102 protein-coding genes, 2 tRNA genes and 3 pseudogenes (1 of these 107 running past the window's edge) are annotated in these 115343 nt (G+C 57.5%); 49 read left to right on the forward strand and 58 right to left on the reverse strand.

Going from position 1 to position 115343, the window contains the following annotated elements; all coding sequences use genetic code 11:
- From HDF16_RS10255 to HDF16_RS10265, 3 genes and pseudogenes are all read right to left on the reverse strand, one after another.
- Window positions 1-1439, reverse strand: a 1439-nt coding sequence (locus HDF16_RS10255; RefSeq protein WP_348641291.1) for a condensation domain-containing protein, incomplete at its 3' end; no start/stop codon positions are given.
- 19 nt (window positions 1440-1458) lie between these two features.
- A complete protein-coding gene (locus HDF16_RS10260; protein ID WP_184216321.1) occupies window positions 1459-3201 on the reverse strand; it encodes an ABC transporter ATP-binding protein in 1743 nt (580 codons plus the stop codon).
- Between the two features lie 994 nt (window positions 3202-4195).
- A pseudogene (locus HDF16_RS10265) lies at window positions 4196-5308 on the reverse strand (IS3 family transposase).
- Window positions 5309-5491: 183 nt separating this feature from the next.
- Between HDF16_RS10265 and HDF16_RS10270 the strand changes: the two are divergent.
- The 4 genes and pseudogenes from HDF16_RS10270 to HDF16_RS10280 all read left to right on the forward strand — a co-directional run bounded on the left by HDF16_RS10270 (window position 5492) and on the right by HDF16_RS10280 (window position 7399).
- Complete coding sequence (locus HDF16_RS10270; protein ID WP_184216323.1) at window positions 5492-5830, forward strand: hypothetical protein; 339 nt, start codon at window positions 5492-5494, stop codon at window positions 5828-5830.
- Window positions 5831-5840: 10 nt separating this feature from the next.
- Window positions 5841-6035, forward strand: a pseudogene (locus tag HDF16_RS30610) (transposase); the annotation flags it as partial.
- A 48-nt stretch (window positions 6036-6083) separates the two neighbouring features.
- Window positions 6084-6764, forward strand: a pseudogene (tnpC, locus tag HDF16_RS10275) (IS66 family transposase); the annotation flags it as partial.
- Window positions 6765-6940: 176 nt separating this feature from the next.
- Window positions 6941-7399 carry a hypothetical protein gene (locus HDF16_RS10280; protein ID WP_184216327.1) on the forward strand — a complete coding sequence of 153 codons (459 nt, stop codon included), beginning with the start codon at window positions 6941-6943 and terminating at the stop codon, window positions 7397-7399.
- Window positions 7400-7839: 440 nt separating this feature from the next.
- Here the strand turns inward: HDF16_RS10280 and HDF16_RS31555 are convergent, their stop codons facing one another.
- The 3 genes from HDF16_RS31555 to HDF16_RS10295 are packed head-to-tail and all read right to left on the reverse strand — an operon-like array spanning window position 7840 to window position 10748.
- The gene (locus tag HDF16_RS31555) at window positions 7840-8901 is read right to left on the reverse strand and encodes an ATP-binding protein (protein ID WP_184216329.1); all 1062 of its coding nucleotides are present in this window, start codon (window positions 8899-8901) and stop codon (window positions 7840-7842) included.
- Window positions 8902-8925: 24 nt separating this feature from the next.
- Window positions 8926-9519: a response regulator gene (locus HDF16_RS10290; RefSeq protein ID WP_184216331.1), complete on the reverse strand. Its 594-nt coding sequence runs from the start codon at window positions 9517-9519 to the stop codon at window positions 8926-8928.
- Window positions 9519-10748: a hypothetical protein gene (locus tag HDF16_RS10295; RefSeq protein WP_184217587.1), complete on the reverse strand. Its 1230-nt coding sequence runs from the start codon at window positions 10746-10748 to the stop codon at window positions 9519-9521. Before HDF16_RS10295 ends, HDF16_RS10290 begins: the two co-directional genes overlap by 1 nt.
- 121 nt (window positions 10749-10869) lie before the next feature.
- Between HDF16_RS10295 and HDF16_RS31810 the strand changes: the two genes are divergently transcribed.
- Complete coding sequence (locus HDF16_RS31810) at window positions 10870-11433, forward strand: AMP-binding protein (RefSeq protein ID WP_432432239.1); 564 nt, start codon at window positions 10870-10872, stop codon at window positions 11431-11433.
- A 384-nt stretch (window positions 11434-11817) separates the two neighbouring features.
- Complete coding sequence (locus HDF16_RS10305; RefSeq protein WP_246409006.1) at window positions 11818-12225, forward strand: phosphopantetheine-binding protein; 408 nt, start codon at window positions 11818-11820, stop codon at window positions 12223-12225.
- A 44-nt stretch (window positions 12226-12269) separates the two neighbouring features.
- On the opposite strand, the gene HDF16_RS10310 is transcribed toward HDF16_RS10305, so the two are convergent.
- Complete coding sequence (locus HDF16_RS10310; protein WP_184216333.1) at window positions 12270-14321, reverse strand: carbamoyltransferase family protein; 2052 nt, start codon at window positions 14319-14321, stop codon at window positions 12270-12272.
- An 816-nt stretch (window positions 14322-15137) separates the two neighbouring features.
- Here HDF16_RS10310 and HDF16_RS10315 point away from each other — a divergent pair.
- From HDF16_RS10315 to tcmP, 7 genes are all read left to right on the forward strand, one after another.
- Window positions 15138-17843, forward strand: a complete 2706-nt coding sequence (locus HDF16_RS10315; protein WP_184216334.1) for a hypothetical protein — start codon at window positions 15138-15140, stop codon at window positions 17841-17843.
- Window positions 17844-19034: 1191 nt separating this feature from the next.
- Window positions 19035-19661, forward strand: a complete 627-nt coding sequence (locus HDF16_RS10320; protein ID WP_184216336.1) for a hypothetical protein — start codon at window positions 19035-19037, stop codon at window positions 19659-19661.
- A 182-nt stretch (window positions 19662-19843) separates the two neighbouring features.
- Entirely contained in the window at window positions 19844-21016 is a 1173-nt protein-coding gene (locus HDF16_RS10325) for a hypothetical protein (protein ID WP_184216338.1), read from the forward strand.
- Window positions 21017-21213: 197 nt separating this feature from the next.
- Window positions 21214-21654, forward strand: coding sequence for a hypothetical protein (locus HDF16_RS10330; protein ID WP_184216340.1), 441 nt, complete (start codon window positions 21214-21216; stop codon window positions 21652-21654).
- 1 nt (window position 21655) lies between these two features.
- The gene (locus HDF16_RS10335; protein WP_184216342.1) at window positions 21656-22222 is read left to right on the forward strand and encodes a hypothetical protein; all 567 of its coding nucleotides are present in this window, start codon (window positions 21656-21658) and stop codon (window positions 22220-22222) included.
- Between the two features lie 514 nt (window positions 22223-22736).
- Complete coding sequence (locus HDF16_RS10340; RefSeq protein WP_184216344.1) at window positions 22737-23558, forward strand: DUF5131 family protein; 822 nt, start codon at window positions 22737-22739, stop codon at window positions 23556-23558.
- On the forward strand, window positions 23533-24510 hold the full coding sequence (tcmP, locus tag HDF16_RS10345) for a three-Cys-motif partner protein TcmP (protein WP_184216346.1): 978 nt from the start codon (window positions 23533-23535) through the stop codon (window positions 24508-24510). The genes HDF16_RS10340 and tcmP overlap by 26 nt, the downstream gene beginning before the upstream one ends.
- Here the strand turns inward: tcmP and darG are convergent.
- From darG to HDF16_RS10395, 10 genes are all read right to left on the reverse strand, one after another.
- Window positions 24485-25567 (reverse strand): type II toxin-antitoxin system antitoxin DNA ADP-ribosyl glycohydrolase DarG, encoded by a 1083-nt coding sequence (gene darG / locus HDF16_RS10350; RefSeq protein WP_184216348.1) that lies wholly within the window; start codon window positions 25565-25567, stop codon window positions 24485-24487. The two genes, tcmP and darG, sit on opposite strands and share 26 nt — an antisense overlap.
- A gap of 2 nt (window positions 25568-25569) precedes the next feature.
- Window positions 25570-26211, reverse strand: a complete 642-nt coding sequence (darT, locus tag HDF16_RS10355; RefSeq protein WP_221312669.1) for a type II toxin-antitoxin system toxin DNA ADP-ribosyl transferase DarT — start codon at window positions 26209-26211, stop codon at window positions 25570-25572.
- A 209-nt stretch (window positions 26212-26420) separates the two neighbouring features.
- On the reverse strand, window positions 26421-26627 hold the full coding sequence (locus tag HDF16_RS10360; protein WP_281383463.1) for a PRTRC system protein C: 207 nt from the start codon (window positions 26625-26627) through the stop codon (window positions 26421-26423).
- Window positions 26628-27239: 612 nt separating this feature from the next.
- The gene (locus HDF16_RS31240) at window positions 27240-27374 is read right to left on the reverse strand and encodes a hypothetical protein (protein ID WP_281383450.1); all 135 of its coding nucleotides are present in this window, start codon (window positions 27372-27374) and stop codon (window positions 27240-27242) included.
- On the reverse strand, window positions 27371-29806 hold the full coding sequence (locus tag HDF16_RS10370) for a tetratricopeptide repeat protein (RefSeq protein ID WP_184216353.1): 2436 nt from the start codon (window positions 29804-29806) through the stop codon (window positions 27371-27373). Before HDF16_RS10370 ends, HDF16_RS31240 begins: the two co-directional genes overlap by 4 nt.
- A 293-nt stretch (window positions 29807-30099) precedes the next feature.
- Window positions 30100-30495: a hypothetical protein gene (locus HDF16_RS10375; protein WP_184216355.1), complete on the reverse strand. Its 396-nt coding sequence runs from the start codon at window positions 30493-30495 to the stop codon at window positions 30100-30102.
- Window positions 30492-33068 (reverse strand): tetratricopeptide repeat protein, encoded by a 2577-nt coding sequence (locus tag HDF16_RS10380; RefSeq protein WP_184216357.1) that lies wholly within the window; start codon window positions 33066-33068, stop codon window positions 30492-30494. The genes HDF16_RS10375 and HDF16_RS10380 overlap by 4 nt, the downstream gene beginning before the upstream one ends.
- Before the next feature lie 338 nt (window positions 33069-33406).
- On the reverse strand, window positions 33407-34474 hold the full coding sequence (locus HDF16_RS10385; RefSeq protein WP_184216359.1) for a tetratricopeptide repeat protein: 1068 nt from the start codon (window positions 34472-34474) through the stop codon (window positions 33407-33409).
- Between the two features lie 42 nt (window positions 34475-34516).
- Window positions 34517-35650 (reverse strand): hypothetical protein, encoded by a 1134-nt coding sequence (locus tag HDF16_RS10390; protein ID WP_184216361.1) that lies wholly within the window; start codon window positions 35648-35650, stop codon window positions 34517-34519.
- On the reverse strand, window positions 35572-35982 hold the full coding sequence (locus HDF16_RS10395) for a hypothetical protein (RefSeq protein WP_184216363.1): 411 nt from the start codon (window positions 35980-35982) through the stop codon (window positions 35572-35574). Before HDF16_RS10395 ends, HDF16_RS10390 begins: the two co-directional genes overlap by 79 nt.
- Before the next feature lie 609 nt (window positions 35983-36591).
- Here HDF16_RS10395 and HDF16_RS10400 point away from each other — a divergent pair.
- Both HDF16_RS10400 and HDF16_RS10405 read left to right on the forward strand, forming a co-directional pair.
- The gene (locus tag HDF16_RS10400) at window positions 36592-39675 is read left to right on the forward strand and encodes a sensor histidine kinase (protein WP_184216365.1); all 3084 of its coding nucleotides are present in this window, start codon (window positions 36592-36594) and stop codon (window positions 39673-39675) included.
- 136 nt (window positions 39676-39811) lie between these two features.
- The gene (locus HDF16_RS10405; RefSeq protein ID WP_184216367.1) at window positions 39812-40438 is read left to right on the forward strand and encodes a response regulator transcription factor; all 627 of its coding nucleotides are present in this window, start codon (window positions 39812-39814) and stop codon (window positions 40436-40438) included.
- Between the two features lie 32 nt (window positions 40439-40470).
- Here HDF16_RS10405 and HDF16_RS10410 read toward each other — a convergent pair whose 3' ends face one another.
- The 4 genes from HDF16_RS10410 to HDF16_RS10425 all read right to left on the reverse strand — a co-directional run bounded on the left by HDF16_RS10410 (window position 40471) and on the right by HDF16_RS10425 (window position 45855).
- Window positions 40471-41433, reverse strand: coding sequence for an MBL fold metallo-hydrolase (locus HDF16_RS10410; protein ID WP_221312670.1), 963 nt, complete (start codon window positions 41431-41433; stop codon window positions 40471-40473).
- Window positions 41434-41523: 90 nt separating this feature from the next.
- Entirely contained in the window at window positions 41524-42345 is an 822-nt protein-coding gene (locus HDF16_RS10415) for an alpha/beta fold hydrolase (protein ID WP_184216369.1), read from the reverse strand.
- A 461-nt stretch (window positions 42346-42806) separates the two neighbouring features.
- Complete coding sequence (locus HDF16_RS10420; RefSeq protein WP_184216371.1) at window positions 42807-43154, reverse strand: hypothetical protein; 348 nt, start codon at window positions 43152-43154, stop codon at window positions 42807-42809.
- A 49-nt stretch (window positions 43155-43203) separates the two neighbouring features.
- Window positions 43204-45855, reverse strand: a complete 2652-nt coding sequence (locus tag HDF16_RS10425) for a hypothetical protein (RefSeq protein ID WP_184216373.1) — start codon at window positions 45853-45855, stop codon at window positions 43204-43206.
- Between the two features lie 436 nt (window positions 45856-46291).
- Here HDF16_RS10425 and HDF16_RS10430 point away from each other — a divergent pair, with 436 nt between their 5' ends.
- Entirely contained in the window at window positions 46292-46732 is a 441-nt protein-coding gene (locus tag HDF16_RS10430) for a 3-keto-disaccharide hydrolase (RefSeq protein WP_221312671.1), read from the forward strand.
- Window positions 46733-46877: 145 nt separating this feature from the next.
- Here the strand turns inward: HDF16_RS10430 and HDF16_RS10435 are convergent, their stop codons facing one another.
- Window positions 46878-47129: a helix-turn-helix transcriptional regulator gene (locus tag HDF16_RS10435; RefSeq protein ID WP_184216375.1), complete on the reverse strand. Its 252-nt coding sequence runs from the start codon at window positions 47127-47129 to the stop codon at window positions 46878-46880.
- 243 nt (window positions 47130-47372) lie between these two features.
- Here HDF16_RS10435 and HDF16_RS10440 point away from each other — a divergent pair, with 243 nt between their 5' ends.
- The gene (locus HDF16_RS10440; protein WP_184216377.1) at window positions 47373-48401 is read left to right on the forward strand and encodes a hypothetical protein; all 1029 of its coding nucleotides are present in this window, start codon (window positions 47373-47375) and stop codon (window positions 48399-48401) included.
- Window positions 48402-48477: 76 nt separating this feature from the next.
- On the opposite strand, the gene HDF16_RS10445 is transcribed toward HDF16_RS10440, so the two are convergent.
- Window positions 48478-48708: a hypothetical protein gene (locus HDF16_RS10445; protein WP_184216379.1), complete on the reverse strand. Its 231-nt coding sequence runs from the start codon at window positions 48706-48708 to the stop codon at window positions 48478-48480.
- A 35-nt stretch (window positions 48709-48743) separates the two neighbouring features.
- Here HDF16_RS10445 and HDF16_RS10450 point away from each other — a divergent pair, with 35 nt between their 5' ends.
- Window positions 48744-49247, forward strand: coding sequence for a hypothetical protein (locus tag HDF16_RS10450; protein WP_184216381.1), 504 nt, complete (start codon window positions 48744-48746; stop codon window positions 49245-49247).
- A gap of 68 nt (window positions 49248-49315) precedes the next feature.
- On the opposite strand, the gene HDF16_RS10455 is transcribed toward HDF16_RS10450, so the two are convergent.
- On the reverse strand, window positions 49316-50026 hold the full coding sequence (locus HDF16_RS10455; RefSeq protein WP_221312672.1) for a recombinase family protein: 711 nt from the start codon (window positions 50024-50026) through the stop codon (window positions 49316-49318).
- A gap of 399 nt (window positions 50027-50425) precedes the next feature.
- On the opposite strand from HDF16_RS10455, the gene HDF16_RS10460 reads away from it, so the two are divergent.
- Complete coding sequence (locus HDF16_RS10460) at window positions 50426-50671, forward strand: hypothetical protein (RefSeq protein WP_184216385.1); 246 nt, start codon at window positions 50426-50428, stop codon at window positions 50669-50671.
- A gap of 101 nt (window positions 50672-50772) precedes the next feature.
- The gene (locus tag HDF16_RS10465) at window positions 50773-50985 is read left to right on the forward strand and encodes a hypothetical protein (protein ID WP_221312673.1); all 213 of its coding nucleotides are present in this window, start codon (window positions 50773-50775) and stop codon (window positions 50983-50985) included.
- Between the two features lie 284 nt (window positions 50986-51269).
- On the opposite strand, the gene HDF16_RS10470 is transcribed toward HDF16_RS10465, so the two are convergent.
- Complete coding sequence (locus HDF16_RS10470; protein ID WP_184216389.1) at window positions 51270-51446, reverse strand: hypothetical protein; 177 nt, start codon at window positions 51444-51446, stop codon at window positions 51270-51272.
- Between the two features lie 51 nt (window positions 51447-51497).
- Window positions 51498-52343, reverse strand: a complete 846-nt coding sequence (locus HDF16_RS10475) for a response regulator (protein WP_184216391.1) — start codon at window positions 52341-52343, stop codon at window positions 51498-51500.
- A gap of 118 nt (window positions 52344-52461) precedes the next feature.
- On the opposite strand from HDF16_RS10475, the gene HDF16_RS10480 reads away from it, so the two are divergent.
- Window positions 52462-52623 (forward strand): hypothetical protein, encoded by a 162-nt coding sequence (locus HDF16_RS10480; protein WP_184216393.1) that lies wholly within the window; start codon window positions 52462-52464, stop codon window positions 52621-52623.
- A gap of 492 nt (window positions 52624-53115) precedes the next feature.
- Here HDF16_RS10480 and HDF16_RS10485 read toward each other — a convergent pair whose 3' ends face one another.
- From HDF16_RS10485 to HDF16_RS10495, 3 genes are all read right to left on the reverse strand, one after another.
- Window positions 53116-53340 carry a hypothetical protein gene (locus tag HDF16_RS10485; protein WP_184216395.1) on the reverse strand — a complete coding sequence of 75 codons (225 nt, stop codon included), beginning with the start codon at window positions 53338-53340 and terminating at the stop codon, window positions 53116-53118.
- 16 nt (window positions 53341-53356) lie between these two features.
- A complete protein-coding gene (locus tag HDF16_RS10490; protein WP_184216396.1) occupies window positions 53357-53641 on the reverse strand; it encodes a hypothetical protein in 285 nt (94 codons plus the stop codon).
- Between the two features lie 134 nt (window positions 53642-53775).
- On the reverse strand, window positions 53776-54057 hold the full coding sequence (locus HDF16_RS10495; RefSeq protein WP_184216398.1) for a hypothetical protein: 282 nt from the start codon (window positions 54055-54057) through the stop codon (window positions 53776-53778).
- A 616-nt stretch (window positions 54058-54673) separates the two neighbouring features.
- Between HDF16_RS10495 and HDF16_RS10500 the strand changes: the two genes are divergently transcribed.
- The 3 genes from HDF16_RS10500 to HDF16_RS10510 all read left to right on the forward strand — a co-directional run bounded on the left by HDF16_RS10500 (window position 54674) and on the right by HDF16_RS10510 (window position 57473).
- On the forward strand, window positions 54674-56446 hold the full coding sequence (locus HDF16_RS10500; RefSeq protein ID WP_184216400.1) for an SGNH/GDSL hydrolase family protein: 1773 nt from the start codon (window positions 54674-54676) through the stop codon (window positions 56444-56446).
- Window positions 56447-56782: 336 nt separating this feature from the next.
- Entirely contained in the window at window positions 56783-57058 is a 276-nt protein-coding gene (locus HDF16_RS10505; protein ID WP_184216402.1) for a hypothetical protein, read from the forward strand.
- Window positions 57059-57293: 235 nt separating this feature from the next.
- The gene (locus tag HDF16_RS10510) at window positions 57294-57473 is read left to right on the forward strand and encodes a hypothetical protein (RefSeq protein ID WP_184216404.1); all 180 of its coding nucleotides are present in this window, start codon (window positions 57294-57296) and stop codon (window positions 57471-57473) included.
- A 62-nt stretch (window positions 57474-57535) separates the two neighbouring features.
- Here the strand turns inward: HDF16_RS10510 and HDF16_RS10515 are convergent, their stop codons facing one another.
- Both HDF16_RS10515 and HDF16_RS10520 read right to left on the reverse strand, forming a co-directional pair.
- The gene (locus HDF16_RS10515) at window positions 57536-57808 is read right to left on the reverse strand and encodes a hypothetical protein (RefSeq protein ID WP_184216406.1); all 273 of its coding nucleotides are present in this window, start codon (window positions 57806-57808) and stop codon (window positions 57536-57538) included.
- 844 nt (window positions 57809-58652) lie between these two features.
- Window positions 58653-59360 carry a hypothetical protein gene (locus HDF16_RS10520; RefSeq protein ID WP_221312674.1) on the reverse strand — a complete coding sequence of 236 codons (708 nt, stop codon included), beginning with the start codon at window positions 59358-59360 and terminating at the stop codon, window positions 58653-58655.
- Between the two features lie 673 nt (window positions 59361-60033).
- Here HDF16_RS10520 and HDF16_RS31815 point away from each other — a divergent pair.
- Entirely contained in the window at window positions 60034-60417 is a 384-nt protein-coding gene (locus HDF16_RS31815; protein ID WP_184216410.1) for a helix-turn-helix domain-containing protein, read from the forward strand.
- Between the two features lie 4 nt (window positions 60418-60421).
- On the opposite strand, the gene HDF16_RS10530 is transcribed toward HDF16_RS31815, so the two are convergent.
- The gene (locus HDF16_RS10530; protein WP_184216412.1) at window positions 60422-60883 is read right to left on the reverse strand and encodes a hypothetical protein; all 462 of its coding nucleotides are present in this window, start codon (window positions 60881-60883) and stop codon (window positions 60422-60424) included.
- A gap of 72 nt (window positions 60884-60955) precedes the next feature.
- On the reverse strand, window positions 60956-61714 hold the full coding sequence (locus HDF16_RS10535) for a hypothetical protein (RefSeq protein WP_184216414.1): 759 nt from the start codon (window positions 61712-61714) through the stop codon (window positions 60956-60958).
- Here HDF16_RS10535 and HDF16_RS31820 point away from each other — a divergent pair.
- The 5 genes from HDF16_RS31820 (at window position 61704) to HDF16_RS10565 (ending at window position 66659) form a co-directional block, all read left to right on the forward strand.
- Window positions 61704-61913, forward strand: coding sequence for a helix-turn-helix domain-containing protein (locus HDF16_RS31820; RefSeq protein ID WP_184216416.1), 210 nt, complete (start codon window positions 61704-61706; stop codon window positions 61911-61913). The genes HDF16_RS10535 and HDF16_RS31820 overlap by 11 nt on opposite strands.
- Before the next feature lie 1069 nt (window positions 61914-62982).
- Window positions 62983-63399: a hypothetical protein gene (locus HDF16_RS30630; RefSeq protein ID WP_246409007.1), complete on the forward strand. Its 417-nt coding sequence runs from the start codon at window positions 62983-62985 to the stop codon at window positions 63397-63399.
- A gap of 26 nt (window positions 63400-63425) precedes the next feature.
- Entirely contained in the window at window positions 63426-63917 is a 492-nt protein-coding gene (locus HDF16_RS10555) for an HNH endonuclease (RefSeq protein WP_221312675.1), read from the forward strand.
- Between the two features lie 676 nt (window positions 63918-64593).
- Window positions 64594-65970 carry a hypothetical protein gene (locus HDF16_RS10560; RefSeq protein ID WP_184216424.1) on the forward strand — a complete coding sequence of 459 codons (1377 nt, stop codon included), beginning with the start codon at window positions 64594-64596 and terminating at the stop codon, window positions 65968-65970.
- 5 nt (window positions 65971-65975) lie between these two features.
- Window positions 65976-66659, forward strand: coding sequence for a hypothetical protein (locus HDF16_RS10565; protein ID WP_184216426.1), 684 nt, complete (start codon window positions 65976-65978; stop codon window positions 66657-66659).
- A gap of 205 nt (window positions 66660-66864) precedes the next feature.
- Here HDF16_RS10565 and HDF16_RS31825 read toward each other — a convergent pair whose 3' ends face one another.
- The 3 genes from HDF16_RS31825 to HDF16_RS10580 all read right to left on the reverse strand — a co-directional run bounded on the left by HDF16_RS31825 (window position 66865) and on the right by HDF16_RS10580 (window position 68632).
- Window positions 66865-67065, reverse strand: a complete 201-nt coding sequence (locus HDF16_RS31825) for a helix-turn-helix domain-containing protein (protein ID WP_184216427.1) — start codon at window positions 67063-67065, stop codon at window positions 66865-66867.
- A 79-nt stretch (window positions 67066-67144) separates the two neighbouring features.
- On the reverse strand, window positions 67145-67834 hold the full coding sequence (locus tag HDF16_RS31830; protein WP_184216429.1) for a response regulator: 690 nt from the start codon (window positions 67832-67834) through the stop codon (window positions 67145-67147).
- A gap of 42 nt (window positions 67835-67876) precedes the next feature.
- Window positions 67877-68632 (reverse strand): Crp/Fnr family transcriptional regulator, encoded by a 756-nt coding sequence (locus HDF16_RS10580; protein ID WP_184216431.1) that lies wholly within the window; start codon window positions 68630-68632, stop codon window positions 67877-67879.
- 266 nt (window positions 68633-68898) lie between these two features.
- Here HDF16_RS10580 and HDF16_RS31835 point away from each other — a divergent pair, with 266 nt between their 5' ends.
- Together HDF16_RS31835 and HDF16_RS10590 are read left to right on the forward strand one after the other, a co-directional pair.
- Window positions 68899-69105: a helix-turn-helix domain-containing protein gene (locus tag HDF16_RS31835; protein WP_184216433.1), complete on the forward strand. Its 207-nt coding sequence runs from the start codon at window positions 68899-68901 to the stop codon at window positions 69103-69105.
- A 53-nt stretch (window positions 69106-69158) separates the two neighbouring features.
- Window positions 69159-70274 carry a phage integrase gene (locus HDF16_RS10590; RefSeq protein ID WP_184216435.1) on the forward strand — a complete coding sequence of 372 codons (1116 nt, stop codon included), beginning with the start codon at window positions 69159-69161 and terminating at the stop codon, window positions 70272-70274.
- 89 nt (window positions 70275-70363) lie between these two features.
- On the opposite strand, the gene HDF16_RS10595 is transcribed toward HDF16_RS10590, so the two are convergent.
- Both HDF16_RS10595 and HDF16_RS10600 read right to left on the reverse strand, forming a co-directional pair.
- Window positions 70364-70446, reverse strand: a tRNA-Cys gene (locus HDF16_RS10595).
- Between the two features lie 344 nt (window positions 70447-70790).
- Complete coding sequence (locus HDF16_RS10600; protein WP_184216437.1) at window positions 70791-71924, reverse strand: lactonase family protein; 1134 nt, start codon at window positions 71922-71924, stop codon at window positions 70791-70793.
- Window positions 71925-72173: 249 nt separating this feature from the next.
- On the opposite strand from HDF16_RS10600, the gene HDF16_RS10605 reads away from it, so the two are divergent.
- From HDF16_RS10605 to HDF16_RS10615, 3 genes are all read left to right on the forward strand, one after another.
- A protein-coding gene (locus tag HDF16_RS10605) for an IS3 family transposase (RefSeq protein ID WP_184216439.1) occupies window positions 72174-73381 on the forward strand; the annotation gives its coding sequence in 2 pieces (ribosomal slippage) (window positions 72174-72441 and window positions 72441-73381; 1209 coding nt in all).
- A gap of 77 nt (window positions 73382-73458) precedes the next feature.
- Window positions 73459-73698, forward strand: coding sequence for a hypothetical protein (locus HDF16_RS10610; protein WP_221312676.1), 240 nt, complete (start codon window positions 73459-73461; stop codon window positions 73696-73698).
- 28 nt (window positions 73699-73726) lie between these two features.
- Complete coding sequence (locus HDF16_RS10615) at window positions 73727-74173, forward strand: hypothetical protein (protein ID WP_184216443.1); 447 nt, start codon at window positions 73727-73729, stop codon at window positions 74171-74173.
- A gap of 207 nt (window positions 74174-74380) precedes the next feature.
- Here HDF16_RS10615 and HDF16_RS10620 read toward each other — a convergent pair whose 3' ends face one another.
- The 8 genes from HDF16_RS10620 to HDF16_RS10655 all read right to left on the reverse strand — a co-directional run bounded on the left by HDF16_RS10620 (window position 74381) and on the right by HDF16_RS10655 (window position 81514).
- The gene (locus tag HDF16_RS10620; protein WP_184216445.1) at window positions 74381-75067 is read right to left on the reverse strand and encodes an MBL fold metallo-hydrolase; all 687 of its coding nucleotides are present in this window, start codon (window positions 75065-75067) and stop codon (window positions 74381-74383) included.
- Between the two features lie 135 nt (window positions 75068-75202).
- Window positions 75203-76105: a hypothetical protein gene (locus tag HDF16_RS10625; protein ID WP_184216447.1), complete on the reverse strand. Its 903-nt coding sequence runs from the start codon at window positions 76103-76105 to the stop codon at window positions 75203-75205.
- A gap of 200 nt (window positions 76106-76305) precedes the next feature.
- On the reverse strand, window positions 76306-77637 hold the full coding sequence (xylA, locus tag HDF16_RS10630) for a xylose isomerase (RefSeq protein WP_184216448.1): 1332 nt from the start codon (window positions 77635-77637) through the stop codon (window positions 76306-76308).
- 329 nt (window positions 77638-77966) lie between these two features.
- Entirely contained in the window at window positions 77967-78509 is a 543-nt protein-coding gene (locus HDF16_RS10635) for a TadE/TadG family type IV pilus assembly protein (RefSeq protein ID WP_184216450.1), read from the reverse strand.
- Window positions 78467-78964 (reverse strand): TadE/TadG family type IV pilus assembly protein, encoded by a 498-nt coding sequence (locus HDF16_RS10640; protein WP_246409008.1) that lies wholly within the window; start codon window positions 78962-78964, stop codon window positions 78467-78469. The genes HDF16_RS10635 and HDF16_RS10640 overlap by 43 nt, the downstream gene beginning before the upstream one ends.
- On the reverse strand, window positions 78961-80322 hold the full coding sequence (locus HDF16_RS10645; RefSeq protein WP_184216452.1) for a pilus assembly protein TadG-related protein: 1362 nt from the start codon (window positions 80320-80322) through the stop codon (window positions 78961-78963). The genes HDF16_RS10640 and HDF16_RS10645 overlap by 4 nt, the downstream gene beginning before the upstream one ends.
- A 262-nt stretch (window positions 80323-80584) precedes the next feature.
- Window positions 80585-80669 (reverse strand) — tRNA-Leu (locus tag HDF16_RS10650).
- A gap of 95 nt (window positions 80670-80764) precedes the next feature.
- Window positions 80765-81514: an HAD family hydrolase gene (locus HDF16_RS10655; RefSeq protein WP_184216454.1), complete on the reverse strand. Its 750-nt coding sequence runs from the start codon at window positions 81512-81514 to the stop codon at window positions 80765-80767.
- A gap of 65 nt (window positions 81515-81579) precedes the next feature.
- Here HDF16_RS10655 and HDF16_RS10660 point away from each other — a divergent pair, with 65 nt between their 5' ends.
- Window positions 81580-83010 (forward strand): serine/threonine protein kinase, encoded by a 1431-nt coding sequence (locus HDF16_RS10660; RefSeq protein WP_184216456.1) that lies wholly within the window; start codon window positions 81580-81582, stop codon window positions 83008-83010.
- A gap of 48 nt (window positions 83011-83058) precedes the next feature.
- Here HDF16_RS10660 and zwf read toward each other — a convergent pair whose 3' ends face one another.
- Together zwf and HDF16_RS10670 are read right to left on the reverse strand one after the other, a co-directional pair.
- Window positions 83059-84426 carry a glucose-6-phosphate dehydrogenase gene (gene zwf, locus HDF16_RS10665; RefSeq protein WP_184216458.1) on the reverse strand — a complete coding sequence of 456 codons (1368 nt, stop codon included), beginning with the start codon at window positions 84424-84426 and terminating at the stop codon, window positions 83059-83061.
- Window positions 84427-84732: 306 nt separating this feature from the next.
- Window positions 84733-85488: a DUF2306 domain-containing protein gene (locus tag HDF16_RS10670; RefSeq protein WP_184216460.1), complete on the reverse strand. Its 756-nt coding sequence runs from the start codon at window positions 85486-85488 to the stop codon at window positions 84733-84735.
- Between the two features lie 145 nt (window positions 85489-85633).
- Between HDF16_RS10670 and dprA the strand changes: the two genes are divergently transcribed.
- The 3 genes from dprA (at window position 85634) to HDF16_RS10685 (ending at window position 90400) form a co-directional block, all read left to right on the forward strand.
- Window positions 85634-86848, forward strand: a complete 1215-nt coding sequence (dprA, locus tag HDF16_RS10675) for a DNA-processing protein DprA (protein WP_184216462.1) — start codon at window positions 85634-85636, stop codon at window positions 86846-86848.
- Between the two features lie 287 nt (window positions 86849-87135).
- Window positions 87136-89940 (forward strand): type I DNA topoisomerase, encoded by a 2805-nt coding sequence (gene topA, locus HDF16_RS10680; protein ID WP_184216464.1) that lies wholly within the window; start codon window positions 87136-87138, stop codon window positions 89938-89940.
- A gap of 175 nt (window positions 89941-90115) precedes the next feature.
- Window positions 90116-90400, forward strand: a complete 285-nt coding sequence (locus HDF16_RS10685; protein WP_184216466.1) for a DUF427 domain-containing protein — start codon at window positions 90116-90118, stop codon at window positions 90398-90400.
- 1 nt (window position 90401) lies between these two features.
- Here the strand turns inward: HDF16_RS10685 and dxs are convergent, their stop codons facing one another.
- Both dxs and HDF16_RS10695 read right to left on the reverse strand, forming a co-directional pair.
- Window positions 90402-92291 carry a 1-deoxy-D-xylulose-5-phosphate synthase gene (gene dxs / locus HDF16_RS10690; RefSeq protein WP_184216468.1) on the reverse strand — a complete coding sequence of 630 codons (1890 nt, stop codon included), beginning with the start codon at window positions 92289-92291 and terminating at the stop codon, window positions 90402-90404.
- Window positions 92292-92466: 175 nt separating this feature from the next.
- Window positions 92467-93870 carry a dicarboxylate/amino acid:cation symporter gene (locus tag HDF16_RS10695; protein WP_184216470.1) on the reverse strand — a complete coding sequence of 468 codons (1404 nt, stop codon included), beginning with the start codon at window positions 93868-93870 and terminating at the stop codon, window positions 92467-92469.
- A 60-nt stretch (window positions 93871-93930) separates the two neighbouring features.
- Between HDF16_RS10695 and HDF16_RS10700 the strand changes: the two genes are divergently transcribed.
- The 3 genes from HDF16_RS10700 (at window position 93931) to HDF16_RS10710 (ending at window position 97987) form a co-directional block, all read left to right on the forward strand.
- Window positions 93931-94620, forward strand: coding sequence for a YybH family protein (locus HDF16_RS10700; RefSeq protein WP_246409009.1), 690 nt, complete (start codon window positions 93931-93933; stop codon window positions 94618-94620).
- A gap of 168 nt (window positions 94621-94788) precedes the next feature.
- Window positions 94789-97209, forward strand: coding sequence for a PAS domain S-box protein (locus HDF16_RS10705; RefSeq protein WP_184217421.1), 2421 nt, complete (start codon window positions 94789-94791; stop codon window positions 97207-97209).
- A 181-nt stretch (window positions 97210-97390) separates the two neighbouring features.
- Window positions 97391-97987, forward strand: a complete 597-nt coding sequence (locus tag HDF16_RS10710; protein ID WP_184216472.1) for a hypothetical protein — start codon at window positions 97391-97393, stop codon at window positions 97985-97987.
- 276 nt (window positions 97988-98263) lie between these two features.
- Here HDF16_RS10710 and acs read toward each other — a convergent pair whose 3' ends face one another.
- A complete protein-coding gene (gene acs, locus HDF16_RS10715) occupies window positions 98264-100234 on the reverse strand; it encodes an acetate--CoA ligase (protein ID WP_184216474.1) in 1971 nt (656 codons plus the stop codon).
- A gap of 216 nt (window positions 100235-100450) precedes the next feature.
- Here acs and HDF16_RS10720 point away from each other — a divergent pair, with 216 nt between their 5' ends.
- Both HDF16_RS10720 and HDF16_RS10725 read left to right on the forward strand, forming a co-directional pair.
- Window positions 100451-101827: an L-lactate MFS transporter gene (locus HDF16_RS10720; RefSeq protein ID WP_184216476.1), complete on the forward strand. Its 1377-nt coding sequence runs from the start codon at window positions 100451-100453 to the stop codon at window positions 101825-101827.
- A gap of 37 nt (window positions 101828-101864) precedes the next feature.
- Window positions 101865-102017 (forward strand): MFS transporter small subunit, encoded by a 153-nt coding sequence (locus tag HDF16_RS10725; protein ID WP_184216477.1) that lies wholly within the window; start codon window positions 101865-101867, stop codon window positions 102015-102017.
- A 176-nt stretch (window positions 102018-102193) separates the two neighbouring features.
- Here HDF16_RS10725 and HDF16_RS10730 read toward each other — a convergent pair whose 3' ends face one another.
- Entirely contained in the window at window positions 102194-103522 is a 1329-nt protein-coding gene (locus tag HDF16_RS10730; protein WP_184216479.1) for an amidohydrolase, read from the reverse strand.
- A gap of 81 nt (window positions 103523-103603) precedes the next feature.
- Here HDF16_RS10730 and HDF16_RS10735 point away from each other — a divergent pair, with 81 nt between their 5' ends.
- The 4 genes from HDF16_RS10735 (at window position 103604) to HDF16_RS10750 (ending at window position 108197) form a co-directional block, all read left to right on the forward strand.
- On the forward strand, window positions 103604-103783 hold the full coding sequence (locus HDF16_RS10735; protein ID WP_184216481.1) for a hypothetical protein: 180 nt from the start codon (window positions 103604-103606) through the stop codon (window positions 103781-103783).
- A 569-nt stretch (window positions 103784-104352) separates the two neighbouring features.
- Window positions 104353-105528 (forward strand): energy transducer TonB, encoded by a 1176-nt coding sequence (locus tag HDF16_RS10740; RefSeq protein WP_184216483.1) that lies wholly within the window; start codon window positions 104353-104355, stop codon window positions 105526-105528.
- A gap of 103 nt (window positions 105529-105631) precedes the next feature.
- Window positions 105632-107542 carry a hypothetical protein gene (locus HDF16_RS10745; protein ID WP_184216484.1) on the forward strand — a complete coding sequence of 637 codons (1911 nt, stop codon included), beginning with the start codon at window positions 105632-105634 and terminating at the stop codon, window positions 107540-107542.
- 109 nt (window positions 107543-107651) lie between these two features.
- Window positions 107652-108197 carry an outer membrane beta-barrel protein gene (locus HDF16_RS10750; protein WP_184216486.1) on the forward strand — a complete coding sequence of 182 codons (546 nt, stop codon included), beginning with the start codon at window positions 107652-107654 and terminating at the stop codon, window positions 108195-108197.
- 165 nt (window positions 108198-108362) lie between these two features.
- Here HDF16_RS10750 and hpt read toward each other — a convergent pair whose 3' ends face one another.
- A complete protein-coding gene (gene hpt, locus HDF16_RS10755; protein ID WP_184216488.1) occupies window positions 108363-108929 on the reverse strand; it encodes a hypoxanthine phosphoribosyltransferase in 567 nt (188 codons plus the stop codon).
- Window positions 108930-109034: 105 nt separating this feature from the next.
- On the opposite strand from hpt, the gene HDF16_RS10760 reads away from it, so the two are divergent.
- Window positions 109035-109880 (forward strand): prolipoprotein diacylglyceryl transferase, encoded by an 846-nt coding sequence (locus tag HDF16_RS10760; protein ID WP_184216489.1) that lies wholly within the window; start codon window positions 109035-109037, stop codon window positions 109878-109880.
- Between the two features lie 89 nt (window positions 109881-109969).
- On the opposite strand, the gene HDF16_RS10765 is transcribed toward HDF16_RS10760, so the two are convergent.
- The 5 genes from HDF16_RS10765 to uvrA form a co-directional block, all read right to left on the reverse strand.
- A complete protein-coding gene (locus HDF16_RS10765; protein ID WP_348641292.1) occupies window positions 109970-110683 on the reverse strand; it encodes a M48 family peptidase in 714 nt (237 codons plus the stop codon).
- Window positions 110684-110729: 46 nt separating this feature from the next.
- The gene (locus tag HDF16_RS10770; protein WP_246409010.1) at window positions 110730-111311 is read right to left on the reverse strand and encodes a hypothetical protein; all 582 of its coding nucleotides are present in this window, start codon (window positions 111309-111311) and stop codon (window positions 110730-110732) included.
- Window positions 111312-111403: 92 nt separating this feature from the next.
- Window positions 111404-111883 carry a hypothetical protein gene (locus HDF16_RS10775; RefSeq protein WP_184216491.1) on the reverse strand — a complete coding sequence of 160 codons (480 nt, stop codon included), beginning with the start codon at window positions 111881-111883 and terminating at the stop codon, window positions 111404-111406.
- Between the two features lie 24 nt (window positions 111884-111907).
- Window positions 111908-113485 (reverse strand): tetratricopeptide repeat protein, encoded by a 1578-nt coding sequence (locus tag HDF16_RS10780; protein ID WP_184216493.1) that lies wholly within the window; start codon window positions 113483-113485, stop codon window positions 111908-111910.
- Window positions 113482-115343 carry the 3' portion of an excinuclease ABC subunit UvrA gene (gene uvrA, locus HDF16_RS10785; protein WP_184216494.1) on the reverse strand. 1126 nt of this gene lie beyond the right edge of the window, so only the last 1862 of its 2988 coding nucleotides appear in the window; its start codon lies off the right edge, out of view — the gene reads right to left on this strand; it ends in the stop codon at window positions 113482-113484. The genes HDF16_RS10780 and uvrA overlap by 4 nt, the downstream gene beginning before the upstream one ends.

Raw genomic sequence — 115343 nt, forward strand, 5'->3', positions numbered from 1 at the left:
AAGAGCTCCTGGATGCATGTCGCAGCCGGGAACTCAGTCGCGGTATCGTTCCAGTCATACAGCACCTGCTGACGTTCGGTCGCGGGCAGGATGGCCAATCGGTCCACTGGCTGCGTGTCGTCTGTGATGACAGCTTGAAGCAATTCCTGAAAATACGATGCGTAACGGTCAATGGTTGCGGGATCAAAGAGGGCAGTGGCGTATTCTATGCCACCAGAAATCATGCCCTCCGATTCGTTGAGGTGTAGGCTGAGGTCGAATTTCGACGTGGTGTGATGTATCGCAGGTCCGGGCTGGGGTTCCAGTCCATCCAGCTTGGACATTGCTTGTGTTTTTCTTCCCCAGGCAAACATCACCTGAAACAGCGGCGTATGAGCCATGCTTCGAACCGGCCTGAGCACCTCAACCATCTGCTGGAAGGGAATGTCCTGATTGCGCAGGGCCGCCAAGACCTGTGTTTTGACTCGCTTGAGTAGATCGCCTACGGTGGGTGAGCCCGCCAGATCCAGACGAACCGGCAAGGTATTCACGAAAAAACCGATCAAAGGGTCGAGCTCTGGCCGTCCACGATTGGCCGTCGGCGTTCCGACGACCAAATCCTCTTGCCCTGTAAGTCTAGACAACAGCAGAAACCATGCGGCGAACAGAGTCATGAACAAGGTTGCGCGATGTCGGGAGCCGACACTCTTTAGTCTTTGCGTCAAATCCTCATCTAAGAAGATAGCTCTGAACGCACCGGCATAGCTTTGTTCTGCCGGCCTCGGATAGTCGGTAGGAAGCTGGAGAAGAGAAGGTGCCCCTGCCAAAGCCTTTTTCCAGTATTCACTTTGTGACTGTCCCCATTCTCCTTCTAGCAAATGCCTTTGCCATACCGCATAATCGGCGTACTGTATAGCCAGACTCGGCAATGAACATTGTTCGCCCCGAATATGTGCATTGTATAAAGAGATGACTTCTTCGCAGAAGATCCCCATCGACCAGCCATCAGAAACAATGTGGTGCATGGTAACGGCCAGCAGCGTCTGATCGTTGGCGGCCAGAATGAGATGAGCTCGGATCAACGGTCCCCGTTCCAGATCGAACCGGCCATCCGCTTCGTGTTGCAGGACGGCCTGTACGGATGATTCGGGATCAGGATGATCTCGAAGATCTGTCTCGAAGATTTCAAGGTTCAATGTTTCCCACGGTTGAATTCTCTGAAAAGGCGTCCCAGCTTCGACATAAAATGTCGTGCGCAACGCCTCGTGTCTGGCAAGCACGGTGTCCAGAGCCAATTGCAGCGCTTTACGGTTCAAGCCACCTTGTAAACGTAAACAGAAGGCAATATGGTAACTCCTGCTCGCACCATCCATTTGCGATAGGAACCATAGACGTTGCTGTGCAAATGACAATGGGATCCGTATATCTCTTTTGAGTGGCACTAAATCACGCATTATCATCTAAGCTCGCATAGGGTATTTAGTTACGATCATTCAGAATGGCACGAGATTCCACATATCTGGATGTCTGCTCGGAAAACATTCGGAAATAGGGTCCGGCATTAGCTAGCAACTCGAGGTGGGATCCGCTTTCTGCCAAAGATCCACCTTCTAAAACTATTATCTGGTCAGCTTCACGCGCATCAGCAATAGAATGTGTGACGTATATGGTTGTCTTTCCTTTTCCGGCTTTGCGTAAGCCGTTGCGCACAACTCTTTCAGAGAACGCATCAAGGCCGGAAGTCGGTTCATCCAATAATAAGACCCTCGGATTTGACAAAATCACCCGAGCTAGACCTATTCTGCGCCTCTGCCCGCCCGACAATAGTATCCCTCGTTCACCCACGGGAGTATCGAGCCCTCCCGGGAAGTAGTCCGCAAACTCAAAAATAAAAGCTTCCCCGCATGCTTCCCGTAGTAATAAATCCGTGGAGTCAGGCTTCGCCATCAGTATATTGCTCTTTATAGTTCCACTAAACAACGCGGCCTCCTGGAGAAGAATCCCGAGCTGCTTTCGATATTCAGGAAGACAGCTAATTTCCCGAATGTCTATTCCATCCATAGTAATCATCCCTAATGATGGCCGGTACAGTCCACAGAGGAGCGCCAAGATTGTTGATTTTCCACTTCCTGAGCCCCCAACGATTGCACAAGTAGATCCCGCAGGAACACTGAACGATAACATGCTGAGCGCCCGACGATCTCTGCTATATTCGAAGCAAACATTATGAAATTGAACTTCACCAGCAATCGGAGCAGGGCAGGTCCCAATCGCCGCTTCTTCTTCAATATTCAAGATCTTTTCAAGTTGCTTCAAGGCTACGACTCCTCGAGTTATGGTTGGCCCCAGGTTTGAAATTGTGAAGACAGGAGCGACCAAGTACATCGATGTCGCAAGAAACTGTACAAATTCTCCCGGGGTCCACCTGCTATGGATGAGAAATACCCCGCCGAATCCTATAAACAATATTGATGCGCTCCCGCATATGGCTATGCTTGCAATCGACAGGTCCTTTTCGCGGAGAGACAGAATCTGATGTTGTCGAAATATCTTTTGAGTTGCCCACTCGAAATCCCTTCCCTGGTCACCCTCTCCAGAGCAAGTTCTGATAAGCCGTAATCCCAGCAACGCCTCGGTTACCTGGCTATGTGCCGCAGCCTGTAGCTGCGCAAGAGGTTTAGAGGCTGACCCAATCTGCTTGATAAGATGTTGTATCAAGATCGCCCCCAAGAACATGGCGATGAAAATACATGCGCCGATGCGCCAACTTTTCGCAAGTAATAGCCCGAAGACGATCGCCCCGGAAATCAGAGAGAGCACAGCAGAAAAGACTGCGGGGCCTGCTATTGCGCTAATGCCATCGGGATCGTCAAGAATTCGCGTGACTAACTCGCCCGTTGACATTCCATCAAGCACGCACAGGGGCATTTTCAACGTGTGGTTGAATAATTGCCTTCGAAGATCACGGATCAAATGTCCCACCAGTGCGTTAACTCGCTGTTGCGCAGTTGACAGCGCTAATGCATCAACAACGACTGCCATACACAGTGCTAGCAGCAGGAGTATCAGCAACTTGGTACTGTGAGCTGGGGCCACGCTATCCAGCAGATATCGAGAGGAAAATGGAATCAATAAGCGTGCAAGCTGGCTAACCGCCATCAGCGCCAAGTTAGCAAAGACGATGCTAGAGTGGGGCCGCAGCAGTCGAAACAATCTACCCATCCAAACTCCTCCGCTAGTCACCCCTGCCGACGCCTGAGATAGATATTCTGGATCCTACGGGAGATCGAATATCAGCAGACTAAAGCAGCAGTGAAAATTGCTCTTGCGTCTCGCCATTGCCATCTGCAACGATTAGACAATAGAAAGTTGCCTAATTGGACGAGGACCTCTCAACCTTGTCAAGCTCCAAAACAAGATCGATTCTGCGTGCCATGAAGAGATTGCTTGGGGGGGCACCAATGATGCTAAGCGGGCCAACAGCGCCACTCACTCTTTGCGCGGTTGCCCCTTGCAAGCGGGAAAAATCGATTAGAGAGTTTACTTTTCCACTCATCGACCCTGGCCGGAGCGAGTCTCACCCGGAATGGTACGAACGAGAATAGCTTGTTTGTAACCGGCGGCAATTGATTGGCATTTTGTTTGTAGCTCATTGTGGTTGGAGTATCGCATGTGCAGGACACGAAGTGCCAGAGATTAGGTTGTATATCTGATTGTTCTTGCAAACGCAACGTCGCTGACGATGCGGTAAATAACTTTGCGAAGCCTCGGTGCTTCGTTGATGACGAAACGGGCGTTGTCAGCATGAAGGTTGACCCAAGGCATGTGATACCCTACTGAAAAGTGCGAATGATATTCAACTCAGCGGACAGGCTGAAGCTTCGAGCTACCAGACATGAACACTACACCTGAAGCAGATTCCTCGCCTTGGTGGCACATAGGCGATCGTCTTCACGTCATACAGTAGCTTAAGTTTCTCGTAGGAGTCTAATCGTTCAACGGGGTGCCAACATATAATTTGCAAGAAGTTCTCGATTCTAGCTCTCAATATCGATCTCGCGACCAGTAAATCGTAGGGCAACGCTAGGGTTACCTCCACATCAGGTTGGTAACAAGTGGCCTGCCCGATCTTTTGTACCGCGGAGTGTCAGGGTAGCGCAGCTTCTTTAAGAGCCTAGCTTTTCTCTACCAAGGTCAGAGTTAGTCTTCGACCTGTTTAAGTTCCAGCCAGTACGCGACTAGCCGCATACTGGCTGGCGAATTCGCTGGGCGTCCTGTCGGCGAGAGATGCGTGAGGACGACTCTCATTATATTCACGCCTCCAGGCCTCGATCAGCTGCTTAGCCTCCTTCAGGTCAAGGAACCAGTGAGTATTGAGACATTCACTTCGGAAGGTTCCATTGAAGCTCTCCACGAACGCGTTGTCAGTTGGCTTACCCGGCCGGGAGAAGTCGATTTTCACTCCGTTGCAATAGGCCCAGAGATCCATTGCATGACTGGTGAACTCGCTTCCGTTATCGCAGAACAGCACCTTTGGTTCCCCACGTTCGAGCTTCAGCCTGGTCAGCGTACGCACCACATCGTCTCCCGTCAAGCTCTGACCGACCTCGATCGCCACCGCTTCTCGTGTGTAGACATCGACGATAGTCAGTTGCAGAACCCGGGCCCCGTTCTGCAAGTGGTCAAACACGAAGTCCATGCTCCAGGCTTGATCCGGAGCGCTCGGCTTGAGCTTCTCTTCGCGCTGTCGCGCAGCCTTGCGCCTGCCGGCAGGCTTCATGCGTTTCAGCATCAAGCCCTCTTCTTTGCACAGTCGGAACACCAGATACTTGCCTACATCCCGAACTTCGCGGTTCAACAGCACGCGGATCTTGCGGTATCCATAGCGCACTCTTGCCTGAGCGGCCTCGCGGATACGTATCCGTAGCTCGGTCCGTGGATCAAGATAGCTCCGATAGCGATACGTCCCGCGCGTCACGCACAGGACACGGCACGCGTGCCGCTCACTCGCCCCGTAGCCGCTCATCAACCGATCGACCATCGGGGCCACGCCGCGAAGGCTTCACCATTGTTTTGAGAGCACATCCTGCAGCATCGTCTTATCCAGCACCAACTCGGCCACAAGCTTCTTCAGACGAAGGTTCTCTTCCTGCAGCTGCGCCATCTGACGAACCTGATCTACCTCCAGACCAGCATATTTCGCCTTCCAACGGTAAAACGTCTGTTCGCTGATCCCGGCCTTGCGGATCACCTCCGCCACAGGAACTCCCACCTCAGCCTGCTTCAACACGCCGACCATCTGCTCCACAGAAAAACGCTTCTTCTTCATCTAAATCCCTCCACTCTCTCAGGTCAGGTTTTGGTCGAAAACTAACATTCAAACTGGTTCAGAAATAGCGAGGCCGATCAAGGTTCATTTCAAGACATTGCGTAGGAAAAGATTTCAAATGGGCCACGTCCGTTTGCGTAAAGATCGTGGTCCAGCATATTGGCAACGGTTTAACGGGAGGATGTGGCGAATGAGGCAGGAGAAATTGAACGGAGACGACGATACATCAATCTCGGATATCTGACGGAGGTTCCCTCGAAGAGCGCCGCACAGCAGAAGCTCGCCATCATCCTCGAACCGATCAACAATTTCGATCAACCTGCAAAGCAACAAATCACCTTTCATGAACTCATTGGAAAATATCGCTCTCTGAAGCTACCCAACAAGAAGCGGACGACAGCGCATGGCTATGAAAGCAATATCCGTGTGCATTATCTTTCCGCATTCGGAAATACGCCGTTGTTTCGGATCTCCGTAAGCGTGTGCTCTTTCCATCTGGTGGGTGGGTTGATCTTGGCTTGACGATGAGTTGATGGAAGCTCCTGTGGTTTTGGTTCGACAGGTACGGAAGCGTCGTTCTGCTGTTGAGAAGCGGTTGATTGTGGAGCAGGCTTTGGAGCCGGGCGCGAGCGTCGCACGGGTGGCTCGTGCCCATGGGCTGAACGCGAACGTCGTCTTTCACTGGCGTCGTTTGTATAACGAGGGCAAGCTCTCAGTTGCACCGATTGAAGCGATGAAGCTTTTACCGGTAAGCATCGCAGAGCGAGCAGTGGATGGGCGGCACCCGCGGGCACATCTGAAGAACTTCTTCGGAACCCTTCAGGCCGATGCTTACGCAGGTTTTCATCCGCTTTATGAAGGAGGAAGGATCCTCGAAGCAGCGTGTTGGGCACATACTCGGCGCAAGTTCCACGACATCTTCGCCGCCACCGCCTCGGCGACTGCTTCAGAGGCCATCCGGCGCATCGGCTTGCTCTACGCCGTCGAAAAGCAGGTGCGCGGCAGCCCGCCGGAGATCCGACTCACGGCCAGACAAGCACGTGCCACGCCCGTGATGGAAGAACTCCGAGTCTGGCTCGATCAGACGCTTCAGACCCTCTCCGCCAAGAGCGACATGGCCGGAGAGATCCGCTATGCGCTCTCGCGCTGGACCGCGCTCACTCGCTACCTCGACGATGGAACAGTCGAGATCGACAATAACGCAGCCGAACGCGCGTTGCGCGTCGTCGCGCTCGGAAGGAAAAACTATTTATTCGCCGGTTCCAACAACGGAGGAGAACGCGCCGCCGCCATCTACTCCTTGCTCGGCACAGCCAAGCTCAACGACATCAACCCGGAGCATTACCTCAGATACGTCCTGTCCCACATCGCCGACCACCCGATCAACCGCATCGCAGAGCTCCTGCCCTGGAACATCCCCGCCACTCATAGCTCGGCTAGAACGACCGACACCTAATAAGTGTCCGCCTAAAATAAGCGGACACTTAGCTCAGACCAAGCACAAAACCTGCATGCGTACCAGATGAGAAGATCCCACGCTTACGGATCTCCACCGAAGATGTACAGTTCTTCCTGAACAGAAAAGCTCTGGAGGGTAAGGCTGTTCAAACACTCAAGAACCTGAAGTGGGGGTTGAGCGCTATATTTACTGCCGCCATCAAGTATGGATACATGTCTTCGAACCCAGCAAAGGGAACGGATCTTCCACCAAAGCCAATCCGTGAGCGTAAGGAACTTCCGACATTTGAAGGCTTGAAGTTATTGATCGAACGTCTGCAAGAGCCGATCAGCGCAGTCGTTTGGCTGGTTGCAGTAAGTTTCGTTCGTCCCAGCGAACTGGAATTCAAATGGAAGGATCTGGATGCAGAGACAAGAGCGCTATGGGCGGTACGCGCTGTAAACCGCGGAAAATTAGATACGCCCAAATACCATCGATCGGATCGTCCACTTTGTCTGACTGAAGCCGATGTTCAGCGTCTGCTCGATCTCAAGTTGCGGATGGATGCGAATTGTGACGATTGGATGTTCCAAATAGTGATGGGACGGGACCCCTCTGGCATGAAGACATCCTGGGGCGGCGAATTCACCTGAACATCTGGAACCGAATCGGTTCGGGGTGCGAACTCGAACTCAAGGTTCCCGCCAATTTGGCCTATAAAAGAACGGCGCGAATGTCCCGCTGGGATCGGCTCCGTTCCCTTGTCGGTTTGGTACCCTCGGTTTATTAAGCAGGCCGCAGATTGCCAGCCTACTCTGTACATAAGGCCTGACTGGAGACGGTAGATTGCTTCGGCTCGACACCATCCAGATTAACGCCTCTGAGTGCCAGGTTGGTCAAGTCGGGCTTTGTCTTGGTCGTGCGGCGCCATTCGTTCCACGCGATGACGTCCCCGGCCTTTAGGAGTTCTGTGGGACTAGTCTTCATATGTTGACCGGTTCTTGCATCCTTCTCTTGCTCTCACGATTTATCGAATCCTTTGTGAAGTAAGATGCGACCTTCATCTGGAACTCGCCCTTGCGCTTTCATGCCGTCATCTCTGGTGTGTGATTTTGGGAGCTTCGAGTTGGGACGCCGAAGTGAACTCTGGGAAATACAAGAAGAAGCTGCCCTTACCGCCCACACAGTAGAGCGAGTTCGAGTAGATAATATTGCCTCTGTGCGCATGCATGACCTTTCGGCAATAGTACAAGCCGTAACCAAGCCCCTCGTCACGCTTCGACCGGCCAGCTAATCCTCGTTCGCCTTTTTGAAAAATGAGCTTCCGCTCTGTAGGCTTGATCCCAATGCCATTGTCGCAGTACTCGATCAGGAGGAATCGCTCCCATTGCGACTCAACCTGCGTCCGCAAGAGGTCCTTGATGGCAGTCCCCGTTGTGCGACTGAGCGTAACCGAAATTCTAAGGGTATCTTTCTTGCCCGAATACTTGGCTGAGTTGTCTATCAGATTGACGAACAGCTCAATCAATCTTGTGTAATCTCCAAAGACAATCGGCGACGGTGCGGGCGAAAGGTTCCTAAAAGAAATCAAATTCTCGTATTTGATAGAACGCTTCTCGAATGCATCGCGGGCAGATTCAAAAGCCAAATGGAGCATATTGTCAAAGTTGAGCCGTGAGAGATCAACTTTGAATTCGGTGGAGCTGCTGTACACCGTTTTCAATAAGCGATCAGCTTGCGCGGCCATACGTCGACACAACTCGTAATCAGCTCTGTATTTCTTGATTACCCTTCTATGCGATCTCTCGAGACCTTGAAGGGTTCGAAAGGTTCGATTGATCACTGGAGAGAAGCGCTTGTTCAGGGATTCGCTAACGTTCCATGGTGTGACATCAGCGGTCGTCTTAAACTTGGCCCTCAGATCTTGAATTGCGGCGATTACGCCTTTCAGTTCATCTGATTCGTCTTTCAGCGTGTCGGAGACGGCTAAAAGATCTTCTCTTGCAGATCCGGTCGATTTGTCAAGATCGGCATCGATCGCTTGGCTCCAGAGCTTCATGTTCGATCGCAGGCCAACTAACGGTGACACAACCTGATGATTCAGGTGGCCGGTGAGTTGCTCCACTTCCTCGCGATCTTCGAGCTCAGTGTTCACTAAATTCCTCCGAGGTCCGAGGCGTTATTGTAAGAACTGTGCGGAAGCGAGGTCGTTCGCTGGTCGGCGTCCTTTGATAACATCTGCGGCTTGCCCAGGCCTTGGCCATTGGCTAGCGTCTGATCGATCAATCGTCTGAAGTGCCTCCCAGAACGTGTCGGGATGGTCCACTTTGTGGAAGTAGCCGTTGCCACCGCGCGTCTGAACGGCAGCAACCTCTGACTGGTCTTTACTGATCGAATATACGAACACTGGAATCTGGCGGACGCGATCGTCGCTGTTCCTGCGTAAGCGATTGAGTGTCGCGAGCCCGGTCTGAATATCAGGAAAGTTCAGATCCAGAAAGACAAAAATGAGGTCTACATCAACTTCATCTAAGGCTTTTCGGATCGCTTCCATGAGCTCGTCCGCGTCAGCTGCTGAACGAATTTCGCAGTTCGTCAATATGTTCTTCAGCTTGGGCAGCTTCGATTCCTTTGTTCGTTCGACGTGTTTGTGCCATCTTGGCTGATCGTCTGCGAAGATTACGACATTTCGCCGCTGTGCCGGCCCCTTTTCGGTCTTCTTCGTCTTTGCTTTGGCTTGCTTCTTGGCGACGGCGATTTTCTTTCCAGCCATTAACGACCTCCATCTACTCTGCGGGTTCTCGTGAAGATGAACTCGAAAATCCGATCGAACTCTTCAGGTGATTCGAAGTGGCTGTTTGCTCCCACTTCTGCTCTAACAAACTCTCGAATCTCTCCAAACTTGGCTTCCAGCTCTCCGCTGGAGATTCCGTCAGATCGAATGATATAGTCGATCGTGCTCTCGATCGAGGCGGCCAGTTCTTGATGTTCCGGAAGGTTGTGCCCGTTATATGATTGTCCGTTTCTCAGGCCGGATAGTGTTCCGCCTCTCTCGCGACGCGTCGAAATTCGGCGAGTCGTGTTGCTCGAAGCGGCTTGCAATGGCGCGTCCTGTTGCGCGGCAAGAGCGTTTCCACGAAGAGCAGCCCAGTAAGTTATACCGCTTGCGATCGATCTCGAAATAGGGTAGGCGAGGCGCAGCATATAAAGGATGAGCAAGATCTGGGGCACGAGGATCAGTAACTGGTATCTGAAGGAGGTATTCAAGTGCTGGGCCAGGGATCCGAGAAAGATGTACGCCAGGACGGAACGAATGAAATTTGTCAACTGCTCTCGCTCATCCATCACCTTACTTCGTGATTTCTCCACAAGAGCGACGCTGTCTTTGTCATTTGAGGGATACATCTTGATGTTAACGGGGCCGTTGCTGGATGCGATGATGCTCACTTGAAGCTGTTGATTACGATCAAAATGCCCGATCAAGACTTGTCCTTGGTTATCGCTGAAGCCGTCACGCAGAAGCTCGGCTCTAAGTTCGCGGGCTGGGTTGACGCACCGAAAATCCAGGATTTTTGCGGATTCGGGGAGTTCAATTCGTATCGTCTGCGCCAGGATGAGCGTGGTGCCGATATTTTCAAAGGTCACGGCGATCGTTGTTAGCTGATTTATCTCCTGCTCTTCATAGAGAAGCTTCAGTCGTTTGCGCAGTTCTTCATGAATGTCCAACACAACTCTTTGAGTCGTTTCGGTATAAGCGATTCTGGAATCCCGTATCCGCTTCGTCAGGCGAGCGACAACAAAGCCGACCACGGCGGAAACAATGACAGTGAATAAGGTGCGTAGGAACGGCACGTCGATGAACGGGACTTTTGGTTGCGCCGCTTGCGCATAAAGTGAGACAGGAATGCAAAACGAATCGAAGAAAATGATGCTAATGACACAGCCAGACCGCGAACTGAGTAGCGGCCCGAGCCTAGGTCTGAGATTTTGTTTACGCTTCATCGGCAGAGGTCTGCAAAAGGCCTTTCAGCAGTTTGTTCCGGTCAGCAATCGTATCATCGTCCAGGCAACACGGCGAAAGCAATATCAGCCAGTGGTTTGTCACCCCGATGAGGCAGGCTCAGTGAACCTCCGGGCCAACCAGGTGGCGCACCTGCTGATCGCGCGGGGCGTGGGGCCGGAGGACAGAGTAGGTCTGGCGCTGCCGCGGTCGGCCGAGCTGATCGCCGGCCTGCTGGGGATACTGAAGAGCGGGGCGGCTTACGTTCCGCTCGACCCAGGCTATCTGCACCGTCCCGGCCTGACGGCGGAGCGGTTCGTGGCGAACCCCTACGGGGCGGCGGGGAGCCGGATGTACCGGACTGGGGACCTGGCGCGCTGGCTTCCGGACGGGGTGCTGGAGTACCTGGGCCGGGCCGACGACCAGGTCAAGATCCGCGGCTTCCGCATCGAACCGGGGGGAGATCGAGGCGGTCCTCGAGGGTCATCCGGCGGTGGCCCATGCCGCGGTGGTGGCACGCGAGGACCAGCCCGGAGAGAAGAGGCTCGTAGGATATGTCGTCCCGCGAGCGGAGATGGAAGCCTGTCCGGAGGAGCAAAAGACTTGCGAGTCCGAGCAGGTACGAGCGTGGGAGAGTGTCTATTAGTCGTTCTATGGAACGCGAAACGGCGCATCGCGGGAAGATGACTTTTCCATCTGGCATAGCAGCTACGATGGTCAGGCGATCGATGTAGAACACATGCAGGAGTGGCGGAGCGAGGCGGTCAATCGCGTTCTTGCCCTGCACCCGAAGCGGGTCCTGGAAATCGGTGTGGGCACCGGTTTATTGCTATGGAAAATTGCTCCAAATGCCTGTTTTATTGGGGGACGGATCTATCGGCTACCGCGATCCAGACATTACAGGCAAGGCTCGCCGAGGATGAGTAAAGCATCCCACGCCATGCCGTCTCTAATCTCTTTATATCAAGGCGTTCACGAAGATGCTCCGCTAGCGAATTTTGCAAGTAAACCGGCGTCCCGCGCGGTCGAGTTGAGTTCTATGAATAAGGCGCTGCGGGCCTATCTATCGGAATGCCTTCCGGAGTATATGGTTCCCTCCGCGATCGTGGAGCTGGACCGGATGCCGCTGACGGCGAACGGGAAGCTGGACCGGCGTGCCTTGCCCGCACCGGAGTGGGCGGCGGCGGGGAGGGGTACCGGGCTCCGCGGACGCCGGAAGAAGAGATCCTGTGCGGTCTGTTCGCCGAGGTGCTGGCGGTGGAGCGAGTCGGCCTCGACGATGACTTCTTCGATCTTGGAGGACACTCGCTCTTGGCCACCAGGCTGGTTAGCAGGATCCGAGCCGTCATGGGCGTCGACCTCCCGACGGTATTTCGTCGTGCACGGCCTGTTGAGTTCCACTCAGTGGCGTTGAAAGCCATGTATGGTGATGCTAAAAGTGTGGATCCGCCGTGCAAGCATATCGAGACTAGAAAATGAGATGTGTACGGAACGCTGCTTCATTTGCCATCTTTGACATAACATCACTGTTCGGCGTCGGTATACGGTCTATTTAGGCTCGTCTCCGCGGGCGTATCTTTGGCCTCATTTACAGAGAAGCTTGCCACGTCTAACGAGATAAGCCGCTGTCGGCGTAAGAGGACGATTGCTTTTTCCAGCAACTCACTGTTCATCCTCTTGCTATTTGTGCGAATGGTCTCCAGTAAAGCCCAGCCATCCATCTTGCCATCAATCAGCCTTAATATTTCCATCTGATGATCCGAGAGCCTACACAAACTTGACTGGCCCCCAATTCCTGATGCAGAGTTAGGCATCGTCTCCACAAGGTGATAGCCATTCTCTCCTCTCGCGATCGACAAGACGTTGATCCTTGTTAGGGAAGGTATTGTATCGAGAATGGAAGTCTCAGTGCCAGAGCGTGTGACTATCGCACCCTCAATGACCAGGAAGTCGAGGTGCAAACCTAAGAATGACCAGATGGCATCCTCCGGATCTTCAACAATCGGCTCGCCAGCGATGTTGAAGGAAGTATTGACCAGCAAAGGAATTCCGGTAAGAGATTCAAATCGGGTAAGTAAATCCCACACAACAGGGCTATCGAGTCGACTCACTGTTTGTACGCGCGCCGTGTTGTCCACATGAACAACGGCGGGGATGGTGCGCACAGCTTCTGGTTTTACACGCCAATTTCGCAGCATGAAGGGACTAGAAAGGGGAGGCTCTGCTTCAAACCATTCTGATGCTTTTTCGAGGAGAACAATTGGGGCCAGTGGCCGAAAGGCCTCTCGTCCTTTCAAAGTGTTGAGCTTCGCCTTCATTGATGGACCGCGAGGGTCCGCAAAAATACTTCGTTTTCCCAAAGATCTAGGGCCAAATTCTGAGCCACCTTCGAGCCATCCGCATACCTGTCCGGTGGCCAGTCGTTCAGCGGCCTCCTGGAGCGTGTCTGAACGATTAGGCTTGATCACCACATTGAAAATCTGTGGCGACGCCAACTGTGAAAGTAGGTTGTGTGAGTACCTTTTTCCAGTGGTATCGCTGCTGAGACGAGGGGTTTCCGCCTTCTCGCCCGTTAGTTCCCACAATCCGAAGTATGCTGCTCCGATCGCTACCCCACTGTCTTCCGCAGCTGGAGGAATAAAGATTTCGCTAAACTGTCTACTCCCGTGCAACGCTTCATTGATCGTGCAGTTTAGCGCAACCCCTCCTGCGTAGCAGAATCGTGTACTACCCGTGAGTTTCTGTAGACGTGTCGCAAGATCTAGAACAGCGTCCCCGAGCGCAGCTTGAACAGAGGCAGCTAAGTTCTTGTAATCGTCCTGCCTGTTGGGCCACCTCTCAGGATGGCGGAACGCCTGCGTGACCTCATCGCGAAATACGAATTCTCTACCGGAGGGGAAAAAGAATGCATTGGGTTCGTAGGTAGATCGTCCGAATGGAGCAAGACCCATGACCTTGCCGGCCTCCAGCGGATCGCCGAAAATCTGGGTCGCTACGGCGGAATACATAGCGCCAAAGCTAAAGAAGCTACTCATACCGGTTCCGTTAGCTTTTAGCCACTGACGATCGGGAGTTAGATGCTTCTCTAGACAGCGTAAGGATCTGCCACGAGCGTGATAAAGACTTGTATGCTCCCATCCGTCTGGAAATGATCTGGCAACTTGCGCCTTTTCATCAGCCGTCAGATCTCTAAATGGAGAGCCAAGACCGTCAACGACCAGAATCGCTGCCTCATTGAAACCAGAAAGTGCGTATGAGCTAATTGCGTGTGCAAGATGATGAGGGATAGTGAGGTGAGGTGTTGAATGGACGATCGGACACAGTTGCGCATTCAAACGCAAGTCGTTGCGAGGATTATCTGCTGTAAAACCTGCAGTGGATACAACAATCATGTCCAAATCGGCGGGAGCAATACCTGCTGTTTCAAGACAGTAAGGAACGGAAAGATTGGAGTCTGCCGCAGCAAAACCGCGCCTCTTTTGACCACTTAGGCGCTCCTCTTGGATGGCGACACATAACTCGCCATCTCGAACAATGCAGACTGACGCATTGTGATGAGAAGCGCTGATTCCCATGACCCATGGTCCGTCACTCCGGCGTGGTTTGCTTTTCACCGTAAACTCCCAAATTACAAATATTAAGCCCAGTTGCTGGGCAAGCGGGTCTCGACTCGCCTTGGGTGATGCGCTTGGGTCTTTCTCTCGTCGGACCGGATGCCGCAATTCTACCCCAAGCTCAAGAAGTAAGTTGTCGCTTCGAAACTGTCTCTTGCCAACTCGATATGGTGGCGATAAACTGTCCTCGCCCCTTCATCTGCAAGGGTGGGCGTTTCCTTTGGCTGAAGCGATGTTTGATTCTAGAAGATCATGGGCGCAAATGAGACAGCTAATCGGACAGGATTACATTCGTCCTGCCGGTTGCTGTCTCGTGGATTGTCCGAACTATGAAAATTGTGCGAGGCGAGGCCGATTGCCAAGGCGGGACGGCTTTCCTACCGGAAAGATTCGCATCACGACCCGCCGCGAAGGTTAGTAACTCTTAACTTCTCGACAGCGAATTTCATCAACTACGCCGCAGGAGATGCCTGGGTTGGAGTTTCCGCTTTACAAGCTCCAAGCGGACTTGTACCCTGTCGCCTCTCACAGAAACTTAGCGTAGCCGCGCTAGCTTGCTCTTTCGTAGTTCCTTAGTTGTGAAACGCAGTAGTCATCGCGCAGGAGTGGCCGCCAAGATCGTCATTCCGCGCGGGGCTTGAGCCGTCATCTGCATGTCGCTCACCAGTTGAGTTGTGTCTTGGGCCAAGTCGCAGATCAGATATATCCCCGATTCCGGCTCTCCAGTACGGGAGAGCGTCGCCACACCTCCAGAGGGAAGTTATTCGAGGATTCAATATGCGGCGCGTAAACCAGTGTTTGGCAGCTCTGTTCTCCATGTTCGCGGTAAGCGCAGCCCTTGGGCAAGGGGTTAATAATTGCACAGACGGCACCAAAGACGACGCGAAGAATTGGAAATTGGTGCCTTGCAACGGTCTCAGCGTTGGTCTACCCAAGGCCTTCGACAACAGGACGCTCACCCTCCAGCTCCAAAAACTGAAGCAACAATTGAGCCAGCAGCAGACCCAGAACGGGGTGTTCGACTTCAAGTCGGTGGCGGCGGCCCTGAACAACCTCCAGGGTCTGAGCCAGCGGGAGACGTCAACCGCGGTGTCGGTGACCGCGAGCCCTACCCCTGCGACCTCGTTGACCAACACACTAAACACCGGCATCGTCGACGCAAACGGAAACCCACTCCCGAATACGACTACGACCCAGAATCAAGTCACAAACTCGAGTGTGACGCCGGCCGCGCCCGCCTTCGACAGCTTCGCCGCACTCCCTGCTGGTTTCAGTCCCACTTTTGGCTCGAGCCCGTCCGATCTCCTCAACGACCAGATGGATCTCTCCTATCAGATCGTCAATCTGCAGTTGCTTCTTGATCGAGCCCTCTCCGACCGCATCTATCCCCATTCTGCCGATGGTCAAACACGGCTCCAGACTGTACTCGGTTTCAACGTGACGCTGGATCCGCCACGAACCGCGAACGATGCCGTCGCTGTCGTTGAGGTAGCGCTTGACGTGGATGACGTGTCGTTGGTCGCCCTTATGCCGCAGGAGAAGACATACAACGCCGCTGCTCTTAGCAGCAAGTCGAATGCCTATAGCGGCGCAGCTATGGCGGGTGCATTCCAAGTCGGTGGAGGACTCCGAAAGCGCTCGCAGGTCTTCTATCTGTACAAGGACGTAGATACCTTGTCCTACGAGAGAATGGCCCCCGGCGGCAAGATTGTCTTTGGGTGGATGTTTCGGCCTGTGCTGGGCAGGAGATCCGTCACCCCAGGACTGAAGCAACTGTTCGCTGTGCTGGCTCTGCCCAAAAAGGATTGCACCGCCGCTGTGGCCGATGATAGTTGTTCCATCACCCTCACTCCGAAGATCCGCACCTACTGGAAGAAGTACGACCGCAACACGCAAACGGCCTTTGAAGAGCGTGAAGCGAATCGAGCGCGGGACTTCATGTATGGACTGAGCTTCGGTCTGGCGAAGCCTCAGCTGTTCGCCCATGCGGGCTATTTGAACTACCGAGCGGTGGGGTCGGTACGGATCGGATCAACAGACGAGTATCAACAGCAACTGACTCCGACGGTTACGAATATTGAGTGGCGGCCAACGGGCAGCAAGACAGCGACGATATCCGTAAAGGGCAACAACTTCTTCACGGATACGCAGGTTCTTCTTGGCGACAATCACTACTCTGAGAGCGCCGGCAATATGGCGATCAAGTCGGACCAGAGCTTTGAGCTCGCATCGACGCTCGATCAGGTGGCGAGCGGCACCGGCGTTATTCAGGGACGGTATGGACTGTCCGCGCCGTTGGTGAACACCGGCCCAGCGAACTGTCGCGAACAGTGTGAGTACGGAGTGGAGATCGATGGCTCCGTTCAACCTAAGCTTACAGAGTCTCTAAGTGGGACAAGGCGCCTGACCATCACTCTGCGCGGCAAACCCGATCCAAAGGTTCTGCTTACCAAGTCCAAGGATGACGAAAAGTCGGCCTACAAAAAACAGTCATGGAAGCTCGCGGTTTCGAATCTCGGCGTTGTCACAAACGGTAGTCTGACGGCCAAAAGCGGAGCAGCCACAACCTATGCGACTCAGACGCCCATCTTGTCGGTCAATGGAACCGCGGTCCCGTTTCCTTACGATATCGTGCCCATCTTGGTGGGCGGAGAGGAACGGGTCCAGATCAGCGCGGACGTCTCTGACACCCTGCTGAATGACACGTCCGCGGCGACGATCAAGATCGCGTGGCCCTTCTACGACCCTGAAAGATGGTCGAGTACTATCCCATACACTCCCATCGACGCTCAATTCACCGTAGCGCGGGTCAGCGACAACACATTTGTCCTGGCACGAATCAATGGAACCGCAATCGTTGGCTCAACGGACACGAAGGATCATTGCTGGACGTTGATTGCATCGGATAAGCCGTTGAGGTTTGGTACACCGGACTGCACCCCCAAGCCTCCCGCCCCGGCTCCGGCCAAGGCGGGCAGGAAGCCAGTGAAGAAACCCGCAGAGGCTGAACAACCGACCGTCACCCCCCTGCCGTCTCGAGACAAGTCGATCGCTTCGTTCGTCTTTACTTTGCCGACGAAGCTGCCGAGCAAAGCCCTCCTCGTTTCGACGGATGCTGGAATCTATCACCTTACGATTCCGGACGTCGCTGACAAGAAGGACACTGCTGTAAAGGTCACCACTTTGCAGCAGTACGATTCCACATGGATCGACATCACCTATCCTGCTGCCAAGGTTCCCGTTCGGGTGGAGACGAATGGGGTTGCCCTCAAGTGGCGCATCGATCCTCCCGATCCCAAGGCAAAACCTGATACGGCAGCAGCCAAAAAGGCCGACAAGACATTGCACGTCGAGATCACGCGAGCTCAGACGGCAAAGCCAGGACTGCTTGACCTCATCGTTTTCGGCAAGGATGACGCCCAGATCGTGAAGCAGCAGATAAAAGTGACCTGCACCCTGTGTGGAGACGGAGGAGATAAATAATGGCATCGAAGAGTACGAAAGAGTCCGCAGCCAAAAAGGCAACGGTCGCCAAGAAAGCGAAGGCGGCAAAGAAGGCCACCGCAGTTAAGAGCCTCAACTCGGCCACGAATCTCCCGACAGCAGAGTTCACGGCAGATCTAGAGACGCTCTTCAAAAAGCACGGCTGGCCAGGGCTTCCTCGTCGCCTTAGTTTTTCGAGTATGGATCAGTGCGACCGTATCTGCCCAGACGGGTCGAAAGCAACGCCCACGTGGATCGAGTGTCCAGGCGGCCCCCAATTAGTCTGCGCCTGTCCTGGAGAGGATCCGCACTGCAGCTAGAGCTGTGTCGCGCACCGTCCTCACACCGAGAGGACGGTGCTACTTGGAGGCTTCAATGGATCGACATGCAGCAGGACGCCCCCGTCCAGTCAGAGAGAAGCCGTTCCGCGCCCTTGATGTTTTATCTTCTGGGCTTCGAGAGTTGACGAGAGGTTCGGCATCCAAGAGCTCTCTGCGCATGCTGCTGTGCGCGCCTATACTCCTGCCGACTGCCGGTTTTTCGGAACAGGCTTGCAAGTTGCCGGAGAGCGTCGTCTCCATTAGCCAGCCAGGTGCACCTCAGGCAACCTCGGAAGTGCATGTGGCACCATTCGGATTGGAATCGCAAGACGTCGACGGCGCGTTGCACATCGACCTTCGAAACGATGGGCCTACCCAACCCATAGAGCTTTGCGCATCCCCACATCTTAGCGACAGAAAGGACAGTTCAGCGGGAGTCTCGATTGCGTTCGCCCAGACGGGCAAAGGCAAGCCTTCGGACTTCAAGACAACCAGCTTCTGTATGCCACCACCTGCTGAGTGGCAGGTAGCCCAAACCATGTCTTTTGATGTGTATATTCGGTCCAGTTCGGACTCGATTCCCCTGTCTGGATTCATCCTCTTCGAGGCAAAAGCGAACGTCACGGAGACTCTGCCGGCGCAAGGTGTAACCACGAAGCCAGCGGGAACAAACCAGCCGGCGAACGGTCAAAGCCCGCCCCCAAAAACCGTCGAGTGTGTCTCGCACGCAAAGCCGCTTTCGCGACCGGTCATTCTCTTGCCATCGAAGACGACCTGTTGGTTGGGCCTTCCTTTGGTCGGTGGTCTGATTGCTGCGGCTCTCTACCTGGTTATCTCACTTTTGTGGTCTTGCAAAAGCCTAAGAAAACCTATGGGCGGTCCACAGTGGGGATTCGGCACAAGTTTTGCCACGAACTTCACCGTAGGCACGGGTTTGTTGAGTCTCGCTCTCGGAGGCAGTCTCGTTACAGATTCCTTGCACTATCTGACGAAGACGCACTACCTGTTCCTCAGCCTTCTGTTTGCTGCGCTCCTGTTGATCGCTCCCGCGTTGTTCACATTTTTCGCGAAGCAGCAGAAATTCCCGTCGCTTTCCGGCCCGCCAACCCTTGCATCTGTTGGCTGGGTGTGGCTTTACATCCTGACTTCGACGCTGATGGTGGGGGCGGTTGTGGGACAACTTCTTACAGTTGGCCTCGTGATGGCAGAGATAGGGTATCGCGGATACCTCGGATGTGGGGTCCTGACCTTCTTCGAAATCCTCATTGCCATCGCCTGTATCGGTGCCTTTATATGTGCAATCTTTGTGGCGCCGAGATACCTCGAGCAACAGAGCGATGTACAGCAAAAGCTGGTTCCGCAGCTCAAATCTCTGGGTGAACGCTACAAGTCTATGGAGCAGCATGTTGCTGGATTTGCGCCCATCGAAGCGGATCGAATTCTGATCGATCATTTGATCAACCGGGAGGAGGTCCCCCCGCGATGGACCATGTTCTAGGCGTACTCAGTAGCTTGCTGAAGAATCGTCAATTTGCATAATGGCTTTATGGCGGAAGCTTTCCCGGACCGTTCGATCTTCAGGAGAAGACCAGTTCTAAGGTTTCTCGTTCAGCGCTTTTCCGATCACGGTTTTACGGAAGCCAATGAAGGAGTCATACAAAACTTTATGAGGAAGGAATCATGTTTGACTTCTTATCAACCGAAGCGCTGTTCCTGCTAAGACTTGTCAGCTTCACGATAACCAGTATGCTCGCCGTCGTCGGTCTCGTCAGCGACTTCAAAGACAAAGCCACCGGCAGACTGACAGGGTGGGGTCGCGTAAACCTTTGCGGCCTTATCGCCTCATTCTTGATCGGCATTGTGTCGCAGAAGATCGAAGACAACCGAAATACGGCTAGCGCGAAGCAATCGGCCACTCTGATGGCGTCACTAATCGATAAAAACAGTCAGCTTATTGCATCCAATAATGAGTTGCTGGGTACGACCACGGAGAGTTTACATGCTGGGAAGGAAGCCGACGCCGCGCTCAAGTTGACACTTAGAAACATTGACAGGACGATGCAGTTGGTAGGCACAACGACTACCGTTAACTATCGTGCGCGGATACCATTGCCGAACCTCAAGGGCAACGCGGAATTTGAAAATAACGTAGAGTCGCTCAAAGGCCTTCGACTGGCCTCGAACGCCCAATCCTGGTCGGGCGATGACACCCAAATTGTCAAGAATGGCACGCGCACTTTGGTGTTCTTCGGCGCCCAATCTCCTCTCATTACCAGAGGAATGAGCCTCGGCTTCCGACGGCCGCCGTTTGGTATCGGTTTCACCAAAGATGATCCGGCAAGCTCCAGATTTGCCCAAACTGCCGGCTTGCCGCAGAGCGTGGAGAAAGCCAGCCAGGATAGTTCGATAACATACGAATATGCACTGCGAGGAGTATCAGCTGCGACCGCGATTCCGGACCGCGGAAATCTGACCGATCTCCTAACCTCGAGCTTTGCTGAGCATTCCGCTTACATTGAACAGGTCGCCGGGCCGGTGGCCTTCATCCTCACGACGGATCCCGGGGAATTCCTAAGTGGGTCGGATTTCGGTGGTAAATATTTGCGTATTCGACGGCTGCCAGAAGAGGGTGTCTACGTGAAGAATTATTTCCTGCAGGGGCCAGACTTTCAGTTCTGTTCGCTGAACGTCAGGATCGGACCATACACGATCGATGTTCCCGTGAGTTCGTTGGTCAAAGACACGTACGGCTATTCCTTCCGATTGCCGTCCACGATGAAGCAATCGCCTTTCGACCGAGCCAGGGCAGCCAAGGACAGCCAGCTCGCCTGCCCTTCCGTGCTAATCGTTTAGCATCCAGGCACAGCTCGCCCAGGATTTTCGTGGCCGGCGTTTAGACTAGTCGCGACACCAAATCTAAACCCTGGGCTGTGATCTCCATGCCTACCTTGTTCCTCCGAGTCGTTCGATTGGTCTGCCGGTTCGCCACCGCTCTGTCCCTCAGTCTGCTTTTTGCGGCCTCACCTGGCGCCTTCGCTCAGAAGAGGCAGGTGCAAAAGACCCCGTTGACTAGCGTCGAAGCAGTCACCGACATTGATGCTCCGAAAGATCCCAATGATCCGGGCACCGGCGGTGGAATGGACGCGGCGACCTATTTCTCGCGGAAGTTGGCTCCTAAGCTCGGGGACTGTACGAGCCGGATTCGATCAACGGCGAATGACTGGATTCAAGTGAGTCACTTGCAAGCAACCAAGACGGAGCAACAGCCTGGCGACCTGCTCATTCACGCAACCAAGCCCGATCTTCAGGGATTCTTCGAGATCATCTACCGTGTGAGACTGAAGGAGCAACGGGCCCGGGTTACTGTCTTCTTCTACAAGCTCGACGGCACCCAACTGGAGCCCGCCACGATTCTTCCATTGTTGAAGGCATACAAGATCGGCGATTTCGAAGAGAAGCTGACACAGGCGTTACTTTGCGGGAGTGAGTGAGATGGCTGACCTTGAACAGATATCGGTGAAACTCGACGCAGTGGCCGGGATGGCGAATCGATGGTCGACGGCACTATCCAGTTGGCCAGGATTCAGAGTGATCGAAGTCAGAAATAGCCCAACGGGTCCGGCGGTCGCTTTCTCGATCGAAGGGCAGAATCTGCTTGTTCAATCCCCGCAGCCCGACGCCGTACCGTACGCGCTCGTCGAGGTTGAGAATCCCGCCTCAAGCCTCGAGAATGCAAAGCTCACGTTGGAACAGGCGAAGGCGAAGAGCGAGGACCATTGGCGTGCACGCACCTATCTTTTTACGATTGTGTCGGCGCTTCTGACTGCCGTGGTGACGATCTCGGTCGCGCTGATTTCGCGGCCGTCGCATGATGGTGTCTCGATCGACGTTGACGCCCTACATTCCTGCCGGGAGAGCTTACAGCGCCTGTCGAGTCTAAGCAGATTCCAGGATCAAACAGTGAGCAATCTTTCCTCGGCAATTGGAAGCCATGTCACCACCTGTGACCCGGTCCTGGAGAATTTAATCACCTCGGCGGCCAAGCGAGATTCCAAATGAGAGCGCTCGCGATCATTACGGCTGTCTTCTTGCTCGTTTGCGGTCGATCGTCCGCGCAACCAGCCTCTCCACATACGAAGGCTATCCTCGGCGTGATTCTCTGTTGGGAGGATGCGGCGTCCGCCCCTCTCGCACACGATCCTGTATTGTTGAAATCCATCGGCTGCGCTTTGACCCTTGACGGAGTCGATACCGATATCGGAGTGCATTCGGAGGCGTGTTCCGATCGAATGCCGGATGCAGTATGTTTCGGAGAGCCGGGCGGGGTCATGTGCCGGCTCTCGGGTGTCGAAAGAATTCTACGTGCGTCGGCATGTGTGACGGCGCGGTACATATGGGACCGGGATCGGCAGCCGGTTTGGCTCAGCTGCAACCGGATATAGTGATAGTCGCAACGCTGTCCTTTCCTTGAGGGTTACGATCCTGGTCTCCGATCGGAGAATGAGACTGGTAAGAGGCGAACAAGAGGCGAAAATGAACCCGAGAGGAAACTGGCTCTCTCAGGCGTGATGCGATGGCGAAATCAAAGATCGAATGGACCGACACAACGTGGAATCCGGTTCGTGGCTGCACGAAGATCAGCCCCGGATGCAAGCACTGCTATGCCTCGGCATTCGCTGAGCGTTTCCGGGGAGTGTCTGGGCATCCCTACAAGCAGGGGTTTGATCTCCGGGTTGTGCCTCACAAGCTCCTTGAGCCACTAACCTGGAGCGCGGCCAACATGGTCTTCGTCAACTCCATGAGTGATCTCTTCCATCCTGAGATCCCGGACTCGTTTGTCATTCAGGTCGCTGAGGTGATGGTGAAGGCCAACTGGCACACCTACCAAGTGCTCACGAAGAGAGCCGATAGGTTGGAGAAACTGCTGGCTGGACCACTCAAATTCGCAACGGCCTCTACCCACATATGGTGGGGGGTGAGTGTCGAAGATATTAAGCACGGCGTGCCACGGATCGCGCGACTACGGAATACGCCCGCGGCGATCAAGTTTCTGTCTGTCGAGCCATTGCTTGAGGACCTCGGGGAGGTTGACCTCACCGGAATGGACTGGGTGATCGTCGGAGGAGAGAGCGGACGCGGTGCTCGCCCGTTAGAGGAGTCATGGGTTATTAACATGCAGAAATCCTGTAGCAAACATCGAATCCCGTTCTTCTTCAAGCAATGGGGAGGAGTTAATAAGAAGAAGAATGGACGGAAGCTACGGGGTAGGACGTATGATCAATTTCCAGCTACCAAGAATCCCCCAATCCCATCGCGCGCCGAACGCCAAGGGATCATGACGGACCTCGAGCGGAGACTGATCACACCGCATGACCTCCAGCAAATCGCCCTCTAAGACGATCGACGACCAGTTACTTCCGCTCTTCCCGGACCTGCCTAAGTCGGATGGCAAGAAGGTTCGAAGCTACAAACGTATCGATCAACTGATCTGGAGCGACCACAAAGCTCGGTTCATTCAGCTGTACCTGAAGTATTTCGTCCAAATTACGAAGCACGGCGCATACATCGACGGGTTCGCGGGCCCTCAGTATCGCGACAAGCTCGACGCCTGGACGGCGTCTTTGGTCCTCGCCAGCGAGCCCAAGTGGCTGCGACGCTTCTATCTCTGCGAGCTTGATCCCGAAAGTTTCAAATGCCTCGAGGACCTTAATGCCAGCCAGCCTGTGCCGAGAAGCAAGTCGGGACGCAAGCTGCCTCGCAACGTAGACGTGGTGTCGGGCGATTTCAACCAGACGATCGATACCATACTTGCGAGTGGGACGATCACCCAAAAAGAAGCGACCTTCTGCCTTCTCGATCAGCGGACATTTGAATGTCACTGGGACACGTTGATCAAACTTGCGAAGTATAAGCAGGCCCCTCATAACAAAATAGAGCTGCTGTATTTCCTGGGGGTCGGCTGGTTACATCGTGCCTTCTCCGGACTCAAGAACGAGGAGATTCCAGTCAAATGGTGGGGGAGGGCAGACTGGCGTGATCTGCTTCCTATGAACTGCTGGTCGATCGCTGAGATTGTGAGGAAGCGGTTCGTCGACGAGTTGGGGTATAAGTTCGCTGCGGCCTACCCGATCTTCGACCGAGAAGAGGGCAACAAGATCATGTATTACATGATCCACGCGTCGGATCACGAGGACGCCCCGGCCTTGATGGTTCGATCTCACGCCAAGGCTGTGAGGGCGCTCCCCAAAGAGACGCAGATGTTGTTGATCGATATCTCGCAGGTTCAGCCAGAGAGCTTAGTGGAAGCTGGCGCCGAGGCAGCTACGCACTCAGCGTTCCAGGAGTAGGGGTTGTAATGCGGTCGAGCGCGAGCTTGATCAGCCGGTCGTCGAACAGCCGAAGCTTCCGTTCCGCCGCAGGCCGTCCAGCGGGCCACGCTTTCAGCCCGGCTTGAATGCCCTTGAGCGAGGGTTTACAGTGCTCTCGCTCGATGAGCCAGTCGACCGTGGCCAACAGCTCCATTCCCAGAGGAGATTGGAAGCCATCGATCCGGTGAGCAGTGATGTCCAACACCGTCTCAAACGGCCTGTTCTCGTCCTGCTGGAAGAAAAGATCGACGTGTTTCCGTCGCGCATCGTCGAACCAGATCGTGTCAGAAGGCCCGGCATCGCTCAAGCGCTTGTCGCAGCGGAGATAGGTTCCGTCGAGACCATCTAGAAGATGGCGCAACCGGTCGGAATAAGGGCCGTACTTGTCCGCGACGAACTGAAGGTCCAAAGGATCCTCAATCTTGAGCGAATCAATCGTACGTTCCAGGAACCATCCCAGCTTCTGCACTTCGAGATAGGTGCACTCGATGCCCAAAACCCAGTACCGTCGAATCATCTCCGCGATTAGTGCCCTGGCAGGAGTCAGCTTCTCCACTCCAGTGCACTTCGCGACATTCTGGTACTTGTCGGTTGGCTCATAAACCAGCACGTCTACGTCGCTGAGGTCAGCCAGCGCGCACGCGATCTCCGGTCGGACGTCGTTCCAGTCCAGGCCGCCATTGCCCGCGCCAAGCGGTGGAAGGGCAATAGACCGGATGTTGCGCTCTCGGATGACAGACTTCAGGTCCTGCAGACCTTCCTTAATCCATTCAAGTTTGGAGGGCTGGCGCCAGTGCTTCTTCGTCGGAAAGTTGATGATCCAACGGGGACCTTCAAAGGTGGGGTTTTCGGTAACGAACATGTGGCCGACACGAACCTGCTTTTTCTTGCACGCGTCTTCGTAAGCCCGGAAGTTCGCTGGGAAGGCCTCCTTGAACATGAGGGCGATGCCCTTGCCCATGACACCGACGGTATTGACGGTGTTGACCAGCGCTTCGGTCGGGGCGTCCAGAAGATTGCCTTGAAGGAATTTCATCGTCAAAAGTACCAACTCCTCTCCATAATAGCCTTCAGCCTGAGACCGCGGCGGTCAATCTCGGCCTGAACCCACTGTTGAATCTCGGCGGTGTAGCTGCACACGCCAAGGAGCGCCTCACGCGGCAGGTGATGCCAGATCAAGGCTTCAGCCTGATAGCGCTCTTTCTTGCCGGGGTCGTCTGGATCGTGTTTGAAGTTCCTGCTGCCTAGTAGCGCCCAATCGACCTGGTCCAGTTGATTGAGATCACTAAAGTATCGAGCCATCGCCGTATACGCATGGCGGTCGGTGAATAGGAACGGGATATTCAGTCTCGCCACATCGTTGAGCGACGAGACCAGAATGAGGATCTGGTCGTTCGGCACTCTGGTGATCCCGCCGTAGCCGGTCGTGATGTTGTACATCATGATCGAGAAGGGCGTGAAGTAGAAGGGGACGTAGTCGCTGAGTGTTCCCCCAGGGGCGACCTCGACCACTCTCCTTGATCGTTTGTCGATGAGTTCGACATTGCCGATATTGCGGTGATTCGGATCGAACCTCCCGCTGTTCCGCGCGTAGAGGCCATTGTCGAGAATCCACGGAAGGTTGTCCCGATGGATGATTCGAAAGATGAGCGCCTTGGCCGGATTGAGAGCAGATGACATGATTCGCGGTTTACCTTGCGTGGTGCTCTTGCCTGCCTTGAGTCGAACTGCCGCACCCAAGTGGCTTGTGCGACACCCTGGACGAGCCGGATTGAGCCGGAACATCTATTTTAGCGAACCGATTCCAGGGTCCGGACCGCCGGGGGAAGCCATTGCTCCGTTGTCGGAGTGCAACCGACTCCTCCCGAGCCACTGCGAGTGGGCCTGCTTCAGCCCTTCGAGCCGATAGCCCGACCGAAGGTGTAGCGCAGCGATGTTCCTGTTGCGTCCGGACCGGTCAGCGTCGCGGTCGCAATCTCTGGATAGGTGGGCGTGAGAAACTCACGCACCTCGTCGACCGACATCGCAGGTGCAGGATCCGGGCATCGTGATGCGGCACTACGCCGAGGTGCTGGACGAGAACGCCGATCGGGCAGCCGATCTCATCAGCGGCAAGATCGGGTATGTGATCCCAGCCGAGTTTGCTGTCAATTCTGTGGAGGTGTAAGGAGGTTTTGCCGGGGGAGTTCGCCTTAACAGGAACCGTAATGGGAGCCGACGAATTCCCTAAGGTCACTAAGTTGTTGAAGAATTTGGAGGCGCGGGTCGGGATCGAACCGACGCATAAAGGTTTTGCAGACCTGCCGGGCGACTTTATTGGGGCTTGTAGATTCTTGTAAGTATCATTATTTTGCCGCACTTAGTGAAGGTCCATACAAGTAGACACAAGCGGTCCCATGCAGGTACTCCCCACAAAAGTCCCCACAGTCACAGAGTTGAGCCCCTAGGCTCACCTCCCGATCTGCGCCGATATATTTTCGCCGGTGGCCCGAACCATCGTGTTGTTGTGTCCGATCTGGTGCCCGGATTCGGTAGCGATGACCGGCCCGAAAGCCTTAGCTGGTCGGACTCCGCGGGCAGGGTGTGGAATGTTTCGTCGGCCTCGGATATCTCGACGTTCTTGGCTTCGAGGGCGTTTTTGCGAGTCTTGTCTTCCGGTCGGTCGATGGCAGGGTCGAGTTTGGTGGACGTGCCTTGGAAGGCGGTAGTTAGCCATCCGAGAAGCTTCTTGCCAGCCTCGGAAGCCGTGGTGTCGGCGCTTTGTGGGCGAGCTCCTTGGCAAAGGGAAGGAGCGGGGTGAGGACGACCAAGTCGTCCTGAGCGAATTGCGCGATTTCGGTCATTCGGTGGCTCCTTCGCGGGTGCGCAGGTTGTATTGCTCAATCAGTGCTCGGTATGGAAGGAGGAGTTTTTCGTCTGGCTCGAGGTTGAGTTCCTGGCTGCAGAATAGATAATCGTTCACGGCGGCGGGCGCGAATCTGCTAAATGAATTTGGGTAGCGAGTGTAGTAGGGCGCAAGAATTCCCAGGGACTCTGATGTTGAGTCAAGCGCCTCCCGAAGTCGGTCAACGGCTGCAAGATGATTTCCTTGAAAGCTGAGACTCCATGCCAGATCGGTGATGAAGCGGTCCGGGTTGGTTGGCGCGAGTTCCCGGTGTGTAGCGACAGCCTCTGTGATGGAGTCGAGTGCACCCGCGCGATCGTCCATCTCGCTCTGCTGTTTCGAGAGATTCATCAGCGACACGGCGAGGCCTGGCCGGAAGCGGTCGGGGTTGGTGGACGCCAGGTCGCGGTAGATGTTGACGGCCTCGGTGATGGAGACGAGCGCACCCGCGGGATCGCCAATCTCGCTCTGCCGGTTCGATAGATTGTTTAGAGCCCGAGCCAAGTCTGGCAGGAACCGATCCGGGTTGACCGATACCAGATTGCGGGAGATGTTGATGGCCTCGGTGATGGAGCGGAGTGCACCCGAGCGATCGTCCACCTCGCTCTGCTGATTAGAGAGATTGTTCAGCGACGATGCGAGGTCTGGCCGGAAGCGGTTGGGGTTGGTGAACGCCAGGTCGCGGTAGATGTTGACGGCCTCGGTGATGGAGGCGAGTGCCCCGGCGGGATCGCCAATCTCGCTCTGCCGGTTCGAGAGGTTGTGCAGCGACCTGGCGAGGTCTGGCCGGGAGTGGTTAAGGTTGACCAACGCCAGCCTGCGATAGATGTCGACGGCCTCGGTGATGGAGACGAGTGCCCCCGCTCGATCGCCAATGCTGCTCTGTCGGTGGGAGTAATCGAAGAGATGGTTTACATACGCGGGATCGCTTGCTGCATCCGCCGACTCGCGCGGGCGTTTGACAAGTTTTCCGATGAGCTTGAAAGCGAAGGCTCTCAGCGCAAGGGTGTCCTTGGGAAGCGCCCTTGCGAGTTCAGACAATAGAGCGAAATCGGCGTCGGGGTCCTCCGCGATGGCAGTCAGAGCCGCTAAGGGGAGCTTTTCGCCTGTGTGGGTGTAGTCGGTGGCGGAGCGGACGAGCATATCGGCGAGCGTTTGGGTCGCCAAGGGCAGGAGACGCGTTACTGTTTCAACTGCCGCTGCGGAGCCTTGCCGGGCAAGGACACTGAGCCAGAAAGCCTCAGCGAGTAGGTCCGGCGTTATGGTGGGGACGGCAGCGGCTCCGCCTGTGAGGCGTTCGAGGATGGTCACGATGCTGCCAGGCCCCCCGGAGCAGATGACGTGAAGGGCTCCGCACTCCTGCTCGGCGAGATCGAGTAGGCGGTGGTGATCGAGGCCGCCGCAGAGGGTGACGCAGGCGTAGAGATGGACGAGGAAATCGGCGTCCTGCTTCGACTGAGGGTTGCGGTCATCGAAGCTGTGGCGGAGGCGGCGCTCTTCCTTCTTTGCCAGCTCTTTAGCGAGGTCGGGGCGGGAGAGGCTGAGGGCGGACGGAAGGCCGGTGTCGAAAGCTACAATAGCCGCCATGAGGAGGAGCAGCGGGTCGGCCCACTGCGGATCGGCGAGGCGCTTGTCGAACCAGGAATCGGTGCCGGTCTGGGGCAACTTCGGCACTGGTTTGCCTGGCTTGAGGCGCGTGGCTGCCTCGAGCCCGGAGGCGAGAACGGACCACCTTTGGCTTGTGACGTCGAGGGGAGCCAGCTTTCGGGGCTCGAGCGGGGAGAATAAGTCCACCACGCGGGCAGGCTGACGTGAGGTGTCAAAGAGGGAGTTGTACCACCCGCCTTCAAGGTCGGCGTGGCGCTCGAGCAGGAGAATGCGAAGTGGGTGTTTCGGCGGGGCGTGGTCGACGAGGCCGCGGAGCCAAGCAGCGATGGTTAGGGCGAGGGCGGCGGCATAGTCGACTAGGATAAGCGTGGGACGACGCCAACCCCAGGCTGAGAGGTTCTGTTGCTGGACGAAATTACGGGCCTCGTCGTCGGTGAGGATGCCCGCGTCCCAACCGTCCGACGCTTTTTCGAGGAGTTCAAGGCCAAGGCGGGTCTTGCCTGCTCCACCCTGACCGATCATCGCTGTGACTTTGATGTCGCCGGTTTCGCCGGTGCCGAGCCAGTTGAGGAGAAAGTTGAGGTCGGAGTCGCGGCCGACGAGCGGGACGGCGCGGAAGACCGGGTCGAGGATCTGGATGTCGCGCTGGGGGTCTGAGCGGATGCGGTTCTGATAGGGAACGAGCGTCAGATGCGGCATGCCGACACTAATGTTGATGCCGTCGCCGTACGCCTGCACGATGATATTGTGGTTTCCCTGCGGTGATGCGAATCGTGTCGACATTTGGGCGGGTACGCTGAATTTACGACATACCGTAGCATCCCGCATCGTAAATCCCAAGAAATACTTAGTACCAAACCGATCACTCTCGGCGCTGCGTGAGCCCTGCCGGAATTGGTTGTGGGAATTTGGCGGTCCTTGTGAAGACCTGATGATTGATAGCTGGAGCCCAATGGCCGTGAAGTGAGCCACAACGCCAAACAAGCAGGCACACCCACGATAGTCCGGCTGTCGAGTGGCAAAGGACAGCATCTAGGCTGGCCGAGCTGAGCCGTCGCTTATGCTTTCGTTTGCTTTCACCCGATGTGAATGGAGATGTCTTTGCCCCTGGCCTGCGCGAGCTTATTGTTGTTACCGATGACGTTCGCGATCTGCTGGGTGACCACAGGGCCCGACTCCTTAGCCGCGCGAACAAGTTCGGCGAGTTGGGTCCGGAAGCTCTCGTCCGTCTCCGCCATCTCGACAATCTCGGCTTCCAGAGCATTCTGGCGCGTCTTATCTTCAGGCTTCTCGATTGAGCGTTCGAGCTTAGTGGATTTGCCTTGGAACGCACTGCTGAGCCAGCCGAGCAGCGCCTTTCCGGCCTCAGTTGCAGCGCCGTCTCCAGCCTTAGCGGCAAGTTCTTTCGCAAGCGGAAGTAGAGGCGTAAGGACGGCCATCGTTTCCTGGGCAAGCTGGGCGATCTCGATCACTCGGACTCTCCCTCTTCAAGCCGCAGATTGTACTCTGCGATCACTGCTTGATACGGTAACAGCAGTTGCTCATCTGGCTCAACGCCCAACTGCCGGCTCTGGACGAGATAGTCCCTGACGGTGGCGGGTGCCCATGCGCGAAAGGCCTCGGGATACCGGATGTAGAACGGTTCAAGTAGCCGAATCGACTTAGCAAACGTTTCCATCGCTTCACGCTGTCTGCCTACTGCGCAAAGTTGATCGCCCAAGATGCTTAGGCTTAGCGCGAGCTCGGGTAGGAAGCGGTCCGGATTCAACACTGACAGATCGTGCAAAATTCGCGCCGCGTCAATGATCGATACCAGGGCGTCCGGGTGGTTCCCCGCCTCGACCTGCATACTTGAGAGAGCTATAAGAGATTTTGCAAGGTCGGGAAGGAAGCGCTTCGAGGCTGAGACAGATAGATCGCGAAAGACTCGTACTGTTTCCTCGATCGATTCCAATGCACCATCTCGGTCGCCAATTCGCGCTTGTCGAGTGGATAGATTGCCCAGGGACCGCGCGAAGTCCAGTAAGAACCGGTCGGGGTCTGAGGCAGAGAGATCGCGAAAGATTCGCACCGCCTCACTGATCGACTCTAAAGCGCCTTGAACATCACCGACTTGTACCCTTCGATTTGATAGGTTGTTTAGCGATTGCGCTAAGTCTGGCATGAACTTCTTGGGATCTGATCCTGAAAGCTTTCGACGTATCTCAACCGCCTCCACAATTGAAGTCAGCCCGGCCGTGAAATTACCGGTGTCGCTCTGCCGATTGGATAGATTGTTCAGCGATAAGGAGAGTTCAGGGAGGAACTGATCTGGACTCGAAGCCGAGAGTACACGGTAGATTCGCACCGATTCCGTGATTGATTGCAAAGCACCCGTTGGGTCTCCAACCCCGCGCTGCCTGGTCGAGAGATTAATGAGCGAACCCGCCAGCTCGGGAAAGAACTTTTCCCGTTTCGTAAGGGATAGTTCGTAGTAGATGCGGACTGCTTCAGTAATTGATTGAAGAGCGCCCTTTCTATCTTCAATGGCGCTTTGTCTCGAAGACAGCCGATCCAACATACCTGCGAGCACCGCCCGGCCATCCGTAGATCCGCCATACAGGTAGATTGGCAAGAGCAACTCCACTATTTCGCGGGTTAGCGAGAGTGCGAAGTCACTCAGCGCAAGACTGTCCTGCGGAAGAGCCCGTTCAATGACCAGTTTTAGGTCTAGATCGGCTTGTGGAGATTCGGCGATCGCCTTTAGTGCAGCGAGCGGTAAGCTCTCTCCCGCGCGGCTAAAGTCCGTCGCGGAGCGGATGAGGACGGCGACCACCGACGCAACCGCGAGAGGGAAGACCCGTTTCACGACTTCGACTCCGTCTGTGATGTTCTGCTTTCCAAGGACTCCCAGCCAGAACGCCTCGGCAAGTAAATCAGGGGTCATCGTCGGAATAGAGGAGACAGCCCCGGCACGAACGGCGAGGTCATTCACCGCAGCTCCGGGGCCGCGCGAATAGCTCATCCCGAGCTCTTCACACTCCTGCTTTGCAAGCTTCAGCAGGCGCTCGCGATCGAGGCCGCCGCATAGCGTGACGCAGGCGTACAGATGAACGAGGAGGTCAGCATCCTGCACGGACTGCGGGTCTTGCGGGTCAAAGCCGTGGCGGATACGGCGCGCCTCCTTGTCCGCAAGGTTTTTGGCAAGCTCAGGCCGCGAGAGGCTGAGTGCCGCCGGAAAACCGTTTTCGCAGGCGACGAGCGCGGCCATGAGCAACAACAGAGGGTCCGCCCATTGCGGATCTTCGAGAAGCTTGTCGAAATGGACGTGGATACCAGGGGTGGGAATAGCCGGCGCAGGTCTTTCGGAATAGAAGGGTCTCGCGCGTGCTAACGCGTAGCCGAGAACCTCCCGACGCTGGGCCGAGTCATCAAGCGGCGCGAGCGTTCGTGGTTCGAGCGGCGAAAAGAGCTCTGCCACGCGCGTCGGTTGCCGAGAGGGGTCGAAGAGCGAATGGTACCAACCGCCTTCGAGACCGGCATGGCGCTCGAGCAGCAGGATCCGCAAAGGGCTCTTCGATGGCGAATGGTCGGCAAGTCCGCGCAACCACGCCGCAAGTGTTAGCCCTAACGCCGCAGCGTAATCCACTACGATTAGCGTAGGACGTTGCCATCCCCATGCGGATATGTCACTGTGCTCGATGAAGCGGCGGCCCTCTTCGGGGGTGAGGAAGCCGGCATACCAGTCATCCGGCATCTTCTCGAGCAGTTCCAGAGCAAGTCGCGTCTTGCCTGCCCCGCCCCGACCGATCAGAGTCGCTACCTTGATAGCGCTGCCCTCCAACCAGCGAGAGAGGAACTCGAGATCGCACTCCCGCCCGATCAGGGGCACGGCGCGATAGGCGGCATCGAGAATCTGGATGTCGCGCTTAAGATCGTCGCGGACGCGATTCTGCCAGGGCACAAGCGTCAGATGCGGTAAGCCAACGGTAATGTTGATGCCGTCGCCCTGCGCCTGCACGATGATGTTGTGGTCGCCCTGCGGTGATGCATCGTGTTCAGTCATGGCAATCTGTGCGCAACTATAGCAAAAGGCGGTGGATTGTTAGCTAGCGCTTCGCCAAAGACCTGCAGTTGGAGCTCTTATCGGAGTTTCTCGTTGCATCGAGTGCAACCCATTTGGTCAAATGGTCGGCCCTGCCCTCTCGCTTTGAAGGGCGCGCTTCCGGCTATGTCTCGGCACGGCCAGTTGCTTCGTGAGCGGCAGGGAGGACTATGCGCTCTGCAGAGAGGCGTCTTTTCTGCGTCACCTACTAATTTTTCCTAGGCCTGCACGGCTATCAGCCAGGCATTGCCAATGCCGCTACTTTCACATATTCAAACATCGGCTAAACCCCCTCGAGACTAAATCTCCTCGCCCGACTTCCATGAAGATCGGTACGGATTGAGAACAGTGGCATCCGGTTCCAGGCAGAGTTTCTGGCTTCTCAAGAGGTAATCGCGCACCGTTGCTCGGGCGAACTCATCGAACGACAACGGGTATCTCAAAAAGAATGGAGAAAGTGCTTCCAGAGCCTCTGCGCTTGCTTCCCGAGCTTCGCGGAGCCGTTCTACCTCGGCCAGGCGATCTCCAAGCTGTTTGAGAGATCTGGCGAGCTCGGGCAGGAACGCCTCTCGGCTCCGCTCCACAAGTTCACGATAATGGCCTACCGCCTCCTCCATGGAGGAGAGCGCAGATTCACGTTCCCCTAAATAGCTCTGTTGGTTAGAAAGGTTACCTAGTGATTTCGCGAGATCGGGTAGAAATGCTTCCCAGCTCCGCTCCACCAACTCTCGGCGAATTGCTACTGCCTCGCCGATTGAAAAAAGCGCGGACTCGACTTGTCCCATATAGCTTTGTCGATTTGACAGGTTATTCAGCGAGACTGCGAGGTCGGGTAAAAACGCCTCCCTGTTCTGTTCCACCAGCTCTCGGTTTATCGCCACTGCCTCTTCAATTGAGGAGAGCGCGGACTCACGCTGACCTTTATAGCTTTGCCGGTTAGAAAGGTTGTTCAGCGACGCGGCGAGGTCGGGCAGAAACACATCCCGGTCCCACCGAACCAATTCCCGACGAATCGCTACTGCCTCCTCGATTGAGGCGAGGGCGGACACTCGCTGTCCCATATAGCTCTGCCGGTTGGACAGATTGTTCAAAGACCTCGCAAGATCGGGCAGAAATGCTTGCCGGCTCTGCTTCACCAGTTCACGATAAAGACTTACTGCTTCCATGATCGAGACGAGCGCGGACTCACGCTGCCCCATATGGCTCTGCCGGTTGGATAGATTGTTCAGAGATATGGCGAGCTCGGGCAGAAATGTTTCTCGGTTTCGCTTCGCGAGCTCGCTGCGGATCGCTACTGCCTCCTCGATTGAGGAGAGCGCGGATTCACGTTGGCCCATATAGCCCTGGCGCTTGGACAGATTGTTCAACCAGAGCGCTAAGCGTGCCTGGCCGGCAACTTCGTGAACATCTTAGCTCTGGCGGAAGCGGGTCACGAGAGTTTCCATAACTTCGACCGCGATGCCGCGAAGAGTGAGCGTGCTCTGAGGAAGCGCTTCCGCAATGGTGGTGAGCAAGCGTGTGTCGCTCTCTCCTGCGTTGACCAATGCCCGCACCCAGCTGAGAGACAGTTCGGCCCATGAAAGAAGCCGCTCGTTGGGTTGCTGCGCGGGTTCCACGTGGCCGAAGTCCTGGATCAGTCTAATGATGTTTGCGGAAACACGCTCGGACCGCCAAGCGGCGACCCGTTCGATGACCTTCTGGCCCAGCCCACTGCGCTCTCCAAAAACTACGAGGAGGAACGCCTCTGCGAGCAGGTCGGGCGCCATCGCGGGGGGACCCTCCGCTGCTCCAAGTTTGGCTGTGAGATCGTCGATTGCCTGTCCCGCTTTGCCCGGATAAGACTTGTGCAAAGCTTGGAGCTCATTCTCCGCAATACCTACTGCAGCTTCGTGGTCGAGTCCGCCGCAGAGCACAGCACAACCGTAGAGATGCAGGAGCACCGACTTCCTGCTGGCATTGGTTATACCGAGGGAGAAACGGTCTCGCTCTCTCGTCGCGACCTCAATTGCAAGTTCGCGCCTCGATAGAGCTAGCGCTTTGTGCAGGCTTCCACCTGCCCCGGATAACGCCGCCATAAGCAATAGCAGCGGATCGCGCCACTGGGGCTGCGCGAGAATCCGATCAAAATTGTGATCTGTGCGGAGAGGAAAGAGGGCCTCACAACTCTGTCCCGCCAGACCAGCAGCGAGGCTCATACCCGCTTGCAACACCTCAAGCCGGTCGTCCCCTTCGATCGGCGCAATCGGCCGGGAAGTTCTGGGCCGCAGCAACTCTTTGATTCGCCGTCCCGCCGACGTGCTATCGGCCAGCCCGCGATACCACCCAGATTCGTCGCTGGCGTGGCGCTCCAGAAGCAAAATGCGAAGCGCGGGGACTCCGTGATTTTGGGCCACCTCATGGTCGGCCAGTTGGGTGAACCATTGTTTTAGTGCGTCCACTAGCAGCGAGGCGTAATCGACGACTATCAGCGTAGGCCTCTCCCACCCCCAGGCGGACAGGTTCTGCTTCGCGACAAATCTGCGGGCTTCGTCATGATCGAGCATCCGGCGTCCCAGCCCTCGTACACGTGCTGCAGAAGGTCGAGAGCGAGCCGCGTTTTGCCCGATCCTCCCCGACCCGTGACGACGGTAACCGCGATGCCGTCGCCATCCAGCCACTCTCTTAGAAATTTCTGGTCGGCCGCGCGCCCCACTAGAGGAACTGCTTCGCAGGCTGGATCGAGAATGTCGATGTCCAGTTTGATGGGCCGCAGACGCCTGCACCAGGGAGTAAGCGCCAGGCGCGGAGGTGCAACCGCGCTGACTAGATTGTGGTCTCCCGCAATCTGGATGACGATGTTCCGGCTGCCGTCGACGGTTATGCTTTGCTGTGTCATCGCGCTTGGAAGACGAGAGTACCACGCGAGAAAGAGTTATTCATTTTCACTTACAGAGCTCCTAAGTTTGGCGTGCGGGGATTTCAGCTGCAGCTTGCAGGAGCAGCCTATGCGTCCCATCTCTCGCATCCGGATTGTCGATGCTCGCTCCCCGCCCATAGGCAAATATGAGTCTGATGTCATTCACTGAATAGTTCACGTTTCGAGCGTTCGTGTGATTCTAGCTGCGTCAATGTGGCCCGGCTAACAGGTATTAGGTCGTCCATTCTCGAGATGCTCCACAATTGCGCCACGAGTAGGAAATGCGTAGGTCCGGCAGGCTGCTATCTCATTCTCGCCGTGATATTTTCGGACCGGCGCGTCTTGCTCGCCAGTCGTAGCAGGACAGGTTTTTCCTCCCTGGATCAGTCTGAAAGCTACGGTGGCTTGACTGAGACGGAAGCCCGTTTGGGCTGTTGTGCCGATAGCCCTTTAGTGTGGATACAAAATGCCATCCCTGGTCGACTATGGTGAGTGGTTTTTAAACGGTCACCGATTTCCGTGTAAAGGAGATGCACCCTGCGATCTAGAAAAAAAGCAATTGGCTCGATGGCCGGGGGGAGCATCATCTTGGGTCTCTCACTGGTACTCGCCAGTGGGTATCCACGCCCAATTACCGCTCAGCCTCCGCGGCCCGGCCAATCAAACACGGCCGACACTGATGCTACCGCCCGGAAAAGCGGTCTCCAGCCCCCGCCGCCCTCTCCGTCATTCCAAGGCATCACCCACACCTCCTGGACTCGACGGGATGGTGCGCCCGGTGGCGTAAAGACGCTTGCACAGACCAGGGACGGCTATCTGTGGATCGGATCTTCCTTAGGCTTATACCGTTTCGACGGGCTTCGATTCTTCCAGTATCCGCTGGGCTCCAGCACTCCCTCGCTCGACATCTGCTCGCTCGCGGCCGATCTCGATGGCGGCCTCTGGATCGCGATGTGCAGTGCAACCGTCGTTCATCTGCAAACGGACGGGAGCATGGTCACGTACAGCCATGACGACGGCGTACCAGCCGGTGCGCTCGACAAGGTGATCTGCCGCCCGGACGGCTCCGTATGGTTGACCGGCAGCAATAGCCTCTTGCGGTTTGAGGGGAAGCGATGGATTGACTTCGGGACAGCTCACGGGATTGGCCCTGAAGGAGTTTTTGCAGTGATGTTTGACCGTGAGGGAAACATCTGGATCTCACGGGATAAGCGTCTTTCGGTTCTGCGCCACGGATTAGGTCAGTTGGAAGATGTTCCAAATCAGGTCCATCTGGTGACTTCGATGATTCAGAGCCGCAACGGAGAGATCTGGTTAGGCGACGCATGGCGTGCGATTCGTCGCTTCTCTGACCCTTCTGCGAAGGCGATTCTTCTTCTCAAAGGCAAGCCCGAAATATTGGTCGATTCTCACGACAATCTTTGGGTCGCACAAGACGATCAGGGCCTCTTGAGGATTCTCCATATCTCGGATAATTCGACCTCGCCAGTCATCGAACACGGAACCGATGGCGACCTGACCTCGCAACAGGTGCATGCTCTGCTCGAAGATCGCGAGGGCAATATCTGGGTCGGAACCGAGAGAGGCCTGGATCGATTTCGCGAAACGCCTTTCGTTCATTTTCTTGATGCTGGGCTTCACTCGTTCCCATCACTGGTCGCCGCGGATGACGGCTCAGTTTGGATCGATTCGCTCGGCTCTTCGTTGATGCATGTCGTGGACGGAAAGACAGTCCCGGTAGGGTTGAAAGTCCATTCCGGCCCTTTCGCAAAGCGTCGCAACGGCGATATCTGCTTCATGGACATGATCAGCTATGAAGTACAGTGCTACGGCAGAGACGCTCCGGTCCACGTCAAGATAACTGCGCCAACACGGCATGTGCATTCACTGGCGATGGTGGAGGATACAGATGCATCCTTACTCATCTCCTTCCAGGGCGAGGGCCTTTGGCGCTACTCGAATGGCATCTGGGATCAACCCACAGCCCCCGGACTACCAAAAAGTAGTCCATGGTCGATGTTCTCTGATGCGCAGGGACGCCTATGGCTCGGATACGGCAACGACGCAATCGTAGTCAGGATGAATGGCGTGTATCGCACGCTTCAGGTGGGAGACGGGACATGGAGCAACACCCTGACCTTCTTTCAAACACAGGAATCGGTTTGGGCTGCGGGTTCCATAGGCTTGGCTTTGTTTGACGGCAATCAATTCAAGCGGGTTCAATCTCTCGAAGCAAATCTTCTCCAGGGAACGTCGGGGATCGCCCAGGACCAACAGGGAAATCTGTGGCTCAACGCGGGTGCCGGGGTTCTCCGAATCTCATCGTCAGAAGTTGCGCTACTTCTTCGGGATCCGAACCACCCGGTCAAGATTGATGTGTTCGATGAAAACGATGGTCTCTTGGGCCAGCCGACCCAGTTCAAGCGAGGACCATCCGCCATCTCTGACGCACACGGGAGGTTGTGGTTTTCCATGAGTGGTGATGTCGTTAGCCTGGATCCCTCAAAGTTAGGCCACGGAAAAGCGCTTCCAAGTGTCTTGGTTGAAAGCGTCCTGGTGGATGGGAAGTCGGCGCTCCGTGCCCCAGGACAACCCGGGGCTGTCTTGTATACAGACACGGCGCATCTCCACGATCTTGAAATCAACTTCATTGGCATTAGCCTCAGCGCGCCGGAGAGGGTTTATTACCGATATCGTTTGGTCGGTGAAGACAAGGGTTGGCAGGATGCCGGAAAGCGGCGTCAAGCCTTTTACACCCGTCTCAGCCCCGGCACCTACCAGTTCCTCGTTTCTGCTAGTAACGGCGAGGACTGGAACGACCTCCCCGTTCCGCTACGGATCATCGTGAGGCCGGCGTTCTATCAGACTTGGTGGTTCGCAACCCTCGTCGTTTTGCTCGCGATCTTCGTTGCCTCGGAGATTCTTCGGGCGAGAATGCGTTATGTAGCGGAACAAGTCCATTCAAAGTTGTCCGAACGCGTGGCCGAACGCGAACGCGTCGCTCGCGAACTTCACGACACTTTGCTCCAGGGTTTTCAAGGCCTCTTGATGAGGTTTCATCTCGCTACACAGTCGATACCGACTTCCGAGACAGCACGAACCGAGATGGAAGATGCGTTGGATTCCGCGGATTCGCTCCTCGTCGAAAGCCGGGAGCGGATACGTGATCTTCGGCACGAATCGATCGAACTGGCACCGTTATCGGAAGCACTCACCGCGCTGGGTGAGGAGTTTGCCGTGCCCCGCAACTGGGAGCTGAAGGTGATCGCACACGGGATGGAGACGGACCTGAATCCAATCACCTATCAGGATATCTATGCCGTCTCGAAGGAAGCTCTTGTGAATGCTTTTCGCCACAGTAGAGCCTCCGCCATCCGGGCAGATCTCTATTTCGAGCCTCATCGGTTGCAGATAGAAGTGACCGACAATGGGATCGGGATCGATCCCGGCATCCTGAGTGGGGGCCGGAGAGAGGATCACTGGGGATTGGCCGGCATGCAGGAGCGGGCTGATAATTTGGGAGCGGAACTCAAGCTCGGCGTCCCGCCAGGAGGTGGCACGCGCGTTCAACTTGTCGTTCCCGGAGCCATGGCGTACCGGCACCTGGAAAGTCCCAAAGTCTTAGGGACTTTGTATCGAGCCTGGGCTGGCCGCTTCCGTAAGCCGAGCTAAGTTTCAATATGATCCGGCACGCAAATTGTTTGAGCAACACTTTAAGGGGGTGTTCCGGTAAGTGCTTTGTGCTACCGTTTTGAGCATCGGGCTTGCATGCTTCCTGGCTTTGCATTCCCCTGTGGACGGTCCCGCTATGAACTCCAGCCAAATCCGTATACTTTGCGCAGACGATCACCCGTTGATTCTGGATGGCGTCGCTCGTTTGCTTGAACGAGAGCCGGACATGGTCCTCGTCGCGGAAGCGAGCGATGGACTAGAGGCCGTCAGGGCATTCCAGGAACATAAGCCCGACGTGGTCCTGATGGACCTCCAAATGCCAAGACTGAACGGCACCGACGCGATTTGTAGAATCCGCGAAATTTCGCCGCGCGCACGCTGCGTAGTCTTGACGACCTATAGCGGCGATGTCCAGGCTTCAAGAGCCTTCAAGGCCGGGGCAGTGGGCTATCTCCTCAAGACGATGCTCCGCAAAGAGCTGACCCGCACGATTCGTGACGTTCATTCCGGTCACCGGCACGTTCCCGCCGAAATTGCTTGCGAGATGACGAAGTATTACGCAGCCGATGAGCTCTCACCGAGGGAAGTCGAAGTCCTCAAGACCATTGCGGCCGGGCGCTCCAATAAGATCGTCGCGGACCGGTTGCAAATCTCTCAGGATACGGTCAAAGGCCATATGCGAAGCATCCTCGCAAAGCTCAATGCGAATGATCGCCTGGATGCTGTGCTGATCGCCATGAGGCGAGGAATCCTCGATGGATAGTAGCTGGATAGTAGATGGATAGCAGGAAGGCGCTAGGAACCTCTATACACAAGGCCGACAAATAGTTCTGGCGTGATGAAGCCGCCTCCCCACTTGGCGTCGAACTCCGATGTTGGTTTGCTGGCGATCACTGCGGCCAAAGGCTTTCCCGCCTTTTTCTGAACCGCTACCTTGTCCTGCACGGACCGAAGCATCTCTCGGAACTCGACGAGGTCACGTCGGTTCCCGACTTCACCATGGCCAGGCACAACGATCGTCTTCTCATCGGCGAGAGAAAGATTTTCGGTGGCGGCAGTGAGCATCCCGTGAATACTGCCACCGCTGTCGTAGTCGATGAACGGATAATATCCATGGAACCAGGTGTCCCCGCTGTGAAGCACGTTAGCTTCCGGAAAAAAGACTGAAATATCTGTGTCGGTATGGGCCGGAGTATATCGGCGCAGGTGGATACTACTCCCGTTTATCCGGACCGCCTCGTCTTCCTCGAAGACGACAGTGGGGAGGGCCCCTGCCGGTGATGGCGGCAATACCGCGTCAAAGGCGGGAATTACCTGGCGCGAGCTCATTCGTGTGCGCGTCTTCGCCTGCGCAAGGATCCTCGCCCCGGCCTTGTGCATCCACTCGTTCCCATCCGTGTGGTCATAGTGCCAGTGCGTGTTGATGAGATGGCGCAGCGGCTCCGCTGACACACTTAAAAGGGCTCGCTCTATCTGGGGCTGAGAAGTCGCGAATCCACTATCAACTGCAAGCTTGCCGTCCGGCCCTGACGTGACAAGAATATTGCCGCCCGATCCCATCAGCACACTCACACCCGCTCGCAGTGGAACCACCGTGATCTTCGCCGTGGAGCCAGCAGCCCTCATCTGCGCTGCCGTGATGGCGGCTCTTTGTGCGCTTGCCGAACGCTCACGTCCGCAAAAAACGACCCCAGCCATTGCTGCTGCGGTCGTCTTCAGGAAGCCGCGCCGCGATGAAAATCTAGATCTTTCGTTCATCTCGATACCTCTGCAACTCACGCGCCTCGTTGAACGCACGCATCAGGAGAGAAGAGGCACCCGATGCCTCTTCCTCTCCCAAGGACTTTCCTAAGACTTCAAGAAAGCCAGCAAGTCCGCGTTGATCACTTCGGCGTGTGTTGTCGGCATACCATGTGGCAAATCTGTATAAGACTTGAGCGTTCCATGCTTCAAGAGCTTCCAGGACTTCGCTCCGGTCACCTTGTAGGGCGCGATCTGGTCGTCCTCGCTGTGCATCACAAGTACGGGAACGTCGATCACTTTGAGATCGTCATAGAACTCCGTCTCTGAGAACACCTTGACACAGTCATAGTGGGCCTTGATCCCTCCCATCATCCCCTGACGCCACCAGTTATCACGGATACCTTGCGAGATCTTCACTCCTGGCCGGTTATAACCGTAAAACGGAATCGTGATGTCCTGGTAGAACTGTGACCGGTGATACGCCGTGCCGTTGCGGATATCGTCGAAGATTGACATCGGCACGCCCTCGGGGTTCTTGTCCGAGATCAACATGGTGGGCGGAATGGCGCTGATGATCGCCGCCTTTGCGACCCGCCCCTTGCCGTGCTGGGCAACGTAGCGAATCACTTCGCCCCCGCCCGTCGAGTGGCCTACATGGATCGCGTTCGTCAGCTTCAAAGCGGTCACCAACTCATCCACATCGGCGGCGTACGTATCCATATCGTTGCCGCTGAATGTCTGGGTAGAACGGCCGTGTCCGCGGCGATCGTGGGCGATCACCCGGTAGCCGTGGGCCAGAAAGAACATCATCTGAGTGTCCCAGTCATCGGCAGACAGAGGCCATCCGTGATGGAAGACGATTGGCTGACCAGTTCCCCAATCCTTGTAGTAAATCTTCGTACCATCGTTCACTGTGATGAAATCCATGATCTTCTCTCCTGTGCTTGGTCTGTGAGACGAGGAATTTGGTGCGTCAGTGGGGAGCTGACCCATCGCTGAAGGGCTTCGGGAAATGAAATCAGCAAGAGTCGCCCAGCCGACCACTCTCTCCCCCCAGGACTTCTGGAATTGTTCATGCTCAGGATTTTGGGATGAGTTGCTGGCAAGGTTCATCGGGCTCTCCTCGAAGACAGCCTTAGGAGAACCTGAAGTGAACGACAGCGCATGACACTTTGGGCCTACTCGGAAACCCCACTTTGGGGGCTTTGTTCGCGCGGCCGTAGAACTAAATGGAGCGATCGAATGTGACACCATGAGCGACTCCCCTTGGTGGCGGCTGCTCCCTCCGTGGGGGAACGTGCCCAACCCGTCTCCCGAACCTTGCCGCCAGTGTTGAACGGGTTCACTTTGGGTTGGTTTCGGAATGGGAGGCTGCGTCCTGGAGCCAATCAAAGGCCGATGCTTATATTATTGCCCATGACTTGGTTAGTGGTGGTGTTGTTATCGCCGATGGCGGTCTGGGACTGATTGGTAAGGGAGACGCCCGTGGCTTCGATGTGCTTGGCGGGTTCCTCGAGGAAGGTGTGGTAGTCCTCAGCCATGCCTTCAATCTCATTCTGAACTGCGAGGAGCTTGCGGGGCTTTCCGGGATCGGCGCCGGCGCGGGCGAGCGTCTCTTTGGCGACAGGCGAGGAGGAGAGCTTCTCGGTGAGCCAACTGAGGAGTTTCTTGCCGCCCTTGGCGGCGACGGTCTCTTCGGCCTTGTTGGCCATAAGCTTGGCGGCCGGGAGAGCCATGGCTAAAGTTTCATAGCTGCAGCAGCTAGTTGAGCTGGGTCAATCAAGATCATTGGTTATCCTCCTCTGGCGGCTGGTTGGGATTCTCGTTTTGCTCCGCATCATCGATCTGAATGATTGAGCGGTAGGGCTCGAGGAGCTCCCAATCGGGTCCCAATCCGAGCTTGCCGCTAACGTTGACGTGAGTCAGCACTGACTCTACTGCGAGGGCTCCGAAGACTTGAGGGTAATGAGTGAAGGAGGGTGCGAGAGCTTCGAGGCAGTCGGAGGTCGCAGCTCTTGCGTCGGCCCATCTTTCGCTTCTCGCGTACGCGTCGCAGAGTACGCTGAGCGAAAGTGCCAGAGGTGCGGAGAATTTATTGGGATCCCGCGCGGCGAGACCCCTACGATGTAGGATCGCGAGCTGGATGGACTGAAGTGCGTCGTCGTACAGTCCGGTTCTCTCTTGAGCGAGACATAAATTGTGAAGAGACCCGGCCAGACGATCGAGGAAAAAGGCTGGATTATGAGCAACGAGCTCTTGGTTGTACTTCACCGTTGTCTGGATGGAGATGAGTCCCTTCTCCGACTGCCCCGCAATGCTTTGGCGTATGGCGAGTTCGTTCATCGCGTGTGCCAGCCGGGGCAGGTAGGCGCCTCTGTCCAATCCAGCCAATTCTTCGCTGAGTGCAACAGCCTCTTCGATGGTCGCGAGGGCCTCAATTGGCGACCCCATATCGCCCTGTAGCTTTGCGAGATTTTCGAGCGAGTCGACGAGGTAGGGTGAGAACCGCCGGCGGTCGCGTTCCACCAGCTGCCGGTGGTAATTGATAGCTTGCTTGATATTGACAAGTGCCTCATTCGGACATCCGAGTTTTGCTTGGCGGCTGGACAGATTGTGGAGAGAGCCCGCCAGGTCCGGCAGGAACTTGATCCAGTCATCGTCCGCCAACTCGTTGAAAAGTTGGGCGGCTTGCTGAGCGGAGTGGAGCGCTTCTTCTCTCATGTCCCGGTCGCTTTCCGCGTTGGATAATGAGAGCCAAGACTGGGCCAAAAGTTTCTTGAAGGATGCTGGATTGCTGGCAGCGAGGACCTTGAGCAGCCGGACTGCCTCGCGTGTGGACTTGAGCGCATCTTCCCACAGACCTTTGTCTGCCTGTCGTACAGATAAGGCGTTGAGCCTTCGGATCAAAAGAATCTGGGTTGCTTCTTCTCGGATCGAGCGTGAGGCTCGGAGCTTCTCGACGAGAATTGCAGCGACTTCAAGCGCGACATCTTGGAGGGCGAGGTTGTCCATGGGCAGCGATGCCTGGATGCTGGCGAGGATGCTTATCTCCTTCGCGCCCGCACTCACGAGAGCGTCAATCCAACTGAGTGCCAGTTCGGCCCAGGCCGTGACCGCTTGATTTTCGGATTGGTCGTGGACGAGGTAACCGAAGTCCTGGACAAGATGGATGAGGTTAGGTGCGATGCGGCTGCCGGCGGTCTGGGCGAGGCGTTCGATGACCTGTTCGCCGAGGCCGGGGGAGTGGCCGAGGAGGACGAGGAGAAGAGCCTCAGCGAGGAGGTCGGGGGCGAGGGCAGGGATGTGCCCGGAGGAGCCAAGGTGCTGGGCGAGGTCGCGGATGGCTCCGCCGGGGCCGGTGGGGTAGATCTCTTGGAGGACGTCGAACTCTGCCTTGGCAAGGCGGATAGCGGAGTCCCGGTCGAGGCCTCCGCAGAGGGTGGTGCAGGCGTAGAGGTGGAGCAGGAGGTCTTCGGATTGGGGTTTGTTAAGGTATTGCCGGAGGCGATCCCGTTCGCGTTTCGCGAGGCTGATGGCGAGCTCTTTGCGCGAGAGGCTGAGGGCGCCGAGGAGGTTGCCGTCGGTAGCCGATACGCCGGCCATCAGGAGCTGGAGGGGGTCACTCCACTGGGGCTGACGGAGGCGGTCGTCAATGGCGGGGCTGGTGTCTGGGGGGGGGAGCTGGGGTGGGATGGTGTCGGTATGGTGTCGGGCGGCGGCAGCGAGGGCAGCGGCGAGGAGCTGCCGGCGTTGGTCGATGTTGTCAATGGGGAGGATGGGGCGGGGGGTGAGGGGGTTGATGAGCAGGCGCGCGCGCTGGCCGTCGTGGGTATCATCGGCCAGGTCATGGTACCAGCCGGTATGCTGGTCGGCGAAGCGCTCGAGGAGCAGGATACGGAGTGCGGGGTGGTCTGGGCTTGGGGTTGTTGGGTCTGCCGCGGGGTGGTTGGACAGTTCGGCGATCCAAGTGCGGAGGGACTCGCCGAGCATGGCGGCGTAGTCGATGACGACGAGGGTGGGGCGCTGCCACCCCCATTCGGAGAGGTTCTGCAATCTGCAGAAGCGTTTGGCCTCAGTGGCGTGGAGCCAGCCGCCGTCCCAGGTGGGGGCAAGATCGCTGAGCAGGTCAAGCGCGAGGCGCGTCTTACCGGAGCCGCCCTGGCCGGTGATGGCGGTGATCTTGATGCCGCTGCCCTGTAGCCATTGGCGGAGGAATTCTTGGTCGGGAGCGCGGCCAATGAGGGGGATAGCCTCGCACTCGGGCTTTAGGATGTCGATGTCCTGCTGGATGGGAAGGATGCGGCGGGCGCGGGGGATGAGGGTGAGGTGGGGAAGGTGGGGGCTGATGGTGATGTTGTTGCCAGCAGCCTGGATGATGATATTGTGGCTGCCGGAGATGGAAGCGGTTTGGGTTTCGGATTGGCTGAGGTTTGCCATGGCGGTCGCGAGTTGAGTTTGGTCGAATATGCCTGGTCTTCTTCTGCCTAGAGAATAGCAAGCTTGGCAAGCCGTTTGGATAGAGTCTGGTGCTGAGCCATGCTGAGAAGCACCCCGGCGAGATGATGAGTGAAGATTCTGAACGGACGATGGATGAACGCGATGGGAGGGAGAGCGATGATGGCTTTTCTTAGCACTGTAAGTTCTCAGTTCTCTCAACGGGTGACTTGACCGAATCGTCAGCCTAGCCCACTTGCCATTGAATCCGGGACGGCGGTTGCCGGATTTCCGGTAGAACCTCATTGTCTGGAAAAGGACCCTGCTCGGAATGGGTGGCCCGTAACGGAGAACGGGTCAATGACACTACCGAAGCGCCTGGTCAAGCGCACATGGTGCCCTCAAAATCACGGCTACGGAAAAGTTCCAGGACTTCAAATTGCACATCGAGGTCAACTGTCCCGACGGTGGTGGTAACAGTGACATATATCTTCGCGGTCGTTACGAGGTTCAGGTGGGCACCGAGGGCGGCAAGATTCTCACGCATGAAATGGGTGCAATCTTTTGCCAATACCCTCCACCAGCCGGTAGAGAAATTGACCTGGAAAGGTGGACGACATTCGACATCACCCTGGTCGGAAGACATGTGTCCGTACTGCGCGATGGCAAGATGTATTACGACAACGTCGAGATTCCTGGGCCGACCGGCGGCGCTCTCGACAGCAACGAGAGCGAGCCCGGACCGTTTTATCTCCAGGGAGACCATCATCGCTTATCGCAAAATAACGATCTCTGTCCCGCAAGAGTGACGATGCCTTCACTCACGGACGATGCTCTTCCTTCTGTTCTTTCGGGCCTACTTGCCGGTTTTCGGAGGTAGAGGATGGCCGTCGATGATGCCAACGCACCCAGAGTTCTACAGAGCGCCACCCGCAGGGAATCTAAAAGAGCTTTATCGGTCTCAATAAGATGCGAGGCTAAGCGTGTTCTGACCTGAGTCACCTTGGGCGCGTGCTTACTCTCGGTTATAGATAGCGATCCGAGTTCCCCTGTCCGCCGCGCGCGGGTAGCGGATTGCACGTATTGTCGAGTGCCCAACGCTCAACATGAGATGGATGATACCGAACGGAGCGACCCATGCGTACAAACGGTGGGCCGCTTCCTCCCATGCGCCACCGGTGAAGGGTTACTTCGGACATCCCCGTGATGCGCGCCACCGCATGTGTGTCCAGCATTCCAAGCTCCTGGGCAATTACGACACGTATCGTTGCAGCCATGACATCTCCTCGCGCTGCCTATCAGGCCGCGCACCTAGTGAGGACAATGAGGCTAAACGCCAAAATTGCGCAACTTGTGCCCGCTTGCACCAACTCGTCTCTCATTGTTCTTTGTCGTATCGGAGAACACCTCGGATGAGACACCTCGGAATGCGGCAGAAATCGATGGGCAGCGTTTTGTCTTGCCAACTGATTCGCTGATCGATACAAAGGAGCATCCCATGTGAGCGGAGCAGTAACAACTTGGACATCAGTCTCTCGGAACGCGCTACAGCTTTTGATCTTCTGCGTAAGAACAGCACTCTTGAAACGGTTTCAAAGTATCTCGAAAACAGAGGTCTGCCATCGTCCGCGCCGTCATGGCCCATTCTGTTTGAGCGCATGGCTACTTTACTGAGCGATAAGAGATTGAGCCGAGAGGATTTGCTGCGGATGTTGCGTGAGGCCGAGGAGTTTGGCAGGCAGCACGTCTTCCTCTACTCCAGCTCGAGAAATTACGCGACGTCGCTTATGAACGAAGCGACTCTCCAGGCAAACTTAGCTAAACTTGATCTGTCTGAGATTTTTACTAAGCCCCGCATCGTCGGTGTTGCGAAGGGGCTCCAGCTGGTCGAAGCGCGGATCGATACCCCTAAGAAAGGCGGCATGCGGGCGCTAGTCGTTAAGGCGGTCGACGTGCACAGCTATCGCGAGCGGGAGAGCAAAGTCATAGAGGGTGACCGCGAAATTGAGACTTACCTGTGGCGGCATGATCGCGTTGTCGACATAATGAGTGTCCGAGAAGACGGCGTCTTAGAGCTCCGCCTCCAAGCTCGACGTAACACCGTGAATTACGAGGAACTTGCGGAAAACCTCTTCACGAAGTCGACTGGGATCATCGAGAGAATGAGGTTTCCGCGGATGTCGCTCGCGAAGGCGCGTCTCACGCTGATCCAAAAGAGGACTCAAATGGGCCATATCGTGCGTTTCGCCGATAATCAGCTAAGAGATAAAGACGGCAATGTGATTTCGATGGCAAGCGGCTCAAAGCAACAAGAGCTATATAGCAAGGGGAGCGCATCTGATAAAGCGGTGGATGGCTTTCTATCTGTTGGGACGCCTATGTGTGACGAGATAGACTGCTTTTGGTTGATGAGAAAGGGTTCACCGGAGCCATCGACAGAACTGCACACTCTCATCGCTGGCTCTAACAACGAGTTCGCCCTCATGAGGCAATGCAGTCGAAAGGATTACGAGTATGCCTTGGCTCAGATCCTTAATCTCACCCGATAGGACGAGCGATGTTCGCCGGACGGTGAGGAGGCTCTTTGACCGCGCTTCCCCTACCGAAGTCTACACTCTGCCGCAGTTAGCTGAGCAGCTGCATGTGAGTGCTGTTGAGAATCTGATTGCAGCTCTTGCCGAATTGACGAGCGAGAAGGTTGTCGATCAGGTTTTCCGAGTAGAGTCGCCAAAGAATCGCGGCGGGATCGAAGACTTCGACAGACTCGAGGACATTCCAGATCGGATCCGCGACTGGCGACAAGATGCTGAAATCGATGTTGATCCTCATATGGTCCGGGTGTTGTTTCGCAAGCATGCTCGCGGACTTCCACGGGCCAGCAGTCCGGTCGAATGACGCACGAAGAGAAGTGGGATCTAACACGGGTCAACCTTCGGATAGCAGAAATCAAGGCGAGGTTTGCAGAAAATCCTCCCACTCCTGGCACGCATATGTCCGCGTTCAGCAGGGCAGTGAGTGACATGCCCGACGAATGGAAGGGGTTGGCCCTGCAGTGTGCAACAGCAGGATTTGAGTTCGGAGCCAGCATGAAGCTAATCGAAAGGCGAAAATTTCAACGCGAGTCGACGCTTTGCGGAGTTGGCGTTCTACTTCTTCTCCTGGGGGTTGCTCTAATATTCAAGTTCAACGAGCTGACAACTGCCCAGAACGCGATCTGCTGCACTCTGGTGGCGCTGGGTGTTTCGAGTTTCCTTGTATTCCTGCCGGGCTTTCTAAACCTTAATGGAGTCTTGAAGCCCAATCCAATGATTGAATCAATGAAGTTCCGCGCCGGTGGCGGGATCGCCATCTTTGTCATGGTGTTCTTGCTTCTGCATTACGCACTTAGCTCCTAAATTTTGCCGGGTCGGATCGTTCCATGGAGGCGAATTGCGGCAGTGAGTGATGGCCGTAGAGTCTCTCGTCAGGGGCGCGCAGTCCGTCTGATGACGCGCCGAAGCTGATTAGCAGACCACTGACCTCCTCTCGCTGCCGTTATTCCGCGCCTATTCAGCTCCTCTGCGATTCGTTTATGCGATTTGTGCCCTGCCTCTTGGATGTTCGAGATTACGGGGATAAGATCCGCGTTGCGTTTAGTGGCTGACTCTGCACGCCTCTTAGCGCTGATGGAGTTGGCCTCGGTCGCCAACAGCGCCATCCGTTCGCGATTGCCTCGAAGACCCCGGAGTTCAACGCCACGCGCCCTGGCGGCCGAAAGGGCAGCCTTGGTGCGAGCCGAAATCATCAACGCCTCATGCTCGGCTACAGCAGCCAGGATGTGAACCGTCAGGCGATTGGCTTGAGGGAAGTCGCAGGCAATGAAATCGACTCCAGCCTCCATCAGCGACGAGATAAGGTGGACGTTGCGAGCAAGACGATCGAGCTTGGCGATGATGAGTGTTGCCCGATGGAGTCGACAGAGACTCAGGGCTTCGGCAATGGCGGGCCGGTCGTTCCGCTTTCCGCTTTCAACTTCCACGATCTCTCGGACAAGCGACCAATTCCCCCCGGCTAGGTATCGGGAGACGGCTTCACGCTGTGCGTCCAAGCCTAAACCGCTAGCTCCCTGTCGTGCCGTCGAAACTCTCAGGTAGCTGACAAATTTGCCACTCGCCACGATAAACTCCTGGAACATTTACCACAACGCAGCTACTTCGATTCAATGTGGGGATCAAAAGAGGCAAAGATACAGTTGTTGAGCTGTCCGAAACTTGGGTTCAGGTTTGTCGGCTCTAGCTGTATTTGAATTCCGATTCCGCGAGATCACTGTATTCTCATCTAGACACCAAACAAACAGCTCCATACGCAGGCATTGGGCCTCTAGGCGACGATGATCCCCATACCGAGGACGCGTGCGCGTAGAGGTCCGTTTTTTGCGAAATGCGCTTTGGCGACGATATGGCTCTGGAGGGACATCGAGCTGCCCATAGTAGTTGCCGTGACGGACGTAACCGGCTTCGGGTGCCGCTCGGTGTTGTAAATGAAGCGCGGGCACTCTGACACGGAGAGTGCGGGATAGACTACGTCAAAGGCTATGTCTTTCTGTTATCACTCCAGCACAACTGTCTCGATTGCCGACTACGCAGCGCTTCGACAGTTGTGGGAGGCTGGCGAAGTCGACCTCGCGGAAAGCTGCATCCTGCGAGTTCACGACAAGCCAAGAACGGCGGCACAAGCCGAGAGGCTGGGGCAGTTGCTGGCGTCCGTGAAGGTCCGCAAGTCTGACTATTCCCCAGAATCTCTAACTGCGTTGTGGATTTTGAAAGACGAGCGCGACTAGCGATGGAGCGGGCTGAGCTTGGCGACTTGGGTGGAGGTCAAATGCAGCCATGGCGATCCCGGCCCGTTTAGAATCCCCTCATGTCGAAGAGAACTTGCAGCATGAGCAAAAAGACCGGACTTCCCGTAGCAGAATTAGTAGACTTCAAGGATCTTGCAGAGGTCGTAGCTCAAGAGTGCTGTCAGCCTGCGGCATTTGAGGTCCGTATCGGCGTCGTCGGCTCGAGCATTGGGGCTGGTTACGCCTGCATCGCCCACGGCGAGGTGCTCTCCAGGATCGAAGGTTTTGTTGTGACATCCCTCAACGCAGGCTAACCCGATAGTGCAATCGAGCATATAGCCACGCCTAGGAAAAGGAGAATCCGGGCTGGCGGGCGCAGCAGCGGATCAAAGAGTGACATCAAAGGGTCAGTGGCGCGCAAACCGATAGGATTTTCGGTCGCAGCTAGTGCAACGCCAAGGGAAGAGATTGAGCGCACGCATGAATGCGTCTAGCCATCCTCTTCGGTGCTGTCGTATGAGCGCGCCGCCTTTGCATGAGCACTCCATCGCCGCCATCATCTCACCCAACACACGCGCCTGGATAGGACGTGCACGGACTAGTCCCACTTTTTCGGGTTCACTTCAGCTTCGGGATCAGCTTCAGGATCGCAACTTCCTTGGGAACGCAGCCACAATAAATCATCGAGCGTTACCTCTACCGTCGAACCGTCTGAGAGGTAGACGGTAAGGCTTGCTTCAGCCAATTTATCCACCTGCACGATGAACAATCTCATCACTTCCGCCCGCTCAAGCTCTATGAGAAAAGGGAACGTCGTTTATGTTTGTTACGCAGTGATTGGCAGTGCGTCGACCTTCGACTGTGCCACATAGCTTGTCATCGCTTGGGCAAGCTGAGAATCGACTTCGTCAGCTATCTCCATGACGCCAACCAAGACCAAGCTGAAATTTACCCGGTTGAGGTTGTTCTGTAGAGTCTGGAAGATGCTGACCTGCAACATCCTTGATTCTTCCACCATCATTGCTGCCGTGTATCCCTGTACCCTTCGCGCCACACCGTGCTCGGCGGCAGCCGAGGATATCAATGCGCGGCTCCCCAAAGGCTGAGGATTCCTGAGTCGGAACACGAGGTCACGAATGAGTTGTGGGAGATGCGCCGTTCGTAAAGAGTCTTCCAATCGAACCGTAATAACTAAGTCGTCCCGAAGCACCCGAGAGAGCCAGTTCTCTATCGTTGTCTGTGAACTCTCTTCGAGGATCGTAGCAACGCTGGCCAGGACCCTTGGTGCGGTTTTCCCTTTCTCCAATTTCTCACGGATCAACCTCACCAAGTCTCCGATTGCCTCTGGCTTCACGATGATATCGTCCGTCTGAGCGAGAATGGCCGCTGCGGCCTCTTTCATCTCAGGGTAGGCGCTGAAGATAATTGTCACGGCCTTCGGATTTGAATGGCGCATTGCGCCCACGACCGTCAAGCCGTCTCCGGCGGACGGCATGTGAAGATCGCTAATCAATACATCGAAGGTCTGACAACCAATAAGTCCGAGGGCACTGTTCACGTCCCACGCAGACTTTACCTGAAAACCTCCTTGTTCGAGAATCAAAGTCATAACTTCTCGGAGGTTGTCGTCGTCGTCAACGACTAAGACTCTTGGCGCAGCGGTTTCGACCATTGGATGCCCTCCTACTCAACTGGCACGTACTCAGTATGTCATGGAGACGACGGAGGAGTATGATCCCTTTTGAACACTGTAGAGATTCAAAGACAATGGCCGCAGGGGTGGGAGCCTTATGTCAGTAAAGTTTGTGAACATCGGACTTATCGACGATCAGACGATCATGGTTGAGTTTTCCGATCAGAGCTATGCGGCATTCACCGTCAAGGAGTTGCTTACTCTCCAACGCTCGAAGAAAACTCCGGAATCCTTTGAGCCAAAGGCATTGCCGAACTAGCGCGATATTGAGTGTGGCGATTTTGAAGCTAAGGTTGATCGATGAGCGCCAGAGGAGGGGTTATGCAGATTGAGGGCCACGCGGGCCGACTCTGTCAGCCGTGGTTCCTGCATTTCCTTGTCAATGCGGGCGATTAGCTTTTTTTCCGACATTGCCGCTTTGCTCTTGATCTTCATCTTTGGATGCTGGCATAAGTCGGACGCACAGTCTGTACTGAAAGGCTCAACCCAAGGCTTCGCCCTGAAGTCTCTCCCCGGCTCAGGCTGGTTTCTTTCGTTCTATTGCCCTATCTTTCTTATGGAGTAGAAAGGCCGCTGTGAGCTGTTTGGCTTGTTGTTTAGGAGAACCTGAATCTTGTCCGAGTTCCAGGTTCGTTCCACACGAGCATTGGGCTTTCGTGATCCGCCCACCGATCCTGTCGGTAACTATTGGTTCATGATGGATTTTCATGCCTAGAACGCTACGCCGCTCCGCAGCATCTCACAATGCTCGCTACTCTTCAGCGCCCCCGTTGCAGTTATCGCAATCTTCATAGTGTTCGGTCATCGCCGTGTATGCCGCCGCAAGCTCGGTAAGCCTGTCGCCGGGCTCTTCGGTGCCGAGGTGATAAACGGCATCTCCGGCGGAGACAAGAAACGCCTGTGCGAGTTCCATTCCTTTGTCGCAGGCTGGAATCTCGTCCATGTTCCAGAGCTTGAGGAGGGCTTCGCGATTCATTGGACTGATTCTAGTCCTAGAGCGTCGCGGGCTTGAACTGTTCCTTGAATCCGGCACTGTGGAGCGTGAGCGGGGAGGCCTCTGACCGGTATACCAGCTCCGCCCCGCGCTGATCCCAGTCGTCCCAAAGAGCTTCCGCCGTCTCGTCATAGGTCGCAAGCCCAAGGACTGAAAGTTCCTTCAGACAGGCACCTTTGGTTGCGTAGGACTTGGTGAAACTGCGAGCGACGGGAGTGTCCGAGAGAATGACGCAGACCTGATAACCCTGTGCCACAGGTTCGACGAGGCTTCGAGCATTCATGACCTCAGTATAAGCATGGGGCAGAAGGCAAAAGCAAATGTTCCGTCATGGAATTAGACCGCCATCCGATCAGCCACCCGCCATTGCAATCGTCTTGTGACCGGCTGGTTCCTGGATGAAAGCTGGAGGAGCATTCAATTGACGTATTGCTTCAATTGCTCCTTGAACCCGGCAACGGTGAGCGCCAGAAGTTCAATGTCAGAGCGGAAGATCAACATCCCTCCTCGCCGATCCCAATCATCTTTGCGGGCGTCCTCGATCTCTTCTGGTGTCCCGATTCCGATGGCTGAGAGGTCCGTGAGGCAAGCATCCCTTGTGCGGTAGGTCTTCACCCAATTACGCAAGGGCGGCCCGGTAAGGATGACGCAGACCTCGTATCCCGCTATCACTCGCGCGACAAGACTCTTAGTCTTCATGAAAGCAGTATAAGAGGCTCCTGCGTGATACTCAGAAGGTCAGAAATCTGGTATCCGCTTTGCTATCCCTTTGCATCGGACTTCCCTGCCATCGATTGCGAAGTCCTGCAAGCTGCGACGTACTCCGTCCTCCTTGAAATCAATGGATCAGGCACTTTGCAAGATGCTACGACCTAGTGCGTGCCGATGGAAAAAGGGTCGAAAGGGCTGAAACGGTCCCTAAGTCCGGCTGAATGGGCGGCGCGCGAAGGTGGCATAGCCGGGAGTCAGCGGCCAAACTTTAGCCGGTACTTGGTCCGGGGTTAGGTTCAGGCGACCCGCCCCGGACGCCGCGATCCGAACGCCATTCCTACGGCTTGTCGAGCGTCTAGCGGCGCGTGTGCGGCTTTCAGGATGTCGAAGAGCTTGGATTCTTCGCGGTACAGGCGGGAGCGTCCTACAGGCGTCTGTCTCCCTTCCTCGGTGAAGCACGCATGGTAGCCGGTGGCATCTCGTAGAAGCACATGGTCACTCGCGGCGTAGGCGAAAACGATGTGGAAGGTTTCGCGCTCATGCGCTTCCTGTGCCCGACAACCAAGAATTGCCGTATTTCATGCGCTGGTGTCATGAATGACCTATGCGCTATCTCCGCAATCTATTGCTCCCTCTCGTCCTCTCCGGCGTGGTGCCTGTTGTACACGCTCAATCTCCCGTCCTTCCTGCCGTGGGCGATGGTTCATTTGTGATCGTGACCGCTCCTAATGGCTGCGTTACGGATGGTTCAGGCTCGCCGATCGCAGACGGCACAATCCAGATTCAAAGCGTCGACGGAGGCGGAAACGCTATCCCCGTCGGGTACGGCGTCGGGCAGGCGGTCACTACGCCGGTAACGCGAATGATTACGGCAGGATCTCTGGCGGGGAGCCTGCAACTCGTCAACCCGGCGGTGTCCTCGCCTAGTCAGGTTCTTTATCACATCACCGTCATAGACAATTCGACGCACAAGGGAACGAATTACAAGGGCGTGCCGCTGTATTTGAATGACGTTCCGGTGTCCGGACGAAACACCGTTTTCAACTTCTGCAAGATGAATACCGGCTTGGCGGTCCCCTCGGTGCCTACGGCCATAATCCAGGGGCCACAAGGGCCACCGGGCATCAATGGTTCGGTGACTCCACTTCAGCTACAGAGTAGTGCCGCAGGCGCTGTCGCGGCCGCGTCGCTCGCGCAGGGAGCGCCGCAAGCGAATCTGTTTGACGTTGCGACCGTGACGACCGGAGCGGGCCTTACGCCGAGCGGCGCGACGCTCACTTACGCGGGCGTTTTCTATACCGGGTACATGGTGGTGGCGGGGCAGGCGAGCGTAGTTTCAAGTGGTGATGTGATCGGCAACTCGACCTTTGCCAGCATCTTCTACGATGCCAACGAAAACGTACTTTCAACGACCGGGTCGGCCGTGATTCCCGCCGGTGCACCTATCACCATTCCGACCGGAGCGGTTTACGCGAGGTTCACGTATGTCAGCGGAAGCATTAGCGGTTTCACCCAGACCTCTCCCGCGTCGCTGGTAGTGTTTCCGGGCTCGACGCTTCCGTCCACCTACGTGCAAACGGCTCGCGCAATAGCTCAGGCGCAAGCCTCGACTTTAGTTCAGCTCACGCCTCTGGCGGGTAAGAAGTTTATGGTCTTCGGCGATAGCATATCCGACCTTGGTGCCCTGGATGGGCCTTCCGGTGTCCATTGGGAATCCCTCGCAAGCGTGATAACCGGCGTTGTTCCGGGAATCAATCGAGCCCAGGCTGGTCGCCGAACCTTTCAGGCATTTACCGAGTATCTCTCTGCGGACGCAGGGACGGTAAACACCGCAAGGCTCGCCTCCGATCTTGCGACCCAAGACGAGGCTGTGATCTTCCTGGGCACTAATGACACTCTGGAGCTTGCGCAGGGGCACATAGTCGTAGGCAGCATTACAGACTCGCCTGGAGGTTGTAATCGTACCCAAGGCAGTTCGGTCTCCGGTCCGGGGCTTGGGCCGTACGCGTATTCGTTCTATGCGTATGCCCAATGTGTTGTTGATACGATCCAGCAAGCCGCACCGACTAAGAAGCTGGTAATCGTGGGCCAGTATCATCGCCAAGTGCCAGCCGGTCAGCCGATCCCGAGCGGCGACTACACCGGCTACGGAACCGACGTGCAAATAGATGCCCTCAACTCAGCGTTACAGACCATCGCGGCGAGTCGCGGCATCTTCTTTGTGGACCTTGCAAAAACAAGTGGCATTGGTCTGAACACAATCGCAAACCCGGACGGCTCGGCACTGTTTCTTCGAGATCATCTTCATCCTTCCGATGCGCTGGGATTTCCAGCTATTGCGAAGCAGATAGCTCGGGGCATGGTTGATGCGTACTAGATAAGCAAGGGCTAGCAAGTTTGATTCGCTGTCGGATTATGCGGGGCAGGCCTGATCTTGCGGAGGCGACGCGTACGTTTGCGAAGCCTCCGCAAGCTTCATCGGTAGCTCACGCTCTGAGAGGGCGAGCTTCGGCGGGAAAAGGTCGTGTACCCGTCTAGGTATGCGTCTCCCGCATCCGGGTTGTCGATGCTCGCTCCCCGCCCATCTGCAGAGAGTTTAGGCGAATACAAGGCGAAAATAATCCACAGATTAGAGATCCACGACTTAGCTTGATTTCTTGTGGAAAATAAAGGCACGTTTTCCCCTTAGACTGTGGACGGATCGGGGAATGTAATGTCGATCCCCGGAGGGTACGCGATGGTGAAGTTCGTCGACAGCATCAGAATCCGAAATAACAGCGCAGTTCAAGCTCATACCAGCACGTTGACGTCAACCTATAGTCTCGAAGGTTCGGATGGATTCCAAGCTACCTGTCACGGATTCGATGAGGTAGGAAACGCACTCAGACGGAGCTTTATCTTCAAGAACGAAGACCTGAAAGTCGTACGGTTGATTCTTGACAGCAACCCAGAGGCGCAGGTCGCGTTGAGTGCTTCCTATATCGGCTAATCGGGCAGCTACTAATCACTTAGCGTGTTCATTGATTGAATGCTGCCTTATGGGTACGATTTGCATGGGCAGTTTGGCGGTAGTCAGGCAAAGATAATGAGAGCCCAACGCGGGCGGCGATGAGCATTCCGCCGTCGGTGCATGTCTCATCGCCCTTTAGACGGCGAAGTTTCACGGTCTAATGTGGCGGTCGACGCGAATCGGTGGATGTGAGAACTGGAAGGCTCTGTCCTTCTTGACCCGCGGTGGAATCACGCTCTATCAGTTTCACCTGATGTTGGTATACGCCTTTCAGCGCCAGGTGCTGCCGCAGTCGGTCTTCAATGTGAACCAGAGTTGCGTTGTGGGTTGCTCCGGCCTGCTCATCTATGAGCGTGGCTATGAGATTCTCCAGGCTTTGAATCTCAGTTTTTAGCCAATTCGAGCTGTGTACGTTCTGGCAAAGATGTGACATTTGGGAATTTTATTGAAGCATTGTTACAAGTCATTGATTCTTTCAAAACCAGTCAGAGCGGTCCTCATCAGGCAGTAAATGTTGCGGGTTCTTACAAAACTGTTCGTCGCAGTCGTCACAATCCTCGCCATATACGCCGCCGTGAGCCTGTAGCCGGGCTCTTTGACACCGAACCGGTCGACAAATTCACCGGCGCAGACGAGAAACGCCTGGGAGAGTTCCATGCCTTTGTCGCAGGCTGGGATTTCATCGAGCTTCCAAAGGGATAGAAGTGCATTGCGGTCAACGGGACTCATTCGACTCCAATATCGGTCAGGGCGTCTTGCAGTTGCTCACGGGTTTGCAAATATGAATTCTGTAACGCGTTGAGCGTACGGAGGGCGGTTGGTGATGAGCGATGGGGTGCGATCGATGTTGGAGCTGATCTGACCCACTAGCCGTTCCATCGTGGCAAGGTGAGATGCGAGCACCGCAAGTGTTGAATCGGGCATGGCAGTGGGTATAGAGGTTCTGAAGGACGAGTCAACGCGCAGCCAAGCATCCCTTGCGAGTCCAGGTCGTGGCGGTGAAGTGGGAAGGCATGAAGGCTGCCGAACCCATCCGGCGTGTTGCGGAGTGGGAGCGCAAAAATGGGAGCCAGGTGCTCTCCTGAAGCTAGCTGACTCCCTGACGACACATACAGGCCTGTCGGTCATCAGTGGAGAAGTGTACGCCGGGCCCCTACGCTCTAAATCAAAGTGAGCGCTAGTGCCCATTGTGGATGGCTTTCAGATCGATACCGCGACATTCATGCCCAGCCTTAGCATCTTCGGGCGTTGCGTGCATACCGCCTGCCCGCACAGGTGTATAGCACGCGCAGCAAATCGCTTCGTCGGGGCGATCTCGACGTGTGAGGAAGCGCCTCTGGTATCTATCAAGCTTTTTGTTTTTGGCTAGAGTGAGATTCACCGCAGTAGTGTGACCTGGTTGAATTAGCGTCCAAGGGTTAGGATGCGGTCCACGAGCGCGACGGTTGGACTAGCAATATTCACCTAAACTAAGCGGATATTCATTCTGAAATGCCGTCGAGCGTCAAAGCCGTCCGGGCCTCATCGAGGCGGCCGGACGGCGCAGTGATTCTCCGCTGAACAGGAGAAGCGACTAGGCGGGGTTGATTACCGCGCCCTTCGGCTCATAGCTGCAGGGATCGTCCATTATGAGATGTCCGGTGACTGCGCGCTGACCATTTTCCCTTCGCCCTGCAATCACTCCAGCGTAGAAGAGTCGCGCTGCAAACTGTGCGAGGTACCAGTCCGACTCCAAGGGTTCAGATTTTGCGAGGTCCGCGTGGTAGCTGTCAACGAGCAGCTTGAACATTGGGCTGCTGGTAAGCATCGTCATGTGGTCACTGAAGGCATCGATGGCACTGGTGCCCTCTTCACGCTCCGCGCACTCCGCGAGTGCGCTGTCGTGACGCAGGCCGAGCCCTGGCGCATCTAGGACTAACTCTCCTCGGTCATCGCGCCGCCCACCCTCCTTGCGCCCGCTGAGCACTCCTGCGTAGAAGATGCGCGTTGCGAAAAGACTGAGGTGCCAGTCGGGCTCCAGACCCTTAGGGGCGGCGAGGCTGGCGTGGTAGTCGTCGACGAAGGGTTTAGACATCTGACTGCGAGACAACGCGTCCATGTGAACGCTAATGATCTCGCTCCGCCTCTCTTCAACTTCAGCACACTCAGCGAGAGCACTGTTGTGACGCGTCCCACCCCACCGGGTGAGGTCGCGGCGAGAGAGCAGGGGAGCTGCGTAGGGTTCCTCGGGTTCGGAGCCCGTCGCAAATCCATTGCGCTCGACCACAAGGCGCTCGACCATGAACGGCTCCTCCGACGCCTCTGGACTAAAGTGGTGGACGAAGATCCTGCAGGCGTTCTGAGTGTCTGTGATCGCATCGGAGAGGTTGTCGGTAAGCTTGTGTACTCCAGCTATATAGCGCTTCCCGCTCCGGATTACGTAGCGTGGAGCATTTAGCTCATCTTCGCTCAAAGCGAGGCGAATACCAGATTTGGAGACAGAGGCGATCGTTTCAATCTTTGCTGGAGATCTTCGGTTACTCTTGCGCGAAATTATGGGTGTTGGTGCCGTGCGGGTGTGGGTTTTTGAAGACGTTGCGGACGCTACGCTGTTAGCTTCCTTAGTAGCCATGTGAGTTCCCCCTTAGGAACTTGCTGGTTAGCCCCTTGCGAGTGTTGACGCACTTGCCTGGGGCGCTTCTGTTTACAGCCGGGTGGCTGCGGAATCCGATGAAGTGAAATGTATCACGTGGCGTGCGGCTTGGTGCAGTTGAAAGCCGAAGAACAGCTTGTTCGGTGTCGAGGTGGGCACGCCCCGTGGTGTAGCGATCGAACGAAATTTGGTCTACGTGGTCTATGGACCACTGACAATCACTGGGCTCGGCTTTAGTCTCAATTCATGCCTGCACGGAGGGGACGGCGGCTCGATCAGTTCATCGACGAGCCGCTACCTGGCCTAACGGACTGGAGTTCTGATGCGCGGCTTTGACGACTATCTAACGACAGCTCAAGCCGCTGAGGTTATGAACGTCACTAAGACGACTCTGGAGTCATGGCGGTGGAGCGGCAAAGGGCCAGCTTATGTCCGTTTGGGCAAGGTGGTCAGGTACGGTCGCGCTGCAATTCAGGAATTCATCGAGGCTAATGTCTACACCTCGATCGAAAGTCGGATGAGTGCAGGAAATCTAGGTGTGCGCCCAGCCTTTCGCGAGGTGGGTTTTACGAAGGAGACTGCCGATCAACGTAAAGCTCGGTTGACGGGTCAGAGGGAACTAGTGGCCCGGATCGGGCGCGACATTCGACTCAAAGGTGAGCTTAGCTCCAAGCGGAAGACAGGCAATCATGATGGGGCATCCTAGCCTGTCATAGGCGCTCGAAAGTGACGACACGATCTGCGCGAAATGTCTTGAAGCGCGAGCCATCATAGGCTCCGATCCACTCATGCTTAGAGCAAGCGCCTCTGCCGGTGACCGCAACCGTCCGCACCGAGTAGTTTCCTGAGCCATCGCGATACGTGAGCATATGAGGCGCGCCCGGAAAGTTGTCCAGCCTATGGGCGGCATAGGCGGGCAGGGCAGTCTCGAGGAAGACCCCGTCGGCAAGGATCTCCCGCAACTCGGCCTCAGAGATGATGGCGGTGCCGTAGAGCGCAGCTTTCCTTGCCTTCTGTGAGTCATGCTTGGCGCAAACCAGGTAGTGGGTCTGGAGGTTCAAATACTCGACAAAACAGCCGTTCGTGCTCGCATTGATGAGTTCGGCGAAACGAGAGCGAGGCTCGGATAGCGCGCCCGTAATGGCGACATTGACTCGTGACAGAGTATGCATGACACGAAAGGATGCAAGCTCAGAATCTCACAGTCAAGATAATTTGGCGCGGCGGATCGGCGGCGATTCGATCTAGCCTTTTCGATCACTGTAGCTTTGTGCCGCCTGACGTTGCGCGCACTTTGGCGAGCAATATGTAGTGCGCTTGCCTTTCACTCTGAAGGGAGCGTCGCAGTTTTCCCACCCGCAACGCTTCCATTCATAACCTTCAGCGCGACTAATGAAGGCTGCGGCATTGATGGCGGCTTGCACGTTCTTGCACACCAAACGCCCCTCAAGGCCGCCGTTTAGTGACAGGTGCATCGGCGGTATCTCTATCTGGCGCATCGTCTTTATGAAGGCTGCGGCTGTCATCGCATTGCCAGCACTGCCAGAAAATACGGGCTCGAACTCTCCGAGCAGCCATGCTTCATGGTCTTTCCGCACCGTCTGAAACCTCGACAAGGGCAGGGGCCGTGTGGGCATCTTCGCGATGTCCTGAGTGTCTAGTGGCCCGTATTTTCGCAGGAACGCCATACACTCCTCCACCGAGTGCGCCCGACAGAATGCATGGCTGACCTCGAATATGTCGTGGTGTTGTCGCAGCGGCGGAAGTGGCCTATCGTCTCCCGGATCTCGATAGAACAGGTCTGTATCTGGAGCAAAAACGAAGGCGGGTTCGCTTCCAGCTTGATCGACCTGAACGATCCAACGTGGGCGCGTTTCGAGATTTGCACAAATTTCCACATTCATCTGCATATGCGATACGGTAGCATCATCTTGGATATGAAACAAGACTTTTTCGTATCCATCTGCGTCTTGATCGATACGGAGGAATGCAATGGTGTCCAATCCCCTCACTTACACCGTGGACGAGTTCTGTCATGCGATGAATATCAGCCGAAGCGGCTTTTACGCGCTTAGAAAAAGAGGTGAAGGGCCGCGCGAAGCTCGTGTCGGAGGTCGCAATTTGATCAGTCGCGATGCCGCAGTCGAGTGGCTTCGCGGTTGCGAGCGAAACGCAATCAAGGTTCCAGAGACAGCAAATTGAGCAAGCAAAACGAAAACCCCCGCTCGCGGCAGGGGTTGTCAGGAGGAAGGTATGTCCAAGTCAGACTCTATCACCGGTTGCCCGAAGCGAGCTAATCGTTTGATTCTTCTGTTGTGGGCGGTGTCTCATGCTTGAGATTCGCACCGGTAAGATCGGAATTCCACAGCCCTCAGGTTTGGGAGTGAATTCCCGAAATCCCACGCGCCCTCGCTCAGCTAGTGACTACCCGGCACATCGGGGAGACCGCCGTGGAAACGCCGGGAGTTGCGCCAAATGAACAAGAGCCCAGCATTCCAGTTTTACGCGGCTGAATGGTTGGCTGATGAGAAGGTGTCTCTTATGACGCTCGAAGAAGAGGGCGCATACATCCGTCTCGTCGCGTATTGCTGGCGAGAGGGAAGTATTCCGGCCGATCTCGAGATGCTATCGCGGCTTTGTAAGGGAGCCTCAAGCAATTCGGTAAGGGTGGTTACATCTTGCTTCAAGCAACACCCGACCGACCCGTTGCGCTTGGTGCATAAGCGACTCGAGTCCGAGGCCGCGAAGCAAAAAGAGTGGCGCGCTAAATCGGCAGATGGCGGCCGGCGGAGCGCGGAAAAGCGCTGGGGGGCACGTTCAGATGCGAATTCTGTCGATATCGGTAAGAGTGCTGTAACCACCCCTATAAGCACCCCTTCGACGTTGGTTCAACCAAACGGTAACTCTTCGTCTTCTTCTTCATCTTCAATAAATACAAAGACTGTTCATCACAATGCTTCGCGCGATCAAGCGATTGAGCGTATCTACAGTGCTTACCCTCGCAAGGTTGGTAAGTCGAAGGCTCTTGATGCGATCCTCCGGTCGGTACGCAGCCTCCAGGCTGGGAACGACTGGCCGAAGCAGTCAGAGGCCGAAGCTCTCGAATTTCTTTACGACAAGGTTGTGAGTTTTGCGCGCTCGCCTTCGGGACAGGCGGGCGAATTTACGCCACACCCGGCGACGTGGTTCAACGCGGGACGGTATCTCGACGACCCGAAAGAGTGGCAACGAGGCAAGGACCAACAAGGGGGCAACAGTGAGGCGAATCGGAATGGAAGACCTAGACAATCTCCTGCAGTCGAAAGAGGCGAACGCTCTCGAGCGGGAATCAAAGCGGCGTTTGACGCACTCCGAGGTGACGCAGTTGGAGATGCTGATTACGCAGACGAGGGACTATTACCCAGGTCAGGAACTGCCGGAAGAGACATCGAGGGTGTGGGCTCCAGCGCTGGCGGCGTTCGCTTTGAAGTATGGGATGGACGCGCTTCGTAAAGCGCTGGTTGACCACATGGCCGAAGAGGAATTCCTGCCGCATCCGGTGGGCATACGTAAGCGGCTTGAAGCTAAGGCAGCGGGAGATGGTATGCGCAGCTCGGCGCTCAAGTACATGCGCGAGCAGGCCGAGGCGAAGGCGATTTGGGAGCGAGAACGCAAGGAAGAGAAGCGCTCCGAGGAACACGCAGCTTAGCGGCGGCGGGATACGAGAGGTGAGGCGTGGAAGCGACAGACAACGGAATACGCAGAATACCCGGACACCCGAACTATGGATGCATGGAAGAGGGAACGGTGTGGTCCATTGTGCGAGGTGGCGAGTGGAGACGCCTTGCCACGTCACCATGTTCAACCGGTTATCTCAAGGTGAAGCTTGGACACGGCGAGACGTTCATGGTTCATACGTTGGTTGCGTTTACGTTCATCGGAAAGCGTCCTCGGGGCAAGGTCATCGGCTTCAAGGATGGGAACAAGCTTCACCTCGCCGCCAGCAACCTCCAGTACGTGACCGAGAGTAAGAGGAATGCGCGTGCCTGGGAGCGCGGTGTGCAGAGCGCTGGATGGAGCAAACGCAGGAAGACGCTGAGGCGGTTGGGCTATGAGACGTTCGGCAAGTCGGGCAGCTATCCCGGTAAGCCTGGGAGACGGGTGAAGCATGGCAGGCACAGACCCGGGATTCCAAGAGGGCACGCTGTGTCAGTGCAGCGTGCGTGACTCGGAACGAGTTCGTTCCGCCGTTCCGAGTCAGACATCGCGAGGTATGATACGTCGCAAGTCATTGCAACCAACGGCAAAAGGTACTCCGCCGACCTTCGCTTTTGCGGGTGACGCGGTACCCCTCAACATCCCTAGCGCCAGCATTTTTTGGCAACCGTTCCGTTTCTGACCAGGTAGTTCCAATTTTCAAGCGAAAGGAAGCCGATGAGCCAGAGCTCACAGGAGTTGATTACCGAGATCGAGCTTGCGGAGCGTCTGGGCGTGAGTACGAGACAAGTCCGTAACTATCTCAAAAATGACAGTTTGCCGCATATTGGAGATGGGAGAGGTAGACGTTTCGAGTGGCTCAAAGTCTTGGAGTGGTACCTGCTTTACCGCGTCGCGATTTCCGGAACGGGCGGAAACCAAAGGGATGTCTTGGCAGAAAAGCTCGCTGAAATCCGGAACTCTGCGGCCAGCAGAGCCGAAGCTCTCGCGGCAGACACACACAGACGGATTCTGCAACGTGAGACTGCAGGTTTGAAGCTCCAGATGGAGGAACTGAGACGAGTCAGAGGTGTCGGGAGCCGTCGACTTAGACCGCGAGGTCGCTAACCGGTTTGAAGGGCGCTGTGGGCCGAACGGAACGCGCTTCGTGGGTGACGTTGGAGCATTTGAACCAAGGAGGTTTCGCTTGGCCGGTAGGATCAAGAGTCGCAAAGCACGCCGTCGCGCCATCGCACGGAAACGCATGACAGATGGGGCCGCCCAAACGGCCATCGGGCCGTTGGCGGCTCCCGTGTTCGGGCGAGCAAGCCGCGTCGTGCTCAACTCTGGAGAGCATGTGGCGGTGCGGTACGCGGTAATGGAGGCGGACGCGCTCATTACCTCCCACCGAGGCCTGCTGTACGAGCGAGACCCCCGATACCCATCCTCCGCACAACCCCGTGATTACAAGGCCGAGAAAACGCTACAGCTCGCAGTTCAGGTTCGGGCGCAACGGCTCGACCCTTGGCAGGTGCTGACCGATAGCGTCCTTCCTGTTGACGGGCCGCCCATCGTGCGACGTGACGGCGTCGTCCTTTCAGGTAACGGGCGCACGCAGAGTATGCGCCTGGCAATGAGGGAAGGGCTCTATGGCGAGGTTCGCTCGGCCATCTTTGAGCGAGCGGGCTGGTTTGGGTTCGATGGCGAAGCTGCCAAGGCGTTCCGCGAGCCTGTCCTGGTTCGCATGACTGAAAAGGACGTGACGGACGACGGGCTGCTCGCCCGCTATGGCGTAGAGATGAATCGTGACCCCGGCCAGGGTATGAGTGCGATTGAGCAGTCCGTGGGCTTGGCGCGACTGATGGATGCGCATACGGTTGCAAGGCTCGCTTCGATTGCAGCGGAGACGCCGGACGGCTGCACAGCCCGCGAGTTTATGAAGCGGCAGGCCGGTCGCATCGCCAGGGTGCTTGTTGAATCCGGTCTGATCGATCAATGCAAACAAAGCGAATGCTTCGCCGAGACTGGTGACCTTACGGAGACCGCCAAGGATATCGTCGAGAACGTCCTCGCTGGCATAGCCGTCTCAGACATCGACGTGCTGAGGAAAGCTAGTCTGTCGACGCAAGACAGGCTGTCTCGTGCCGGTGTCGAGTTCCTACGAATCAAGAGTGCAGGGCCAACCTGGGACGTTTCGAGATTCAATCTTGAAGCCGTGCGCCTCAAGACGGAAGCGGAGAACAACTCAGCCATCCTTCGCGGTATGCGGCCACGAAAAGGGGAATCTAACTCACTCGTTGAGAAGCTGCTCCATCCCGAGCGCTTCTACGGGGCTCAGAGCCGATTTGCAGGCGAGGCATGGAAAGCGCATCCAGCGAGTGAAGCGTTGGCTATGGCTCTGGAGCTTGCCCCTCGCGAGTATGTGGCCCTGCTGTCCTCCTTCGCCACCCGTTGCGAAAGTAACGAAAGCCTGTTCCGGAATGTCCATCCCGCCGAGGTCTTCAGCGCGACTATCGGGCGGTATCGCAACGGCAGAGGCGTTCTGCAGTGGTATATCCCCTTGGAAGCGGAAGATTGGAGCTGACCTAGATGCCTGCACTTGGATTCAAGATCGATATCTCGGGCTACGTTGAGGAGGTCGAGCAAGCCCGCTCGCGAGACGTCCCCTTCGCCACCGCGAAGGCGCTCACCCGCACCGCCCAGGACATACAGAGCGAGGTGCGCCGCGATTTGCAACGCGACTTCACGCTCCGGAACAACTGGACGCAGCAAGGCGTGAAGATCACGCCCGCGCAAAAGCTCTCCTGGCCCATCACCGCCGAGGTATACACGGACACCGGAAACAATCAGGGAGCCGTCGACTACCTGGAGGCCCAGGAAGACGGCGGCGACAAGGTGCCACATCAGGGGCACAGTTATCTCGCGATCCCGACACAGCAACTCCGCTCGCTTACAGGAAACGGCGTCATCCCGGCCCCGCTCCGGCCGCGCGAACTGCTCGCGGAGTTTACCGGAACGCACGTCGGTCGCCGGTCAAAGAAAGACGTTCGCACGCCGAAGGCACTCCAGTTTGTCGGCTTCAAACAAATGATTCGCGGGAAACTCTTCATCATGGGACGCCGCCCCGAGAGCGAGAAAGATGCAATACCGCTTTACCTTCTCGTTCCCGATGCCCACATCAAACCCGTACTCGCAATGGAGCAGACCGCCGAAAAGGTCGCCGAGGCCCGCTTTGATACCCATTGGGATGACGCCTGGAGCGAAATCTCTTAGCCGTTCATCTGTTGACCCCGAAAGAGTGGGCGGCACCACTCCGAGCTTCCCACTGGACGGCATCGAGGTGGCTTTCGCACGGCAAGTTACGTCGCGTGAAGGCTGGGTGAAGGACGCTAATAGCGAGAGCTGACCTGGAGGCGTTCTTGCGCCGTGACCAACGCACGCGTGCGGAGTCGGTCTGAGCCAGGTGATGCCGGTAGACCTATACAAAATTCTCAATAACCTTTCGTGAAAACCGCCAACTTGAGCCGATCTGCTTACCGGGAATTTGACCTTTAGTGGCCCAGGTTATAACGGTCTTGTGAGAGAGGCGGAGGTATTCGGCCACCTCTTTGGCGGTCATGATGTCTTGCAGAACGGGCTCAGGTCGCGGTTCTCCATGCGGCGTCGCTTTGGTCTTCATACCAACCCAACGTACAACAAGAAGCGCGACGCGTCGACGCCTATGCGTTCGATCCCGGCAGAGCTTCCTCTTGAAGCGCCTATCGGTACAGCGGGATGGGCTGACACCTTCGCGCGAGGGAAAGGCCAGTTTCAGATAATGCTGTTTTTCGCGAATTACCGCCGGAACGAAATTGCAAGGGCGAGGCCGGGTTCATTGGTTGGACTGTGGCGTAGTGAAGTCGCACTCCGCAATACACACAAGGGGTCTCGTGAATCACAAAGTCTGCTGCTTCAACCCAGAGCGAGAACGCTCTCAAGCAGCCGGAACAGCTGATTAGCACCTGCGCCCGAAGAGAAGCGTCGCGTTCTGTCGGGGATATCCATATTGGTATGGCCGAACTGTTTCGATCTCTCGATCCTGTATCCGGCTGAGACGCGTTCTGCATGATCTCGAAGAGGTATGTGAGGCCCGTGGCCTTGGCGTAATAGGCGTCCGCCGCGATGCCGTGCGGAACTCCCTGTCCCGCAAAGGCTCCTCTGGTGGCAATGACGTAGATGCCGGGTATGCGTCTTCGTACGACTGACAGAAGCTCGAAACCCGACATTCCCGGCATGTTCAGGTCGGAAAGCATAATATCCGGAGGCTCTGTCCTGATCTGTTCCAGAGCCGTGAAGCCATCTTTGGCAGAGGAGACCTCGTGACCGCGCCCTACAAAGACCTGGGATAGCAATTCTCTCGTAACAGGCTCGTCCTCGACGATCAGTAGCGTTGGTTTTCGCTGAGTCATCTGTCATCTCCTCATTGGTTCAATTGTGCTCAAGTTCAAACGTCACAAAGACTTCAACTGTGCTCGCTTCTTCCCTACCGCTGAGAGGGCAGCTTGGCTGCGCTCCACGTCTGGCACTCGCCCCGAACCGTCTTCGGCTATTTGATCGTGCAGGACGACATTCAAAAGCGATTTGTGCACCTTGATCCGGCCGTTGTACTCAATAAATCCAAGCTTTCTGAACCGGTTCATGAAGAAGCTCACACGAGAGCGGGTGGTTCCGATCATTTCGGCAAGCGTCTCCTGCGTGATCTTCGGAATGAGTGTTTCGGGATCTTCGGCCTTACCGAATTCAGCCATCAGAAGGAGAATCCGCGCGAGGCGCTTTTCACTTGAGTTGAAGAGTTGATCGACCAGGTCCGCTTGAATCCTCATGCTCCGCGCCAGCAAGAACTTGAGGAACAAGGCTGAAACCTCATGTTCCTCGTTCATGACGCGAATCATCTCTTCCCGTTCAATCTTCAGGGCTGTGCAGGCGGTGATCGCTGTAGCCGTCGCCATGCGGAGTCCGACGGGACCTGCGATTGATTCCTCTCCAATGAAGTCGCCCGAGGCTAAAAGGGTGATAGTGGCTTCTTTGCCGGTCTTCGAGACAACCGTAAGCTTGGCCCGGCCTGTCCGCAGATAGAGGATGAAGTCGGCTGGCCCACCCTGGGCAAAGAAGTTCTCGCTTGGCTTGAGCTGAACGATCTTGCGCCCCAAACCTGCATTCGCGAGAAAGCTGGCGAGGTCGAATGCATCTGCAATTCGTGTTGTCATGTGTCGTTCTTCCGTGTGTGAGCGACGTTACATAAGCATCGCATCCCAGCGACGGGGCAATCTGTGCTGTTTTGCTCATTTGGTCGAGACTTCAAGCGGAATATCAACATCTTAGGCGCGCCAAAGGCGTCTAGGTGCCGCGCGGAAGAGGGAGGCAGCCTCATTTCCCAAACGACGAAGGTCTGCCGCGAGCGTATTCCGCATTGGGCGCGTATCTTGCCGCGTTTTGTATCGCGTTGCTAAAACCGGGACAGGGGAGGCAATACATGCACATTGCAAACGGGGATCTGTTGACCACGAAAGAAGCGGCGGAGTTACTGAGGGTGTCTCATTGGACCGTATCGGCATGGCTTTCAAAGGGCCAGTTGCCACGAGTAAAGGCTGGCGGACGAACTCTGATTGCGAAAGCCGATATTCAGGCATTCCTTACCCGTTCCCAATCGCCAAAGACGATAACGACAGAGCCGATATAGTGGACGAGGCTGCCGTCGTAGATCAGTGACCACGGGGCGGCAAGGGGGTTGGGGTGGCTCTGTACAAGCGCGGCGGGGTGTACTGGTATGAGTTCGTTTACGAAGGGCGGCGAATCCGCGAGAGCACCGGTGTAAAGAATCAGCGAGTCGCCGGTGAGATCGAGCGCGCCTATAGGACGGCGCTCGCGAAAGGCGAAGTGGGCATTACGGAGCGCAAGCGCGTTCCGAATTTTCGCGAAGCCCTGACAGACTTTCTCCGCTGGTCCGCTGCCTCCCATAAGCTTTCGAGCCACGAGCGTTACAAGACCAGCTCTGTTGCGTTATTGAAGCACTTTCGCGATATCGCGCTCGATAAGATCACGCCGGAGGACGTCGAGCGGTTCAAGGCGGTTCGCAGTGCTGATAAGAAGACGTCACGAGCCGCCGACGGTAGGCGAGTGAATACGCGCAAGCGGATCAGGCCCGCGACGGTGAATCGCGAGCTTGCATGTCTCAAGGCTCTATTCAATTTCGTTATCAAGACTGATGTCCTGGGGAAAAATCCGGTAAGCCGGGTCAAGATGCTGGCTGAGAACAACCTCCAAACACGGGTGTTGTCGTTTACTGAGGAACATAGCTACTTGTCTGTTGCAACTACGGTCTTGCGAGATGTCGCAACGCTGATGCTCCAGACCGGCATGAGGCCTGAAGAGGTTTACCGGCTTCAACCCGAGCATGTCGATCTGAGCCGAGGCTATGTCCATGTTCCCTTCGGGAAAACCGCTGCCGCTAGGCGCTCCTTGCGGCTCACGGCGGCGGCAAGGGAAGTGCTCGCACGGCTTATTGCTGCTCAGTCGCCAAGTCCTTTCTTATTCCCATGCGAGTCGGCTCCGGAACGTTCCATCCCGAAAGTGAATAACGCGCACGACAGGGCGGTGAGGGATAGCGGGATAGCGCCGATCCGCCTCTACGATCTGCGGCATACCTGGGCGACGAGAGCAGCTATGTCTGGAATCGATCTCGTCACGCTGGCTGCGATGCTTGGACACTCGAAAATCAACATGGTCTTGCGCTACGCTCACCCGACGCAAGGTCATCAGGCCGACGCGATGGAGCGGCTAGAAAAATATAGCGCTTTAGAGCAGATCCGAGCTTTCGAGAGGAACGATTCATCTGCGCTGAACGCATAGAAAATCTAGCCAATGCAGCGAGTCCCCACAAAAGTCCCCACAGGCGTACTTTCAAGGCGGGCCGGAAATCGTCTAAGTTGTTGATATTATGGAGGCGCGGGTCGGGATCGAACCGACGCATAAAGGTTTTGCAGACCTCTCCACGTCGCCTAAACCATTGAAAAAGCTCGCCAATTCCGTCGAATGCAGCACCGAAATTGGCCTAGTTTTCCATGGTGTTTCGCCTTATTGACAACCATTTTGACAACCACAGTTCAGACCCCCCAACTCATGTTCTGGCGATTTACCCCGCTCTTGAATGTGATCAATCACCCCCATTCTATCTGTTGCCGGCTCGACTACTCCTGGCAGTGGGAGGATCATGAATCCGTTCCGATTCTCTGTCAAATTTTGACTTAATTGTCTCGGCAGTTGAGACGGTCTAGTTCCTGCTCAATCGCGGTTCTCCCGCGGGAGAGCCATAGGAATTCAGGGCGGACCCTTAGATCCGCCCCGAATCGTGTTCTACGGCTTTACTTAGAGAGCGGCGATGCCATTGAAACCGACTGTCTTCGGCAGGCCTTCAATATCTCCAAGCGGATTCACGGTTCCGTCGGAATTGATGGTAAAGACGCTAATAGCGCCGGATCCGGAATCGAGAGTGAACAGGTACTTACCCTCTTCACTGACCGTCATGTCGAGGTTGGTAGTGCCTTCACGCAGCGTGCTGAGAATCGTGCTGGCAACCGGCGTCAGCGATCCATTTGCGCCGACGGTGAAGCCAGCCACACTGGATGTGGCGGAATTGTCGACATACACCCAGTGGCCATTCGGAGTGATGGCATTCCAGCAGTTGCCGTTTCCATAAGTGGGAAGACTTTGAGTAATTGCGGCGAGTGTCCCATTTGAATTGATGGTGTACGAGGAGATGCTCGAAGTGTCGGTTCCGTTATTAGGCTGATTTTCTGAGACGATGAGCTGACCGTTGGGCGTAAACACAGTGGCAAAGACTCCTGGAGTCACGCTTTTGTTGTTCACAACGGTGCCCAGTGTCCCATCGGGATGAATCGGAAACAGATCAATGCTGTTGGAAACTTTCTCGATTACTACGAGCCATTTTCCATTGGGGCTTACGGAGATGGACGAAGCTCCCGAGTTGGTTCCAGTCAGAAAGACCTTCGCATCGGGAACTTCATGGAGTCTCCCAAGTCCGTCTGCCTTGAATACATCCACCGCACCTGCTCCGCCAGCGTCGAGGACGTAAACGGTATAGTTGTGTTCGGTCACAGCGATCGGAAAAGCACCCCCGGAAGATTCTTTGTCGACAAGAACAGGAATGCCTCCCAGGAGATGAAAGCTTGAGACCGTGCCACTGGCAGAGTTTACCGCGAAGAGAAGATTGTGGTCCCCGCTCAGAGCTAATGCTCCCTGGGACTGGAGCGGATCAGTCGTGCCACCGCTTCCGCGCCCGTCAGTAGCCGTGCGAGTCCTGAGCTCATACTGTCCGTTGTGGCTACGCTGATAGGTCAGTACTTCGTTCTTGGTATTGTCATTGGTCATGACGAACACCGAGCTTCCGTTACCCTGGAAGATATCGGCCGCATAGGTGGGAGTGGCGATTGCTCCGATAGAGAGCGCGATGGTCAAAAGACCGGGGACCGACTTGAGCATTGTGTTGACTCCTTTGGGGGGGGCACCTGTTTGCGCAATGGAGTCTTCGGCGCTTACAGCTATGACAAGCATCGAAAGGATTCCATGGATCGTTGCGCAGCTATAGGAACTACGAGCGCCAGAAAGGTTACAAAAAACAGGCGTGAACTCTTTATTGAAAGACAAAAAATATTGTCAGAAACCTGCTGCAGTGCCCGGCTTCTTTTGTACCAGTGGAGTTGATACAAACTGGGATCAAAGGAGCGGAATATGGCACGAGGGAAGAAGCATAGTCCGGAGCAGGTGGTGAACCTGCTTCGTCAGATTGAAGTTGCGATCGCGAACGGGAAGTCGACTTCATTGGCCTGTAAAGAAGCGTTGATCACGGACCAGACGTACTACCGGTGGCGCAAGGAGTATGGCGGACTGCAGGTAGACCAGGCTCGGCGATTGAAGGAGCTCGAGCAGGAGAACGCCAAGCTGAAGCGCATCGTAGCGAACCTGAGCCTTGAGAAGCTGGTGTTGAAGGACATCGCGGAGGGAAATTTCTAAGCCCCGAGCGACGTCGCTGTGCGGTGAACCATGCGCGACAGGTGCATGGGCTGAGCGAGCGGCATGCGTGCCTTGTGGTGAAACAGCCACGAGGCACGCAGCGCTATCGGCCGACACAGCGAGAAGACGAAGATACGCTCACCCAGGCCATCGTGACCCTAGCCAGTCAGTACGGCCGCTATGGTTATCGCCGCATTACAGCTCTGCTGAGGCACGCAGGCTGGCATGTCGGCAAGGACCGGGTAGAACGAATCTGGCGTCGCGAGGGGCTGAAGGTTCCACAGAAGCAGAAGCCAAGAGGCCGGCTATGGCTCAATGACGGGTCATGCGTGCGACTACGACCGGAGCGGCCCAACCATGTCTGGAGCTATGACTTCGTCAGTGCCAAGACCTACGACGGAAGGACGGTACGAATGTTGAACCTGATCGATGAGCATACCCGCGAGAGCCTGCTGGTGCGACCGGAGCGTCGCTGGTCGAGCGCGAAGGTGATCGAGGCGCTGGCCGATGTGATGGTGATCAAGGGTGTGCCCGAGCATATACGCTCAGATAATGGCCCTGAGTTCGTAGCCCGCGACCTGCGCAAATGGCTTGCAAACACAGGTGCAAAGACACTCTACATCGAGCCGGGCAGCCCGTGGGAAAACGGCTACTGCGAGAGCTTCAACTCTAAGCTGCGTGACGAGTTCCTCAACGGCGAGATCTTCTACTCGATGAAGGAGATCAGGATCCTGGCCGAACGTTGGAGGGTTCACTACAACACCGTCCGGCCACACTCCTCGCTGGGCTACCGACCACCAGCACCAGAGTCGTGGCAGACCGAAATCAAAACAGGGTATGGAGAAGTGGAAAGCAAAATGCGCTTCCCACTTCCCCACACCCTCGACGGCGGCTACTTGATCACAAAAGAAGCTGCGCTACACTGACACTCCACGGTACAAAAGATCGGGCAGACCACTCTCCCCATGGCGAAGAAGAGCATCAGCGTCAACAGCGGGAAGCGATGTGGCATTCTCGTAGTCATTTCTTTTTGATGATCCTTCCCCTGCGGCAAAGCAAACCTTGGACACCCGATTGGATCGCCGGTGTATGCGCCGCCGCGCGCAAAATTGAGCAGGTCTGGTCAACCGCGGCCTTCCGATCCCAGCTCACCACCGCCTTGGACCTCAAGCTTACCGACAAAGAAACCATCACACGCGCCAAGCTTTACCATGACATGTTCCTCACCCCCACATCGTCATGACCCTAACCGCCTGGGATGGCGTCCCGCAATGCGCAGCCAATTGGAACGACGCAACGGCAATTCGAACGGAATACCTATCCCATCCCGATCACTTCCGTGCGGCAGCCCCAACCTTGTCACCACCCTCACCAACACAATCTCACACGAGTACACGCACTACAAAGTAATCGGCTCCACCGACTCGGGTGGATACGACGACAACTATGTGTCCTACGCTGTTGGCTGCCTCACCGAGCAGCAGGTTTTTCCCGGTAGATCAAATGACTATCCCATTCTCAGACTGCTGCAGACGCTGGCCGGGATTCGTTTCTTGCAAATTCTCAATCGAGATCGGCTTGAGGACGGGTGCCTTTCCCTAAGACTAGCTTGGGTATGCGATGAGAAGAAGTTCGGGGCCGAGTTCACAGCCGCTCCTGAAGTCCTACTCGGAGCTTCTGACAGCAGGGAACTGACTCTCAGGGTTTCGACTCGCTAAGCTAAGACCCCCAAATTCACACGGAAACTTACACACCGAACTAATTGAATCAACTAAGTTGTTGATTGTAATGGTGAAATCGGCAGACACAGCGGACTTAAAATCCGCAGACCCTAAACGGTCGTGGGGGTTCAAGTCCCCCTCCGGGCACCAATCAGCGTTTTGAGCGTCATTCCAAGTCTTCTGCAGACAGTCCGATGTCGCACCTTAGTCGCGGCAAAGCGCCCGATCGATCGCGCTTTGCAGCAATTCGGTCCCGCCCTCCAGCACCTTTCCGTGGCCACAGGCCACGCGTCGAATCGGGTAGGTCAGCAGCTTTGTCGCCGTATCTTTCGCCTGCTCGCGGTTTGAAAACGCCTTCATCGGAAACCACCATGGCATAAATCCAGTAATGGTCAGATTGCCTAGCGAACCAAACTGATCTCCGGAATAAAGTGTGCCATCGCGTTCATCCAGAAAGGACTGATGTCCGTGGATGTGACCAGGAGTGTCGATCACCAACAGCGATCCTACGCGATCCTCCTCCACCACAGTCTGCGTAACTTTACTGGCGATCCCTGGAGTTCCGCCGCGAATCGGACCCACTTCGCCCGCCCTGAGCGAAAGATCGGGCGGGGCCTGCAAAATCGGGATGGACCGCTCAGAAGCGATCAACTCCAGTCCCTTCACCCTCCCCATCAGGGCGTCGACGCTCCCTATGTGGTCCACATGCGGGTGCGTAAGTAGGATCCTTCGAATGGGCAGACCAGTCGCCGCCTCAAGTATCTCCTGGTCTGATTCCTTTAGATTCGCGTCGATTAGGGTATAGCCATCCTCTTCCCGCACCAGGAAGCAGTTCACCAATCCGAGGCGTGTCAATTGCTTTCCATACTGCCCAATCGGTTGGATCTTCACCACGAATCTCCTGGAAAATCAAAGATCGTACGTCCGATGAGATTCTGAGATCGTACTCTCGGATTCCCAAAAGTTTATCTTGGACGGTCTGCGGGTAAAGATGCAGTCCCTTGATCCGGGCCCAGTTGCAACTGCCTACTGCACAGGTTTAGTCTCGGGCTCATCCGTTATCCGCGCATTCTGCATGTAGTAGAACCATGTCTGCGCGGAGTAGAGCAAGACTGCCAGGACAAGGAACGTCGCAACCGCCTCCGGAATCCCGACCTGCATGGCAACCACTGCCGGCAGCGCTCCCATCAGCGATAGAACAATGCCGTGGAGTAGTTGCCAGCGGCTGTCTCTCCCGCTCCTTGGATCAGGGAAGAGGTGGCACACCGGACCGCGCTCCGGGCGCGTGGCCAGCGTCGCCACGCCCAGAGTCAATAGCGACAAGGCAGTGGGCACGGCCATCGACCGCAGCCAGGAGACGTTGAACAGAGGTCCCCGATTGATCACAAAGCCCAGAAGGGCAGAGACCGTAATTACATTCGCTGTCATCAGCAGCCAGACGCTGAGCCTGGGCATCCTGTCCAACAGGCCCAGCGCCACGCCCGTAAATGTAAGACACAGAGCGGTGCCCAGCGACATTCGGCCGGGTGGATCGCCAAATCGATCTAACGGAACTCCAAGGATGAGTCCGTCCAGGCCAAAGCTCCTCCCGCTCAGGTACTCGCCCAAAGATCCACACGCGAGTACCATGGCAATCGCGAGTGCCAAGCGGGATAGCCAGCCAAGATGCCCTCGCCGCGTCACGCCCTTCCTGACCCGGGCACGGCAACAGACCGCCAGCATCCCGAGGGAGATAGCCGTATTCGGCTTCATCGTGGCAAAGTGGGGAAGGATTGAAGTCAGGATCGCGAGATGAAGCGCCCACCCGATGAGACTGATAAAGCTCAGTAAGAGGATGAGGGACGGGAGCAGGACAACAGGATGCATGAAGGGAAGCGAGATCTTCCTGGCTGTAACTACTCCCGGCTTCTCGTCTGACGGCGTCTTCATTATTTGGCTCGTATCCAGTCTCTCGCTGCGCTTCCGGGCTCGGAGCGACTCTGATGTGTCTATCGGCGAGATCGGCGCCAGCACGAAGCGGCTCTGAGACCTTGGGTCGGCCAACGAAAAACGGGCGTCTCTTCCATGAAGAAGAGACGCCCGGTCAAACGATTAGAAACTAAGTGCACAGCCAAACCAACTGGCCGCGTTTAGATCTTGTCGGTATAGATGCTCCGCATCAGCAGGTTTTCGATCTGCTCCTGCTTGCCGGAGCGCGGCTGCGGATTGATCCCTTCCTTCTCCGCCCACGCGGCAATATCCTCAAGCGACTGCTTGCCGCTGAACATTGCCTGAGCTCCCGGCTGCTGCCAGCCCGCGTAGCGCTCGGCGAGGATCGCATCGTACTTGCCGTCCTCGATCAGCTTGGCCGCCGTCAGGAACGCCCGCGCGCACAGGTCTGCGCCTCCGACGTGCGCATGGATCATATCCTCCGCCGTGAAGCTCTGGCGGCGCACCTTCGCATCGAAGTTGCATCCGCCCTTGCCCAGACCGCCGGCCTTGATGACGTGGTACATCGACATCGTCATTGTCCATAGATCGTTAGGGAACTGGTCGGTGTCCCAGCCCAGCAGGGCATCGCCGCGGTTGATGTCCAGCGAGCCCAGAATGCCAAACGCCGAAGCGGTCGCAATCTCGTGCTCGAAGCTATGGCCAGCCAGCGTAGCGTGATTGGCCTCAAGATTGACGCGAACCTCATTCTCAAGCCCGTAAGCCTTCAGGAAGCCGTACACCGTCGCCGCATCGAAGTCGTACTGGTGCGAGGTTGGCTCCTTGGGCTTCGGCTCGATGAGAATCTGACCGTCGAATCCGATCTTGTGCTTGTACTCGACCACCAGCGAGAGCATCCGCCCCATCTGGTCGAGTTCGTGCTTCATGTTCGTGTTCAGCAGCGTCTCGTAGCCCTCGCGGCCGCCCCACAGGACGTAGTTCGATCCTCCAAGCTGCTTGGTCACATCCATGCAGTGCTTGATCGTTGCGGCGCACCAGGCGAAGACCTCAGGGTCGGGATTGGTCGAAGCTCCCGCCATGAATCGCGGAGCGGAGAAGAGGTTTGCCGTGCCCCACAGCAGCTTCGTCTTGGAGCTCTGCATCTTCTCGCCAAGGTAGTCAGCCATGGTGTGGAAGTTCTTCAGCGTCTCGGCCAGCGTGTCGGCAGCCGGTGCCATGTCGGCGTCATGGAAGCAGTAAAACGGAAGATCGAGGACACGGAAGAGATCGAACGCCGCGTCCGCCTTGACCTTCGCCTGCGCGATCGGATCGCCTGCGGCCATCCACGGGCGGTTGATTGTCGGCCCGCCGAAGGGGTCGCTTCCGCTCATTGCCAGAGAGTGCCAGTACGCTACGGCGAAGCGAAGGTGGTCCTTGAGCGGCTTGCCCATGACAACTCGCTCCGCATCGTAAAAGCGGTAAGCGAGCGGATTGCTGGAGTCAGCGCCTTCAAACTTTACCGTCTCGAAGCTGCTGAATACAGAGTTCGACATGATCTTCTCCTCGTTCGTAAATCAGGTGGGTGCCACTCTCGCAGCACGGTGGGGACAAGGGGAAGACGCTCATGCCCCGGATATGGATGGATTGGCACTCAAGAATGCCCAAATCTAAAGCCCCGGTCAAACGTTTATCTGAAAATGCCGCAAGGCAAACCGGATTTAATTCCAAAGGTCTTCGTCTAGACTCCGCTTAACTGACTAAATCGATTAAACCAGCATACGCCTGCCCACGATACCGAAGGAAATGCAGACTGGTCAATCCACCCACCTCACACCAGGTCGCTCACGGGGACTTTCCGCCTGGTCGGAGTTGGGGGCCGACCTTATTCGACGATTGTTACCGAAGAGGCGCTCTTGAGGACAAGTACGCTGTTCGAGACAAACGGGAGGGCAAAGCGGAAGTTATAGGTCACCTGCACCTTCACAAGGCAGCCGGGACTGTTGGTTCCGTTGGTGGTCACGCAGGCTCCCGTCGGCCCCGTCCCGGGCCAGGTAGGGGTAATCGTCATGTCCGTGCCCGTCGCGATCCCCAGGGGCGCGGAAGCCTTGGCGTAGGTCACAACATCGGTCGAGGTTGCGGCACAGTTCTGCGTCGCCGTAGTCGTGCATGTCGTGCCTGTAAACGTCGTCCCACGCACCATCGCGTATCTCGTCGCGGAGTGCGCCACATACCCAATGTAGATGTCCGCATACAGAGCTCGCGAGAAGTCGATCACGCCGGTCATCAGCAGAAGCATGGAGATCACAACGATCGCGGTCTCAATGATCGTGACGCCATCTTCTTCCTTTGCGACCCTTCGGAAGATCTTCCCTGCGCTGACCTTCATTGCGTCGTCCGCAGCCGCGCCTTGCTGGCGAGGCTCCACGTCGCTCCCATGCCGGGGTAGGTGAAGTACGGCTTGTACACCATGCTCGTGGTCACCTCCACGTAGGTCACGGCGTTCACGCTGCAACTCGGCACAGGCAGATTCGATGCCGTCACCATCGTTCCGTCAGAGCACTCGGTTCCATAGGTCGCTGTAGACGAGAGCAAATTGATATCTGGCGCGTCCAGAATTGCAGCCGCCTGCATTCCGCTGGTGTCGGCGGGGTTCTGCACACCATAGAGCGCTCCCGCCTCCGCCGCCGCGGCAACCTCAAGGTTGACGTAAAACGCCCTGCCGAAGTCGACGGAGCCGAGAAGCAGCACGATCACCATGGGCAGCAGAAGCGCGCATTCGATCAGGCTCGACGCGCGGTCTTCCACGCGGAACCGGGCCAGCCGCCGTCGAAGCCCGTCCGGAACCCTATCCTCGTTTTCCGCGCAGCCGGTATCGTTCATTGGACTAAAGCCGACCCTCCGCCGGCAAGAGGAGATCCGTTCGCGAGCGACGAGTAGTCGTTCGTAACCGCAGTTGTGCCGAAGGTCCCTAGCGGAAAGCTAAGGGCCGCAAAGTTGATGTCCTTCGCCACGAGAATGTTGTACGTCGAGGAGCCGCTCACCGCGCAGGTCACCGTCGCTGTAGGCAAGTAGTACGCCCCCGTCAGCGTTGTGTTCAGGGATGAGTTCGCCACAATGATTGCGGCCGCGGTATCTCCCGGGTCCTGAAAGAAGAGGATGCCCGCATAGGTGCCCGACGTCGGTGCGGTAAGTGTGAGGTGGCCCAGCGTGACCGATGACGCCACGAAGTTGATGCCCCCGAACGGGCCGTAGTTATAGAAGGTGACTCCGGTGCCGGTGACTGTTGAGAGAAGACTGAAAGAGAGGCCTCCTAGCGGGCCAACAGAACGAATCACGTACGTTCCAGGCATGAAAGTCACGTTCGCCAGTGGCCCGACGGTGATCCCTCCGCAATACGCGGCATCCGGATAGAGCACAGCATTCCCCACGATGACCAGCGGGCCGGCCGAACCATGGTACGGCGTTAAGACGCTGGCTCCGCACGAGAGCACGGTCGGCTTGGGAAGGGTGGAAAGCGGATCGGCAGGGTTGGGAACAGGTACTGAGGTCCGAGGTGCGGGGCTGACGCTGCAGAGGAGATTCTGTATCCCTCCTGTGATCTTCAGATTGGGTACAGAGACCGCTGCGAACAAGGCGCAGCCGAAGGCTCCCGATGAGTTCGACTCATCCACAACGCCGCATGTCGCCGTGAGCGACGCCAGGACGGCGACCGTGATCGCATTCGCGCTGGTCTGGTCGAGTGCGTAAATGCAGTTAGGGTTCGAGGTTCGCACCGACTCCGCGCGTGCCGTGAGTTGCACCGTTGAAAATCCGATCAGGCGGACGAAATAGGTCGGCACCGGCATGGAGACAATCGCCTCCACGTACTTGCTCTTGCCCTGGTTCGGATCGGCAGAGCCCCGGTAACATGGCGGATTATTCAAGAGAAGAGTGAGACTTGTATTCGAAGTCGAACCGCAGTTGGTCGTCAACATACTTCCGGTATATCCGTTCTCGCTCAGCGCCGAGGTAGCGGCCGTCTGCATGGCGGTGCAGTTATTCACCCCCAGGCAGGAGCCAATCTCCAACGCCCCAGAGAGCGCGGCAGCCTCCGCCGCGGTATGCAGCTTGTTCTCTGTGAAGCAAAGGTTTCCGACATCCACCGAGAGCCCCACCAGGGCGATGATGATCGTCATCATCACTGCAAAGAAGACGGTGGTCTGGCCGTCGTCACGTCGTAGAAATCGGCGAATGCTCATCGTGGCCCCGGTGTTGTGATGGCTGGTTCCAACGGTCGCGAGACCTGTTTTGGAGCACTCTGATAGGCCGACCGCTCCTATGCCTCTCCTGTGCATGATCGGCCCGATCCACCGATTCCTTGACTTTGTAAGGGGGGTAAGAAACGTAAGTTGTAAGGGGAGAAGACCGTAGCCGGAGATTACCGGCAGACAGCAATAGAAAAGGCCAGCATCCGGGGCTGGCCTTGCTCTCTGATTCAAACTTCGAGGATTCTAAAAGGAGTGGTGCGGAGGAGGGGACTTGAACCCCTATGCCTTGCGGCGCTAGCACCTCAAGCTAGTGCGTCTGCCAATTTCGCCACCTCCGCATGATCTCGTCCGCCGGAAGGCAGTATGCGAGAGCGGTGTGCATCACGAATGTAAGTGTAGCATCCCGAAGCGTCTCCGTGGAGGGCCGGTCCCTCTAGAAGATCTGTCCAAGATCCGCAAACCCGGCTAGCTCCAGCAGATGCTGCCCAGCCTTGGGCTGGTTCACGATCTCGTGCTCCAGCACCCAGGTAAAGTCGTGCGGAATAAAAATTGCATGAAGCCCTGCCGCGAGCGCGGGATTGATGTCCGACCGCGGGCTGTTCCCGATCATCCATGTCCTTCCAGCGTCCAGGCCGTGGTGCGCGCTCAGGCTCAGGTACGCCTCCTGGTGCTTTTCTGGAAGCACCTCGACGGCTGCGAAGTAGTCGCCTAACCCTGACCGCCGCAGCTTGTCCGTCTGCTCCGCCGGATCGCCCTTGGTCACCAGGATGCAACGGTGACGCGAGGCAAGCTCCGGTAGCGTCTCGCTCACGCCGGCCAGCAGCTCGATCTCCTGTTCCGCAATCGAGTTCGCGAAGCTCACGATACGGCGATGCCTCTCCTCAGAGATCGGCGAGGACGTCAACTGCTCGAAGCACTTGATCAGCGATTTGCGAAAGCTCTTCAGCCCGTACCCACTTGCGGCGACGGTCGCATGTTCCACGTGATTCAGGTGCTCACGCACCTCTTGCGGGGTATGCACACGATGGTCAAGATAAGAGATGAAGCTTGTAATCGCCCGCTCAAAGTAGATGTTGTTCTCCCACAACGTATCGTCCGCATCGAAGAGCAGGGTCTGTCCGGGGAGCTGTCTCGGGATGCCTGATGGAGAGAAGATCACAGCAGGATTATAGAGCGAGTCCATGCCACGAAACTGCTATCGCATCCGAACGTAACGTGAAACTTGAAGCAGTATGATGGAACTCCATCATGTTTCCTGAACCGGGACAGAAGTTAGGGCCATACGAGATCCTGGGTGAACTGGGTGGCGGCGGCATGGCAAAAGTCTTCCGCGCATGGGACGCCCGCCTGCACCGCGAAGTCGCCGTCAAAGTGATCGACGACCGCTACACCATGCCCGGCATAGGCGAACGCTTCCTCCGCGAAGCCCGAGCCGCCTCCGGCCTGAACCACCCTAACATCTGCACCATCTTCGACATCGGCGAGCAGGACTACGCTCCCTACCTCGTGATGGAGCTACTCGAGGGCGAGACCCTGAAGGCACGCATCGGTGACTCCGCGATGCGCCCCGAAGACATCCTTCGCCACGCCGCCGAGGTAGCCGATGCCCTCGCCGCAGCACATGCCCGCGGCGTTGTGCATCGCGACATCAAGCCGGCCAACATCTTCCTCGTGAAGAAGCTTAATGGCACCTCGCAGGCCAAGGTGCTCGACTTCGGGCTCGCCAAGGTCGAGCAGTACGCCAGCGAGGAACGAAAGCTCGTCGCCCACCTCACCACCATGGGCGCGACCGTCGGCACCGCCTCCTACATGTCGCCCGAGCAGGCGAAAGGCGAAGACCTTGATGCCCGCTCCGATCTCTTCTCGCTAGGAGTCGTGATGTACGAGATGGCCACCGGCCAGCTGCCGTTCCAGGGAAGCACCAGCGCTCTCGTCTTCGTGCAACTACTCGCAGAAAAAGGGCCGGAGCCGGTCCGCTCGTTGAACGGCGAGATTCCCGCCGACCTCGAAGCCGTAATCCTCAAACTTCTGGAAAAAGAACCTGCAGCCAGGTATCAGACTGCCAGCGAGCTCTGCGAAGAGCTCCAGGACCTTGCAGACCGGCGCTCCGGCTGGCTTACGCGATTGAAGAATCCCAAGGCGATTGAGGCGGCATTTCCCGCTGGCGAAAGTAAGGCCGTCGCTCCGGTTCCCGCAACCCGCGATCCGGCGACACGTCCGCACTATCCGCCGCGCCCTGCGGATGCGCCGCGTGTGGAGACGGTGTTCGAGGACTCAGCCAGAAAGCCTTCAGGTCCTCGTTCCGGCGTCAGGACAGGCCGCTCCAGCATCGCGACGAACGCGCGCATGAGCTTTCCCACCGTGGCTCCCTACAGCGGCCAGACTTCGGCCCACATGTCGGCAAAGCGAGCTCCAGTCGCAGGAGAAGCGGACGAGCCAGAGGTCACTTCCTCCGTCCAGGCGCCGTCGCAAGAGCGGCGGCTGGCATCCGGCGAATTCTCCGGTCAACCCGAACCCGAGTCAGCTACGCCTGTCGTCAGCAAGACCTTTATCGTGGTCGCGATCCTTCTCATTGCGCTCGCTGCGGGGCTGATCGCCTGGAGCCTGGGCTGGTTCAGCAGACCCGCAGACAGTCACAATCAGCCCTCGAGTCAGACGACATCCGCCTTGAACATTTAGTTTGGATCGTCATTCTGACGCGCAGCCCAGAATGACGTCCGCAATGATCTATTCAGGGTTCGACCAGCCGCCATACTTTCCATGCAGGATGTCCGCCTCTGCAGGCCCCCATGATCCCGGAGCATACTTCCGAATCGGCAGCTTCGCGTTGAGGATCGGGTCCAGCAGCCGCCAAGACTCTTCAACATAATCCTGCCGCGCGAACCGCCGCTGGTTGCCCACCATCGCATCTTCGATTAGCTCTTCATAGGGCAACATGTCGTTCGGCGTCGGCGTCGTCGCGGCGATCAGTTCCGTCGGATGTCCGATGAACCCCTGTCCAAACGACTTCTGCAGCGCGCCAATCGCTATCTTCACGTCCGGGCTCACCTGGAACCGGATGTAGTTCTGCTGGCTCGCCTCGTCGGAGAAGATCATCGGCGGCTTGCGCAGCCGCGCTACGATCTGCGTTCCCGTTGTTCCCAGGCATTTGCCGGTGCGAATGAAGAAGGGGACGCTCTTCCAACGCCACGAGTTGATGTTCAACCGCATCGCAACAAATGTCTCGACACGCGAATCCTTAGCTACCCCAGGCTCGTCCAGATATCCCTCGAACTGACCGAGAACAACATCCTCAGGCCGGATCGGCAGGATTCCACGCAGAACCTTCACGCGCTCATCGCGGAACAGTTCCATGTCCAACCCCGGCGGCGGCTCCATCGCGATGTTTGAGACCAGCTGCATGATGTGGTTCTGCACCACGTCGCGGATCGCTCCCACGCCGTCGTAAAAGCTCCCTCGGCCCTGCACCCCGAAGCTCTCGGCCATCGTGATCTCGACCGACTTCACATACTGCCGGTTCCAGATGGGCTCAAGGAACGCATTTGCAAATCGGAAGTAGAGGAGATTCTGCACCGCGTTCTTGCCCAGGTAGTGGTCGATGCGAAAGACGTCCTGCTCCGTGAAGCTCTTCTGCACCGTCTGATTCAAATCAATGGCGGACGCAAGGTCATGGCCGAATGGCTTCTCGACGATCACACGTGCGCCATCCGCGCATCCAGCCAGCTTCAACTGGTCCATCACCTCGCCGAATAGGCTGGGAGGAATTGCCAGGTAGTGCAGCGGATGCTTGGACTGACCAAGTTCAGCCCGGACATTCTTGAATGTCTGCGGATCGGCATAGTCGCCGTCAACGTAGCGCAGCCGTTCCATCAGGATCGGATAGCCCACAGGATCGAGGCCGCCGTGCGTCTCCAGGCTCTTGGTCGCATGGGCCTTGAACTGCTCGAGATTCCAGCCGGACTTGGCGACACCGATAATGCACATGTTCAGCTTCCCGCGCCGCGCAAGCCGCTGCAGCGACGGAAAGATCTGCTTGTAGGCGAGGTCGCCCGTGGCACCGAAGAAGACAAGCGAGTCAGATACTACCTGGTCCATGAATAATCCTCTGTCTCTATGATGGCATGGAGACAGGCACGCTTAGTAGTCCAGACCGCCGGACAACCGTCGATTGAGATGAAAGTGTGTTGAACTTTGCTCGCGATGCGTTCGGCGCGGCCGACCCTACTTCGGTCGAGTCGGAGGCCCCCCAATCGTATTCTGGGCCTGTGCAATCAGCCACGTACCGTCGCGCTTCACCCCGACCAGCGTGAGAACGTTCCTGGTCGGAGGCTGTTTCACTCCCACCGACTCCTACCGACTTTGTATATGAGTTCACCACGAAACGTTATGACCTGTTGAAGATCATCCTGAAGTTTCGCGCGACTCAAGCGCGATCTTCTTCAGCCCAGCCGACGGCACAAGGGCGGTCTGTGGCTGCAACCTATAAGCGCCTTTCGTGCGCACGCGGACGAGCCAGAAGAGCATCAAGGGGACCGGAAGCAACGCAGGGATGATGAGATAGATGGAGCCGCGAAGCGCCGGTGGAAAGACCTGAGGCTGACCCAGGAAGAAAGAGCCCGTTGCGATGAAGAGTCCCACGCACATGCGCCAGAGATGACGCACGATGCGCGGACGGCCGGAGATCCCACCGCGAACCAGCATCCGTGCATCTCCAGCAGCAGCGATCAGAAGGATGCCGCCAAAGATGAAACTCATAGCCGCAGGCGCGCCGTTGTCCGTGCCTCGTCCGCTCATGATCCCGCGAACGCCGAGCGTAAGGACGCCCGCAGCCGCGACCAGGCAGATAACGAGACCCGCGCAGTCAATCGGCCCCGTACCATCTCTGCGGCGTCCCGCGACCCACGCGCTTGCAATCAGGTAAAAGGTGAGCACGGCAGCGATGACATTGCTGATTTGCGACTTGAGAAGCGCAAGCAGGAAGCCGCTCGTAGCCAGCGTCAGCATCGCCGCTGTGAACACATCTCCTGAGAGACGATGCACGCGTTCGCCCTTGCGCGCAATCATGGCCACCGTGCCCGCGATCAGGCTGATCGAGCCGCCGAAGATGTGGAGTATCAGGAGCGGGAGACGCAAGGCGAGACGACCTTTCGGCCTCATGAGTGGCTCGGCCAAAGATACGCGAGCGACGAGAAGGAAGTTCCATGATCGACAGAGCGACCAGCGCTTGACATGGGATCGATGCCTAGGTAGCCTCCCCCTCATCCGTTGGTTGCGTTTCTAGCAGAGCTGGAAGGGAATGCGCATGGGTGCAGGTGGGAACTTAGCAGAGTGTGCCGCGCGCGAACTGGCGCGTCTGGCATGGATGGCGCTGACGCTGACCCCTGCGATGGGGCCTCGCAGAACGGCCCGTGCGATCGAGCGCATCGGCGCGGCGGAGCGCATCTTCCAGGCCTCATTGACGGAGCTTGAATCGCTGGGCATGCCCGCAAGTGCAGCGCAGTTCATCTTCGACGGCCGCGCCCGCGCTACGGCAGAGGACGAGATCGCGCGCATCAACGCTGAGCCCGGCGTAACCTTCCTCACGCGCGACGACCGCGACTACCCCGAACGTCTCCTCGAGATCTTCGACCCTCCTGCGGTCCTCTGGATTCGCGGCCCCGTCGACCTGCTTGATCGCCCTGGAATCGCCGTCGTCGGCACCCGGTCGCCCACCGTCTATGGCTCAGGCATGGCCGAGATGCTGGCCCGCGATCTCGCGCTACGCGGCCTCGTGATTCAGAGCGGCATGGCACGCGGCATCGACACCGCCGCGCACAAGGGCGCGCTCGTAGCGAAGGGACGAACCCTCGCCGTCTGGGGCACCGGCATCGATGTCATCTACCCCAAGGAGAACAAGCGGCTGGCAGAAGATATCGTCGCCAACGGCGGCGTCATCGTCACCGAATTCCCCTTCGGCACTTTTCCCGCGCCGCAGAACTTTCCCCTGCGCAACCGCATCCTCAGCGGCCTCAGCGTCGGCGTCCTGGTCATCGAGGCGGGCGAGCACAGCGGCACCCGCATCACCGCCCGCTGCGCCATGGAGCAGAACCGCGAAGTCTTCGCCGTCCCCGGCAACGTGACCAACAAGAACGCCTGGGGGCCGAACACCCTCATCAAGCAGGGAGCCAAACTTACGGCTACATGGGAGGACGTATGGGAGGATCTCCCGTCTCAGATTCGGCTGCAACTAGAAGCCAATTTACAGATACAACACTCAGGTGGTCAGTCAGGCGCGGGAGGCGGCAATGAATCGAACTCATCCCTGACCGCATCTCTTTTTAACCAGAAGCCACTCGCCGAGCCCGAGCGGATGGTCTTCGAACGGTTGCGGCAGGATGAGTCGCTGCAACTCGACGAGTTGATCGAAGGGCTTGATGGCGAGATGGGTTCGGCGGAGATTTTTGCGGCGCTCTTCGAATTGGAGCTTGCCGGTCGCATAAAGCAGTTGCCAGGCAAAAACTATGTTCGAACGTTTTAGCCGCATTGTGGGGTGGAAACCTTTGAAATTTATGGCGATCTCCGTCGTCTGAACGGCGGAAAAACTGTCGCGAAGATGGAGCAATCGGGCTGCGGGGCACCCTGTGCAAATGTAAGCCCGAATGTGACCTTCGCGGCTGCGTTTCGTCCCTCCTCCCGATAGGTGGAGATGACGTGGGACCGGAACCGTGTTAGGTTCGCATGGAATCGGTGAGTTTTGGAAAGCCGATCGGGCAGCCGGATTTTGAGGCTGCGTTTTTCAGATGTAAAAGGACGAGAAGGGAACGAATGGCAAAGTCACTGGTGATCGTGGAGTCGCCCGCAAAGGCAAAGACGATCAATAAATATCTCGGCAGCGATTACGTGGTGGAGGCCTCGATTGGCCACATCATGGACCTGCCAAAGAACGATATCGGCGTGGAGCTGAAGAAGCGGACGTTTGAGCCGACACTCATCGTCTCCCCCGGCAAAGAGAAGGTTGTAGACCGCCTCAAGAAGCTCGCCGCGAAGGCGGACATGGTCTACCTGGCACCCGACCCCGACCGCGAAGGCGAGGCGATTGCCGCACACCTCTTCATGCAGCTCGCGCCGATGGTTAAGGATAAGTCGAAGATCAAGCGCGTAACCTTTAATGAGATCACCCAGAAGGCCGTCAAAGCCGCCTTCCTGAAGGCACGCGACGTAAACGAAGATCTCGTCGACGCCCAGCAGACCCGCCGCGTCCTCGACCGCCTGGTCGGTTACCAGGTATCGCCTCTGCTCTGGGATAAGGTCCGCCGCGGCCTCTCCGCCGGACGTGTTCAGACCGTCGCCCTCCGTCTCATCGTCGAGCGCGAGAGCGAGATCAACGCCTTCAATCCGGTCGAATACTGGAACATCACCTCAAAGCTTCAGGCCAACAAGCAGGAGTTCGTCGCGAAGTTCACCGGCATCGACGGCGAGACCGCCCGCGTCTCCACCGGCGTCGACAAGGAGGGCAAAGAGCAGTTCCTCTCCGGCGCTCTCGCGAACGAGAAGATCACCGACGAAGTCATCGCCCAGATGCGCAAGGCGCAGTGGTCGGTAGCTTCCGTCGAGCGCAAGGAGCGCAAGCGCAACCCGACCGCCCCCTACACCACCAGTAAGCTGCAGCAGGACGCCTCGAGCCGCCTCGGCTTCAACGTTCGCCGCACCATGGGCGTCGCGCAGCGTCTGTACGAAGGCGTCGAGATCGGCAAGGATGGCACCGTCGGCCTCATCACCTACATGCGTACCGACTCCACCCGCGTCTCCGCTGACTCCATCACCGAGGCGCGCGACTACGTCCAGAAGAAGCACGGCGCCAAGTACCTCCCAGCCAGCGCCAACGACTACAAGGGCAAGAAGGACGCCCAGGACGCCCACGAGGCCATCCGCCCAACCCGCGTCGACTACACCCCCGAATCCATCAAGGGTTCGCTGAGCGACGAGCAGTATCGCCTCTACAAGATGATCTGGCAGAAGTTCGTCTCCTCGCAGATGGTCCCCGCCGTCTTCGATCAGACCACCGTCGAGATCGCCGCTAAGGCCGATCGCACCTATAACTTCCGCGTCTCGGGATCGATCCTTAAATTCGAGGGCTACCTCGCCGTCTGGGACAACGCCTCCGAAGACACCATCCTTCCGGAGATGAAGGACGGCCAGGCGCTCGCCATGCAGTCTGTCGACCCGGAGCAGAAGTTCACCGAACCGCCGCCGCGCTACAACGAGGCCTCGCTAGTCAAGGTGCTCGAAGAGCAGGGAATCGGTCGCCCTTCCACCTACGCCTCCATCATTAATACGATCCAGGATCGCGACTACGTCAAGAAGATCCAGGGCAAGTTCGTCCCGACCGAGATTGGGACAGTGGTGACCGGTTTGTTGGTCAAGAACTTCCCCTATATCTTCGACGCGCAATACACCGCCAAGCTCGAAGGCGAACTTGACGCTGTCGAAGACGGAGCGGAGAAGTGGACCGACCTGCTCAACGGCTTCTACGATCACTTTGAGAAGGAGCTGATCTACGCCGGCACCCATATGGAAGACATCAAGCGCATGGAGCAGGTCACCGATCAGACCTGCGACAAGTGCGGCAGCCCACTCATCCTGAAGTGGGGAAAGTTCGGCAGCTTCTATGCCTGCAGCGCCTTCTCGAAGGCGAAGCCGATGACCGTCGCCATGGGTCCATGGAAGAAAGACCCCAAGGCGCTCCTAAAGAAGATCAATGATACGTTGAACTTCCCGGTAGAAGTGAAAGCGATGACGGAAGAGATGCCGGACTTCTCGAAAGAGGTCGCCGACAACAAGGCGCTCCAGTCCGCTATCAACGACGCCCAGGCAAAGGTCGCCGAAGGCACCAGCAAAAAGGTCATCGTTGAAGCCGTTAGCTGCGACTTCACCAAGGAAAACTTCGCCGCCAAGCCCGACCTCAGCGCCCCCGGTGCCGACGACGTCCCGGAAGAGGAATTCTGTGACAACTGCGGCCGCGTCATGGTCCTCCGCAACGGCCCCTGGGGCCCGTTCATGGCCTGCCCCGGTTATAACGATGATCCGCCCTGCAAGACCATCCGCAAGCTTACGCAGAAGGTACAGACAAAACCTCCAGTACAGCTTGAAGAGTCTTGCCCTAAGTGTGGCAAACCATTGCTCCAGCGCGACGGTCAGTACGGCGAGTTCATCGCCTGCAGCGGCTATCCCAAGTGCAAGTACGTCAAGCAGGATCTGCTCGACGTAAAGTGCCCGAAGGATGGCGGCGACCTCGCAGCCCGCAAGACCAAGCGCGGCGACGTCTTCTACGGCTGCGTCAACTACCCCAAGTGCGACTACGCCAGCAATCTCAAGCTGATCAACGAGACCTGCCCGAAGTGCGACAGTGCCTACCTGCTTGAAGTGGTGAACGACAAGGGAACCTCCTACGTCTGCCCCAACAACCACGAAGCCTTGCCGAAGCGCCGCCCAAAGAAGGGCGCTCCGGTTGAGGAACCGACTCACGCGCCTTGCACCTACCAGCGCAAGGTAGCCGACCCGGCACCCGCCATGCCGCTTGAGATGCCTGATCCCGACAAGACCCGGGCGGTCGTTGAAACTTACGCGTAGGCGATAGGCAGCAGAGGCTTACGGAGATGGGTCGCCCTCGGGCGATCCATTTCCGTTTCCGGCGCTCTTCTGTTACAAATGCGTCATTGGATTTCGGGTTCCAGAACCCCGGTAGAGCTGTGGAAATCTTGTGCGCTCGCCGTAACCTATTGATAAGAATGAGAGTACGTTTGATATGGCAAAAGCAGTATGGAATGGCCAGACAATTGCTGAAAGCGAAACGTACGAGACCGTAGAAGGCAACATCTATTTTCCCGACGAGTCGGTAAAGCGCGAGTTCTTCAAGCCCAGCTCCACGACCTCAAGCTGCCCCTGGAAGGGTCAGGCGCGCTATTACACGCTCATCGTGGACGGCCAGGAAAACCCCGACGCCGCCTGGTACTACCCCGACCCGAAACCCGCCGCCCGTAATGTCAAGCATCACGTAGCATTCTGGCGCGGAGTTGAAGTAACCAAATAAGTTAGCTCGTTATCATGTGTGCTCGGCGAAGCGTCGCCAAGTAAGGCTGAATCTTGTCCAGCGCCGCCTCGGCGGTCAGGCCATACTTTGCGCGCAGCGCATCCGGCTTGCCGTGCTCGATAAACTCGTCCGGCCATCCGATCCTCACCACGGGAGTCGCGATCTCCTGATCGTTCGCGCACTCCAAGATCGCCGACCCAAACCCGCCCGCCAGGACGTGGTCTTCCATCGTGACGAGAAGACCGCATCGCTTTCCGTACGCCTCCACGCAAGCGGCGTCGACCGGCTTGGCAAAGCGTGGGTTGACTATCGCCACCGAAATGCCCTCGCGCTCCAGCATCGCTGCCAGCCGAATCGCTTCAGGCAGCATCGCGCCCAGCCCAAAGATCGCGACATCCTCCCCGTCCTGAATGATCTCTGCCTTGCCGATCGCCAGTGCCTCGGGCTTGACCTTTACCGGCGTTCCCGGCCCGACACCGCGCGGATAGCGGATCGCCGATGGCCCCGGATGCAGCATCGCCGTGTACATCATGTCGGCGAGTTCGTCCTCGTCCTTCGGAACCATATGAATTAGATTAGGTACGCTCCGTAAATAGCTGATATCAAAAAGCCCATGGTGCGTCGGCCCGTCGTCACCTGAAAGCCCACCACGGTCCATGCAGAAGACGACGGGAAGCTCCTGCAGGCAGACATCATGCACGATCTGGTCAAACGCCCTCTGCAAGAAGGTCGAGTAGATGGCAACGAACGGCTTGTAACCCTTGGTCGCCATGCCGGCAGCAAAGATCACCGCGTGCTCCTCGGCGATACCCACGTCGAAGTACCGCGTCGGATGCAGTGGCCGGAAGAGGTCCAGCGCGGTCCCATTCGGCATAGCTGCCGTGATCGCAACCACCTTGTCGTTCGCCGTAGCAAGTTTCGACAAGCTCTCCGCAAAGATCTCCGAGTAAGTCTTCTGACCTGTCGGCTTCGTCTCACCCGTCTCGGCGTTATAAGGTCCCAGGCCATGGAACTTCTTCTGCTGCTCAATCGCCGGCTGGAACCCTCGGCTCTTCTGCGTGATCGCGTGCAGGATGACGGGCCGGTTTTGCTGCTTCAGGAACTTGAACGTATCGATCAGCAGAGGAAGGTTGTGTCCGTCCAGGGGCCCGAAGTACGTCAGTCCAAACTCTTCGAAGAGCATGCCCGGCCCGATCAGTCCCTTCGCAGCCTCTTCCGCTTTCTTCCGCAGGTGGGTCGCTGTCTTACCGCCAAAGCGCCCGATCAACCCGGATGCCCGCTCGTGCAGCCCGGCGATGGTCGGATTGGTGACGATCTTGTGGAAGTACTCGGCAATAGCCCCGACGTTCTTGTCGATCGACCACGCATTGTCGTTCAGCACGACGATCATTCGCTTCGTCTGCGACGCGATATTGTTCAACGCCTCAAACGAGATGCCGTTGGTGAACGCAGCATCCCCGGCGAGCGCGACGATATGTTCCGATCCGCCGGACATGTCCCGAGCCACCGCCATCCCCAGGGCCGCGCTCAGAGCCGTCCCGGCATGCCCCGCGCCGTAACTGTCATGTTCGCTTTCGGTCCGCAGCATAAAGCCGTTCAGGCCGCCCGGCTGTCGAATCGTATGGAACAGCTTCTCCCGCCCGGTCAACAACTTGTGCACGTAAGCCTGATGGCTTACATCAAAGACAAAGCTGTCCGTCGGCGTGTCGAAGACGTAGTGCATCGCAATCGTCAGCTCGACCACGCCCAGATTCGGGCCGATATGTCCGCCGGTCTTCGAGACGCTATGGATCAGCCGTTCGCGGATCTCCGCCGCGAGCGTCTCCAGTTGTGGGAGCGAGAGCTTCTTGATGTCTGCGGGGGATTCGATCGTCTCGAGGATGTTGCTCATTCACGTACCTGTCTGCCCGTGGATGCGAACCTTGGTGCTGGCGGTAGGGTCCAGTCGATCCTTCGAGCTTGCCGGGACGACTACTTCGCCGCCTGCCGTAGCCCTCAAGTATATCAACCGTTAGACGCCCGAGAAGAGGATTCAGGCGGTCTATTGATCGTGTGAAGTCGGTTACTTAGGCGACAGTACCCTCGCGAACCACCTCCGACACAGGCTCAGCGTCGAATGCTCCCTCCCACCGCGCCACGATCACCGAAGCCAGGCAGTTCCCGACGACGTTGATCATCGTCCGCGCCATATCCATGATCGCGTCGATGCCCAGGATCACGAAGATCGGCTCTGTCGGCAGCCCGAAGGTCGCCGCCGTCGCCAGCAGCACCACCAGCACCGCGCGCGGCACACCGGCCACTCCCTTGCTCGTCAACACCAGTGTCGCCATCATCGCGAGCTGCTTGCCAATCGAAAGATGAATCCCCGCCGCCTGCGCCACAAAGATGCTGGCCACCGCAAGGTAGAGCGTCGATCCATCCAGATTGAAGCTGTATCCCGCCGGGATCACGAAGCTGACAATCCTCCGCGGCACGCCCAGCGCTTCCATACACTCCATCGCGCGCGGAAGTGCGGCCTCGCTGGTTGAGGTAGCAAAGGCGATGGTCGCTGGCTCGGCCACCGCTCGCAGAAACCGCCGGATCGGCACCCGAAAGAACAATGCCGCAGGCAGCAGCACCAGTAGCGCGAAGGCAACCAGCGCAGCGTAGAACGTCAGCAGCAGCTTGCCCAGGTTGACCATCACACCCAGCCCCATGTGGCCGACTGTAAACGCCATCGCCGCGCCGACGCCAATCGGAGCGTAGTACATCACCACATTCGTGAACCGGAACATCACCTCGGAGAGCGACTCGGTCAGCCGCAGCACCGGACCGCGCTTCGAATCCGGCAGTGTAGCGAGCGCAATCCCGAAGAGCACCGCGAAGACTGCCACCTGCAGGATCTGTCCCTCAGCGATCGACTTCGCGATGTTCTCCGGAAAGATATGCAGCAGAAAGTCGTCCCATCGCAGTGCCGGCGGCGTGGCGACCGCCTCATGAGGACTCGCCGGCAGGGTCAGACCTGCACCAGCGTGGCTCAGATTGATAGCAACCAGCCCGATGGCCAGCGCCAGGGTCGTCACCACCTCAAAATAGATAAAGCTTCTCAGCCCCATCCGGCCAACGCCCTTCAGGTCGCCATGCCCGGCGATGCCCGTAATCAGCGTCACCAGGATCAGCGGAGCGACGATCGTTTTGATCAGCCGCAAGAAGATGTCCGAGAAGACCCGCAGATGGATCGCGAACGAGGGAGCGTCAAAGCCAATCTCGGCCCCCGCGATCATCGCAGCGATGATCCATGGAGTCACCGACCGCCGGCCGGCAGCATGCGCCGCCAGCAGAGCGATTCCCGCCCAGCGAAGAATCAAACCAGTAACCGGTACCTGGGGCAGCAACACTCCCGCAGCGATGCCCAGGAGCAAGAGCGCCACTGCGCAGAGAGGCAAAACGAAGCCGGACGGAAGGAATCGCAGAGGTCTTGCATTTGCCATCGCTTGCGAAGAATAACAGTTTCGAACTGGCGTCTCTCGTCGTCTGCACGGCTCAAAGAGATGTCGATTCCAGCCGACATCAACGCTCATCCAAATCTGCAGACGACTGATAGCATGGTCGGTATGCGTCACCTTGTGACAGTTACCGCTTTGCTCTGCGGACTCTACTGTCACACGCAGAGTGCCCCAGCGCAGGGCCGTCTTACCGGGCTACCTCCTCTCCCGCGCTCGCAGCAGTCTCAGAAGTCGACAACATCAACCTATGATCCGCTCCCACAGAACGGATACAAGATAAGCCCGCTAACCCAGCCGACCTTCACTCCCGGCATCATCCTGCTTCTGGAACTGGAGACGAAGTTCGCCGCCTCGGTCGCTGCGGGTGGAGGAAAGGCATTCTCAAGCTGGTTTGCCGACGACGCCGTGTCGCTGGCAAACGGTAAGTCTCCCGTTATGGGAAAGACGGCAATCGCTGCTCAGGCGCAGTGGGACCCGAAGGACTATCAATTGACTTGGGTGGCGCAAGGCGCCCAAATGGGCCCTTCAAACGATATGGGATTTACTTGGGGCCACTATGATGCGGCCTTCAAAGATCAACACGGCCAGACCGTAACCCTGTCTGGTCGCTACATAACTGTATGGAAGAAGGGAAGCGACACCTCCGGGCCAGGCGGGGGTTGGAAGGTGGCGATGGAATCGAGTGCAGAAGAGCCTCCCGACGCAGGGAGCTGCTGCAAACTGCCCAAGCCGTAACCGGAAGACTGTTTACCGATTCAAAGGGTCTCATCATCCCAGGTATTCCAGAAACAACGGAAGGCGTCTCTGGGGTGAGTACGTTGCAGATCTTCAACTGGATTGCCCAGTCACCCATAAGTGGCAGCATTCAGTTTCAGTTCATCTCCTACCATGAAATTTAAGACTATGAGCCAGCGCTCGCTCGAAGACGATGCTTTGCGTGTCGAAGCCGTCGAAAAATACGAGGTCTTGACAACGCCAGTCGATCCGGCGCTCAGCGACCTCGCGCGCCTCACCACTCAGGTCTGCAATACTCCCATCGCCGCGGTCATGTTGCTCGATGGTGACCGTATGGTTTTCAAAGCGACCGTCGGCATCTCCGTCGCGGAGCAGCCTCGCGGCGACAGTCCTTGCGAGCGGACGGTTACCCAGCAGGAAGTCTACGAAGTCGCGGACGCCTATCTTGATCCGGAGCACTCTGAGCGCGGCATCGAACTCGGCGGTCGCATCTTCCGCTACTACGCCGGAGCTCCGCTCATCACCCCGACCGGTACCGTCATCGGCACTGTCTTCGTTCTGGACTCCGTCCCCCGAAAACTCACAGCCTCGCAGCGCGACGCGCTTACCATCATCGGCCGCCAGATCATCACCCGGCTCGAACTCAACAGCCGCGTCCGTCAGATGGAGCTCGCTGCCCGCGTCCATCAGCGAACCGACACCGCCCTTACCGTCGAGCGCAACTTCGTCTCCGCCGTGCTGGACACCGTCGGTGCCCTGGTTGCCGTCTTCGACACCGCCGGCCGCATCGTGCGCTTCAACCGCGCCTGCGAGACCATCTCCGGCTACAAGTCTTCTGAGCTCCTCGGTCGTTATGTCTGGGAGCAACTGATCCCCAGCGAAGACGTTCCCGAAGCCATGCGCGAATTCGAAGGCATTCGGACGGGTGGATATCCCGTCACCTTTGAGAATATTTGGCTCACCCGGACCGGAAGCCCCCGGCGCATCTCCTGGTCGGCGACGGCCCTGCTCGACGCTCAGAAGCAAGTGGCGTTCATCATCTCCACCGGTATCGACGTCACCGTACAACGCGACGCCGAGGCCACCCTGCGCGAGAGCGAAGCCCGCTACCGCGAACTCATCGAGGGGTCGCTCGGCATGGTCTGCACGCACGATGCCACAGGCGTCCTGCTCTCCGTAAACCAGCATGGGGCCGAGGCCATCGGCCGCACCGTCGACGAAGTCGTCGGCCACTCTCTTCTCGACCTCATGTTCCCCGGCACCGAGAAGCTCTTCGCCCAGTATCTCGACCAGATCGCCCGCACCGGCCAGGCCGAAGGCTTGCTCCACCTGCGCCATCTGAACGGCGAACTCCGCGTCATCGCCTTCCGCAACAAGCTCATCTCCGTCCCCGAGCGGCAGCCCTACGTCCTTGGCTTCGGCGTCGATGTCAGCGATAAGATCCGCGCCGAAGGTGAACTCCGCTCCCTCGTCCGCCAGTCCAACTCCATCCTGGAGTCCATCGGCGACGGCATCCTCGGTGTCGACCTCGAAGGCTGCATCACCGTGATGAATCCTGCCGCCGCGCAGATGCTGGGCTACGAGCCGGCAGAGGTGCTCGGCAAGTCCATGCACGATCTCATCCATCATCACCATCCCAGCGGCCAGCACTACTCATGGGAGACATGCCCGGTCAATCTAAGTCTTCGTAAGATGGAGACCACACGCGTCTCGACCGAGGTCTTCTGGCGCAAGGACGGCACCTTCTTCCCGGTCGATTACGTCGCCCGTCCCCAGGTCGATACCGATGCCCGCACCGTAGACGGCGAACGGATCCCCGGCGGCCGTGCCGTCGGCGTCGTTGTCGCCTTCACGGACACCACCCAGCGACGCGCCCTCGACCGCATGAAGGACGAGTTCATCTCCACCGTCTCGCACGAACTCCGCACGCCGCTCACCTCACTTCGCGCCTCCCTCGGCCTGATCCAGAGCGGCGCACTCTCCACCAAGCCCGAGCGAACCCGGCAAATGCTCGATATTGCAATCGGCAACACCGACCGGCTCGTCGCTCTCGTCAACGACATCCTCGACCTAGAACGCATCAACAGCGGCAAGACTGAGCTCAACTACAGTATGTTCGGCATCGACGAACTGCTGCGTAAGGCCGCCGCGACCCAGCGGACTCAAGCCGCCCGCGCCGACATCGAAATCCAGGTTGAAGCGCAGCAGGTTGATGCCTGGGCCGATCCTGACCGCGTCTCCCAGACCATCAACAACCTCATCTCGAACGCCATCAAGTTCTCTCCCAAGGGTGGTCGCATCGTCTTTAAGGCCAGCCGCACGGAGAATGACGAGGTCCAGATCGAAGTCCAGGACTCCGGCCCCGGAATCCCCGAGGACAAGCTCGAACAGATCTTCGAGCGCTTCCACCAGGTCGACGCCTCGGACTCGCGGTCTCGCGGAGGCACCGGCCTCGGCCTCGCCATCTGCCGCAGCATCGTAGAGCAGCATGGCGGTCGCATCTGGGCTACCAGCAAGCCGGACGAGGGCTCCAGCTTCTTCTTCACCCTGCCGTCGCGGCCCTCGGACTCAGACACGTCCCTCATATAAACGACTCTTCCGTCGCAGGCTAAGCCCGGCAAAATCTGCCGTTTACGGCAAACTTTGCTTAGCACCATCGGGGTATTCCACTCCACATTCCCTCAGGTCACTATGGTGCAGCGGTACCTAATCCTCCCCCGGAGCTCTTTCCAGGATTCTGCCGCGAGCATCGATCTTCAGGGAGCGTTCTGTGTCAATTACAACTGGTGTCTCTTCCTCCGTCCTCCAGTCGCTGCTCGACAGCGCATATAGCCCGGTCACTACATCGAGCACCGCCCAGACCGCATCCACCAGCGCAGTCTCCTCAACCTCTCTCCTCTCTTCGTCAACCGACAGCTCATCGACCAGCTCGCTCGACCCTGTTACTCAGGATCTCGTCAACCTGCTGAAGGATCTTGCCTCGGGCGATGCGACCAACGCGAAGACGGCGCTGGCCCAACTGCAGAAGGACCTCAAGGCCAGCTCAACTGAGTCCAACACGACCAAAGACCTGACCTCGTTCCTCAAAGACCTCACCTCGGGTAACACCACCGCAGCTCAGTCCGACATAAAGCAGTTGGAGCTCGATCTTGGCATCAAGCCCGACTCAACTTCTAGCACTTCCGCCTCGGCGACCAGCAGTTCTGACTCGACCTCCGTCACCTCGGAGACCGCCCTGGACAAGCTCGTCACCAAGCTTGCCACCCTTCTGAAATCCGGTAGCACCGACGACGCGCTTCAAGCCGTGGCCAGCTACCTCGTCCAGCACGGCCAGGGAACCGGCTCACTGGTCAACGTCTCCGCCTGACAACCGCTCAGCATCTGTCAAGAACACGTCATCTCGACCGTAGCCATGCGGTTCTATCGCGTGGTAGTGGAGAGACCACCGCATTTCGTCGGCGCGGCGGTTAAACTCCTTCACCACGTACTCGCAAAAGACAACGGCCTCCGTCTGGAGGCCGTTGTCTTTTGCAAACCTTGATCGCTCATCCAACCCTTGTCATACGGCGCGAATCCGGGGTCCCGGGTCGGCGCACTTGCTGGCCGGGGTGGGAAACGGAGGATCTGCTTCCCACCCCAGCCACTAGGCCTCGTCCTGCTCCCGCAATTTCGCGACCACAGCAAAGTCCTCAAGCGTAGTCGTATCGCCTTTGACTTCACCCGTAGTCGCCAACTCCCTCAGCAGCCGCCGCATGATCTTGCCGCTACGAGTCTTCGGTAGAGCATCGGTAAACCGCAAATCATCCGGCCGAGCCAGCGCCCCAATCTCCTTCGCGACCCACTGCCGCAGCTCCTGCCGCAGTTCATCGCTGGCCTCATACCCATGCTCCAGCGTGACGAACGCCGCGATGGCCTGCCCCTTCATCTCATCAGGACGTCCCACCACCGCCGCCTCAGCGACCTTCGTGTGCGCCACAAGGGCCGACTCGATCTCCATCGTCCCCAGCCGGTGGCCGCTCACATTGATGACGTCATCCACGCGCCCCATCAACCAGAAGTAGCCATCCTGATCGCGCCTCGCCCCATCGCCCGTAAAGTACTTGCCCGGCACCTCACTGAAGTAGGCCTCCTCATACCGCTTTGGGTCACCATAGATCGTCCGCGCCATCGAAGGCCAGGGTTTCGAGATTACAAGTAATCCCCCCTGCCCGTCAGGCACGGGCTCGCCCTCCTTTGTAACGATCTCCGGCACAATTCCAAAGAAAGGCCGCGTCGCGGAACCTGGCTTGGTCGCGATCGCCCCTGGGATCGGCGTGATCATGAGCGCGCCTGTCTCCGTCTGCCACCAAGTATCGGCGATCGGGCACCGCTCCTTGCCCACCATGCGGTGATACCACATCCACGCCTCAGGGTTGATCGGCTCGCCCACCGTACCCAGCAGCCGCAGAGAGCCCAGATCGTACTTCTCGATCCACTCGTTGCCCCACTTGATGAACGCTCGGATCGCCGTCGGAGCCGTATAGAACACTGTCACCTTGTGCTCGTCGATGATCTTCCAGAACCGGTCGTTCTCAGGAAAGTTGGGAGCGCCCTCGTACATCAGCACCGTCACGCCGTTCTGCATCGGCCCATACACAACATAGGAGTGCCCGGTAACCCAGCCGATATCGGCTGTGCACCAGTAAACGTCGTCACCCCGCAGATCAAAGACGTACTTGCTCGTCAGATAGGTTCCAACCGCATATCCACCGGTCGTATGAACAAGCCCCTTAGGTTTGCCCGTCGTCCCCGACGTGTAGAGGATGTACAACGGATCTTCCGCGTCCATCCACTCGCACGGACACTCTGCCGCAACGGACCCGACAGCATCATGCAGCCAGATGTCTCGTCCCTCCTGCATGTTGATCGAAGACTTCGTCCGCTGATAGACAATGACGCTCTTCACCGACGGGCACTTGGTCAGCGCCTCATCCACAATCGCCTTCAGCTTGATCTCGCTGCCACGGCGGAAGCTGCCATCCTGCGTCAGCACTGCAACACAGCTTGAGTCGTTGATCCGATCCACCAGCGCATGAGCGGCAAATCCGCCGAAGATCACCGAATGCACCGCACCAATGCGCGCACACGCCAGCAGAGCCATGGCCAGCTCCGGCGACATGCCCATGTAGATCGCAACCCGGTCGCCCTTCTTCACACCCTGCGCCTTCAGCACATTTGCGAACCGCTGCACCTGTTCATGCAGTTCGGCATAGGTGATCTTGCGAACCTCTCCCGGCTCGCCCTCCCACAGAATCGCCACCTTCTCCGGAGTGCTCAGCGCATGGCGGTCCACGCAGTTATGGCAGAGATTGATCTTGCCGTCCACGAACCACTTCGCATGTGGACCCGATCCATCCAGCACCTGCGACCACGGAGCGAACCACTCCAGGTTCGAAGCCGCATCCGCCCAGAACGCATCAGGCTCTTCGACGCTCTTTTTGTACAGAGCTTCATACTCCGCCAGGCTACCGATATGTGCCTTGGCCGCAAACTCGGCCGGGGGAGGGAAGACGCGGTGCTCGCGAAGGGTTGAACTTAAATTGGTGTTTTGTGTCACAAGAGTCTGCCCTGCCATCGAACCATTACCTCGGTTTCACTTGAATAGCAAAAAGGTACGCTATGCCGCGCACCACAGGCAAACAAACGAGCCAGCCTCTCGGACAATCGTCCTAGGCACAGTGTATGGTTGTCCCGGCATCGAAGAATCTGGGTGCGATCAACTCTTACCATGGTTCCCGCAACGCCATCTTGCATCCATGTAAAGAGCACTTGAATACTGGAGTTTTTGAACATGTCTCTTGGCTTTCTTGATCGTGATCGTTCCATTGCGCCGGCCGGATACAGTCGCTGGCTTGTACCTCCTGCCGCTCTCGCCATCCATCTCTCCATCGGCCAGGTGTACTCCTTCTCCGTCTTCAAAAATCCGCTCCTCGCCCTTCACGGCGCGGATGGCTCCGCCTGGAACCTCAAAGCGGTCGGCTATATCTTCTCCATCGCCATCGCCTTCCTCGGAATCTCCGCCGCTCTCTTCGGCGCATGGTTGGAGAAGGCCGGCCCACGCAAGGCGATGTTCTTCGCGGCACTCTGCTTCAGCATCGGCTTCTTCGTAGCGTCAGCCGGTGCCACCACCCACAATCTTGCCCTCATCTACCTCGGCTACGGAGTCATCGGCGGTATCGGCCTCGGCCTGGGATACATCTCTCCCGTCTCGACGTTGATCAAGTGGTTTCCCGATCGCCCGGGCCTCGCAACCGGCCTAGCCATCATGGGCTTCGGCGGAGGCGCCATGATCGGCGGCCCGCTCGCCAACCAGCTCATGGCCCACTTCAAGGCTGCCGGACAGCCCTCTATTCCGTACACCTTCATCACCATGGGTGCGATCTACTTCGTCTTCATGATGTTCGGCGTCTTTACCATCCGCGTCCCCGCTAAGGACTGGAAGCCCGAAGGCTGGACAGCTCCGGTCAGACAATCTGCCCTGATCTCGAAGCACAACGTCGCCGTCGCACAAGCCTGGAAGACCCCGCAGTTCATGCTGCTATGGATCATCCTCTTCACCAACGTCACTGCGGGCATCGGCATCCTCGAGCAAGCCGCCCCGATGATCCAGGACCTCTTCAAAGGTGTCATCAGCCCAACCGCCGCCGTAGGATTTGTCGGCCTCCTCAGCATCTTCAACATGGCCGGCCGGTTCATCTGGGCCTCCTGCTCCGACCTGCTAGGCCGCAAGGTGACCTACTTCGTCTTCTTCACGCTGGGAGCCGTCCTCTACTTCTTCCTCCCCCTCACCCGGCTCGATCACCTGAACTCGGTGACGCTCTTCGTCCTCATCTCAGCGGTTGTGATCTCGATGTACGGCGGCGGCTTTGCCACCATCCCCGCCTACCTGAAGGACCTCTTCGGCGGTTATAACGTCTCCGCGATCCACGGTCGCCTGCTCACCGCCTGGTCGACCGCCGGCATCGTCGGCCCGCTCATCGTCAACGGCATCCTCGATCACTATGTTGCCAACAAGCTACCGAAGCAGGACGCCTATCCGCTCATCCTGCATATCATGTCCGGCCTGCTCGTCGTCGGCTTCATCGCCAACCTCTTCGTGAAGCCTGTCAGCGAGAAGTACTGGCTCAAGGACTCAGAGACCCTGACACCGGTAGGCGCAGCCCACTAAGAGCGTGCCTTCAAAAAGGCCGCAAAGGAGATCCAGCATGACCGAAGTAAAGAAGTCCTCGCCCGCATTGATTGCCGCCGCCTGGGTGATCGTCGTACTCCCCACCCTATGGGGGCTGAACTACACCGTGCAAAATGCGCTGAAGATCTTCGCCAAACCCGCTCCAGCCGCAACCGCACCGATGAAGTAATGAGGAATACCGCATCGCCAAATCAACCTCGTAGTTGCTCAAGCCATCTGGAGTAGCAGCGGGCTTCAGCCCGCGGTACGGCCGCCGCCAGGACAAGGGCTTTAGCCCTGGAGAAGATCCATCGACATCATCACGATGCAGAGAGACTCCGGATCTGCCCTTGTCCCTTCTGGCCGCTACTGCAACAACGCAATCGCAGCATCCGTCATGGCGCTCACACCCATCCGAATCGTCGGTTCAGGCACCGGCGCAAACAAAGGAGAGTGAGGCGAAGGCAGTGGCACGCCCGACTTCTCACTCTGCTCAACCTTCGCCGGGTCATAAGCGCCCAGCCAGAAGATCACCGCAGGGATCTTATGGTCGAGGCCAAAGACACCGAAGTCTTCACTCCCCATCTTCGGATCGTCCTCGACGACCGATTCCTTACCAAACTTTTGTTGAAAGAGCGCGACCAGTCGACCTGAAAGGGCAGGGTCGTTGTACATGGAGGGCGTGTACTCCTGCATCGTGAGGATGGGCATACGATCTGCGGGAACGCCGGCGGCAATGGCGATTCCCTTAGCCGTCCGCTCGATTCCAGCGAGGATCGTCTGCCGCACCGTCTCGTCGTAGGCGCGGAAGTTCAGCTCCATCTTCACTTCATCCGGAATGATATTGCGCTTGGTCCCGCCGTGGATGTCACCAACCGTCAATACGGCCGGTGATCGGGGCGGCGTAGACCGGCTGACGATGGTCTGCAGCGCCACGATGAACTCTGCCGACATCACGATCGGGTCTTTGCCACTCTGTGGCTGCGAAGCATGCGCTCCTACGCCGCGCATAAGGACATCCATGCCCGTCGAACTTGCCATCGCATAGCCGGGTACAACGGCAAGCGTCCCGACGGCCAGGTTGCTGTCATGTAGCGCGATCGCCATGTCCGGTGTTCCGAAGCGCTCATAGAGGTGGTCGGCAAGCATAGCCGCCGCGCCGTCGATCGTCTCCTCGCTCGGCTGCCCGACCAGCATCAGCGTCCCGTGCCACTTCGCCTTCTCCTGAGCCATCAGCCGAGCCACGCCGATCATCGTCGTCACGTGGATGTCGTGCCCGCACGCATGCATCACCCCAACATCCTGCCCCGCAGGATTCTTCGCGCGCACCACGCTCGCATAGGGCAGTTCCGTCTTCTCCGTCACCGGCAAAGCGTCCATGTCCGCCCGCACCAGTAGCGTCGGCCCCGCTCCATTCTTCAGAATCGCCACCACCCCGAACGCCTTCGAACCATCCTTGTAAGTGCCAACACGCTCGGTCACTGTATAACCGGCCGCTCGAAGCTCGCCCGCCAGCAGGGCAGAAGTCTTCTCCTCGTGATGCGACAACTCCGGAGCGGCGTGCAGAGACTTATATGTCGCCAGCAGGTTCGGTAACTGTACATTGGCCAGCGCAGGCACATCCTGCGCACGCAGCGTCGCAGTAGCGACAACCAGGACGGCAGCCGTAAGGCAGCCAACTTCAAGAGTCTTCATGAGTTCTCCGGGAACAGGTATAGACAGGTAAGAACAGGTTTACGGTGCGATCAGTGTATAGCCCTGTAAACTTTCATCAGCATGACGATCCTCTGGTCGGCGATGTTCGCGATATTCTTCGGCTTCGTCTTTGGCGTCGGCTGTTCGCTCGCCGTGATGTACTCCATCTACAACGGCGGCTACCGGGCGGCAGTGAAAGACAGCCAGCTTCCGGCCCCTCCCGAGCGCTACCTCAAGGCACTCAGCGACTTGAAACGCTGACGCGGCGCGTGGAACAAGCCACAATTTGCCGTTCTTCCGGTAAAAAATACCCGGTGACTTTTGCGCTCCGGCCTCGTCGAAATCGCATCGGATACGATCCAGCGGCGGAGTTCGCAGGTCCTCTACCGCCACTGGCGCAGCTTCGGCAGACATCCAAACGGAAGGGTATGTTTACCTCCCCGTTACCCTCAAGCCACCTCTCGCGCCGGACGATCATCTATAGGGAGAACGCAAAATCAGCAGCAAACGGCATGATTCCATAGGGGACACCCCTGCAACGAAAGTGCAAGTGCCATGCCGCAGTGGACAGGCGACGATACTATCATCGGTTACGGAAGTGTACCCTGATAGTGCGTACCGATTTTTTACCGCTACCGTTGCAGCCAGACTCCGGCGCGGTGAGAAGCATAGGGTGGCGGCCAATCCGGACCATCGCTCCATGACGTGACTTGTTGCAGCTTTTAGCCGGGGTGTACAGGATCGAACCGATAGAGTTCAGCCTGGCCATCCAAATCCTCACTCGACTACCAGCTTCCGGCAGGAAGCTGCACAAAGGGCGCTCCCACATCATGGCCAATTCGCTGCAACCACTTCCTGAACAGCTCCAGGCGCCGACTAAGGCACCGACCACGATCCCAATCAAGTCAGCGGTCCCCGCTGCCAGACGTACAGCCCCAGCTCCTGTCTCTACTCGCCAGTTCAAGGACTTCGGTCTGCTCGACGCTGGCAAGCAGAGCAAGGCCTCGACCGCCACGGCTGTCGCGATCAACGTCCTCGTCGTAGCTCTGGTCATTGCCCTGAGCGTCACGGCCAAAAAGACTCTGGACGCCCGCCGCGAAGTCACCATGCTGACCATGCCGGTCATCAAGCCGCTGCCGCCGCCGGAACCGAAGATACTGCCCCAGCCCAAGCTGCCGACTCCAGTGGTCAAAGTTGACCCGCCCAAGATCAAGCTCCCCGACGTCAAGCCCATCGAAGCACCCAAGCCCGCTGAAGTGAAGATGACCCAACCGGCCCCGGTCGTCACGCCCGCCGCTCCCAGGAAGGTAGTCGCGCCGCCCGCCCCCGTAGTCGTCAGCCTTGCGCATCCGATGGCCGCCTCGGTCGTCAATAATTCACCCCATCCGACCGCGGTAGCCCTCGGCAGCACCAATAATCCCATCGCCCCTTCAAACCGCCCCGCGGTCTCCGCCATCAATCTCGGCCAGAAGGGCGTCCCGGGCATGCCCGCCTCAAACTCTGGCGGCGGTCCCGCTGCCACGGCAGTCAGTCTCGGCTCCGGCAGCCCCGGCGGCCAGCAACTCGCCGGCAATGGCGTTCGTCCCGTCCAGGGTGTCAAGCTCGGCGTAACCGGCGGCACCGGCCCCATGAACTCCACCGGCCACACCGCCGGTCAAGTGAATCTGGGGCAGGTCCAGCAGGTCTCTCTGCCGAAGCCCGCCGCCGCATCCGCTTCCGGAACTCCGCAGAACACCCCCAAGGTCCTCTATAAGCCCAAACCGGCCTACACCGCGGAAGCTACCGCCCTCCACATCAACGGAGTCGTCCAGGTTCGCATCCGCGTCTCAGCCACCGGCTCAGTCACCGTCCTCGCCATCACCCGCCCTCTCGGCCACGGTCTCGACCAGTCGGCAGAACACGCCGCCCAGGCCATGCGCTTCCAGCCAGCGGTCGACGCCAACGGCCACCCCGTCGACTGGGAAGGAAACGTCACCGTGACGTTCCAGTCTGAATCGAACGGCTGATTCAAGCAAGACACCTCATCGCGGCCTGAAACCCCCAGCCGTATGCTGGTGAAAGCAGTTCTAACGTCTTAGTTGCAGCGTGTAAGTTCAGGAGCTTTGAAAAATGGTCTTTCGGAAACATCCCTTCGCGACGCTGCTCACAGCGGCCCTCCTCGTCTCTTCGCTTCCGGCAAACGCCGCTGTTCTGGGCATCCTTGGCGGCAAGAAGAAGAAGGAAGAGGCTCCGGCCCGCAAGCTGACGCCCGCGCAGAACGCGCTCCTCGATAAGGCAATCACCCGCGAGGCCGCAACCGTTAAGGTCATCAAAGAGCGCACCCCGCTGCTCGAGATCTACATCCAGAACATGAAGCCCGAGGCCGGCGTCGTCCAGGTGCCCGAGTCTGACGAGCAGTACCTCACCCGCATCGACTTCGGCAAGCACATCGGCGAAGACTCCTTCGCGCGCAACGACATCAAGGCCAAGGAAGACCACAAGATCGGCGGCCTCTTCAAGCGTACCCTCGGCTTCGCCGGTGGCCTCGGTAACGGCCTTCGTCTCCAGTTCAACCCCGCTGGATTCGCCCGCATGCTGGTCATGGACGACGAAGACTTCAGCCGCACCTACTATAACTTCGGCTACGTCCGTAATGAGTTCCTCGGCAACGTCCCCACCGCAGTCTTCGATGTAACCCCCATCGCCAACAAGAGCATCATCCCCGGCAACAGCAAGCTTGCCGGTAAGTTCATCGGCCGCATCTGGGTCGAGACCCGCAACGGCAACGTCGTCCGCTTCGACGGCAACGTCTCCGGCACCGAGAAGGACTTCAAGGAGTACTACCACTTCGACAGTTGGCGTACGAACGTTCAGCCCGACCTCTGGCTCCCCAACTCCATCTACGTCGAAGAGACTGACCCTAAGAGCCCCACCAAGACCCTCCAGTTCAAGGCCATCAACCACGTCTGGGGTTACGTGTTGAAGGTTCCCGAGAAGGAAGCCGAAAACACCTCGGTTGAAGTCGAAGGCGCAACCGATGTCTCGAACGACGCGCAGGATGTCAGCCCTCTCGGAGCACAGCGCGCCTGGGTGCAGCAAGCCGAAGACAACGTGATCGAGCGTCTCTTTGAAGCCGGTCTCCTCGACGCTCCCGGCAGTGAGTTCGACAAGACTCTCGAAGCCCTCGCCAGCAACATCCTCGCCTACAACAACATCACCGTCTCCCGCCCAATCCGCGTGCGGACTCTCATGACCGAGCCGCTCGAGTCGCTCGCCGTTGGCAACACCATCATCCTCTCGAAGGGCCTCATCGATACCACCGGCATCGTCACCCAGGATGGAGCCCAGCAGGCAGGCGACCTCAACGCCGCCCTCGCCTTCCAGCTCGCGCACATCATCCTCGGCCACCGCCTCGACACCAAGTACGCCTTCAACGACCGCCTCCTCTTTCCCGACACCACCGCCTTCAAGCGCATTCCTATGCACCACACCGATGCCGACAACGAGGCTGCCGCGAAGAAAGCAATCGAGCTGCTCAATGCTAAGGAACTCGTCGACAGCCAGAAGTACTTCGGCCTCTATCTCGCCCAGCTTCGCGCCCGCGTCGATGGCCTGAAGGCCCTGAATGAGCCGATGATCGGCGACGGCATCGTCAAGAACGACAAGGACAGCGCCTTCTGGATGCAGGCCCTCGTGCCCAAAGCCGACAAGCTCGACATGAACGACCTGAAGCAGCAGGGAGCCGTTCCGCTAGCCAGCTTCCTCCGCTTCGATCCCTGGACCGACAAGCTCATTCCAATGCACTCCGCCTTCGAACCCATCCTCAGCCCGGCTGACAAGATGCCCTTCGAGATCGAGCCCGTCTACCTGAAGCTGAGCTACTACAAGGCACCCGCACCTCCGGCAGACGTAGCCGCTCCCGCTCCCACAGCCGCTGCTCCGACCACTGCCGCGCCTGACGCCGCTGCTCAGCCGGCGGCCGCTGCCGCAGCTCCCGACGCCACCACCGGAACGGCGACGCCTCCTGCGCCGCAGAACTAAGCATCAAAATGCGAGAGCGGTCGTTTCATTGACCGCTCTCGCGCTCAGCATGGTTGTCCAGCTCGTTGGCCGTATCGAATCCGGGCCTTCTACAAATCAGGAGTTACGAATGTTGAGGAAGACGCTCTTATCCCTATTGCTGGCGGCAGGCTCTGTCTCGGCGATGCAGGCCCAGAAGCTGCCCACGGCAACGCGCTCACTCGACATCCAGGCGGGCGGAGAGTTCGTCTACGGCCATTCGGACTACGGCAGAAACATCAAGGGCTACGGCTTCTACGGCGATGTCGACTTCAAACCGCACTTCGGCGTAGAGGGTGAATACCGCCAGGCCAACGGCACCGACCAGATCTACGAGCGCACCTACGAGATCGGCGGTCGCTATATCTTCTTCCGTAAGCCCCGCTGGACTCCCTATGCGAAGGTCATGTACGGCCGCGGTGTCTTTAACTTTCCGCCCTTCTTTGCTGGCGGTCCATCGGCTGCCAACCTGGCCTACAACATGGCCGTAATCGGTGGCGGAGTCGACTACAAGATCAAGCCGTATCTGAACATCCGCGGCGACTTCGAATACCAGGACTGGTTCTCAAACCTCGGCCTGAAGAACGGCCTCACGCCCTACTTCGGCAGCATCGGCGTCGCCTACCACTTCCGGTAGCCAACTCTTTGGTAGCCACGCTCCAAGACATCGGATCCATCGTTTGTTGACCCCACGGCTTTAGCCGTGCCCTAAGTTCGGCAAAAAATGAGTGACCCTGATCTTCCCGCCGCGAAGCGGCGGGAAGATCAGGGTCACTTTTTCATGGAACGCAAGATCTGGCTCTCAATGCCCTACAGCCTCATCCGGGAACAAGCGGATATCTTCCACCCCGCGATACCGCTCCGCATAGTCCATGCCGTACCCAATCACGAACTGGTTCGGAATGCTGAAGGCCACGTAATCTGCCTCGATCGGAACCAGACGTCGCTCCGGCTTATCCAGGCAGGTAGCGATCTTCAGCGAAGCGGGCTTGTGCTGCAGCATCAAGCCGCGCAGGTAGCTCAAGGTCAGTCCGGTATCCAGAATGTCTTCGACGATGATGACGTGTTTGCCCTCGATCGGGTTGTCGATGTCCTTGATCAGTTTCACAGCGCCGGAAGACACTCGGGCGCGACCATAGCTGGAGACGGCGACGAAGTCGAAGGTATTGTCTACTTCGATGGCGCGAGCAAGATCGGAGAGGAAGATCGCCGCACCCTTCAAAACGCCAATCAAAACGATCGAATGTCCGGCGTAGTCGGCCGAGATCTGCTTGCCGATCGCGGCGACGCGCTCGGCGATCTGTTCCTTCGAGATCAGGACTTCCATGGTGGCGGAGGGAGGGAAAGTTGGGGGCGTGCTGTTGGACATAAAGCAAAGGGTAGCGCGAACCGTGCCTTTATGGAAAGAGCGCCGGTTACATCCGCGTGATTCCTGCCGCATTGATGGCGATATACTTGAAAGGAAACGAGGCGTATGTACCCTTATTTGACGATTGGCCCCTGGCATCCGGGCACGTTTGGCCTGCTGTTGTGGCTTGCAGCAGTGACGGCGACAGTTGTGTTGCACAGAAACTTCGTACGCAACGGAGTGGATGCGGACGCGCTGAATGTAGTAGCTCTGGCGGTCGTCTGCGGAATTTTAGGCGCGAAGGCCTGGCACGAACTGCAGGATGTCCCGACCATGCTGATGGCGTTCAAACGCATGCAGGCTCCGGGGTGGAACCATCCCCTCGAGATTCTCGGCGAGTTCCTCACCTGGTTCCGCGCGGGCTTCGCGTGGTTCGGCGGTATGCTTGCCGGCATCGCTGTGCTGTTGTGGCAGGGCATGGAGGCGAAACCTGACACTCTACGTGGAGGGTGGGCCGGCATTCGCATGCTTGACCTTGCAACCCCTGCTGCTGCGGTAGGGTACGGTATCGGCCGCATCGGCTGCCTGACCTCCGGCGACGGCGACTACGGAAAAGTGACGGCCCTTCCGTGGGGAGTTCACATGGCAAAGGATGCTCTGGTGCCGACTCCCTACCTCGTGCAGCCGACTCCGATCTACGAACTGCTCTTCTCGCTTGCTTTGGCGTGGCTGCTTTGGAAGCTGGGAAATAAGTCGCGCCCCGTCGGCTGGCTGACAGGCTTCTACCTCGCAGTGAGCGGTCTAGGGCGGTTTCTAGTCGAATTCGTACGCATCAACCCACCGGTGTTTCACGGTCTTTCGAACGCCCAGGTCGCCTCTCTGGTCTCGATCCTCTTAGGTGGGCTGACGATGGTTCTGGCGCGCAAGAAAGTTCCCGGACCAGTTCTCGTAGATGTTGCGGCCTCCGCATGATGGATCTGTTCCAGAAAAACCGGTAAAACCCGCTAAACCCCGCAGATGTTCCACGTGGAACATTTCTCCACACCGGCCTGTGATAGCTTCTAAAGTCTCTTTAAATAGGCTTTTGCAGCCTCTAATTCGGGAAAAAGCCGTTCTTCTGCCTGGAATTCGCGCGAATGCACGCATCGACGCCCTGCTTTGACACGAACAGGGTGTTTGAGGTGCAGCATCTCGTGATACAGCAGGTACTCGATGGCGCATCGCGGAGTATCGGGCCGGTCGAAGACCCTGCTGACCACGATTGTGTTGTGCGCGGCGTCGTAGTGGCCCAGCATGCGGCGTGCATGATGCGCTGACCAGGTAAGCGTCGGCCGGCCCAACAATCCGTGAAAGAAGCGCGTGTTCAGCGCTTCGAAGACCTCGTCGAGATCGTAGAAGTGTCCGACCGGTGCAACGAGCCTCTTCCGTCCCCGCGTCTGCCGCACATGTTCCGCCTGTTTCGAGACAGCTTCGGACGACACGTGGCGACGATATCGATCGGCGTGATGTGGCGCGATGGCCTTTCGATAGAGTTTCGCCAATAGAATGTGTGCGATAGCGCGAAGCACCGACTCCGGAGCGTATTCCAGAATGTCCGACAGGCGAACGTGCAACTGGCCCTCGCGTAGACGGATCGTCGTATTCAACGATGTAAATCGGCGAAATCGAATATCAAGCGGAGGGATCGGGGCGCGCGGACGGAGTTCGCGGTACTCCTCTTCAAAGAGGGGCGTCAGCGCGTGGGTTTGCGCGGAGGTTTTTGCTGGGGATGGCACTCTTTTTCGAGGTTAGCACGGTGGCTTGTGGGTGTGAGCGCGGCCCTTATTCCTCAACAACATTGCCCTCCGCATCCTTTTGCAGTGGATGCGCGGCGAACCAGGTCTTCTGGTCATCGATGAGGTGTTCTGCGTCTTCCCGAAGATCACGGATGGATTCGAGCGAAAGTTTGCGGGAGATGTTGTAGGCGTCGTCGTCGGGTGGAGACTTGATGACCGAAGACCAGCGATCAATGGCGCGAAGCAGCTTAGGCAGCGCCTTGCGGATGTCGCGATGGCGCGGGCCGTACTCGTTCAGATTGTCTTCAAGGTTGTCGGCGATGGCGATGAACTGTTCCAGGGTGTCGTGGATGTCCTGCTCACGTCCGGGACGGCGAGGGCCCGTGGTGAGCTTGCGAATGGCTTCGGTGCGTTCATCCATGAACTTGATGAAGGCCATGACCCGTTCGTTGGGCATACGGTTGGTGTCGCGGAGCTCTTCGATCTCCTTCTGCGAGAGGGGATCTTCCGAACGCTGGAAGGCGGGGTGCAGGAAGCAGGAGACAGGGCGCAAAGCGGCGTTGAGCGCAGGCGTGATGAAGAGGCACAGGGTAAAAGCAAGTCGGCGCTGGAAAGTTAGTCGGCGCATACCGGGATGATAAGCGTGCTAATTGTAGAAATACAGCGATCCTTCGCTGTGCGATGGCGCCCTCGTGGGCGGCCCGGTAGCCGGAACCAGCGCTAGTGGCGGAAGACCTGCGTGAGAAGCTCGTCGTGTACGCCGTCCAGCTGCTTCAATGTCGCCTGCAGGGCGAGCTGGTCATCCCCGGTCGCGTGATGCACATACTCGCCAAGATGGAAGGTGGTGTGCTCCATCAGCTTCTCGGCTTCCTTGATGCGTTTGGTGTTATTGGCCAGGTTCTGGTGGATGAGCTGGGCGTAGTGCTGAATCTTTTTGAGCGTGGCGGCACCCTGTTCGAAATCGCCGTCGAGAAACTGCTTGCCTGCGAGCTGGGTCATGCTGTGGACCAGTTCGGTGTAAAGGAAGCACTGTTCGCGCGGCTGGGCCATCATGGCGCGCTGCTCCAGCATGGCGATGAACTGTGGGGCCGGAATGGTCTCGTCAATGGCGGCGCGGGCCGGCGCAGCGGTAAGCAGAAGGGTGGCCAGGGTGAGAACGGCGGCGGCTGGTGCGATGTTGATTCGACAGGGAAGCTGCATGGTGCACCTCGGAGAGGAGCGTGCTTACTTCATTTTCTCAAGGGCGATGAGCCGGTGTTTGGCCTCCCACTCTTGATCGGCAAACTTGCCGTTTGCCTTAACTTCCGGCAAGTCCAAGAACTGCTTGTACAACTCCGACGCGTGTTTGTACTGGTGAAGCTTGTCATGCGCCGTTGCTTCGAGAAATACAGATCCCGGAGTAGTGGCTGCGACTTTAGCACGCAGATCGAGCGCTTGCAATGTCATTGTGGGGTCATTGTTCTCAGATGCGGAAAATGCGAGGTCGCTGTACGCTGCGGCGAGGTCTTCAGTAGTGGGAAAGGCCTTGGGTTCGGCGACTGCACGCTTCAGGACGGTCTCGGCTTCAGCGAAGCGGGCAAGGTGGATGAGGTTTGCGCCGTAGTCGTCGAGCAGGGTGGGGTCGCTCGGAGTTTGCTTGAGAAGGGCAAGATAGAGCGGATCGGCCTTGGCGGGCTGCTTCGTCTGCGCGTAGAGACGGGCAAGCAGCCGTGTGACACTTGCTTCTTCCGGATGTTGCTGGTGCAAGGTCTCGGCAAGCGGAACGGCCAGAGCCGACTTGGCGGGATCGTCTTCGGCAAGATAAGCGGAGGCGAGCTGCGCGGTGAGAGCGGTGTCGCCGGGGTGCGCGGCAAGGGCGGTCGTGAGAAGCAATTCGGCGTCTGCGAGCTTGTTCTCCAGGCGCAGAACGTGCGCGAGGGCCGCGACCGTCGCCGGATCGTTCGGAGCCGTGGCGAGGAGGCGTTTATAGGCGGCGTCGGCGAGGGGAAGATCGTTTAGAGCTTCGGCGATCTCGGCCGAAAGAAGTATGTCGTCGGGCGTCTCAGACGACATCTTGAGCGCGGTAAGGAGCTCATCGCGCGCGTCGGCTGCATTGTTGGTCAGGTCGAGTTTGGCGAGGCCGCGGAGTGCGCGGGCGGCGGTGTCGACATCGTTCGCGGGTCCTGCGAGGTTGGCGGCGGCGAGGAGTTCGGTGTGGGCTTCGGAAGGTTTGCCGTCTCGGGCGAGGAGCAGGCCGAGAGCGAGGTGTGGCGAGGCAAACTTGGGATCAGCGGCGGCGGAGGCGCGGTAGGCGGCTTCTGCCTCGGCGTCGTGGTCGAGATTGTCCTGCGTCAGCCCGATGTCGAAGAGGATGTGCGGGTCTTTGGGGGTGGCTGCTGAGAGCTTCTGGAGGATGGGGAGGGCTGAGGTGTAGTCGGACTTTTCGAGGGCGTCGTTGGCTTGACGCATCAGGGCGGAGTCGGGAGCGGGTTGCTGAGCGGTGGTGTCGGTGGTGCCTGCGGGGAGTTGGGCCTGGGCGGTTGTGGCTGCGAAGAGAACAGCGAAGGCCACGGCCATGGCAAAAAGGTTCGAGCGGTTGCGGTGGCGTGAGCGGCGTCGGGGTCCTTCGACTGCGTCACTCGCGATGAAGCTGCGAGTGCTTTCGCTCAGGATGACGGGGCGCAGGATGACGGGGTTCAGGATGACTTCGGAAGAGTTTGGAATGGCAGCAAAAGGCAAAGGCGAAATGCGGGGGTCTCTCCACTGCGCCGCGCGATGGTGCCGCGCGGCTTCGGTCGAGATGACGCTTCTATTGGATGTCATGCGGTCACGGGCTCTTCTTTGTGGGTGGCCGGTGCGAGGTTGAGCACGGGGGCTAGCCAGTGGCCAGTGTGGCTGGCCGGGTTCTTGGCGATCTCTTCAGGCGTGCCTTCGGCGACGATGCGGCCGCCGCCAGAGCCGCCTTCCGGGCCCATGTCAATGACCCAGTCGGCGGACTTGATGACGTCGAGATTGTGCTCGATGACGAGCAGCGAGCCGCCGCCGTCGATGAGCTTGCGGAAGGCGGCGAGGAGCTTGGCTACATCGTCGAAGTGTAGGCCGGTGGTGGGCTCGTCGAGGATATAGAGGGTGCGGCTGCGGGCCTTCGCGGCGGTCTCGTTGGTGCTGGCGCGGTTGGTGATCGAGCGGGCGGTGGCAAGATGCGACGCGAGTTTGACGCGCTGGGCTTCGCCGCCGGAGAGCGTGGTGGCCGATTGGCCGAGACGGACGTAGCCAAGGCCAACCTCGTCGAGGACATAAAGTTTGTCGGCGATCTTGGGGTTGCCGGCGAAGTAGACGAGAGCTTCCTTGACCGTCATGTTGAGGACGTCGTGGATGTTCTTGTTGCGGTACTTCACGTCGAGCACGGTGTTTTTGTAACGCGTGCCGTTACATTCTTCGCAAGGCAGTTCGATGTCGGCGAGGAACTGCATCTCGACCGTGACGGTGCCGTCGCCTTCGCAGACGTCGCAGCGGCCGCCGGGGACGTTGAAGGAAAAGCTGCCGGCGGAGAGGCTCTTGCGCTTGGCGTCGGGCTGCGCGGCGAAGAGCTCGCGGATGGCGTCGAAGGCTTTGATGTACGTGACCGGATTCGAGCGCGGGGTGCGGCCGATGGGAGACTGGTCGACGAGGATGACGTCGTTGAGGTGCTGCGCTCCGGAGAGACCGCGATAGAGGTGCGCGGGGTCGCTGCCTTCGCCCTGACCGAGGGCCTGCATTAAGGCGCGGTAGAGGACTTGATGCACGATGGTGGACTTGCCCGAGCCGGAGACGCCGGTGACGCAGCAGAGCAGGCCAAGAGGGATGTCGAGGTCGACGCCCTTGAGGTTGTGGATACGTGCGCCGGTGAGCTTGAGGTGCTCGCGGCCAACTTCGCGGCGGTGCTTGGGGACGGGGATCGTGAGGCGACCGGAGAGGTACTTGCCGGTGATGGAGTTGGGGTCGCGTGTGACTTCTGCGACCGTGCCTGCGGCCAGCAACTGGCCCCCGAGTTCGCCAGCTCCAGGCCCAAGGTCGAGGAGATAGTCAGCGGCGCGGATAACGTCGGGGTCGTGTTCGACGACGAGTATGGTGTTGCCGAGGTCGCGAAGGTCTTCCATGATGCGGATGAGCTTGGCGGTGTCGCGGGTGTGGAGACCGATGCTTGGCTCGTCGAGGACGTAGAGAGCGCCCACCAGCCGCGAACCAAGGCTTGTAGCTAATTGAATGCGTTGTGATTCGCCGCCCGAGAGCGTGGAGCTGAGGCGGTCGAGCGTGAGGTAGTCGAGGCCGACCTGTAGCAGGAAGCTGACGCGCTGGCGGACCTCTTCGAGGATCTTTCCCGCGATTTCAGTTTGTGCTGCTGAAAGTTGCAAATTGTCGAAGAACTCCTGCGCGGCGGTGATGGTGAGGGCGGAGGCTTCGCAGATGTTCTTGTCGTTGATGAGGACGGCGCGGGCTTCGGCGCGGAGACGCTGGCCCTTGCAGTCGGGGCAGGTGGCGTAGCCGCGGTACTTCGAGAGAAAGACGCGGACGTGGAGCTTGTACTTCTTGCGGTCGAGCTCGGCGAAGAAGCCACGGATGCCGGGGAAGCTGCCTTTGCCGTCCTGGATGAAGGCTTGTTGATCGGGCGTTAGGTCGAACCATGGGACGTTAGTGGGGA

Origin of the sequence: Granulicella aggregans (genome assembly GCF_014203275.1) — a bacterium.
Taxonomy (GTDB): Bacteria; Acidobacteriota; Terriglobia; order Terriglobales; family Acidobacteriaceae; genus Edaphobacter.

Coding starts and splice junctions, on each gene's coding strand:
- HDF16_RS10335 (WP_184216342.1), top strand. CDS start 21,656: ATGGCTGACCTTGAACAGATATCGGTGAAACTCGACGCAGTGGCCGGG.
- HDF16_RS10460 (WP_184216385.1), top strand. CDS start 50,426: ATGTCTTTCTGTTATCACTCCAGCACAACTGTCTCGATTGCCGACTAC.
- HDF16_RS10685 (WP_184216466.1), top strand. CDS start 90,116: ATGGCAAAAGCAGTATGGAATGGCCAGACAATTGCTGAAAGCGAAACG.
- HDF16_RS10745 (WP_184216484.1), top strand. CDS start 105,632: ATGGTCTTTCGGAAACATCCCTTCGCGACGCTGCTCACAGCGGCCCTC.
- darT (WP_221312669.1), bottom strand. CDS start 26,211: ATGTCATCTGCTCTCAATCCGGCCAAGGCGCTCATCTTTCGAATCATC.
- HDF16_RS10565 (WP_184216426.1), top strand. CDS start 65,976: ATGCCTGCACTTGGATTCAAGATCGATATCTCGGGCTACGTTGAGGAG.
- HDF16_RS10290 (WP_184216331.1), bottom strand. CDS start 9,519: ATGGCTGGAAAGAAAATCGCCGTCGCCAAGAAGCAAGCCAAAGCAAAG.
- HDF16_RS10425 (WP_184216373.1), bottom strand. CDS start 45,855: ATGGCAAACCTCAGCCAATCCGAAACCCAAACCGCTTCCATCTCCGGC.
- HDF16_RS10730 (WP_184216479.1), bottom strand. CDS start 103,522: ATGAAGACTCTTGAAGTTGGCTGCCTTACGGCTGCCGTCCTGGTTGTC.
- HDF16_RS30630 (WP_246409007.1), top strand. CDS start 62,983: ATGGAAGACCTAGACAATCTCCTGCAGTCGAAAGAGGCGAACGCTCTC.
- HDF16_RS10735 (WP_184216481.1), top strand. CDS start 103,604: ATGACGATCCTCTGGTCGGCGATGTTCGCGATATTCTTCGGCTTCGTC.
- HDF16_RS10420 (WP_184216371.1), bottom strand. CDS start 43,154: ATGGCTCTCCCGGCCGCCAAGCTTATGGCCAACAAGGCCGAAGAGACC.
- darG (WP_184216348.1), bottom strand. CDS start 25,567: ATGAAATTCCTTCAAGGCAATCTTCTGGACGCCCCGACCGAAGCGCTG.
- HDF16_RS10390 (WP_184216361.1), bottom strand. CDS start 35,650: ATGCTCGATCATGACGAAGCCCGCAGATTTGTCGCGAAGCAGAACCTG.
- HDF16_RS10310 (WP_184216333.1), bottom strand. CDS start 14,321: ATGGGAATCAGCGCTTCTCATCACAATGCGTCAGTCTGCATTGTTCGA.
- HDF16_RS10450 (WP_184216381.1), top strand. CDS start 48,744: ATGACGCACGAAGAGAAGTGGGATCTAACACGGGTCAACCTTCGGATA.
- HDF16_RS10660 (WP_184216456.1), top strand. CDS start 81,580: ATGTTTCCTGAACCGGGACAGAAGTTAGGGCCATACGAGATCCTGGGT.
- HDF16_RS10295 (WP_184217587.1), bottom strand. CDS start 10,748: ATGAAGCGTAAACAAAATCTCAGACCTAGGCTCGGGCCGCTACTCAGT.
- HDF16_RS10490 (WP_184216396.1), bottom strand. CDS start 53,641: ATGAATGCTCGAAGCCTCGTCGAACCTGTGGCACAGGGTTATCAGGTC.
- HDF16_RS10655 (WP_184216454.1), bottom strand. CDS start 81,514: ATGGACTCGCTCTATAATCCTGCTGTGATCTTCTCTCCATCAGGCATC.
- HDF16_RS10725 (WP_184216477.1), top strand. CDS start 101,865: ATGACCGAAGTAAAGAAGTCCTCGCCCGCATTGATTGCCGCCGCCTGG.
- HDF16_RS10670 (WP_184216460.1), bottom strand. CDS start 85,488: ATGAGGCCGAAAGGTCGTCTCGCCTTGCGTCTCCCGCTCCTGATACTC.
- HDF16_RS10520 (WP_221312674.1), bottom strand. CDS start 59,360: ATGGTCGAGCGCCTTGTGGTCGAGCGCAATGGATTTGCGACGGGCTCC.
- HDF16_RS31830 (WP_184216429.1), bottom strand. CDS start 67,834: ATGACTCAGCGAAAACCAACGCTACTGATCGTCGAGGACGAGCCTGTT.
- HDF16_RS10325 (WP_184216338.1), top strand. CDS start 19,844: ATGTTTGACTTCTTATCAACCGAAGCGCTGTTCCTGCTAAGACTTGTC.
- HDF16_RS10410 (WP_221312670.1), bottom strand. CDS start 41,433: ATGAACGAAAGATCTAGATTTTCATCGCGGCGCGGCTTCCTGAAGACG.
- HDF16_RS10530 (WP_184216412.1), bottom strand. CDS start 60,883: ATGCATACTCTGTCACGAGTCAATGTCGCCATTACGGGCGCGCTATCC.
- HDF16_RS31815 (WP_184216410.1), top strand. CDS start 60,034: ATGCGCGGCTTTGACGACTATCTAACGACAGCTCAAGCCGCTGAGGTT.
- HDF16_RS10505 (WP_184216402.1), top strand. CDS start 56,783: ATGTCGATCCCCGGAGGGTACGCGATGGTGAAGTTCGTCGACAGCATC.
- HDF16_RS10260 (WP_184216321.1), bottom strand. CDS start 3,201: ATGGGTAGATTGTTTCGACTGCTGCGGCCCCACTCTAGCATCGTCTTT.
- HDF16_RS10740 (WP_184216483.1), top strand. CDS start 104,353: ATGGCCAATTCGCTGCAACCACTTCCTGAACAGCTCCAGGCGCCGACT.
- HDF16_RS10415 (WP_184216369.1), bottom strand. CDS start 42,345: ATGGATTTCATCACAGTGAACGATGGTACGAAGATTTACTACAAGGAT.
- HDF16_RS10615 (WP_184216443.1), top strand. CDS start 73,727: ATGCGCAGCCAATTGGAACGACGCAACGGCAATTCGAACGGAATACCT.
- HDF16_RS10760 (WP_184216489.1), top strand. CDS start 109,035: ATGTACCCTTATTTGACGATTGGCCCCTGGCATCCGGGCACGTTTGGC.
- HDF16_RS10495 (WP_184216398.1), bottom strand. CDS start 54,057: ATGAAGACTAAGAGTCTTGTCGCGCGAGTGATAGCGGGATACGAGGTC.
- HDF16_RS10695 (WP_184216470.1), bottom strand. CDS start 93,870: ATGGCAAATGCAAGACCTCTGCGATTCCTTCCGTCCGGCTTCGTTTTG.
- HDF16_RS10340 (WP_184216344.1), top strand. CDS start 22,737: ATGGCGAAATCAAAGATCGAATGGACCGACACAACGTGGAATCCGGTT.
- HDF16_RS10465 (WP_221312673.1), top strand. CDS start 50,773: ATGAGCAAAAAGACCGGACTTCCCGTAGCAGAATTAGTAGACTTCAAG.
- HDF16_RS10720 (WP_184216476.1), top strand. CDS start 100,451: ATGTCTCTTGGCTTTCTTGATCGTGATCGTTCCATTGCGCCGGCCGGA.
- HDF16_RS31835 (WP_184216433.1), top strand. CDS start 68,899: ATGCACATTGCAAACGGGGATCTGTTGACCACGAAAGAAGCGGCGGAG.
- HDF16_RS31820 (WP_184216416.1), top strand. CDS start 61,704: ATGGTGTCCAATCCCCTCACTTACACCGTGGACGAGTTCTGTCATGCG.
- HDF16_RS10515 (WP_184216406.1), bottom strand. CDS start 57,808: ATGAGTCCCGTTGACCGCAATGCACTTCTATCCCTTTGGAAGCTCGAT.
- tcmP (WP_184216346.1), top strand. CDS start 23,533: ATGACCTCCAGCAAATCGCCCTCTAAGACGATCGACGACCAGTTACTT.
- HDF16_RS10645 (WP_184216452.1), bottom strand. CDS start 80,322: ATGAGCATTCGCCGATTTCTACGACGTGACGACGGCCAGACCACCGTC.
- HDF16_RS10775 (WP_184216491.1), bottom strand. CDS start 111,883: ATGCAGCTTCCCTGTCGAATCAACATCGCACCAGCCGCCGCCGTTCTC.
- HDF16_RS10395 (WP_184216363.1), bottom strand. CDS start 35,982: ATGACACAGCAAAGCATAACCGTCGACGGCAGCCGGAACATCGTCATC.
- HDF16_RS10470 (WP_184216389.1), bottom strand. CDS start 51,446: ATGAGATTGTTCATCGTGCAGGTGGATAAATTGGCTGAAGCAAGCCTT.
- HDF16_RS10320 (WP_184216336.1), top strand. CDS start 19,035: ATGGGCGGTCCACAGTGGGGATTCGGCACAAGTTTTGCCACGAACTTC.
- hpt (WP_184216488.1), bottom strand. CDS start 108,929: ATGTCCAACAGCACGCCCCCAACTTTCCCTCCCTCCGCCACCATGGAA.
- acs (WP_184216474.1), bottom strand. CDS start 100,234: ATGGCAGGGCAGACTCTTGTGACACAAAACACCAATTTAAGTTCAACC.
- HDF16_RS10770 (WP_246409010.1), bottom strand. CDS start 111,311: ATGCGCCGACTAACTTTCCAGCGCCGACTTGCTTTTACCCTGTGCCTC.
- HDF16_RS10475 (WP_184216391.1), bottom strand. CDS start 52,343: ATGGTCGAAACCGCTGCGCCAAGAGTCTTAGTCGTTGACGACGACGAC.
- HDF16_RS31825 (WP_184216427.1), bottom strand. CDS start 67,065: ATGAAGACCAAAGCGACGCCGCATGGAGAACCGCGACCTGAGCCCGTT.
- HDF16_RS10610 (WP_221312676.1), top strand. CDS start 73,459: ATGTGGCATTCTCGTAGTCATTTCTTTTTGATGATCCTTCCCCTGCGG.
- HDF16_RS10580 (WP_184216431.1), bottom strand. CDS start 68,632: ATGACAACACGAATTGCAGATGCATTCGACCTCGCCAGCTTTCTCGCG.
- HDF16_RS10305 (WP_246409006.1), top strand. CDS start 11,818: ATGCCTTCCGGAGTATATGGTTCCCTCCGCGATCGTGGAGCTGGACCG.
- HDF16_RS10700 (WP_246409009.1), top strand. CDS start 93,931: ATGTCGATTCCAGCCGACATCAACGCTCATCCAAATCTGCAGACGACT.
- HDF16_RS10380 (WP_184216357.1), bottom strand. CDS start 33,068: ATGACTGAACACGATGCATCACCGCAGGGCGACCACAACATCATCGTG.
- zwf (WP_184216458.1), bottom strand. CDS start 84,426: ATGGACCAGGTAGTATCTGACTCGCTTGTCTTCTTCGGTGCCACGGGC.
- HDF16_RS10640 (WP_246409008.1), bottom strand. CDS start 78,964: ATGAACGATACCGGCTGCGCGGAAAACGAGGATAGGGTTCCGGACGGG.
- HDF16_RS10315 (WP_184216334.1), top strand. CDS start 15,138: ATGCGGCGCGTAAACCAGTGTTTGGCAGCTCTGTTCTCCATGTTCGCG.
- HDF16_RS10405 (WP_184216367.1), top strand. CDS start 39,812: ATGAACTCCAGCCAAATCCGTATACTTTGCGCAGACGATCACCCGTTG.
- dxs (WP_184216468.1), bottom strand. CDS start 92,291: ATGAGCAACATCCTCGAGACGATCGAATCCCCCGCAGACATCAAGAAG.
- HDF16_RS10500 (WP_184216400.1), top strand. CDS start 54,674: ATGCGCTATCTCCGCAATCTATTGCTCCCTCTCGTCCTCTCCGGCGTG.
- xylA (WP_184216448.1), bottom strand. CDS start 77,637: ATGTCGAACTCTGTATTCAGCAGCTTCGAGACGGTAAAGTTTGAAGGC.
- HDF16_RS31240 (WP_281383450.1), bottom strand. CDS start 27,374: ATGACCGAAATCGCGCAATTCGCTCAGGACGACTTGGTCGTCCTCACC.
- HDF16_RS10445 (WP_184216379.1), bottom strand. CDS start 48,708: ATGCTTGCGAAACAACACCCGGACCATATGAGGATCAACATCGATTTC.
- dprA (WP_184216462.1), top strand. CDS start 85,634: ATGGGTGCAGGTGGGAACTTAGCAGAGTGTGCCGCGCGCGAACTGGCG.
- HDF16_RS10455 (WP_221312672.1), bottom strand. CDS start 50,026: ATGTTCCAGGAGTTTATCGTGGCGAGTGGCAAATTTGTCAGCTACCTG.
- HDF16_RS10600 (WP_184216437.1), bottom strand. CDS start 71,924: ATGCTCAAGTCGGTCCCCGGTCTTTTGACCATCGCGCTCTCTATCGGA.
- HDF16_RS10780 (WP_184216493.1), bottom strand. CDS start 113,485: ATGACATCCAATAGAAGCGTCATCTCGACCGAAGCCGCGCGGCACCAT.
- HDF16_RS10370 (WP_184216353.1), bottom strand. CDS start 29,806: ATGTCGACACGATTCGCATCACCGCAGGGAAACCACAATATCATCGTG.
- HDF16_RS10485 (WP_184216395.1), bottom strand. CDS start 53,340: ATGAATCGCGAAGCCCTCCTCAAGCTCTGGAACATGGACGAGATTCCA.
- HDF16_RS10435 (WP_184216375.1), bottom strand. CDS start 47,129: ATGGCTGCAACGATACGTGTCGTAATTGCCCAGGAGCTTGGAATGCTG.
- HDF16_RS10705 (WP_184217421.1), top strand. CDS start 94,789: ATGAGCCAGCGCTCGCTCGAAGACGATGCTTTGCGTGTCGAAGCCGTC.
- HDF16_RS10625 (WP_184216447.1), bottom strand. CDS start 76,105: ATGAAGACGCCGTCAGACGAGAAGCCGGGAGTAGTTACAGCCAGGAAG.
- HDF16_RS10750 (WP_184216486.1), top strand. CDS start 107,652: ATGTTGAGGAAGACGCTCTTATCCCTATTGCTGGCGGCAGGCTCTGTC.
- HDF16_RS10480 (WP_184216393.1), top strand. CDS start 52,462: ATGTCAGTAAAGTTTGTGAACATCGGACTTATCGACGATCAGACGATC.
- topA (WP_184216464.1), top strand. CDS start 87,136: ATGGCAAAGTCACTGGTGATCGTGGAGTCGCCCGCAAAGGCAAAGACG.